Genomic DNA, 112,349 nt, shown 5'->3' with positions numbered 1-112,349 from the left:
GCAGCCGGTCGGCGGTGCAGCGGTGGACCAGGGCGCGGTAGTCGGCGAGGTTGTGCTGCAGCAGGTCGAGCAGCGCGTCGGGGTCGTCGGCGGGCGCGTGGCTGCGCAGGTAGTCGCGCGGGACGGGCTCCTGCTCCTCGGGCGCGCCGGTGCGCACCGCGGCCCGGATCCGGGCGAGGACCAGGTCGCGCGAGCCGCCGGCGGCGGGTGGCGGGCTGCTCATGTGCGGTTCCTCCGCCACCAGTCGCGGAACGGTTCGGGCGGGACGGCCGGCAGTTCGCGGGTGTCGGTCCAGGCCCGGCCGGGGCCGGGGAGCCGGCGCGGGTGGAGCCGGCGGGTGCGGGCGGCGGCCCGTTCGGCGGCCCGCAGCAGTGCGGGGCGGTCGAGGACGTAGCCGGCGGCGGCCATCGCGGCGCGCTCCAGCCGGTGGCCGCGCTGCCTGGCGACCCGCTCGCGCAGGTGGACCAGTACCTCGGGGATGTCGATGGCCACCGGGCAGACCTCGTAGCAGGCCCCGCAGAGCGAGGAGGCGTACGGCAGCGAGGCATCCAACGGGGTGGTGGTGCCGCGTAGTTGGGGGGTGAGGACGGCGCCGATCGGCCCTGGGTAGACCGAGCCGTAGGCGTGTCCGCCGGCCCGCTCGTAGACGGGGCAGACGTTGAGGCAGGCCGAGCAGCGGATGCAGCGCAGCGTCTGGCGGCCGACCCGGTCGGCGAGCGCGTCGGTGCGGCCGTTGTCGAGCAGGACGAGGTGGAACTCCTCGGGCCCGTCGCCGCCCGGGCCGTCGGCGTGGGTGCCGGTCCACAGCGAGGTGTAGGGGTTCATCCGCTCGGCGGTGGCGGAGCGCGGCAGCAGTTGCAGGAAGACCTCCAGGTCCCGCCACTCGGGCAGGACCTTCTCGATGCCGACCACCGAGATCAGGGTGCGCGGGAGGGTCAGGCACATCCGCCCGTTGCCCTCCGACTCGACGACCACCAGGGTGCCGGTCTCGGCGATCATGAAGTTGGCGCCGGAGACCGCGACCCGGGCCCGCAGGAACTTCTCCCGCAGGTGCAGCCGGGCGGCCTCGGCGAGTTCGGCGGGCGCGTCGGTGAGCCCGTCGGGGGCCGGGCGGCCCCAGTCGGCCATCCGCCGGGCGAAGACCTCCCGGATCTCGCCGCGGTTGCGGTGGATCGCCGGGACGAGCAGGTGCGAGGGGCGGTCGTCGCCCAACTGGACGATCAGTTCGGCGAGATCGGTCTCGTAGGCGCGGATGCCGGCCTCGGCCAGCGCCTCGTTGAGCCCGATCTCCTGGGTGGCCATGGACTTGACCTTGACCACCTCCTGCTCGCCGGTGGCCCGGACCAGGGCGGTGACGATCCGGTTGGCCTCGGCGGCGTCGGCGGCCCAGTGCACGGTGCCGCCGGCGGCGGTCACCCTCTCCTCCAACCGCAGGAGGTGGCGGTCGAGTTCGCGCAGGGTGCGGTCCTTGACGGCCTTGGCGGCGGCGCGCAGCTCGGCCCAGTCGGCGAGTTCGGCGACGGCGCGGGCGCGCTTCTCCCGGATGGTGCGGGTGGCGTGCCGCAGGTTGGCGCGCAGCCGCCCGTCCCGCACGGCGTCGGCGGCGGCCTGCGGGAAGGGGGTCCCGGGGTCGACGCCCGGCGGGAAGGCCGGCATTCCGAGGAAGGCTCCGCTCATGCCTCCGCCCGCCAGGGCTCGGCCTCGGTGCTGGCGAGGATCTCGGCGAGGTGCAGGGTCCGCAGCGGCGCGCCCCGGCGGCGCAGCGTGCCGTCGAGGTGCAGCAGGCAGGAGTTGTCGCCGCCGCACAGCACCTCGGCGCCGGTGGCCAGGGCGTTGGCGGTCTTGTCGGCGGCCATCGCGGCCGAGACCGCCGGGTTCTTCACGGCGAAGGTGCCGCCGAAGCCGCAGCACTCCTCGGCCTCGGGCAGGTCGACCAGCTCCAGTCCGCGGACGGCGCGCAGCAGCCGCAGCGGGCGGTCGCCGAGGCCGAGCAGTCGCAGCCCGTGGCAGGAGGGGTGGTAGGCGACCGTGTGCGGGAACCACGCGCCGACGTCCTCGACGCCCAGCACATCGGTGAGGAACTCGGTCAGCTCGTGGACCCGGGGCGTCAGCCCGGCGACGTCCGCGGCGAGTGCGCCGCCCGCGCGGGCGGCGATCCGGGGGTGGGCGTCGCGCACCATGGCCACGCAGGAGCCGGACGGCGCCACCACGTGGTCGTACCCGGCGAAGGCCCGCACGGTGCGGCGGACCAGCGGTTCGCAGGACCTCCGGTATCCGCTGTTGTACTGCGGTTGGCCGCAACAGCTCTGCGCGGCCGGGAAGTCGACCTCGACGCCGAGACGTTCCAGCAGCCGGACGGTGGCGATCGCGGTGGACGGCAGCAGCGCGTCGTTGACGCAGGTGGCGAACAGTGCGACGCGCAACGGTCCTCCCGTGCCCTCGGTCCGGTGGTGGTCCCGGTGCCGGCCGGCGTCGATCCGTGTCGATCCGTGTCGGTCGGGCCGGTCCGCCGGTGATCGTACCGAGCGGGCGGCCGGACCGGCAGGGCACCACGCCGGGCGCGCCACCCCCGGACACGGGTGTCCGGGGGCGGCGCCGGTCGGAGGTCCCGCCTCGGGGGCGGCGGGTCCCCCGGGGTCAGGCGTCCTGGCCGAGCCAGAGGTCGGGGCCGAACACCTCGTAGTGGATGTCGGCGGCCGGGACGCCCGCCGTCAGGAGCTGGCCGCGGACGGCGCGCAGGAAGGGCAGCGGGCCGCAGAGGTAGGCGGTGGTGCCCGCCGGGACCTCGACCGTCGACAGGTCGACCAGACCGGTGCGCTCGGCCGGCCAGTCGCCGAGCGGCTGCTCGTAGAAGACGTGCGAGGCGGCGTTCGCCAGCTTGCCGGTCAGCTGGTTGAGGTCGGCGCGGAAGGCGTGCGACAGCTGGTCGCGGTCGCCGTGCACGGTGACGACCCGGCGGGTGGAGCCGGTGGCGGCGAGCTTCGCCAGCATCGCGGTCATCGGGGTGTTGCCGATGCCGGCCGAGGCGAGCAGCACCGGGCCGTCGCCCTCGGCGAGCGCGACGTCGCCGAACGGCGGGGCGAGGTCGAGGACGTCGCCGGCGCGCACGGTCTCGTGCAGGTGGTTGGAGACCTCGCCCTCGGGGCCGCCCGCGACCTCGGCGGTGGCGCGCTTCACGCTGAACTGGAGCGCGCCGTCCGGGGCGCCGGAGAGGCTGTACTGGCGGATCTGGTGGGCGCCGTCCGGGAGTTCGGCGCGCACCGAGACGTACTGGCCGGGCTCGGCCGGCGGCAGCGGCTTGCCGTCGGCCGGGCGGACCAGGTAGGTGGTGACGTCGTCGGTCTCCTGGTAGCGGGCGACCACGGTGTAGGGGCGCCACAGGTCGGCCGGGTCGGTGCTCTGGGCGGCGGCGGCCTCCTCGCGCAGCCGGTCCTCGATGGCGATCAGCGCGTTGGCCATCAGCCAGTAGACCTCGTCCCAGGCGGCGGCGACCTCGGGGGTGACGGCCTCGCCGAGCACCTCGACGATGGCGGCGAAGAGGTGCTCGTGGACGATCCGGTACTGGTCGTTGCTGATGCCGACCGAGACGTGCTTGTGGGCGATGCGGGCGAGCAGGGCGTCCGGACGGCTGTCCGGGGCGGCTATCAGTGCGGTCGCGAAGGCGGCTATCGAGCCTGCGAGCGCCTGCCGCTGGCTGCCGTTGGCCTGGTTGCCGCGGTTGAACAGGTCGCGCAGCAGCTCGGGGTGGGCGGCGAACATCTTGTCGTAGAAGAGCGGCGTGATGTCGCCGATCGCACCGCCCACGGCGGGCAGGGTGGCTTCGACGACCTCGGCGGACTTGGCGGACAGCATGGGATGCGCTCCAAATTGGTATCTGAGAGTCGTATTTACGGCCGTGCGGATGCCCGGGCCGGCGTGGGGAGGTGCGGTACTGCGGGCCGTGCGGTACTGCGGGTGGCGGGGTGCTGCGGGTGGTGCGTCGGGGTGTGCCGGAGCGTGTCAGCCGGTGGGGCCGGCGACGGGTTCGGGCCTCGGGGCGAGACCCGGTCCCAGGGTGAGGTCGAGCAGCACGGGCCCGGTCGGCGCGGTCACCAGATCGCCGATCGAGAGCGGGTCGAGGGTGGCGAAGAACGCCTCCTGCGCGGTGCGCAGTGCCCCGCGCAGCCGGCAGGCCGACCGCAGCGGGCACGGCGGGTCGTCCTCGCAGCCGACCACGTCGCCCACCCCTTCCAGCTCGCGCAGCAGGACGCCGAGCGAGCCGGTGCGGCCGGCCGAGGTGAGGGACAGGCCCCCGCCGCGACCGCGCCGTGCCGTCACCACGCCCAGGTGCTGCAGCCGGCTGACCACCTTGGCGGCGTGGGTGTAGGGCACGCCGACCGCCTCGGCCACCTCGCGGGTGGTCGGATTGGCCTCCTCGTCGAGGACGGCCAGCCGCATGGCGATGCGGAGGGCGATGTCGGTGCTCTTGGTCAGCCTCACGTTCGAAAAGCTATCGAATGCGACTCCGAAACTCCAATTTCTTGCACGGGTCACCCGGCGGAGCCGAACCGTTACCCGTCGGCGGGTGTCGGAGGCCGTCCACCGGGAATGTCAACTGCTCTACTGGCCAAGCTCGTTCGCCCGATCGGCGAGCCGGGAACTGGGGGAATCATGGACAGCGGCAACCTGCCTCCACCTCCGTCACAGGGGCCACCGCCGTATCCGCCGCCGCGGCCGTCCGCCCCGCCGCCGGGGTATCCGCCGGCGTCGTCGATCCCGCTCGGTCCGGTCCGGCCCCTGCCGCAGGACGCGCCGGCCCACCCGGCGCCGCCGCCCGCCGGACCCGCCGCGCCGCCCAGTGGGTCGCCCACCGCGCCGCCCGCCGGGCCGGCCGTCCCGGCGACGCCCGAGAACCTGCGCCGGCAGGCCGGCCCCGTCCCCGGCGACGCCACCCGCTACCTCTGCGCCGCCGCCTGGCTGGACCGGCGCTTCCGCGCGCGGCTGATCGAGGAGCTCGTCGAGCACTCCTTCCGGATCCCCGCCCCCTCGCCCGGAACCGACCTGGTCCGGGTGCTGCACGAGGCCCTCACCGCCCGCCGCTGGGAGGCCGGGACCGGCGCGCTCTGCCTGCTCGTCCTCGTCCTGGGCTCCCCGTTCTTCGGGGTGCCCACCGCCGTGCTGGCCCTCACGGCGGTCGCCCTGGTGGGACTCTTCAGCGGCGGCGGCACGGGCCGGCTGGACCACCGCCTCGGCCTGGAGGTCGAGCGGCTGGAGGTCGAGCGCCAGGAGGACGCCCGGCGCGTCCCCCGGGGCCGGGCGCGGGGCGCGAGCGGCGCCGGCCTCGCGCGGCGGCTGCTGGCGGCGGCGGCCGTGCTGGTGGCCGCCCGCCTCGTCCTGCTGGGCTACGACGAGTTCCGGGTCTGGCGCGACTACGACTACGTCGCCGGACTGTCGGAGATCACCGACGACTGGGCCGCGCTCGTCGACCCGCACAACTTCTTGTACCGGTTCCGCGACCAGGGCGTCTCCGCCCTCCTGGTGCTCGTGCTGCTGTGGCTGGTCGTCGCCGCGCTCCGCTACCGGATCCGGGTCCGGCTGGCGGCCTTCGCCGACCCGGCCCCGGGCGCCCTCCCGCCGCCGGAGCCCCGGGGGGTCCGGGCGACCTGGCTGTACGAGCGGCTGCGCGAGCAGCAGGGCGGACCGGAGCTGCTCTACCGCCGGGAGGCGCCGCTGGTCGGCCTCGGCGTGCCGGGGAACAGCTGGCGGATGACCTTCGAACTGCGCCCCGCCCCCGCCCGGGCGGCCGCCGGCCGGGCCCCCGCCCCGATCGACGCCGCCACCCTCTACCGCGCCGTCGCCGACCGGGTCCGCGCGCTCGCGGACGACCCGGCCTACCCGGAGGACCCCCTGCGCGGACTCACCGTCACCGACCGGGTGTTCCGCCCCAGCCTGCGCCACGACGACCCGGACGCCTGGCTCGGCGCGATGTCCGGCCGGGCCGCCGGGCAGGTCCTGCTCGAACCCGCCTGGGTGGACCTGCTGAGCCGCACCGGGCACGAGCGGCTGCGCCACTACCTGGCGATCCGGGTCGGCTCCTGGCACGAGGAGGTGGTCGTCACCGTCCTGGTCCGGGCCACGACCCGCGGCGGGCTGCTCTACCTGGAGTGGCTGCCCTACGCGCTGGGGCCGGTGGCGCAGGCCTACCACGTGATCGACCTGCTGGGCCGCCGCTCCGACCTGGAACACCTGTGGAACGCGCTCGGCTGGTCCGCCCGCTCCCTGGTCGGCGACGTCGGGATCGCGGTGGGCCAGCTGCGGGAGTCCCGGGCGTCGCGCCGCCGCGCGTCCCGGCTCGACGCCCGCTACCGGCACCTGGTCCGCTCCGGCTACGCGGTCGACTACGCGCCCCGGCTGAGCGTGCGCGAACTCGGGGCGTCGGACGAGTTCCAGAACCTCTTCCAGGCGCACGACGTGCAGCGCTTCCTCAACACCGTCACCCAGCGGGTGTTCAGCGCGGTCGGCGACGAGCTGAAGGCGCGCGGCTACGACAGCGGCGCCTTCGAGAAGCAGGCCCAGAGCATCACCAATGTGAACAACGGCGGTGTCCAGGTGGTCGGTTCCACCGTGCACGGACCGGTCGCCGGGGGATCCGGATCCAACGTCAACCTCGCGGACGGGAGAGGAACATGACCGAACGGCCGGAGGTGCCGCCGGGGGGCGGCAACCGCAACGACGGCGGCGTCCAGGTGGTCGGCTCCACCGTGCACGGCCATGTGGCCGGAGGCCGGGGCGCGACCGTCTCGATCGGCGCCGGAACCGCCGCGGCCGCGGGCCCGGGCGGCCCCGAGGGCCTGCGGACGGCGGCCGAGGCGCTGCGCACCGCGCTCGCCCGGCTGCGCGCCGAACAGCCGGGCGCCGTACCGGCGGCGGACGCCGAGGACGCCGATGCCGCACTCGCCCAGATCCTCGACGAGACGGCCCTCGACGAGCCCCGCGAAGGGCCGCTGCGCCGCCGGGTCCGCACGGTGGCCGACGCGCTGCGTTCGGTCGCGGTGCTGGCCGCGGCGGTGAGCGGCCTGGAGGCAGCCTTCGGGGCGCTGTTCGGGCAGAGCTGAGGCCCCGACCGGCCGCCGGCCTCCGGGTTACGGTTACCATGCGCACCAAGGCGTTCCGCCAGTGGAGTTGACGCGGGCGGAGCGCCAACGGGGAGCGAACGGTACGGCAACGGGGAATCGGGAGAGGGGCGGCGATGGCACGCGCTGACCGGGTGTCGGGCTCGCGGGACGACGACGGCTGGACGGGGGCCGGTCTGCGGATGGACGTCCCGCACTCGGCGCGGGTGTACGACTACCTCATCGGCGGGAAGACCAACTTCGAGCCGGACCGGGCCGCCGCCCACGCCGCCGTGAAGGCCTGGCCGGCCCTGCCGATCTCGATGCGCAGCACCCGCGGCTTCATGGAGCGGGCGGTCCGCCGGCTCGCCGAAGAGCACGGCGTGCGGCAGTTCCTGGACATCGGCGCGGGCATTCCCGCCTCGCCGAACGTGCACGAGATCGCCCAGGAGGTGGCGCCGGAGTCGCGCGTGGTGTACGTCGACAACGACCCGATCGTGCTGACCCACGCCCGCGCGCTGATGTCCAGCCGGCCCGAGGGCCGCACCGCCTACCTGGACGCCGACCTGCGGGACGCCGACGCGATCCTGGACTCGCCGCGGCTGCGCGACGTCCTGGACCTCTCCCGGCCGGTGGCGCTCTCGCTGATCGCGATCGTGCACCTCGTGCTCGACGAGGACGACCCGCGGCGCGTCGTCCACCGCCTGATGGACCGTCTGGCGCCGGGAAGCTTCCTGGCGCTGACCGTCTTCACCGGCGACACCGACCCGGTCGGCGTCGGCGGGGTGGGCCGTGAGTACAACGCCCGGGGCATCCCGCTGCAGATCCGGGACCGGGCCGAGGCGCTCGCCTTCTTCGACGGCTGCGAGCTGCTGGACCCGGGCGTCACCCTGGTCCACCGCTGGCACCCGGAGCCCGGCGCCGCGTCGGTCCGCGACGAGAACATCGCGATGTACGGCGGGGTGGCAGTCAAGCGCTGACCCGCCCCGGTCCGGACGCCCCCGCCCCGGCGTTCAGGCCGTCCGCGCCTCGCCGGTGATCTCGGCCATCAGCGCGTCGTAGCGCTGGAAGAACCGGGGGCCGGGTTCGGGGGCGCCCTGTTCGGCGCGGCGCAGCAGGCGCCAGCAGTCGGCGGCGAGCGCGCGGGCCTCGGCGCCGGGCCAGGGCCGGGGGAGGAGCTCGGGCGGCAGCAGCGGGTCCGGCTCGGTCGCGCGGGTGAACTCGGCGGCCAGCTCCACGGCGATCGCGAGCTGTTCGACCCGCGCGGGCGCGTCGTCCGGGGCCTCGGCGGTCAGCCGGGCGAGGCGGTCGGCGGCGAGGGCGGCCAGCCGGCGGTGGCCCTCGGCCAGCTCGTCGAGCGGCCAGAGCCGGCGGGCCACGGCGAGCGGGTCGTCCTCGCCGCCGACGCGCAGATCGGTGCTGGTGAGCAGGGTGACGCAGTCCCGGACGCCGAGGCGGTCCACCTCGGCCCCGACGTAGGGCTCCCAGTCGTTGGCGCTGACGTAGACCCCGCCCTGGACGGCCGCGCCGCCGAGCCGGACCAGGGCCTCCCGCAGGGCGTCCCGCGCGGCGCGGGCGGATTCCGGCACGGCGAAGGCGACGAGGTGCCAGCGGCCGTCCCACGGGGCGAGCCCGGCGTCCTGGGCGTACATGTGGCGGACGAACTCCACCTCGGGTTCCGCGGCCCGCCGGGCTCGGTCGGTCTCGCGCAGCACGGCGCGCCGGCCGCGGCCCTCCTGGACGAGCAGGCCGTCGGCCGCCATCCGCTTGATGCACAGCCGCACCTGCTGGTCGGTCATCCCGAGCGCCCCCGCGACCCCGTACAGCTCACCGGCGTCGATGGTGCCGTCCACCCTGACCATGCCCTCCACCAGGGTGCGGGTGGCCACCTCGGCCCGCTGCTCCTCGGCCATCGCCGTCGCTCCTCTCGCCGCCGCCTTGCCGGTCTCCCGTCGAAGAGTGTAGTACTCTCAAAACTATCGATATGTGTACGATCGTTTTGAGAGTGATAGAAATACTGAAGTCGAGGGATCGGGCGGCGCGCGGGCCGCGCGGATGGCTCCGGTGGGTGCTCGGGTCGGGGCTCGCCCTGCGGGCCGCTGACGGTCCACCGCTACCCGGGCGCCGGCCGCGGCATCGCGCGCCCCTGGGCCGAGGACGGGTCGCTGCGGGGCCTGTTCGTCGCGGTGGCCGCGCCGCGCTCGGTGTACGCGGACGGCTATCTCGACGATCTGCGGCGCTACGTGGCCACTGTGGCGCCGGTGCCGGGGTGGCACTGACGGTTCGAACAGGGACCAACTGACCAGAATTGAACGGTTGGCAACAATCCCGCTCATCTCCTGACGCTTCGTCAATCAGGCTTCTACGCTTCGGGCGACCCGGCGGTCCCCCCGGGTCGCCCGAAGCGACCGCGCACCGCCCGGTGAACCGAACGACGAACGAACGACGAACCGACGAGTCTGGAGACCCCGTGACCACACGCCCCTCCCCGCGCCGCTCCTGGACGGCCGTGGCCGCCGTCGGCGCGGCCACGGCCGCCCTGCTCTCCCAACCCGGCACGGCGGCCGCCGACGCCGCGGGCGCGAGCGCGGCACCGCCGCCCGCCGTCACGGCGACCGTCGCCGTCGCGCCCTACCCGGCGGGTGTCGCGCTCACGCCGGACGGCGGGCGGGTCTATGTGACCAGCCAGAGCGAGGGCACGGTGACGGTGCTGTCCACCGCCACCGGCACGGTCACCGGCACCTTCACCGCCGGCACCGGCTCCTACGCGGTCGCCGTCGCGCCCAACGGCGCCCGCGCCTACCTCACCCACCACCTGTCCGGCACGGTCAGCGTGGTGGACACCGCGAGCAACACGGTGGCCGCCACCGTCCCGGTCGGCGCCGGCGCCTTCGGCGTGGCGCTCGCCCCCGACGGCGCCCGGGCGTACGTGACCAACGCGGCGGCCGGCACGGTCAGCGTGCTCGACACCGCGAGCAACACGGTCGCCGCCACCGTCCCGGTCGGCGCCGAGCCGCACGGGGTGGCGGTCGCGCCCGACGGCGCCCATGTGTACGTCGCCGCCTCCGGTGCCCAGCGGGTGGACGTGATCGACACCGCCACCGCCACCGTGAGCGCCTCGATACCCGTCGGCCATGGCGTGTTCGGGCTCGCCCTGACCCCCGACGGCTCCGAACTCTGGACCGGCAACGGCGGCGACTCCACGGTGAGCGCGCTGGAGGTCGCCACCGGGAAGGTCGCCGACACCGTCGAGGTCGGCGCCAACCCGTACGCCGTCGCCGTCGCCCCCGACGGGCGGTCCGTCTACGCCAGCAACTACGCGGACAACACGCTCAGCGTGCTCGACGCCGCGAGCGGCAGCGTCACCGCCACCGTCCCGGTCGGGGCGAGCCCGTTCACCCTGGCGGTGGCGTCCGACAGCCGGCGCGGCTACCTGGCCGACTTCGACGGCGGCGCGGTGAGCGTCCTCGACTTCCCGCCGCCGGTGCCGGCCGTCACCGGGATCAACCCGGCGAGCGGCCCGCAGGCCGGCGGCACGGTCGTCACCGTGACCGGCACCGACCTGGCCGGCGCGACCGCGGTGAGCTTCGGCGCCGCCGGGAACGCCACGTCCTTCTCCTGCACCGCGACCTCGTGCACGGCGACCGCGCCGGCCGCGGCCGCCGCCGGGACGGTCGACGTCCGGGTCACCACGCCCGGCGGCACCAGCGCGGTCTCGGCCGCCGACCGGTTCGGCTACCAGGCGCCCACCGCCGACCTCGCCGTCGCGCTCGCCGCCTCCCCGGTGTCCGGCCTGTTCGGCGGACGGGTCGACTACACGCTCACCGTCACCAACCAGGGCCCCGACGCGGCCACCGGTGCCACGGTGACGGCGGCGCTGCCGACCGGGCTCGTCGCGACCAGTCCGGACTGCACCGTCGCCGCGGGGCAGCTGACCTGCGCGCTCACCGCCCCGCCGGCCGTCGGCGCGAGCGTCACCCGCCACCTCACCGTGCAGGTGAGCCAGCTCCTCAACCTCGGCCGGACCTTCACCGTCACCACCGCCCGTACGGCCGGGACCCCGGCCGACCCGGTGCCCGCCAACGACGCGGCGAGCCGGACCTGCCGGGTCGCGCTGCTGGCGATCACCTGCAGCTGAGCCGGAACCCGTAGGAGCCGCGGGGCCCGCCCCCGGGACGAGCAGTCCCCGGGGGCGGGCCCCGCCCGGTGCGTCAGTCCCCGGTCCGGGCGTCCGGCGCCTCCGGCGTGGTCGGAGTGTCCGGCGTGTTCGGAGTGTCCGCCGGGGCCCGGCGGGCGGCCTTGGCCCGGTACTTGAGGCCGAGCAGGGCCCCGGACACGCCGCGCGGCACCAGCCAGGAGACGTCCTCGCGGTCGACCGCGTCGAAGCGGTACTTGTACGGCTCGGTGCCGCGCAGGAAGTCGAAGCTGGCGAGCCCCTGCCCGGCGGCCGCCCGGATCGCCTCGGCGATCACCGCCGTGCCGAGCCGCAGCGGGGCCCAGGCCACGTCCCAACCGATCTGGTAGTAGGCGAAGGTGTCGCGCCACTGGAAGCCGTAGAGCACGCCGACCACCTCGCCCGCCCGCTCCGCGACCAGGAAGGCCGGGCCCTCGCCGCGGCCGGTGTCGGCGGCCCGCTCGATCACCCGCAGGTGCAGCGGCGCGCGGGCCTCGTCGAAGGTGGTGGGTCGGCCGAGTGCGGCCCGGCGCAGCCGGTGCAGCCGGACGGCGGTGTGCAACAGTTCGAAGCGCTCCGGGAGTTCGGACAGCGCCAGGGCGGGCGGCACCCAGCGGAAGGTGATGCCCTCGGCGGCCAGCTTGCGGCCGTAGCGGCGCAGGTTGGCCCGGAACTGCCGCGAGCCCAGGGCGTCCGGCCCGGCCGTCAGATCGGCCCGCGGGCAGGGGGTTCGGCCGATCTCCACGGCGCCGGGCGGCAGCAGGCCGGCCTGGTCCGGATCGAGGTCGGCGAGCAGCAGGGTGGTCCGCCGCCCGCGCCGGGCCAGCCAGTCGGCGACCTCGGCGCGGCGGTGCGGGGCGACGGCGAAGCCGCAGTGGTCGGCGGCGCCGGGCCCGGAGCCCAGCACGGTCAGGCAGGGGAGGGGCAGCGGCGCGCGCGGGTGGAGGCGCTGGACGGTGCGCAGCAGCGGGACGACGGCGTCGACCCGCCCGTCCCCGTCCCGCCAGACCACGATCTCGCCGTCGCCCCCGCCCTCGCCCTCGCCGCCGGGACCGGGGGCGGCACCCCGGTCGGCGGCCCCCAGGGTCTCCCACCAGGCGAGCGCCCACTCGGGCGTGGTGAACCAGGAGCCGCCCGGCTCGCCCGCCGCCAGCGCGCGCCAGCCGTCGACCACCTCCGCCGGCAGGGCGGCCGTCCGGTACCGGACCGGTAGCGCGCCCGCACCGGCCGGCGCCGGAGCGGACGGTGTCGAACCCGCGGACCTCGGTTGCGCCGTTGCCACGTCTGCTGCCCCCCGGGCCTCTCCCGCCCCGGTGCGCCGCCGGTCGGCGGCCGGTCGCGGGTCGGTCCGTATTCTCCCGGACCCGGACCCGCCGGCGGCGGGGTTCGGGGCAACCGGGCCCCGTTCCGGCCGACGCCGGCCCGCCTCCGGGTGCCTCCGGCCGGTTCGGTCCGTCAGGTCCGTCCGGTCGGAGCGCACCCCCGATCTCCGCACACCCTCCGACCCGGACGTCCCCGAACGGGCGCCGGTCCGCGGAGGTGCTCCGGCGGTGCTGCCCCGCGGACCGGCGGTACCCGCGACCAATCCTGCCGCGGCGGTCGGCGGACGTCCTTGGCCCTCCGCGCAGGGTTCCTTGACCCTGCGCGCGGGCGGTTCCGGCCCGGCCGCGCCGGAGCCGCGCCGGAGCCGCGCCGGGCCGCTCCGCCCGGCCGACCCCGTCAGGCGCCGCCGCGCAGGCGGTGCACGGCGGGGTGGAGCCCGGAGAGGATGGTGTCGAACCGGTCCCGGCCGGTGGTCGAGTTGACCCGCAGTCGGCTGATCCGCAGCGGGTGCGGCGGCAGCAGCCGGTCGTGGCGGTGGTCGAAGAGGAAGCCGGTCCGGTAGCCGAGGCGGCGCAGTTCGGCCTCGGCGCGCGGGTCGAGGTTGCCGTTGGGGTAGGCGAAGGCGGTGGGCGCCCGCCCGAGCCAGCCGGTGAGCGCCTCGTGCGCGCCGGCGATCTCGGCCCGGACGGTGTCGTCCTCGCACCGGTCGAGGCACGGGTGGCCGGCGGTGTGGTTGCCGACCGCGACACCGCCGCGGACGAGTGCCCGCAGGTCGTCCGGGGTGAGCTGCTCCCGGCGCGGTGCGCGGATCCCGGCGCTCTCCCGCAGCTCGGCCAGGGCGGTGCGGCGGTCCCGGTCGGCCAGGGTCTTCATCCGGCGGACCACACCGCCCGGCGGGCAGTCGGCCAGGGCGCGGGCGGCGCCGCCGTGCGCGGCGAGGAAGGCGGCCTCGCCCCACCAGAACGGCTGGTCGCCGCCGATGAGGTCGGTGACCACGAAGGCGGCGGCCGGAATGCCGAGCCGGGTCAGCACGGGCAGGCCCTCGGTGAGCACCGTGCGGTCGCCGTCGTCGAAGGTGACCAGCACGCTGCGCGGGGGCAGCGGCCGGCCGCTGTGCACCGCCTGGTCGACGTCGGCCGCCGAGACCGGGCGGGCGTGGCGGACCAGGCGCTCCATCTGGAGTGCGAACACCCGGGGGTCGTCCACCCCGTGGTAGGCGAGGACGGCCAGCCGCCGGTGCGCCGCGAGCCGGAACAGCGGCTGGAGCGGCGAGTTGCGCAGTACGGCGTCGACGGTGGCCCGTCGTTCGGCGAGCCGCGCGCGCGGCGGGCGGGCGCCCGGTGCGTCGGTCGCGGCGGTCGTCCTCGTGGTGGTCTCGGCGGCGACCGCGGCGGTGGTCGCCCCGGTCGTCCTGGTCGCGGCGCTCGCGGCCGCGGCGGTCGTGGCCGTGGTGGTTCCGGCGGCCGTTGCGGTGTGCGGGCCGTCGGCGGCCCCGGTCGAATGCGCGGTTCCTTCGGGCATGGACGCGCTCCCCCCTTCCTCCCCGTGCGATGGTGCGCTGGCGGGGGTGGAGCACGCTGCACCGGCAGGCCCGGCCGCTCGGCGCACGCCTGTCGGGTGGGCGGCCCGCCCCGCTCCACGAATCCCCAAGATAGTGCAAAAACCCATGCTCCGAACCGGGTTGAGGGCCGCAAAAGGGTTTCGACGGGAGGTTGGCGCATTTGCCGACGGGCCGGTGACCTGAGCGACGGCTGGGAGAATCCTGAGTGATGGCTGGTGGGGGCGGGGACGCGTGCGGCGCGAGGGGGCGGTGCCGGCCACCGGTTGCGGACCCGGTGGCCGGCCCGGGCCGGAGCGCGCGAGGCTCCGGCCCGTCAGGACCCCGTCGGCGGACGGGGCGTCAGAACGGGCCGGTACAGGTGGTCACCTGCTGCGCCGCCTCCAGGGCGGGGCCCGCGGTGGCGCAGACCATCCTGAGGTCCTCGGTGACCACGCGGGGCGTGACGGCCTTGGCGGAGCCGGTGGTGACGGTGGTCGCGGAGGCGGCCGTCACCCACGGGCTGCCCCAGGCGCGCTGGGTGCGCACCTCGACCCTGACGATCGTCAACTGGCCGGGTTCGGCGGAGACCTGGGCTATACCGACGACGCCCCCGCCGTCCCGCTCCTGCCAGACGCACGGGTGGTTCAGCACCGTGGCGCAGGCGGTGGCGCCGGTCTCGGCGGTGCTGCCCGGCGTGGCCGCCACGGCCGTGGCCGGGAGGGCCATGGCCGCCGTGATCCCTGCCGCCGCCGTCATCAGAGCTGCGATCCGAGCGCGCATGATGTCAACCTCCTTGGAATGAAAGGGAATCTCACTCTGTGGGACGAGTCTTGCACACATCCTGGACATGCCCCATGTGTGCTGCATCACACTCATGGTGACCGCTCGACCACGCACCGCGATCCCGCGAGTGACATCACGGTTACCGTCGGATGTCGGCCGGACGGCGCCCCGGTGCGGGCGGGCCGGGCCCGGTCGGTGCGGCCCCGGCGGACAACTGGTCCGCCCCGGCGCGCCGTTCACTCGTCCGGGTGGCCTGCGGCCGCAGGGTGGTTCGGGCGGCTACGATCGGGCCGACCCACGGAGGTGACCTGGATGACCACGGTCATCGTGCAGTTGCCCGACCCCCGCCCGCCGGCCCCGGCCGACCGCCGCTTCGCCCGCCTGCCGCGCCCGCCCCGCGGCGCCCCGCCCACCTGTCCGGCCCTGCTGCACCTCGGGCCGGGCGACTCGGCCGCGTTCGGGCGCGGCGAGCCCGGCCGCCCGGCCGCCGTGCCGATCCCCGACCCGGGCGTGTCGCGCCGCGCCGGCGAGATCACCGCCGCCGAGGACTACTGGCGGCTCTCCAACTTCAGCGCCACCGCCACCTATGTCGTCGAGAACCTCGAAGGCGCCGGCGAACACGTCAAGGTCGCGCCCGGGCGGCTCGGCGCGCCCGTCCCGTTCGAGATCTCCCGGGTGCTGCTGCCGGCCCACGGCGAGCCGGCGGCGTTCAAGGTCTTCGCGCCCCAACACGCCTACCTGACCGGGGAATCCGGCGCGGCGGGCGGTGAGCACACGGTCAGCCCGTTCGCCCTGGACCCGACCGCCAAGTACTTCCTCGTCCTGCTCGCGCTCTGCGAGCCGCGGCTGCGCTCGCCCTCGGCGGCGGTCGTGCCCGGCGCCACCGAGGTGGTGGAACGGCTGCGCGGCCTGCCGTCCTGCCGGAACCTCAGCCGCACGGCGGTCAACTACCACATCGACTACCTGGTCGGCAGCAAGCTCCGGCTGCGCGACCCGGTGGAGCCGGCCGACCCGGGCGGCAAACGGGAGGAACTCGTGGCCCTGGCCCTGCGGTTCGACCTCGTGCGGGAGGAGCACCTGGCGCTGCTCCCGCCCCGGCGCGGCGGGTGATCCGGCGGTGGCGGCGCGCGCGGCACGGCCGCACCGGGCCGGACCGCCGGACGGCGGGCCGGGGTTCGAGGTGCCGCCCGGCCTCCCCGTCGCGGGGTACCGGCTGGGCGGGCGGATCGGGGCGGGCGCGTGGGGCACCGTCTACGCCGCCCGCCGCGACCCGTCGGCGGCGGTGGGCGGGGTGCCCGGTGCCGGACCGTCCGGTGCCGGGCACCCCGCCCCCGGCCCGCAGGAGGCCGCCGTCAAGATCCTCCACCCCGGCCGGCTCAGCCCCGGCCAGCGCGACACCATGCTCCAGCTCGCCCGCCGCGAACTGCGGTTCAGCCGCCGCGCCGACCACCCCCACCTGATCCGCACCCTCGCCGTCGTCACCCTCGACGACCCGGCCCACCCCGGACTGGACGGCGCGCTCGCCCTGGTGATGGAGCGGGCCGCCCGCAGCCTCCAGGACGTCCTGGCCGCCGCCCGGCCGCCGCACCCCGTCCCGGACGCCGGCCGGATCCTCGCCGAGGTCGCCGCCGGGCTGCGCCACATGCACACCGCCGGCTGGGTGCACGGCGACCTCAAGCCCGCCAACGTCCTGCTGATGCCCGACGGCACCGCCAAGCTCGCCGACTTCGGCCTGACCGCCGAACTCGACGGCACCCACGCCTACGCCCCGCCGCTCGGCTCGCCCGACCACGTGCCGCCCGAGTGGTGGTCCCAGCGCACCGGCGCGCACGGGGTGGCGCTGCGCCCGAGCGCCGACCTGTGGGCCTTCGGCGTCCTCGCCCACCAGCTGCTGACCGGCGGCCTGCACCCCTTCCTCGGCGCCACCGCCCGCGCCCGCTCGCTCGCCGCCCTGGCGTACGCGCGCGGCAGCGCCCCGCTGCGCCTGGACGCCGCGCTGCCCGAGCGGTGGCGGCCGCTGGTCACCGCCTGCCTGGCGGCCGACCGGCGGCGGCGCTCGGACGTCGACCTCGCGGCGCTGCTGGCGCAGGCGCGCGGGGCGGGTGCCGAACGGGTCGCCGTACGGCCGCGCAGGGGCCGCGGGTCCGCCGGCGTGGCGGCACTGCTCGCCGGGACGACGGCCCTGCTCGCGCTCACCGGCGCACCGGAGCCGGCCTCGCCGAGCGCGTCGGCCGGGGCGCCGCCGCTGGGCGGCCCGGTGCGGCCCGGCGCGATCCCGCCGGGCGCCGACGTCCCCGTCGCGCTGCTCGGCCCGATCGACGACGCGGCCCGCCGCTGCCCCGAGCCCGAGGTCACCCCGGTGCTGCTGGCCGCGATGCTCAAGGCGGAGTCCGGCTTCGACCCGGCTGCCCGCCGCCCCGAGACCGGGGAGTTCGGTGTGGCGATGTGGACGCCCACCGTCTTCAACTCCTGGGCGCAGGACGCCGACCACGACGGCGTCAAGAGCTACCTGGACCCCGACGACGCGATCGCCGCGATGGGCGGGTACGTCTGCTGGCTCGCCCAGCGATTCAAGCAGCGCGGCTACGCCTCCGCCGACCTGCCCGCCCTGGTGACGGCCGGCTACCGGACGAGCGACAAGACCGTGGCCGATGCCGGCGGTGTACCCGATCGGGTGAAACCGCACGTCACGAGGGTGCTCGGCTACCTCGCCGAGTACGGCGGGAGTACGGTGGCCGGGTCATGAGGTCGGCCACATCCGAGGCCTCCCCGGTGGCGTCGCCGCGGAACCTGTGCTTCCGGATGGGATGCTCGGCGGCATGTTCACCAAGCTCCGACCGGCCGTATCGCAGTGGACCGTCGTCGTGCCGCTGCTGGCCTTCGCCGTCCTCGCCCTGACCTGGCACCGCGACCTCCCCGGATGGGTGGTGGGCGTGGTGTCACTGTTCCTGGCGGGCGCCGTGCTCGCCGCCGTGCACCACGCGGAGGTGATCGCCCACAAGGTGGGCGAGCCCTTCGGCTCCCTGGTGCTCGCGGTCGCGGTGACGGTGATCGAGGTCGCGCTGATCGTGACCCTGATGGCGGACGGCGGCGACAAGTCGGCGACGCTCGCCCGGGACACCGTGTTCGCCGCGGTGATGATCACCTGCAACGGCATCCTCGGCCTGTCCATCGTGGTGGCGGCCAGCAAGTACCGGGTGGCGGTCTTCAACGCGGAGGGGACCGGGGCCGCACTGGCCTGCATCGGCACCCTCGCCACGCTCAGCCTGGTCCTGCCGACCTTCACCACCAGCTCGCCCGGCCCGCAGTTCTCGCCCGCCCAGCTGGCCTTCGCGGCCGCCGCCTCGCTCGTGCTCTACGGCCTGTTCGTGGCCACCCTGGCCGTCCGCCACCGGGAGTACTTCCTGCCGGTCACCGCGGAGGGCAAGGTGGTCGAGGAGGACGACCACGCCGAGCCGCCGACCCGCCGGGCCACCGTCACCAGCCTGGTGCTGCTCGGCGTGGCGCTGGTGTCGGTGGTCGGCCTGGCCAAGGGCGTGTCGCCGACCATCGAGTCGGCGGTCCAGTCGGCCGGTCTGCCGAACTCGGTGGTCGGCGTCGTGATCGCCCTGCTCGTCCTGCTGCCCGAGACCATCGCCGCGCTGCGCGCGGCCAAGCGCAACCGGGTGCAGACCAGCCTCAACCTGGCGCTCGGCTCGGCGCTGGCGAGCATCGGCCTGACCATCCCGGCGGTGGCCGTCGCCTCCTACTGGCTCTCCGGGCCGCTGGTGCTCGGCCTGGACTCCTCCCACCTGGTGCTGCTCACGCTGACCATCGTGGTCGGCACGCTGACGGTCATCCCGCGCCGGGCGACGCCGCTCCAGGGCGCGGTGCACCTGGCGATCCTGGCCGCCTACGTGGAGCTGGCGATCACCCCGTGAGCCGCCGCCCCCAGGAGGCGGGGGAGCGAACGGGCGAACGGGCCGGCGACCTGGTGAGGTCGCCGGCCCGTTCGCGCGTTCGGGTGCCGGGTCGGTCCGGGTACCGGACCGGTCCGGGCGCCGGATCAGGAGGAGCGGCGGGTGCGGCGGGTGTAGACGACGGCGCCGGCGCCGCCGAGCAGCAGGACGGTGCCCGCGCCCGCCACCAGCAGGGTGGCGCTGCCGTCGCTACCGGTGGACGCGAGGTCCTTGCCGACCAGGGCGGCACCGGGGATCGGGGTGGGCACGCTGACCTCGGTCGGCATGATCAGCGGGTTGTCCGGGTTGACGACGGTCCCGGGCGCCGCGGTGTGCACCGGGACGGTCGCGGTCGGCTTGGGGGCCGGACCGCTCGGGGACGGCGGCGGGGCCTGGCCGCTCGGGGAGGCGCTGGCCGACGGGCTCGGCGAACCGGTGGCGCTCGGGGCGGCCGACGGGCTCGTGGACGGGGCCGTGCTCGGCGTGGTGCTGGGCTCGGTGCTCGGCGTGATCGACGGGGCCGTGCTCGGGGTGGTGCTCGGCGCGGCGCTGGGGGTCGCCGACGGGCTCACCGGCGGCGTGGTCGCGGGCGGCGTCACGGTCGGGGTGGCGCTCGGGGTCGCGGTCGGCGTCACGGTGGGGGTCGCGCTCGGGGTGGCCGAGGGCGTCTCGCTCGGGACGACGGTGGGCACCGTGCTCGGCGTCGCCGACGGGGTGACGGTCGGCGGGGCGCTGGGCGTGACGGGCGGCGCCGTGGTCGGCGTGGCCGGAACCGGCTTGGTCGGCGTCGGGGTCGGCGTCGCGCTGGGGGTGGTGCTCGGGGTGGGGCTCGGCGCGGTGGTGGGCTTGATCGGCGGGTTCGACGTGGCGGTCGGCGTGGGGGTGCGGCCGCCGCAGTCGACCTTGAACACCTTCTGCTTCGGGTGGTTGAGCTTCGGCGGCGTGGCGGGCAGCTTGCCCTTCTCCAGCTCGATCGCCTCCCAGTACAGCTTGTACTGGCCGTCCGGCAGGTTGATGTCCACGGTCCGCACGTGGCCCTTGCCGTCCACCGGGATGTCGCCGTACACGACGGCGGTCTCCTTGCCGCCGGTGTGCATCTGGGCGATCATCCAGACGACGTCCTGGCCTGCGTCGAAGCCGAACGAGTCCAGGTAGAAGGTGCAGACCTTGGGCTCGTTGTTCTTGGGCTCCTCGCCCGTCGACGAGTCGTGGATCTTGACCGTGCCGTTGTTGCCCTTCGCGGCCTGGCCTCCGGCGGTGGCCTCGGCGGCGGGGGCCGAGAGCAGCAGGGCGGCGACGGCGGGGACGGCGACGAGGGATCTCGCCGCGGTGGAGCGAATGCGCATGGCTGTGTCCAACGGGGATCGGCGGCCCGGGTGAGGCCGCGCGGGGAGAGTGTGGGAGCCCTCGGCCGACCGTGGTCGGCGGATGAGACGCATCAAAATCCCGCAGCGGACCCCGCCCTGCAAGGAGGGTTTGGCCGAATTGCGAGGGAGCGGAACCGATTGTCCGACAAGTCCATCGCAACGATTCAGTCACGCGGCTGTGAGGGACCGGTGCGCCCGGACGGTCCGGTGGCACCGGGTGTGGCGCCGGATGCCCGCGTGTCGGGTTCGACGGGGCGTTCGCGGTCCATATCGTCTGTGTCCGCCGAATCCGCTGAGTCCGCCGCAGGACCGACACCCGTGGGAGCGCCGCATGCCCGGCCCAGCACAGCAGTCGTCCACCCGTCCCGATCAGCCGGACCCCGCCGAGGCGCCCTCCGACCCGCCCGGGAACGGCGCGCAGGCGGCCGACGTCATCGTGGTCGGCGCGGGACCGGCCGGCTCCACCGCCGCCTACCACCTGGCCCGCACCGGCCTGGACGTGCTCCTGCTGGAGAAGTCCGCCTTCCCCCGCGAGAAGGTCTGCGGCGACGGTCTGACCCCCCGTGCCGTCCGCCAGCTGATCGACCTCGGCATCGACGTCTCCGAGTCCGCCGGCTGGCTGCACAACCGCGGTCTGCGGATCGTCGCGGGCGGACGCCGGGTGGAGCTCGACTGGCCGGAACTGTCCGCCTTCCCGGGCTTCGGCCTGGTCCGCCGCCGCGCCGACTTCGACGAACTGCTCGCCCGCCGGGCCGCCGCGGCCGGCGCCCGCCTGGTCGAGCGGGCCAATGTGGCGGGCCCGGTGCTGGACGAGCGGACCGGCCGGATCACCGGCGTCACCGCCCGGCTCGGCGAGGAGCGCCGCCCCGTCACCTACCGCGCGCCCCTGGTGGTCGCCGCCGACGGCAACTCCACCCGGCTCTCCCTGGCGATGCGGCGCTACCGCCGCACCGACCGCGCGATGGGCGTCGCCTACCGCACCTACTTCACCACCCCGCGCCACGAGGACCGCTACCTGGAGGCCTGGCTCGACCTTCGCGACCCCGCCGACCCGGCCCGCCGCCTGCTGCCCGGCTACGGCTGGGTGTTCGGCATGGGCGACGGCACGGCCAACGTCGGCCTCGGCGTCGTCGACACCGGCGCGGTGCCCCGCGAGGTGGACTGGCGCCAGCTGCTCCGCCGCTGGTGCGAGGACCTGCCCGCCGACTACGGCTACCACCCCGGGGCCGTCACCGAGCCGATCCGTGGCTCCGCCCTCCCGATGGGCCTCAACCGCCGACCCCACTACGCCGACGGCCTGTTGCTGGTCGGCGACGCCGGAGGCACGGTCAGTCCGGCCACCGGCGAGGGCATCGCCTACGCGATGGAGTCCGGCCGCTACGCCGCCGAGGCGATCGTCCAGGCCCTCGCCCGGCGCACCGACCGCGGCCGCGACCTGGCCCTGCGGGCCTACCCGCAGGCGCTGCGCGCCGCCTACGACGGCTACTTCGCCCTCGGCCGGCTCACCGCCGCGGCCCTGAGCCGCCCGCGCCTGGTGGGCGCCGCCGGAGCGGCCGGGCTCGGCAACCCGGCCCTGCTGCGGGCGGCCTTCCGGCTGATGGTCAACCTCACGGAACCCAACTCCCGCGACGCCCTGGACCGCCTGCTCCACCTCCTGGGCCGCCTGGCCCCCAGCACCCGCGGCTGAACCCCGCCGCGCGCCGGGGAGTCCGCGCGTGACCCGCGCCGGACTCCGCGCCGGGCACGGCGCTCCACCGGATCCTCCGCACGGGGGCCCGAGCATCCGGGCCCGGCGCCGGCGGGCGTGCCTAGTCGCTGAACCAGGCGCGCCCGTCGGCGGAGAGGAAGGCCCACAGCACGAAGCCGCCGAGGGCGATGCCGGTCAGGGCGGCGAAGGAGCCGGTCGCCACCAGGAGTGCGGCGGCAGTGACGGACAGCGCCTCGATGACGGCCACCGTGGTCCTGGTCCAGCCCGCGCGGCGCGAGGCGAGGCCGGCGCAGGTGCCGAGCAGCAGGCCGACCAGGACGGAGGTCATCGCGACGAAGCGCACCAGCGCGACCTCGTCGCCCTGGTTCCGGCCGAGGGCCCCGAGCAGCAGCAGGCCCGAGCAGCCGCTGAGCGCGGCGTGGATCCACACGCATACGACCGCCCGCCGGACCGACGTCGGCATCCGCCGCGCGGCGCACTGGTCCGTCATCGCTGACCACCCCCGGTCGTCGAGCGGCCGTGGCAGGTGGCCGGGCCGTACGGGCGAGGATCGGTCCCGGTCTCACGGGCTGTCAATGGAACTGGTGCCTTCCCCGGCGGCTCCGCCGTGGTTCGCCGCTGGTTGCGGGGGCTGCGCCGGGCCCGGGGTTGGGGGCGTGACCCTCCAGTGTGCGCGCCCCCCGGCGCTTGCGTGCGCGGTTGGCCGAATCCGGGGGATCCAGCTCCGTTGTGGCCTTCAATGGTTGACGTGCGGTCAGATGATCCGCTTGCCTGGGGGCGAACTGGACACGGAGGGTGACCGATCACGCATGGTCCCTCCGTCTCGCCGTGCCACCACCGCAGCTCTTCCACACCTCTTCACGACGGAGACAACGTGCGCCTTCGCCTGTTCGCCGTGCCGCTCGCCGCGGTCGTCGCCCTGCTCGCCCCGAGCACCCCGGCCCTCGCCGCCGCCGGCGCGGCCGCCACTCCGTCCGGCGCGTGCTCCGCGGCGGACTTCCAGGGCGATCCCCGCCTCGGCCCCGCGGACCTGCCGACCACCGGCCCGGTCGGCCGCGAGCTGATCGGCTACCGGCGCACCGGGGGCCTCCCGGAGGACAGGTTCCTCGCCACCTACTACAGCCCCACCGCCAACAACGGCGGCCCGGGCTGGATCTACCCGCCCGCCAACGGCTACGTCACCCTGCCCGACGGCACCCCGGTCGAGTTCGAGATCACCCTCTACCCGAACCAGCGGATCGACCGCTACGGCAGCGAGTACGGCGCGTTCCTCGCCCCCGAGGGCCTGCCCTATGCCAACCGCTCGATCCCGCCGCAGAGCCTCGACAGCAACCCCGCCGAGGCCTGCAACTACCACGACTACACGGTGGTGAAGCCGTTCAAGGTGCACGCCGGCCCGATCGCGCCCTGGTTCGGCCAGCCCGGCTACGGCCTGCAGTACCAGCTCGACGCCGCGCTCGTCCCCGATGGCCCGGCCCGGCTGAACGTGCTCTGGCTCGTCGACAACGGCTACCTCGCCCGGATCTGACGCCCTCGGCGCGGCGGCGACCCCCGGCTACCAGAGGTCGCCGTCGCGCCAGTCGCACATCAGCCGCCCGTCCAGGTCCGGTGCCGTCGTGCCCGGCAGGACGGACACCTCGCCCTCGTCGTCCGGCGTCGGCACCGGGCCGCGCGGCGTCAACGCGCCCAGCGGCCCGCGCCACGGCTGCCAGCCGCGCGCCGCGTAGAACGCCGCCGCGTCGTCCGCCGCGCACAGCGCCCCCAGCTCGTACCCGCCCCGGACGACCGCCTCCAAGGCCTCCATCAGCGCCGCGCCGTGGCCGCGCCCGCGCCGGTCGGCGCGCACCACGACGTTCTCCACGTACCCCGTGCGCAGCGCCCGCCCGGCGTGCAGCAGCCGCCGCTGGACCACCGAGGCGTGCCCGACGACCACCCCGTCCTCGCGGACCAGCGCGTGCACACCGCCGAGGCCGTGCTCCCAGTCCTCCTCGGTCATGTCGTCGAACTCCTCGAACAGCAGGCCCCGGACGGCGTGGCGGGTGGCGTGGTCCAGGGCGGAGGTGTGAATGGTGACGAGTTCGACCATGGCCGGATCGTGGCACGCCCGCGCGATTGTGCCCACTGGATTTCCGCCACGGCCGCGGTGGGGCCGGCGGCCCTCAATCCCGTTGCGCGGAGGGAGCGCGGGGGGATAGGAAGATCGAATGAGCACCGCACCTTCCACCGTACTGTCCACCTCCCCGGCGGGCCCGCCCGCGTCCCCGGGCTCCACGCCCACCGGGCCGGCGGCCGCCGCAGGCCCCGCGTTCGTCCCGGCCACGCTCGACCTGGGCGACCTCGTCCTGCGCCCCTGGAGTCCGGGGCTCGCGGTCCGGGGCGGTGCGGTGGAGAGCCTGACGGCGGCCGCCGCCGATCCGGAGATCGCCCTCTGGAACCCGCTGCGCGCCGCCGACCTGGTGCAGGCCCGGGCCTGCCTCGACCGCTGGGCCGCCGGCTGGCAGAACGGCAGTCTCGGCTACTTCGCGATCCTGGACGCCGCCACCGGCGCCGTCGACACCGAGGCCGAGGCCGCCGAACTGCTCGGTACCATCGCCCTGCGCTGGACCGACCGGGCCGACGGGCTCGCCATGGTCGGCTACTGGCTGCTGCCGGCCGCCCGCGGCCGGGGCATCGCCACCCGGGCCACCCGCGCGATCACCCGTTGGGGCTTCGAGCGCGCCGGCGCCCGGCGGATCGAACTGGCGCACGCGGTCGACAACCCCGCCTCCTGCCGGGTCGCCGAACGCTGCGACTTCCCGCTCGAAGGAACCCTGCGCGAGTCCTTCCGCTTCGGCGACGGCCTCCACCACGACGAGCACCTCCACGCCCGGCTGGCCACCGACGACGGGATCGCCGGCGGGGCCGACGGCGGCGGCGACGCTGATGCCGGGTCCGGGGTGCGGGCCTAACCTGGAAGGGCGCGCCGGTAGGTGGTGCGGAACGGGAACGGTGGGCCATGACGGTCGTCTCGGCGGCACTCTTCGGGGCCGATTGGCGTGGGACGCCACGCGGCGACGCCGAGCTGCCGCGCGAGTGCGCCGCCCGAGGCTGGACCGTGGTGCTGACCGCCCCCGGGCCGGCCGGTGCTCCCGCGCTCACCGTGACCGACCCCGGCCACGACCCGGTCCGGACCGCGCTCGACCTGGTGGACGGCGAGCCCGCGCACGCGGTGTTCGTCGCCGGGAGCGTGCCCGAGGTACGGGCGGCGCGCCGGGCCGGGGTGGTCTGCGTCGCCGTGCTCGGCGTCGGTGCCACCGCGCCCGCACTGCGGGCCGCGGGCGCCGTCGAGGTGCACCGCGACGCCGCGGCCCTGCTGCGCGTGCTGGACGACAGCCTGCTCGCCCGCCCCCGGGCGTTCGGCGACCGCCGTCCGACCGCTTCGACGGCCTCGGCCGGCCGGAGCGGTTAGCCCGCACCCCGCCGGGCACTCGCCCGGACGGGAGGACGTCGTCACCGGAAGCGCCGGAGGTGACCGAGATGGACGGACCCGCGTTGAGCGGACGGGAGCGGCGGCTCCTGGACGAGATCGAGGGTGAACTGCGCCGGGACACCCGCCTCGACCGGCGGTTGCGCACCATGGGTGCCAAACGGTCGGGCCGGCTGGGGAGCGCGATGCGCGATGTCGGCCGCCGGATGCCGGTCGGTGTGCTGATGACGGCACTGGTGATGTCGGCGGTCTGCCTCAGCGTCGCGGTGCGCAAGCCCACCGGGACCGTGGCGATCGCCTCGGCCGTCGTCTGGGTCGGCAGCGTCGCGCTGGCGGCCGGCCTCTCGGCCGTGCTGCGCCACCACCGGCGCGGCCGCGAGGAGACGGTGGACGACCTGCTGGACGACGGGTACCGCCGGCCGCGGCCCCGCGGCTGGCCGGGGGAGCACCCGGACAGCGGCGGGCGCCGGGAGGAGCACCGTGACCGTCAGGACCGCCGTGATCGACGGCCCTGGGACCATCCGGAGTTGTGATGACCACCGAACTGTGGGAGTACCGCCCGGGCTCCCACCACGCCGCCGATCCGACCCTCGTCGGCTACGAGGTCGAGGCGACCGACGGGCCGCTGGGCCGGGTCGACCAGGACGCCGGGGACCACCTGCTGGTGGACACCCGGCCGTGGGTGCCGGGCGCCCCGGTCCTGGTGCCGGTCGGACTGGTCGCCCGGATCGACCACCTGGAGCTCGTCGTCCACCTGGACTGCCCGCGCGCCCGGGTGGGCTCGGCGCCGCCGCCCGTCGCCCTCGACAGGGCGGCGCTGGACGCGCGCGGTGCGGGCCGGACCGATGAGGGCCGGACCGATGAGGGGTGAACCGATGAGGGGTGAACCGATGGGTGCCGAACCGGTGAGGGCCGGGCGCCGGACGGGGTGATCCGGGTGCGGCTCGTCGTGCTCACCGGCCGCACGGTCGCCTTCCTGGTGGCGCCCGAGGGTGCCGAACAGCGGGAGCTGACGTCCTGCTGGCAGGCCGTCGCCGAGGCGGGCGGCACGCCTCGGCTGGTGTCCACCAGGCCCGGCCGCGTGCAGGCCTTCCGGCACCTGGACCGGGCGGACACCTTCCCCGTCGACGACCTGGTCGGCGTGGTGGAGCCGGGCGACTACGACGCGCTGGTCCTGCCGGGCGGCGTCGCCAACCCCGACGCCCTGCGGCTGCACCGGGCCGCCGTGGCCTTCGTCCACGAGCTGTCCGCCGCCGGCCGGCCGGTCGCCGTGATCTGCCACGGCGCGTGGACGCTCATCGAGGCGGACGCGGTGCGCGGCCGCACCCTCACCTCGTGGCCGAGCATCCGCACCGACCTGGTCAACGCCGGCGCGTACTGGGTCGACGAGCCGGTGCACGTCTGCCGGGACGGGCCCGGTGCGCTGGTCTCCGGCCGGAGGCCGGCCGACCTGCCGGCCTTCAACGAGGCGCTGGTGACGGAGTTCGCGCACGCGCGCCCGGCCGGGGGTCCGCACCCGCCGTGGCCCGTCGCCCACGAGGCGGCCCCTTCCCGGCACACGGCGGCGGGAACGGAGGCGGACGGGGTCAACCGAGGAAGTGGTGGACCGGCGCCAGGCTGACCGGCAGGTCGTCGCTCACGTCGACGGTGCAGACGTAGGTGACCCTGGTGCGCCGTTCGTCGGTCGGATCGAGGAACCGCACCAGCACGTCCTGGCAGTCGGAGCCGGTGCGGCAGTACGGGCTCCGGGCGACGGTGACCGTGTCCAGGGCGTAGAGGCCGGGGGCGTCGGCGGTGTCGCGGGCCGGTTCGCCGGGTACCCGGTCGGCGGAGAGCGGGCCCTCGGCGAGCAGGCCGCCCGTCAGGACCGTCTCGGTCAGAGCGTGGTTCAGCGCCCGCTCGGCGGCGCTCCGGCCCGGGTTGCGCAGGTGGTAGTAGACCCTGTCGAGCAGCGCGCGGACGTGTTCGGCCACCCGGTCGGGGTCGGGGTCGTGGTTGCGGTCATCGGCGGGGCGGCGCTGCCGGGCGGCCCCGGCGACGGTGGCCGCGGCGGCCGCGATCAGCGGGGTCTCCGTCCAGCGGGTCAGTCCGACGGCGCTCACCCGGACGACCGGCACCGTGCGGCCGGAGAACAGCCGTGCGGAGCGGTCGGTGAGTCGGCCGGGCACGGTGAGCCGGCCGATGCGGCCCGGGTCCCCGGCCGGGAGCGACTGGCCGAGCAGGGTGTCGCGCAGCGCCCGGTGGACGGGGTGCACCGGCGGTGCGGCGGCGATCCGGCGCAGCAGCGCGAGCCGTTCCTCGTCGCTCCCGTCCGGCTCGCGGTCGGGGAGCGGGCCGGCCCAGTCCATCGCGACGGCGGGTTCGGCCTCCAGGGCGTAGACCGTGGTGCTGTCGACGGAGAGCGTCCAGGTCAGCTCGGACGAGGCCCAGGGGTTGCGGACGAGGTGGTCGTGCAGCTGCCGGACGTCCCCGGGGTCCGGGGGCGCCCCGCCGAGGGTCGCGCCCAGCCGGTGGCGGAAGCCGTCGCGGCGGGCCTCGGAGCGGAAGTCGACGCCGACCCGGCCGACCGCGTGGACGGGCGCGCCGTCGCCGGGTCGGTCCTCGTCGGGCGGGTCGGCGTCGGGGCCGGGGTCGGCGGCGGCAGCGTCGGTGCGGTCCATGGTGCGGGGCTCCCTTGGCGTGCGGGTCCGGGCTCAGTCGCCGCGCAGCCGGACGAAGAGCGCCGTCGGGGGCCGCCCGGTCACGGTCACCTCGGCGCGCAGCGCGGTGGTGAGCGGCCGGACGGAGCCGTACTGGGGATCGTGGACGGGTGCGCCGAGCCGCCCGGTCGCGGCCTCCGCCACCTGCCGGGACTGGGGTGGTGAGAGCGGCGGCGAGGAGAGCAGGACCCGGCCGTCGTCCAGTTCCAGGACCACCGCCCGCGGCCGGGCGGGCGGCCCGGTGACGGCGCGCACGGTGGCGTCCACGGTGTCGCCGCGCCGGTACTTCACCCAGACCCGCCCGGCGCCGCGGGCCCGGTACGGCGCGCCGGCCGCCTTGCAGACCAGCCCCTCCACCCCGGTGTCGGCGAGCCGCTCCATCCAGGTCAGCGCCTCGGCCCGGTCGGTGGTCGCCAGGACGGCCTGGACCGGGGGCGGGACGTCGGCCAGCGCGGCCAGCAGCAGCCGCCGCCGGTCGGCCAGCGGCAGCCCCCGGACGTCCCGGCCGGGCAGCGCCAGCACGTCGAAGGCGATCAGCCCGAGCGCCACGTCCTCGGCGGCCCGGGCCCGGCGGGTCCGCAGCAGCTCCTCGAAGGCGAACCGGCCGCCCCGCCACGCGACCAGCTCCGCGTCCAGCACCAGCCCGGCCGGCAGCCGGGCGACGGCGGCGGCGATCGGCGGGAACTCGGCGGAGAGGTCCCGCCCCGAGCGCGACTGGAGGAACGGCGGGCGCGTCGGCCCGCGGGCGAAGGCGACACAGCGGAAGCCGTCCAGCTTCAGCTCGTACACCACCCCGGACCCGCCGAGGCCGTCCGCCGGCGGGACGGCGGGGACGGCGGCGGGGCGCATCACCTCCACCGGGGGCTCCAGGACCACCGGCGCGCGGGCGGTGGGGAGCGCTGGCGGGCGCGTCTCCGGGGGTGCTTCGCCGGTGTCGCCCGCCGGGCGGTCATCGGCCGCCTTGCCCGCCTTGCCGGCCTGGCCCGCACTACGCGCACGGCCCGGGGCGGCGGGCAGGGGACGGGCACGCGCCGGGTCGAGGAGGGGCGCGAACAGGTCGCCGCGCGCCGCCAGCCGCTCCGGGACGTCGGCGATCGTGAACACCAGCTCCTCCGCCGACCCGGAGCCCTCCAGCTCCGCCCAGGAGAGCGGCGCCGAGACCGTCGGCCGCTGCTGCGCCCGCACCGTGTACGGCGCGGCGGTGGTCTTCTTCGCCGAGTTCTGCGACCAGTCGACCAGCACCCGCCCGGTGCGGCGGGCCTTCGCCATGGTGTGCACGACCAGCTCCGGGCGGGCCGTCTCCAGGTCGGCGGCCAGCTGCTTGGCGTAGGCGGAGACCCGGGCGCTCGGCGTCGGCTCCAGTGGCACCAGCAGGTGCAGGCCCTTGCCTCCGGAGGTCTTCACCCAGGCCTCCAGGCCGTCCGCGGCGAGCCGCTCGCGCAGCAGGCCGGCCACCGTGCGGCAGGTGAGGACGGTCGCCCCGGCGCCCGGGTCGAGGTCCAGCACCAGGCGGTCCGCCAGCCCGGGCGCGGCGGTGTGCCACTGCGGCACATGCAGCTCCAGGCAGCCCAGGTTGACGAGGGAGAGCAGTGCGGCGCCGCTCTCCAGCACCACCTGGCGCAGCTCGCCGCTGTTGCTCGGGACCTCGGTCGTCCGCACCCAGCGGGGGGTTCCGGGGGGCGGGTTCTTGGCGATGAAGACCTCGGCCGCCACACCGTCCGGCGTGCGCAGGAAGGACACCGGGCGGTCGTGCAGATGGGGCAGCAGCGCGGCGTGGACGGCGGCGTAGTAGCGCAGCACCTCGCCCTTGAGGGTGCCGGTCTGCGGGTAGTACACCTTGTCCAGATGCGAGAGCGCGATCGTGCGCCCGTCGACCACCATCTGCGGCATCGCCGCCTCCGAGGCTGCGCGTCCCGTCGCGGCCGGGTCCGTTGCGGCCAGTCTGCCCCCGGCGGGGGCGTGGCGCGAGCCGTCCCGGACGGCATGGACGGCATGGGCGGCATGGGCGGTGCGGGCTACGGCCCGAGCAGGTCCCGTGCGGTGCGGGTCAGCGCGTCGTCGGTCTCCGGCGCCCGTATGCCCGCGACTCCGGAGCGGAACAGCGAGGCGCCCTCGATCAGCATCACGAAGACCCCGGCCCGGGCCCGCCGATCGGCCTCCGACAGCCCGGGCCGCCGCCGGGCGAGGAAGCCGGCGACCTGGTCCCGGTAGTCGTCGTAGAACCCCCGGACGGCGCCCGCCACGGCCGCGTCCCGGGCGGCGAGCGCCCAGACCTCGGCGAACAGCCGCACCAGCCGGGCGTCCTCCTGCTCGGCCAGCAGCGCCGCCACCACCGCCGCCGCGGTGTCGGGGCCGTCGTCGACGTCGGCTCCGGGGCCGGGGGCGAGCAGCGGGGCCAACCGCTCCGCCGACCGCCGCAGCACCCGCTCCAGCACGGCCGCCACCAGGTCGGCGTGCGTGGGGAAGTAGTACTGGAGGTGGCCGAGCCGCACCCCGGCCGCCGCCGCCACGGCCCGCATGGTCAGCTCCGGCCCGCCCTCGGCGACCAGCACCCCCTCCGCCGCGTCCAGCAGGGCCTCCCGCCGCTCCGCCCCCTTGCGCCCGCGCGCCCGCGCCGCGGGAGTCCGCGCGGGGTTGTCGGCCGGATCGGTCGAGGCGGCGGGATCGGTCGACGCGGCGGGGCCGCTCGTGGTGGGGTCCTCGGGGGTGGTGGTCGGCCGGCGGGTGCCGGATCCGGTGCCGGGTGCGGTGCTCATGCGGCAGCATTCAAGCCCGTGGCGGGGCGGATGTCGACCGTGACGCCGAGGGCCGCCAGGGCGGACAGGACCTCGGCGGGGCGGGGCGCCTGTTCCGGGAAGGAGACCCCGGCCGGGGCGGGTGCCGAACCGTCCGTGCCGAGGGCGCGGCGCAGGGCGAGCAGACCGCCGACGGCGGTCAGGTGGGCCTGGCCGGCGCGGTCCTCGACCACGGCGGTGAGGCCGCGGCCGCCGTGCGTGACGTCGATCCGCAGGAGCGCGGTGCCGCCGTCGCCGGGGGAGTACAGCAGGGCTCGGCGGGCGGACTCCCAGCGCTCGCCCCGGCCCCAGCGGAAGAAGCCGGTGTGCTTGGCGGCCAGCAGGGCCCGGGTGCTGAGGCCGGAGCTGAAGCCGATCCGGGTGGTGGCGGTGGCGGTGCCGAGGGTGAGCGGCAGGGTGAACTGCTCGGGTGTGTCGATCCGGGCCACCCGGGTGGGGTGGCCGCCGATCCGGACGGTGCCCGCGTCGGTCAGCGGGGCGACCGTGCGGCGGCGGCCCTCGCGGACGACCTCGTAGTCCAGCCCCAGGCGGTCCATGAACTCGACGGAGTCCGCGCCGGCCCGGTCGGCGAGGTCCCAGCGGATCGCGGTCTCGACCCGGTCCGCCCCGCCGAGCCGCTCCGCCAGCGCGGCGGCGACCAGGCTGACGACACCGCCCATCCAGGCGGAGGAGAGCAGCACCGGCGCGCTGGGGCGCAGCAGGGCGGCCACGGTCGCGGCCCGCTGGAGCCGGACGGTCCAGCGGGTGATGTCGGTGTACGGCACCCCGCCGGCCGCCGCCGCCCGCAGCACCCGGTCGTCCGGGTCGTTGACGACGCCCACGACGGCGCTCACCGCCGCCTCGAAGGGCGCCGGGTCGGCGAGGTCCCAGCGGCGGACCGCGGCGTGCGGGGCGCCGCCGAGCTCGCGGACGAGTGTTGTTCCCCGCTCCGGGGATCGGCCGGTGAGCAGGACGGGGTGGTCGGCCGCCGTCAGGCGGGCGAGCTCGGCACCGACCGTTCCGTAGCCGCCGACCAGCAGGACGGGGCCCCGGGGGTCGTGGGTGAGCGTGTCGACGGCGCCCGGGTCGGTGGAACGGGCGGGGGCGGGGGCGTTCGGTGAAGTGGTCATGAGTAGAAAATAGGTCGAGTGACCTAAAAATTTCGTCAAGATGCCCGGCCGGTCACCAGGGCGTGGGCGTCCGCGAGCAGGTCCTCGATCCGCTCCCAGTCGAGCGGCAGCACGTCGAGGCGGACGCCGACCCAGCCCCGGTGTCCCGCATAGGGCGGGCGGAAGTACCGCTCCGGCTCCTCCGCGACCAGGAACTCCTGCGCACCGGCCGCCGCCGGGCACCAGAACGCGAGGCGGTCGTCATGGTGGTGGTCGGCGAGCATCGCGAAGACCCGCGCCCGGCGGCCGGCACCGGCGAACCAGGTCGGCTCGCCGTGGCTGATCCGCTCGTCCACCTCCGGTAGCGCCAGGCAGATGCCCCGCAGCCGCTCCACGGCCGCCGGTGCGCCGGGTGGTGCGTCGGGCGGGGCGTCGGCCGGCCGCGCGTCGTCGGACACGTAGCCGTCCGCCTCGCCGGGCCGCACGGCTCAGCCCGCCGAGGGGCGCGGTGCGCCCGGGTAGGTGCCGAAGTACCAGTGGTTGCCCTCGGGGTCGGCGGCGGCGAAGTCGCGTGAGCCGTACTCCGTGTCGAACGGCGCGGCGGTGATCCGGGCCCCGGCGGCGACCGCCCGCGCGTGCAGGGCGTCCGGGTCCGCCGTGACCACGTACGCGCTGAACGTCCCGGGCCCGCCCGGCCAGGGCTCGCCGCCCTCGGGCGTCGGCCGGTCGGAGCCCAGCATCACGCCGCCGCCCTCCGGCCAGGCCAGCTCCGCGTGGGCCACGAACGCGCCCTCGCCGTAGGCCACGACCTCCTCGAAGCCGAACGCCTCCGCCAGGAAGCGGATCAGTGCGCGGGCGTCGCGGGCCCGCAGACTCGGCCAGACCTGCGGAGCGGGCGTCGTGCCGCCGCGCGCCCCGCTGCTCGTGCCCTCGGTGTCCGTGGTGCCGGTATCCATCGCGGGTGCCTCCTTCGCCTCGTGGCGAGCCGGTCCCGGAAGGGCACCGGGTCGGACCGCCGTCATGCCTCCCACTCTGGCGCGGGCCCGGTGGCCCCGCCTTGGACGTTTCGGAACTTCGCCGCGTCCGCCCCCTCCTCGGCCAGCCAGGTGCTCGGCGCGCACCCGGCCAGCGCGCGGAACTCACGGGCCAGGTGGGCCTGGTCGGCGTAGCCGCAGCGCGCCGCCAACTCCGCCAGCCGGGGCGCCGGGCCGGGTGCGGCCAGCAGCCGGCGGGCCCGGTCGAACCGGACCACCCGGGCGGCGGCCTTCGGGCTGAGTCCGGTCTCCCGGCGGAACCGGTTCAGCAGGTGCCGTTCGCTCCACCCGGTCTCCCGGGCGAGGGCGGCCACCGGCAGTGCCCCGGCGCTGCGCCGCAGCGAGGACCAGGCCTGGACGACCTCCGGCGGCACCTGGCCGGACGGGCGCGCCAGCCGCAGCAGTGCGCCGTCCAGTGCCGCGAACCGCCCGGGCCAGTCGCGGGCCTCCTGGACCGCCTCCCGGAGGTGTCCGGCCGCCGCCCCGAGCACCGCCTCGGCCGGGACGTCCAGTCCGGACAGCTCCCCGGCCGGCAGCCCGAACAGGGCTCGCGCCGCGAGCGGGTGGACGGCGAGCTGGATGCCGGACTGCCGCCCGTCGTGGCTGATCAGCGCCGGCGTGGTGTGCAGGCCGCCGAGCAGGGTGGCGTACCGGCCGGGCGGCTGCCCCGGGTCCGGGTGACCGGCCATGGTGAGCGGTTCGTCCAGGGTCAGGATGAAGGTCAGGTACGGGGACGGCAGTCCGCGGTGCAGGGCGGGCGGCAGGCCGCGCCGACGGTAGCCCGAGTACCAGGCCACGTACGGGCGCAGCGCCGTCGCGGGCCGGACCCGGACCGCCTCGTCGACCAGGTCCCGGCCGGCCGTCGCCGTGCCGGGTGGCGCCGTGGTGAACTCGTCCGTCACGCCTTCAGTATCGGCCCGTTGAGTCGTCGGCGGCATCGTGCGCCGCATCGCCCTCCGTAGTGGCCGGGCCCGGGTCCGACCGTGTTTCGCCCGGGACGGCGGTGACCGCGTGTGGCCCCCGGCCCGATGGGCTCGCGGACCGTCGGCGGCGTGCATAGCGTGGGAACACCGGACCACCCGGTGCTCGGGGGACGACCCTGAGGAGGAGCTCCCGTGACCACTGCCCGAGACATCATGCACTCCGGCGCCCAGTGCGTCGGCGCCGAACAGAGCCTCGCCGACGCGGCCCGAATGATGCGCGACCTGAACGTCGGCGCCCTCCCGATCTGCGGCGACGACCAGAAGCTGAAGGGCATCATCACCGACCGCGACATCATCGTCCGATGTATCGCGGAGGGGATGGACCCGGCCGCCACCAAGGCCATGGAACTGGCCGGACACCTGCACTGCGTCCGCGCCGAGGACGGCATCGACACCGTGCTCCAGAAGATGGAGCAGCACCAGATCCGCCGCATCCCGGTGATCGACGGCGACCGGCTGGTCGGCATGATCAGCGAGGCCGATCTGGCGATGGGCCACCGCGAGGGCCAGCGCCTGACGGACCAGCAGATCGTCGACTTCATGGACAGCGTCTACATGAAGCGCTGACGCCCTCCCCTCCGGAACTCCCGGACCTGCCGGAACCCCCGGCCCTGCCGGAGCCGTCGGACCTACCGGGGCGGGGCGGGGCGGGGCGAGCGGGCCCCGCCCCGTGCGGCCGCTCGCCCGCGTCCGCGCCGCTCGCCCGCGCCCGCGCCGGGCGTGCGCGGCTCCGCGACCCGGCAGCCGGCGGCGCCCCTCGCATCGGTCGGATCGGCGGTGGCGCCGCCGGCGGTGGCCGCCGGAGCCGCGGCCCGACGATCAGTGGGACGAGTGCCGCCGGGGCCGGGGCCGGGGCCGGGGCCGGGAGGCGGGGAGGCCGGGCCGGATCGGGCGCGGGCGCCGGCCCGCCGCGGCCCCTTGGGCTGACCAGGTGTCAAGAAGGGCCATTGCCGGGGCGTTCGCGCCGCTGCCGTCGAAGGCCTGACCGGATCCGGAAGGGGCCCGGAGCCGACATCGAAGACCCTGGAGGTCGGCGGCGGGGGTCACGATGTGTCGATCGCCCAGGTTTGCGCGGTCGGGAAGCGGGCCGTCCATGACCTTCGGCCTGTCTTTCGCCCGGGGAGGGGAGGCGGCCGGGAATCCGGGTACAGTCCCCGGCGGTGGTCGGGAGCGGCCCGGTCGGCCCCCTGGGGAGGACGGATGGAACAGCGCGTCGTGCGGTGGATCCCGCCCGTGCTCTACACGGTGGTCCTTGCCGGTGGCTTCTACCACGCGGCCGTCGCCGCCGGGGAGTTCGGCGGTGCCAGGCTCGCCGTCTTCGCCGCGGGACTGCTGGCCCTGTTCGCCCTGGAGGCGCCCGGCCCGGACCGGGCGCCGGCCGCGCGGTTGCCCGCGGGACCGCTGTTGACGGTGCGGGTGGTGCTGTTCGCGGCCGTCGCGGCGGTGGACGGCTCCGGGGTGTCGCGGGCGCTCTTCGTCCTGGTGCCGTTCACCGCGTACCTGGCCTTCGGCCGGCGGGCCGCGCTCGCCTGGGCGGCCGGGTGCGCCGGGCTGCTGCTGACCGGCCTGAGCGTCCTGGCGCCGGGCTGGTGGGGGCGGCCGGCCTACGTGTCGGACGTGCTGATGTTCGGCCTCGCGCTGGCCCTGGCCCTGGCGCTCGCCGGGTCGGTGGTCCGCGAGCGGGCGGCGCGGGCCTGGCTGGAGGAGTCGTACGAGCGGCTGGCCCGCTACGCGGAGCGGGTCGCCGAGCTGGCCGAGGCGGAGGAGCGCGCCCGGGTCGCCGGGGAGATCCACGACGGCCTCGGTCGCCATCTGGCAGACTTGGGCCTGCAGTTGGAGAAGGCCGAGGTGTTCCACGGACTGGAGCCGGAGGCCTCGGCGCGGGCCCTCGCGAACGCGCGGCGGTCGGCCGGCCGGGCGCTCGCGGAGGTCCGCGGGTCGGTGAGCGTGCTGCGCGAGGTCCGCCCGTTCCCGCTGGTGCGTTCGCTCACCGAGCTCGTCCGGTACCTCGGCGACGACCGGCTGGTGGTGGAGCTGACCGTCACCGGTGACGAGTCGGGACACGACGCCGGGACGCTCACCACCCTCTACCGCGCGGCGCAGGAGGCTCTCGCCGGTGCCCGTCGGCACGGCCGGGTGACCCGGGTGGAGGTCCGGCTGGCCCTGGACGGTCCGGCCGCCCGGCTGACCGTCACCGACAACGGGAGGGGGATCGCCCGGGGCTCCGAACCGGGCCGCGGTATACGGGGGATGCGCGAGCGGGTGGCGCTGCTCGGCGGCCGGGTGGACGTCCTCGGCGGGTCCGGAGGCGTGGCCGTGACCGTGACGGTTCCCCGCCGCTCGCCCGCCGGGGCCCCGAGTGCGTCGGCCGTGTCGGCCGCGTCGGGCGCGTCGGCCGTGACCGGGTGGGCGACCGGCTGAGTCACCATCCGTCGCCGAGCCGCCCGCCGAGCCGCCCGCCGAGCCCGCCGCACCCGCCGCCGCGCCCGACGGCGAGCGGGCGCGGCGCCGAGGGCCACTCGGCACCGCGCCCGCCCCGATCGGCACCCCGATCAGCAGGTGAGCACCGGCGCCGCCCAGTCGGCGTGGTCGCTGTTGGTGCCGTCGCCGCCGTCCGTGACCACGAGCCGCAGCTCGTTGGCCCCGGCCAGCGCCGCCGTGAGGTGCTTGACCCCGGAAGCGGCCGTCATCCGCCCGCTGTCGGCGACCTTGGTGTCGTCGGCGTAGACCTCGAAGGAGACCGAGCCCCGGCCCTGCGCCTCGGCGTCCACGCCCACGTCGGTGCCGAGCGCGGAGCAGGAGCCGCCGAGGTAGTAGACGATCTCGCTGAACGCGTTGACGCCCAGGCCCTTCGGGTACGTGGCGCTCCCGATGGTGATCGCGGAGCCGTCACGGGCCTGGTTGCCGCCGTTGCTCATGTCCCGCTCCACCGGGCCCCAGCTGTTGCCCGCGGCGGACCAGGCGAGGTCGGAGAGCTGGTGGGTGCCGGCGGCCGGGCCGCCGCCGCAGGCGATCCGGACGTTCGCCCAGTCGGCGTGGTCCCAACCGGTGCCGTCGCCGCCGTCGGTGACCACCAGCCGCAGCTCCTGGGCCCCGGTGAGGTCGGCCGTGAGCCGCTTCGCCGCGTCCCGGCCGGTGACCGGGCCGCTGTCCGCGGCCTTCGCGCCGTCCCTGAAGACCTGGAACACCACCGAGCCGTTGCCGTACGCGTCGTCGTCGATCCCCACGTCGGCGACCAGGTTGCGGCAGGTGCCGCCGAGGTGGAAGCCGATGTCGCTGGGGGCGTGTACCCCCAGGCCGTAGGCGTACGGGACGCCGCGGACGGTGATGGTCTGCCCGTCGCCGGCCAGGTGGTCGCCGTTGGTGCGGTCACGCTCCACCGGGCCCCAGAAGTTGGAGACGGAGGTGAACGGCAGGTCGCTCAGCCGGGTGACCCCGGTGGGCGGGGAGACCGGCGAACTCGGGGTGACCCGGAACATCGCCGTGCCGTGCCCGGGCACGACCGCGCTGATCGTCCCGCTGCTGGTGGAGGTCTGCTTGGACCACAGGTCCTTGACCGCGTAGGACTCGGCACCGCCGATGCCGACGGCCTGCGCGGTGGTGCTGATGGCGGTGTCGTAGGAGCCCTCGTTGGTGAGGGTCACCGAACGGCTGCCGTCCGCCAGCGGCTTGCTCATCACCACCAGCCCGTTCTCCCGGGAGACCACGGTGCCCTGCCGGCCGAGCGGGTCCTGGTCCACCGCGATGACGTCCCGGTTGGTGAGGATCTCCAGGGTCTCCGGCTCGGCGGTGCGCAGGTCCGTGCCGATCATCAGCGGGGAGGCCATCTGCGCCCAGAGGCTGAAGTGGGTCCGGTACTCGGTGCCGGTCATGCCGCCGTTGCCGACCTCCAGCATGTCCGGGTCGTTGAAGGCGCCGGGCTTCGCGTAGTTGGCCAGGCCCTGGTTGGCCTGCGCGATGGAGATCATGCTCTGCCAGTTGTCGCTGATGTCACCGGTGGTGCGCCAGGAGTTGCCCACCGGCTGCGCCCAGTTCCACGGCCCGGTGCTGCCCCACTCGCAGATGCTGTAGAGGATGGGCCGGCCGGTCCGCTTGAGCGCCTCGCCCATGGTCCGGTACCGGGTCTGCGCGTCCGTGCCCTGGTTGTGGCAGTTGTCGTACTTGAGGTAGTCGACGCCCCAGGCGGCCCACAGATCCGCGTCCTGCTGCTCGTGGCCGAGGCCGCCGGGGAAGCCCTTGACGTCGCAGGTGTGGTCGCCGGCGCTGGAGTAGATGCCGAACTTCAGCCCCTTGCCGTGCACGTAGTCGGCCAGCGCCTTGATGCCGTGCGGGAAGCGGACCGGGTCGGGCACGAGGTTGCCGGCCGCGTCGCGCTCGGGCAGCGCCCAGCAGTCGTCGAGGTTGACGTACCGGTAGCCGGCGGCCTTGAGGCCCTTGCTGACGAAGATGTCGGCGATTCCCTTGATCATCGCCTCGTTGAACTGGTCACCGCAGTAGGTGGAGTTCCAGTTGTTGAAGCCCATCTGCGGGGTCAGGTTGAGGCCGTTGTCGAGGGCCGCGGCCGGTGGAGCGGTGGCGAGCTGGAGCCCGACGGTGAGGGCGCCGCCGCCGGCCATCAGGGTGAGCGCGGTCAGCGCGGCCGCGAAGCGGCGGCGTGGTCGGGCATCGGGGGTTCGCAAGTCTCCTCCAGGTGGGTGAACCGCAAGGGTGAGCGGGCCGAAAGGGTCGGAAGGCCGGGGGAGGCGGCCGGAAGGTCGGGGGTGGGACGGGGAGCGGCCGGTCAGTTGAGCAGCGTCCAGGCCTGGCCGGGGGCGGCCGGGTCCGGTGCGCCGAGCACGACCGGGGAGGTCGGCGCGGACTGCGGGGCGCCCAGGGCCAGTCCGGTGGCGACGTTGGTGATGGTCAGCGCCCCGGTGGCGGTGTTCTGCAGGACCCGCCACTTCTGGTGCGGGCTGTCGGGGTCCCAGCGGTTGAGCACCCAGGCGGCCGAGCCGGTCCCGTTGCCGCCGGTCAGCGTGCCGTGCACCTGGGTGGGCGTGTCGCAGTTGTCGGTGATGCGCACGGTGCCGTCGGGGTTCGGGGTGAACTTCCACTGCTCCGAGGTGTGCCAGTCCCACCAGGTGTTGATGTCGGTGGTCGAGCCGTCGGGCGCGGCGCACGTGCCCCGGACCTCCAGGGCCTGGCCGCCGGTGCCGCCCGCGCTGATGCCGTGGTAGCGGCCGTCGCCGACGACCGCGGCCGGGACGGTGGCGGGCAGCGCCTTGAGCCGGTACAGCGCGACGCCGTGGGCCGGCACCCAGGACCCGACGGTGGTGGTGAAGGTGCCGGTGGCGCCGGTCCAGAGGTCCTTGACCGTGTAGCCGGGGCCGGTCAGCCCGAGGTCGGCGAGCGTCCTGGTGATGTACTGCCAGCCGGACGGATCCTGGTTGACCAGCAGCACGGCGGTGTCACCGTCGGCCAGTTGGCGCTTGAGGACGATCGGCGCGGTGGGGCTGCCGGGCGGGGCGCCGACCAGGGTGGCCGGCCTGCCGAGGCGGTCCTGGTCCAGCGCGATGACGTCGGGGTTCCGGTACATCGCGAGGGCGGTGTCGCCGATGCCGGTGGTCCAGGTGACGCCCTGGTCGCTGTGCCGGGAGTCGGCGGCGGTGCGCAGATCGGCGCCGCTGATCAGCGGGGCGGCCATCATCGCGAGGATGGACATCTCGCTGCGCGCCTCGTCGTCGGTCATCGGCTTGTGGCAGAGGCAGTTGTCGGTCGTGCCGTAGACGCCGTAGGGGGACAGCCAGCCCGCGAACATCATGTCCATGTCATTCCAGCTGCCCGGCCGTACGTTCCCCGGGTACTCCAGCGCGGTCCGCAGCTGGCCGTTGTAGAGCACGCCGTCCAGGTCGGGACCGCGGTCGCCGCCGATCCGGCACAGGTTGGCGACCTGGCCGCACCACTTCCCGGTCGGCGCGTAGCCGGGCGCCTCGCGCGGCGGGGTGCCGGCCGCGACGACGACCGGGTCGGTGCGCGCCGGGTCGTCGGCGGCGAGCAGGTGCGGGACGCCGGTGTGCACGGGCTGGGCGGAGACGCTCAGCGTGACCCGGGGCCGGTTCTGCGCGGCCGAGGCGGCGTCCAGCTCCCGGCGGAAGTCCTGGGCGCGGGCGTAGAGGGAGCGGGTGAGCTCCCGGCCGATGCCCTGCGTCCCGTAGTCGTGGCCGTCGGGGCCGATGATCTTCGGCCCGTAGGGGCAGTCGTCGTACTTCACGTAGTCGACGCCCCAGGCCACGAAGTCGGCGGCGTCGGTGCTCTCGTGGCCCAGGCTGCCGGGGTGGCCCTGGCAGGTGGTGTAGGTGGTGGTGGCGTAGATGCCGAACGTCATCCCCTTGCCGTGCGCGTACCGGGAGAGGTACTCGATGCCGTTGAGGGTGCGGCCGTCGACGGTGCGGGAGGGGAAGCGCGCGGGGTCGGGCACCAGGTGCCCGCTGGTGACGTCGGTGCCGGTGCCGTCGGTGCCGCTGACGGGGTCGCGGTTGGCGTCGTAGAGCTGCATGGCGCCCTCGGGCGTCTTGGCGAAGTCGGCGCTCTGGCCGTCGCGGTGGCCCAGTGACCACCCGTCGTCGATGGTGACGGTGTTGTAGCCGGCCGCGACCAGGCCGCGGGCGACCATGAAGTCGATGGTCTGGACGACCTGCTCCTGGGTGACGGCGGTGCCGAAGGTGTTCCAGGAGTTCCACCCCATCGGCGGGGTGAGGGCCTGTCCGTTCCCGACTGTCACGGCCGCGGAAGCGGTCGCCGCCGTGGGTGCCGGCGTGGGTGCGGCCGCGGCGGGCGTCGTCGCGGGGCCGAGGGCGAGCGTGCCGAGGCCGGCCGAGGCGAGGGCCAGTGCCAGCAGGGCGCGGGGGGTGGGGCGGGGCGCGGTTCTGCGCATGGGCGCTCCAGGGGTGCGCGCGGGCGGGGGCGCATGAGGTTCGCTGGTGAAGGGGAGACGCGCTGATGCTTTCTGTCTCTTTTTCAAACAGAAAGCAACGCAGCATAGCCATGACAGGAGTCGACACTCAAGGGTGCCTTTCTGTTCCAAGGGGCTTGACGGCCCGTCATGGTGGGGTGTGATATTTCACATCGCGTTGAAATCTGTTTGATTCTGCTGATGAGGAGCGGTCCCCTTCATGACCAGAAGCACCCGCCGCCGCGCTGCGGCAGGCTCCCTCCTGCTGGCCCTCGGTCTGACCGCCGCCTGCTCCGACGGGCAGGACACGACCACCGGCAAGGCCTCGGCGGCCCCTGTCAGCGGGAAGATCTCGATCACCTATCTGCAGAAGCAGGGCGACCAGGAGTACTTCGTCGGCGAGGCCGCCGGCGCGAAGGCCAAGGCCGCCGAACTCGGCGTCGACCTCAAGGTGGTCAACCTCGGCAGCGACGCCAACAAGACGGTCAGCGAGGTCCAGGCGGCCGTCGCGCGGAAGACCGACGGCGTGATCGTCGTCGTGCCCGACCCGGCCGTCGGACCGCAGGTGGTGCGGACCGTCCGGGACGCCGGGATCGCCCTGCTCACCTCCGACGACCAGGTCTGCGCCACCGGCCCCGATCCGGCGGCCTGCGCCAAGGCCGACCTGGTGCCGCGGATCGGCTTCAGCGGTGCCCAGATGGGCGCCGAGGTCGGCCGGCGCGCCGCCGAGGAGTACGCCAAGGCCGGGTGGGCGGCGGCCGACACCCGGGTCCTCGCGGCCTGGAAGCAGGACGTCACCGTCTGCGGGGACCGGGTGAAGGCGGCCAAGGAGGCCTTCGACGCGGCCGTCCCGGGCGTGCGGACGATCGACGTCGCCACCGACAACACCCCCACCGGTGCGCAGGACAAGGTCGCCGCGACCGTCACCGCCAACGCGGGCGTCAAGCACTGGGTGGTGTGGGGCTGCAACGACGAGAACGTGCACGGCGGCGTCACCGCGCTGCACAACGCCGGTGTCGGCGCGGACGACGTGATCGGCATCGGCCTCGGCGCCTACCTCGCCTGCAAGGACTGGGGCGCGGGCAAGCCGACCGGGATGAAGGCCGCCCTGTTCATCAACGGCAAGGAGGTCGGCGCGCTCGCCGTCCAGACGATGTACGACCGGCTCAAGAACGGAAAGGACCTCCCGGCCGAGCTGTTCGCGCGCACCACCATGGTCGACGCCGCCAGCTGGCAGGCCGCCGGAGTCACCTGTGGCTGAGCGGGCCACCCAGGGGCCTGCCACCCCGGAGCCGTCGACCGCACAGCGACCCGCCACCACCGGCGTGGCCGCCGTCACCAAGGCCTTCGGCCCCGTCCGGGCCCTGAGCGGCGTCACCCTCGACTTCCCCCGGGGCGCGGTCACCGCGCTGATGGGCGAGAACGGCGCCGGAAAGTCCACCCTGCTGAAGATCCTCACCGGCGACCACCGGCCCACCGAGGGCCGCGTCCTGCTCGACGGCCGCGCCGTCGACCTGCGCTCACCGGCCCAGGCCCGCGCCCTCGGCATCCGCATCGTCCCGCAGGAACCCGAGATCGTCCCGCACGTCTCGGTCGCCGAGAACGTCTACGCCGGCGCCCTCCCGACCGGCCGCGGCCGGCGCCTGGACCGCGCCGCCCTGCGCCGCCGGATCACCGCCGACCTGGACCGGCTCGGCTTCACCGGCGCCCTCGACCCCGACCTCCCCGGCTGCCGGCTCACCGCCGCCCAGCGCCAACTGGTCGAGATCATGCGCGCGCTGACCGGCGAGGCCAAGCTGATCGCCTTCGACGAGCCCACCTCCTCGCTCTCCGAGCAGGAGGCCGACACCCTCTTCGCCCTCATCGGCCGGCTGCGCGACCGGGGCATCGCGATCGTCTACGTCTCGCACCGGATGCGCGAGATCTTCCGGCTCGCCGACCGGATCGCCGTCCTGCGCGACGGCGAACTGGCGGGCGTGCAGGACGCGCGCGACACCACCGAGGGCGACCTGGTCCGGCAGATGGTCGGCCGCGACCTGTCCGCCCTGTTCGTGCGCGGCGACGTCGCCACCGACCGGGTGGTGCTGCGGGCCCGCGGCCTCACCACCGACCACGTCCGCGAGGTCGACCTCACCGTCCGGGCCGGGGAGGTGGTCGGCCTGGCCGGGCTGATCGGCGCCGGCCGCTCCGAACTCGCCCTCGCGCTCGCCGGGGACCTGCCGGTGCGCTCCGGCACCGTCACCCTGGACGGGCGGCCGCTGCCCACCGGCGGCCCCGGCCGGGTGATCCGGGCAGGCCTGGGCCTCGCCCCCGAGGAGCGCAAGGCCCAGGCGCTCTTCCTGCACCGCTCGATCCGCGACAACACCTCGATCGCCGTCCTGGACCGGCTGCGCCGCTGGCGCTTCGTCAAACGCGCCGCCGAACGCGACCTGGCCCGCGCGTACACGGAGCGGCTGCGGGTGCGCGCCCCGTCGATCGAGCACGAGGTCCGCAAGCTCTCCGGCGGCAATCAGCAGAAGGTCGTGCTCGCCCGCTGGCTGGCCCGCCGGCCCAAGCTGCTGATCCTCGACGAGCCGACCCGCGGCATCGACGTCGGAGCCAAGGCCGAGATCCACCGGATCGTCGCCGACCTGGCCGAGGAGGGCGTCGCCCTGCTGGTCATCTCCTCCGAACTGCCCGAACTCCTGGGCCTGGCCGACCGGATCGTCGTCCTGCAGAACGGGCGGGTGACCGGCGAACTCGACCGCCTCGACGCCACCGAGGAGGCCGTCCTGCAGCTCGCCATGGCCGACGACATCACCGCGGCCGGTGCCACCGCCCGCCCGACCTCCCCGGGAGCACCCTCATGACCAGCGCCGCCGGCCCGTCCGCCGTCGACCGGCCCGACCCCGACCCCGGCCCCGGTCCGGGTCCCTGGTCCGGACCGCGTTCCGGCTCCGGCCGGCCGCCGCGCCGGGGCGGCCGCCCGCTCGCCGTCCTCGCCGGAATCGGCGGCCAGAACCTCAGCCTGCTCGGCGCCCTCGCCCTGGTCCTCACCGTCTTCGGGCTGCTCGACGACAACTACCTCGGCTGGAGCAACCTCCAGGTGATCGCCGAGGCCGCGACCATCACCGGGCTGCTCGCCGTCGTCCAGACCGTCGTGATCATCTGCGGCGGCCTGGACATCTCGGTCGGCTCGCAGGCCGGCCTGGCCTCCGTGGTCAGTGCCATGGCCTTCACCTCGGCCGGCTCCAACGCCCTCGCCGGGACCGCCGCCGCGGTGGCCGTCGGTGTCCTCGTCGGCACCGTCAACGGCCTTGTCATCGTCCGCGGCCGGGTCAACGCGACCATCGCCACCCTGGCCGGGCTCGCCGCCTACAAGGGCGTCGCCCAACTCGTCTCGGACGGGCGGGCGCAGGGCTACGTGCTCGGCGACCCGGTCTTCGTCTTCCTCGGCCGAGGCCGGATCGCCGGACTGCCGGTGATGGTCTGGATCCTGATCCTCGTCGCGCTCGCCGTGCACGTCCTGCTCACCTACACCGACCTCGGCCGCAACCTCTACGCGATCGGCGGCAACGACACCGCCGCCCGGCTGGCCGGCATCGCGATCAACAGGTACCTGGTCGCCGTCTACGCCCTCATCGGCGCGGTCGCCGCGCTGGCCGGCATCCTGCTCACCGCCCGCACCGGCTCCGGCCAACCGGTCTCCGGCAGCGAGGGCCTGGAACTCAAGGCGATCACCGCCGCCGCCCTCGGCGGCTGCGCCCTCAAGGGCGGCCGGGGCGGCATCGGCGGCACCCTGCTGGCCGTCGCCCTGCTCGGCGCCCTGGAGAACGGGCTCACCGTCGAAGGCATCAACTCCTTCTGGCAGAACGTCGCCCAGGGCTCCCTCCTGGTGGTGGCGGTGGTCGTCCAGCAGTCCCGCACCGGCGACCGCCCCGTCGGCCTGCCCGGCTAGGAGCGGCCCGGCCGGGAGAGGACCGGCCAGGAGCGGCCCGGCCGGGAACGGTCAGGCCAGGAGGGGTCAGGCCGATCACTCGACCGCCGCGCGGCGCGCCGTTCGGTACCGGGCGGGCGCGACGCGTGGCCGTACAGTGTCCCGGCCGGTGCGCCGCGCCCGGATCCGGAGGCGGGGCCGGCCGCCCGTCGGCGCGGCGGACGGGACCGGTGGCCCATGCGGCCGGGACGACGGGCCGAGCAGCATGGAACGGGTCAGGGAGGCGGTGGCGGCGGATGAGCGGGCCCGGACTCGGCGGCACCGGCGTCGCCGCGGCTCTCGCGGCCGCCGGGACCACCCTGCTGTGCGCGGCGGTGTGGACGCTCCTCGCGCTCACCCACCCCGCGGTGCCGGACGTCAGTGAGAACTACTTCATCGACGGCCTCTGGCTCGTGCTCGGCCTGACGTTCACGCTCGCCGGCCTGTTCCTCGTGGTCAACCGGAACGGCCGGGGCATGGGCGTCCTGATGCTGGCCACCGGCCTGCTCCAGGCCCTGCGCATGGTGGTGATCCTGGCCGCCGCGCTGGCCGGCGCCGGCCCGACGGCCGCCGAGGCGATCACGGTGCTGGTGCTGGCCGGCGGCATCACCAACGCCTTCCTGGTGGTGGCCTTCCCGCTCTGGCTCCCCGACGCCCGCCTCCCCGGGGGGATCTGGCGCTCCGTGACCCTCCTGGTGGCCGGGTGGAGCGTCCTGTTCGCCTTCCTCGACACGGCCGGGGACTCCCAGTGGTACACCCTGCCCAACCCGCTGCACGGCACCGCGCTGCACACCTGGCTGGACGGCTGGCTCGGCCCGTACGTCTTCGACGCCTTCACCGCGAGCCTCGCGCTCACCCTCACTGTGGCCGCGGTCCGCTGGTGGCGCTCGCCCGGACCGCACCCGCACCTGCCCGAGGTCGCGGCGGCCTACGTGGTCTGGGCCGCGCTGCTCACCGTCCCCCACTACGCCGGCGACTACCCCGGGTGGCTGCCGTACGCGGTCCTCGTGGCGGGTGAGGCGGTCTGGATGCTGGTGCCGGTCGTCGCCTTCCGCCGTGACCGCCGGCTCTCGCTGGACCGGGTCACCCGGCGCTACCTGGCGGCCTACGCCTACTTCACCCTGGTGTTCGTCACGGCCCTGTTCGCGGCCTACCTGCTGCACCGCCTGCAGCCCGGCACCGGGGGCGGGACCCGGTGGTGGCAGGTGGCGGCGGCCGGGCTCCTGGGCGCCCTGCTGCGACCGGCCGCGCGGGTCGTGGCGCACGCCGTGGACCGCTACTACTACGGCGAGCGGGCCCACCCGTACCAGTTGATCCGGCAGCTGGCGGAGCGGATGAGCCACGCCGTCGACCCGGCGGACGCGCCGCCGCTGCTGTGCCGCACCGTGGTTCAGGCCCTCGGACTGCCGGCCGCCGCGGTTCGGGTGCGGACCCGGAGCGGGCCGCGCGAACTGGCCAGGCTCGGGGAGCTCGACCCGCCCGGCCTGCGCTTCCCGCTCACCTACGAGGGCGCCGAGATCGGCGAGCTGCTGGTGCCGCCCCGCCCCGGGCAGTCCGAGCTGGACCGGCAGGACCGCGAGGTGCTGAGCCTGCTCGCCGACCAGGCCTCGCCGGCGATCGCCTCGCTCGGCCTGTACGAGGACCTCCGGGCCGGCCGCGAGCAGCTCGTCCTGGCCCGCGAGGAGGAGCGCCGTCGCCTGCGCCACGACCTCCACGACGGTCTCGGCCCCGCCCTCTCGGGCCTGCGTCTGAGGATCGATGCCGCCAGTGCCGACCTGCCGGGTGGCTCCGGGGCCGCCGACTCGCTCACGGCGGCCTCCGCCGGCATCGGCCAGGCGATCACCGAGCTCCGGCGGATCACCCACGGCCTGAGTCCCGGTCCCCTCGACAGCAAGGGCCTGGCCGACGGGCTCCGGAGGCTCGCGGACACCCTCGGGAGCCGGTCGCTTCAGGTGGCCCTCGACCTGAGCCCCGACCCGCTGCCCGCGCTCCCCGCGGCGGTGGAGGTCGCCGTCTACCGGATCAGCGGCGAGGCCCTGAACAACGTGGTCCGCCACTCGGGTGCCACCCTCGCCCGCCTCGACCTGCGGGTGCTCCCCGACCAGGTCACCGTCGAGGTCGCCGACAACGGTACGGGCTTCCCCGCCCGCGCCTCCGCTTCCGGGGTCGGTCTCCGTTCCATGGCCGAACGCGCCGAGGAACTCGGCGGCACCTTCACCGCCGGCAACGCCCCCGTCGGAGCCGTGGTCCGCGCCGTCCTGCCGCGCGGCCGGGTCGACTGACCCGGGCAGCCCCCACGGCCCCGGCGCCGTGCGCGCTCGCTCCGGGAGGGCGCCGTCCCGTCAGTCCTCGGGGACCGGGGCGACGACCAGCTCCCCGACGGTCTCCGCCAGGGCGGTGCGGGCGTGGACCTGGAGACCGGAGTCGGTGACGAACACGTCGATCTCGTCGAGCGCGGCGAACCCGCTGAGCGCGACGACGCCCCACTTGGTGTGGTCGGCCACCACGGCGACCCGGCGCGCGGAGGCGATGAGCGCGCGGTTGGTCTGCGCCTCCGCGAGGTTGGGTGTGGTCAGACCGGCCTTCTCGCCGACCCCGTGGGCCCCGAGGATCAGCAGGTCGACGTGGAGCGAGCGGATCGCCTGGTCGGCCAGCGGGCCGACCAGCGCCGCCGAGGGGGTGGGCGAGCCGCCGGTCAGCAGCAGCGTCGGCGCGCCGGCCGGCGGCTCCTCGTCCGTGGAACGGATCAGCTCGGCGACCGGCAGCGAGTTGGTGACGACGGTGAGTCGCGGGACGTGCAGCAGCCGGGCGGCGACCGCGTACGCCGTGGTGCCCGCCGCGACGGCGACCACGCTGCCCGGCTCGACCAGGGTGGCCGCGGCCTCCGCGACGGCGGCCTTCGCGGCCGACTCCAGCGCCGACTTCGCCTCGAACCCCGGCTCGTCGATGGCGGTGCCGGAGGCGGCGACGGCCCCGCCGTGCACCTTCTTGACCACGCCCGAGCGCTCCAGCGCGTCGAGGTCGCGGCGCACCGTCATGTCGGAGACGCCCAGCTGCTCGACCAGTTCGGCGACGCGCACGGCCCCGCTGCGGCGCACCAGTTCGGCGATCATCGCCTGCCGCTGGTGGGCCAGCAGTCCGTTGTCGGCCAAGGCCCGCTCCCCTCACACGCCGCTACGCCCCCGGCCCGGACGGTCCGCGAGTCCGTCAAGAATACTGTCCGTCCGTGGAGGCGGCCGGGGGCGGCGTCCCGGATGGTGGAAACCGATCTCCGGGAGGGCTTCGCGGCGGCAGAATCACGTTCATGGGAAAGACCTACGAGAAGATCGACGACCGCCTGCGCGCGTTCATCGAGGCCCAGCCCGTCTTCTTCGTGGCGACCGCGCCGCTCGCCGCCGACGGGCACGTCAACATCTCGCCCAAGGGACGCTCCGGCACGCTCGCCGTGTTGGACGAACGCACCCTCGCCTACCTGGACTTCGGGGGCTCGGGGGCGGAGACGGTGGCCCATGTGCGGGAGAACGGGCGGATCACCGTGATGTGGTGCGCCTTCGAGGGGCCGCCGAAGATCCTGCGGGTGCACGGCCAGGGCGAGGCGGTGTTCCGCGACGACCCGCGCTTCGCCGGGCTGCTGGCACGCTTCGACCCGGCCGTCGACGGGCCCTCGCTGCGCGCGATCGTCCTGGTGTCGGCGGAGCGGGTCGGCGACTCCTGCGGCTTCGCCGTTCCGCTCATGGACTACCGCGAGGACCGCGGCCTGCACGCGGAGTACTTCGGCCGCAAGACGGAGGAGGAGTTCAGCACCTACTGCGAAGGCAAGCCGCACGTGGCCACCAGCATCGACGGACTGCCGGCGATCCCGCTGCCGCTGCCCGCCCGCCCCGGACCGGCCGGCTGACCGGGTCCGGACACAGCACGACGCCGCTGGACGCGGCCGGCCCCTTCAGGGGCCGGGCCGGGTGCAGCGGCGCTGTCGTGCCCGCTCCCCGGGGAACGGGGGGCGGCGGGTCCTGCGGGGCGGCGGGTCTTACTTGGTCAGACCGGCCTTGACGGAGCAGACCGGCCAGGCGCCGGGGCCCTGGGCGGCGAGGACCTTCTCGCCGACGGCGATCTGCTGCGCCTTGGTGGCCTGGTGCGCCTGCGGGGCGTACGCGGTGCCACCGAAGGCGGCCCAGGTGCTGGAGGTGAACTGCAGGCCGCCGTAGAAGCCGTTGCCGGAGTTGATGGCCCAGTTACCGGTGGCCTCGCACGCGGCGACCTTGTCCCACACGGAGACCGGGGCGGCGGAGGCGCTGTTGGCCGCGACGAGGCCGGCCACCGGGAGGGCGGTGAGCGCCCCGGCCATCAGAGCCATCCGGACGCGGTTGCGGCGCTTGGTGGCGGTGGTGGTGGCAGCGGCGGTCTCGTTACGGAAGGTCATGGGTTTCCTTTCGGAGAGGGTCTGCGAGCGCGCGGAACCAGGCCCTCGGAAGGCCGTCGGTTTCGGGGACACGTCGTTCGCGTGGTTCGGCACCGTGTTCGCTCCGGGGCGGTGAGGCCCTCGTGAGCGGCTTGCTCGGTGCAACGACTTCGAAGTTACGGGGGCTGGAGGGGCGTTTCAAGGAATCGCAGGTTTAGCCACGTCAGAGCAGGGTTACCGCGCGTAAGGATCAAGAAAATGGGTGGATTTGAAGGCAAATGTCCCGATTTTCAAGATCAAACCTCTCGGGAAAGTGGCCTGGGCCACAGCAGGGGCCCTGTGAGGCCGCGCACACGGTCGACGGTGAGTGACGCACCCTCGGCGCGCCGTGCCCGAATCGGGCCCTCCGGAGGTCCGGCGCCGGCGGTCCGGGTGGCCCCGGCCACAGCCCTCACCCGTCGAGCCCCCTGCCGTCACGCACCGTGTCCGACATAGCCTCGGGCCATGACCAACGAGAGCGATGCGGAGCGGGGCGGAGCGGCCTTCGAGGGCGGGGAACCGGGCGCGGCGGCCGCCCCGGCCGGGTTCGAGCTGGGTACCGACGGCCCCAAGGTGATCCTGGCGGGACTGGACGGCTCGGACTCCTCCTGGCGCGCCACCGCCTACGCGGCCGGCCTGGCCCGGCGGCAGAACGCCACCCTGGCGATCGCCTACATCCAGCCGGTCCTGGGCGCGGCCACCGCCCTGGCGGGCGCGGCCGTCGAGGAGACCACCCGGGAGATCGCCGAGGAGCTGCTCACCGCGATCCGCGAGGCCGAGCACCGGATGCGCGACGTCTGGCGGGTGGACTGGCGGTTCCTGACCGTGCGGGGCGACCCGTACGCGGGACTGGCGCGGCTGGCGGACGAGCTGCGGGCCGACGGTGTGGTGGTCGGCGCCTCCGAGCAGGCCGGGCACCGGGTGATCGGATCGGTGGCGGTGCGGCTGGTCAAGGCGGGCCGCTGGCCGGTCACGGTGGTCCCGTAGACGCTCGTCGCGGAGTGGAAGGGAGGAGGGCTGCGGCCCCGGGGGTTCCGGGACCGCAGCCCTCGGCATGCGGTGGGGGCGCCGGCGTCACCGGCGCGCGGGCGGCTCTCCGGTCAGAGGATGGAGAGGCTGTTGCCGCAGACGTTGATCGGGATGCTGATCGGGATCTGGATCTGGTTGCCGGACAGCACGCCCGGCGAGTTGGCCACCACGCCGGTGGCCGAGGCCCCGCCCTCGTTGATACAGGTGGTGCCGCCTCCGCCTCCGCCGCCTCCGGGGAAGCCGTGGAAGGAGGGGGCCGTGGGGGCGTGGTGCTCGTGCTGGTGCTCGTGCTCGTCGCAGTCGCCCGCGAAGGCGGGGCCGGCGGAGAGGACCGCCAGCGCGGCGCTGAGGCCGGCGGCGATCAGGTACTTCCTGGTGTTGGTCATGCCGAAGGAATAGCCAGCCGACACGCTGAGGACGACACAATCCGACCATCGGATCACCCGATCGCAGTCGGAAGCGCACCCCGATGCAGGAACGCCCCCCACCCGCCCGGCGCAGCCGCCCGGGCGTCCGCCGCCCGGTGTTCCGGGGCGCCGGGCCCGGCCCCGGGGCCGTACGGGCCCGGCGATAGGGTGCATGCCCATGACGGACACCTCGGTCGATCCGCCCCGGACACCCCGCCGCTCCGCCGGAACGGGCGAGGCGGCGCGTCCCGCCGCACGGCCGTCCCGCCGCCCCGGCCGCCGGACGGACGACGTGAACGCCACCGCCGCCGCCACCACCGCCGCCACCACCACCGCCGCCACCACCGCCGCCGCTGCCGCCCGCTCCGACACCGGCCCGTCCGGCACCGATCTGCACCTCGACCTGCCCGCCGAGGGCAGCCGCCGGTCCGCCCTGATGGCCGCCCTGCGCGAGGCGATCCGCAGCGGCCGGCTCGCACCCGGCACCCGGCTGCCGCCCTACCGCACGCTCGCCGCCGACCTCGGCATCGCCCGCAACACCGCCGCCGACGCCTACGCCGAACTGGTCGCCGAGGGCTGGCTCACCGCCCGCCAGGGCTCCGGCACCGCCGTCGCCGAACGGGCCGAACCCGCCGCCGCCAACCGCGCCCGCCGCTCCTCCCGCCCGCCGCGCCCCGCCCACGACCTGCGGCAGGGCCAGCCGGACGCCGCCGCCTTCCCCCGCACCGCCTGGCTCGCCGCCGGGCGCCGGGCGCTCACCGCCGCGCCCAGCGAGGCGTTCGGCCCCGGTGATCCGCAGGGAAGGCGCGAGCTGCGCGAGGTCCTCGCCGACTACCTCGCCCGGGCCCGCGGGGTGCGGACCGACCCGGACCGGATCGTGGTCTGCTCCGGCTTCGCCCACGCGCTGCGCCTGCTGTTCGACGGCCCGCGCGCCGTGCTACCCGCCCGGAGCACCGGCCCGCTCGCCGTCGAGGGCTACGGCCTGCCCTTCCACCGCGGCCTGCTGGCCGCCGCCGGGGTCACCGCCGTCCCGCTCCCGCTCGACGAGGACGGCGCACGGGTCGGCGCCCTGGCCCACCACCGGGGGGTCCGGACCGCGCTGCTCACCCCCGCCCACCAGTTCCCGACCGGGGGGCCGCTGCACGCGGGCCGTCGGGCGGCGGTGGTCGACTGGGCGCGCGGCCGCGGCGGCCTGGTCCTGGAGGACGACTACGACGGCGAGTTCCGCTACGACCGGCAGCCGGTCGGCGCGGTGCAGGGCCTGGACCCGGAGCGCGTGGTCTACCTCGGGACGGCCAGCAAGAGCCTCAGCCCGGCGCTGCGGCTGGGCTGGATGGTGCTGCCGGACCACCTGGTGGACCGGGTGCTCGCGGCCAAGGGGGAACGCGAGGGCTGGGCCAGCGCGCTGGAGCAGCTCACCCTGGCCGAGTTCATCGACTCGGGCGGCTACGACCGGCACGTGCGGCGGATGCGCCGCCGCTACCGCGACCGCCGCGACCGGCTGGTCGACGCGCTGGCCGAGCGGGCCCCGCACATCGAGGTCACCGGGATCGCGGCCGGACTGCACGCGGTGCTCCGGCTCGCGCCCGGTACCGAGCGCTCGGTGCTCAAGGCGGCCGCCTACCGGGGGCTGGCCCTGGACGGCCTGGCCGACTTCCGGCACCCGCTGCTCGCGCCGGAGGCGATGCCGGCGGTGGACGGCCTGGTGGTCGGCTACGCCACCCCGCCCGACCACGCCTACCCGGCGGCGCTGGAGGCGCTCTGCGCGATCCTGCCCTCGCCGCTCTGACCGCTCCTCCGATCGCCGACCGGGGGCTCAGCCGGCCGGCCGGAGGCTCCGCCGCTCCGCGCGGGCGGGCGCGGAGGGTAGGGCCGGGGCCGCCCGGGTACGACGGGAACCGGAAGGTAATGGCCCAGGTGTCCGCTCGCGTGTCATATGCCGGTACGGACCGGTGCGGAGGCCGCCACCGGCGTCCGGGCGGCCCCCTACGCTCCTTGGTCATGCGCACTTCATTCCTGAGCCGCTTCGGCCTGCCCGCGATCCTCGCCTTCGTCGCCGCCCTGCTGCTGTCGGTGACCCCCGCCCACGCCGGCACCCCGGTGCTGTCCGTCGCCGTCGACAAGGCGACCGCCACCCCCGGCTCCGCCGTCACCCTGACGCTCACCCTGACCAACCCGCACGACACGCCGGCCCAGTTCGTCTACCAGTCCGTCCAGCCGACGTACAACACCACGCTGAACACCGGCCTGAAGTACGGCTTCTCCTCCTGCGGCGGCAATGTCACCAGCTGTGACACCGGCGCCACCAGTGGCCTGGTCCACCACTCCGTCCCGGTCGCGGCCGGCGCCACCACCACGGTCACGCTGACCTACACCATCGGCACCGACTCGGTCTGCGGCAACGGCGCGCGGATCGACTTCTACACCTACCTCTACTACGAGTACGCGAACGGCACCGCCAACGACTCCGGCATCTTCAACGTCCCCGGCAACGAGGTCGTCTGCTCCTGACGCCCGAGCCCGTTCCCCGATGACCCCCCGTCAGGTGCCGGTCGCCCCCGTAGCGGCACCTGACGGGGCCTTCGCCGCTTCCGGCGACGGCCCCCGCGGCCGTTGCCGCCCCGGCGTTGTCGGACCCACGTGGCAGGCTGGGCGCATGGCCGAACTCGTGACCACCGACACCCGCGTGACCGCCCCCGGTGAGGCCGTGCCGCCGATACCCGGCGAGGTCGCGGAACTGATCCGCGCCCGGGCCGGGGAGCGGCTGGCACCCCTGGTCCACGGGCTGTTCCGCTCCTCACTGGTCCTCGACCCGGTGGCGGACGCCGAGGACGCCGAGGATGCCGGGGAGGCCGGGGACGCGACGGCCCCCGGGCTCGTCGGCCGGCTCGGCGGGCTGCCCCCGCTGCCGACGGGCACCGACTGGCCGGAGTTCGCCGACCGCCCGATGCAGCTGCTCGCCCAGCTCGACTGCGCCGCGCTCGCCGCGGCCTTCGAGGCGGGCGGGCCGGACGCCGGCGGCTGGCCGCTGCCCGCCGACGGGCTGCTGCTCTTCTTCCAGGACGAATGGCTCTCCGACTTCACCGGTCGCGGCTGCCGCGTCCTGCACGTGCCCGCCGGTGCGCCGCCGCGGCCCGCGCCGTTCGCCGAGCGGGGCACACCCGCGGTCCCGGCCGTCCCGGTCCGGGCCGCCCGGGCCCTGTCCGCGCCGTCCTACCAGGACCGCGAGCTGGAGCGGCTGTTCCCCGACGACTTCCTGATCGCCCTCGACCTGGCCCAGGACCTCGCCGAGCAGCTGCCGCGCCCCGCGGTCCGGGTGCTCGGCTGGTGCGACAGCGACACCGGCCGCCCGGAGGGCCACCGCCCGCTGCTCCAGGTCGAGAGCGGTGTGCTGGCCGCCGACTGGGGCGAGTGCGTCAACGTCTCCTTCTGGATCACCCACGAGGACCTCGCGGCCGGGTGCTTCGACCGGGTCCGGCACGGCTTCGAGATCGCCTGACGGGCGGGAGTCCGCAGCCGCGGCCGTAGGCGGGTCCGGCCATGCGCGCCGGGTGGGCGGCCCCGGGGCTCGCACGCCCCCGGCCGCCGGGCCGGGGAGCCGCCCGCCGATCCGACGCGAACGGCCGGACGCGCCTAGGCTGGGAGGAGGCCCGGGTGAGTCGTCGGCCGCCGGTCCGGGCCCGGCCGGAGCGCGCGGCGGAGCGGTGGGACGGACGTGGCCCCAACGACAGACCCGGACCCGGGGCGGCAGAGCCCCGGACAGCAGGACCCCGGACGGCGGCAGGACCCCGGACACCCGGAGCAGCCCGGGGCCGACGAGAGCGCCCCGCTCGCCGAGCTGATGCGCTCGATGCGCGAGCACCCGTCCCGGATGCCGGAGCTGCTCGCCGTCTTCGGCGTCCGCCACCGGGGCCCCCGGGCCGCCCGCCGGGTCGCGAAGCTCCGGGCGGCCCACCCGGAGGCCACGGAGCGCGAGCTGGCGCAGCGGTCGGTCGACCACGCCCGCCGGGTCAGCCAGAACGAGGGCGCGTTCGTCGCCGGACCCTTCCTCTGGATGGCCCCGTTCGCCTTCTGCAGCGCGCTGCTCGCCCAGGGGCAGCTGCTGCTGGAACTCGCCGCCCTCGCCGGCAAGGACCCCACGGACCGGGCCCGCGCCCCCGAGCTGCTCGTCCTCCAGGGGGCCCACCCGGACCTCGCCGCCGCCGAACGGGCCCTCGCGGCCGGCCCGCCGCCCGACGAGGGCCCGGCGACCCGCCTCGGCCGCTTCCGGGGGTTCGGCTCGCTGCTGTGGCGTATGGCCCGCCTGCTCGGGCTGACCAGTGAGGACGTCGTCCCCCCGCCGTCCCGGTGGCGGACCGCGGGGGAGTGGGGGCTGCTCGCGCTGGTGTTCCTGGTGGGCTTCGTCGCCCCGCTGATCTGGCTCCCGTACATGGCGTTCTCCTACAACCGGGCCACCGACCGGCTGGCCGCCCGCGGGGTCGCGTTCCACTTCGGCGGGGAGTCGGCCGGGTGGCCGCCACCCCGCGGGACCCGGACCGACCCCGGGCTGGTGGTGGCCACCGCCCGGGCCGTGTTCGCGCTGTTCGTGCCGATCGCGGCGGTGGGCGTCCTGGCGGTTGCCGACATCCGGCTCGCCGACAGCAGATGGCCCGCGCTGGCCCTGGTGCTGGTCGTCCTCTCCGTCGTGGTGAGCGGGCTCTGGTGGATGGAGCACTGGCGCTCCCTGCACCCGCGCCGGAGCCGGCCGAAGCGCACCCGTGGGAGGTCGGCCTCCGCACCGCGGACGCCCCCTGACGAGGGGTCGCCGCGCGAAGGCTAGGCTGCCCGAAGGGTCCCGGGGAACGGCCGGGAGAAGGGTGGAACGGGGAACGGGTGCGAACCGTACAAGACCCCGCGCGAACGGCCGGCGGCGGCGGTCGCCGCCGCCCGGCGGGCGCTCAACCCGCACCCGGGCGGCCAGCTGGAGGAGAACATCCCCCGGCTGCACGGCCGTCCGGTGCCGGGTCTCCAGCGGTCTTCGTCTGCCGCTTCCCGCAGGCCCGCGAGGCGGACCGGGTGGGCCGGCCGTTCTTCGCCGGCTACGACGAACGGGCCACCTGGTTCGATCAGTTGAGGCCCGATTCGTTCGAACGACGCCCCTGGTTCACCGTGGAGCCGCGGTTCGCGGAGGCGCCGGCGCTGGTCTGATCGGGGCCCGGTCGGGCCCCCGGGGGCACCTGCGATCGCACGATGTTCGAATCCCGAACAGACATTCGATGGGCCCGTACTTCGCCGACCGGGGGGCGGGCCCGTGTGCTCCCCTGTTCGAATGGGGTGGATCGTTCCTGTGTCCGGGTGATTCGTATGCATAGGAACGATCGGCCCCGGTGGCACGTGGTCCTCGGATTCAAACCTTCCGATCGGAGAGATTCACCCTATCGGGGGGCGCTCGGCTGCGGTGCGGGGTTGCCGGGCCCTTGGTGATCTAGGGTTCCGATGGATTGCCCGAGCGGAAGCACCGCATCGCGAAGGCCGCCAACACTCCCACCGATACGCGTATCTGATGATCCGTCGCAATCGAGACACCGGCTGCCGCCGGCCGTGCGACGGGTCGGCGTGACCCGATCACACGAAGGAGATCCCTGCCGATGTCCGTGGAGACGACCACCCCGGAGACACCGCAGGTGGCCCAGCAGTCCAGCCTGACGACGGCCGCTGCGCGCAATCTTGCCACGACCACCAAGTCCGCACCGCAGATGCAGGAGATCACCTCCCGCTGGCTGCTCAAGGTGCTGCCCTGGGTGCAGGCCGCCGGTGGCGCCTACCGGGTCAACCGCCGGCTGACCTACGCCGTCGGCGACGGCCGGATCGAGTTCATCAAGACCGGTTCCGAGGTCCGGGTGATCCCGCAGGAGCTCGGCGAACTCGCCCTGCTGCGCGGCTTCGAGGACGACGAGGCGCTCACCGCGCTGGCCGACCGCTGCGAGCAGCGCGACTTCGGCCCGGGCGAGGTGCTCGCCGAGCGCGGTGCGCCCGCGGACCGGATCTACCTGATCGCGCACGGCAAGATCAACCAGATCGGCACCGGCAAGTACGGTGACGAGACGGTGGTCAGCGTGCTCGGCGACGGCGACCGCTTCGGCGAGAACGCGGTGCTCGACCCCGACGCGGTCTGGGAGTTCACGGCCAAGACGGTGACCGCCGGCACCGTGCTCTCGCTGCCGCGCCGGGACTTCGAGCAGATCCGGGACAACTCGCCCGCGCTGCAGCAGCACCTGGAGGCCTTCCTCGCCCTGCCGCTCCAGGCGCAGAACGAGCGCGGCGAGGCCGAGATCGCCATGTCGGCCGGCCACCACGGCGAGTACCAGCTCCCCGGCGCCTTCGTGGACTACGAGCTCAAGCCGCGCGAGTACGAGCTGAGCGTCGCCCAGACGATCCTCAAGGTGCACACCCGGGTCGCCGACCTCTACAACCAGCCGATGAACCAGATCGAGCACCAGCTGCGGCTGACCATCGAGGCCCTGCGCGAGCGCCAGGAGCACGAGCTGGTCAACAACCCGGAGTTCGGCCTGCTCAACAACGCCGACTTCGACCAGCGCATCCAGACCCACTCCGGCCCGCCCACCCCGGACGACCTGGACGAGCTGCTCAACCGCCGCCGCGACCCCGACTACCTGCTCGCCCACCCGCGGACCATCGCCGCGATCGGCCGCGAGCTGAACGCGCGCGGGCTCTACCCGCACCACGTCGACCTCGGCGGGCAGCAGGTGCCGGCGTGGCGCGGCGTTCCGATCCTGCCGTGCAACAAGATCCCGATCAGCAAGGAGAACACCAGCTCGATCCTGGTGATCCGTACCGGCGAGGACAACCAGGGCGTCATCGGCCTGCACCAGACCGGCATTCCGGACGAGTACCAGCCGAGCCTGTCGGTCCGGTTCATGGGCATCGACGAGAAGGCGATCATCTCCTACCTTGTGAGTGCCTACTACTCCGCCGCGATCCTGGTTCCGGACGCGGTCGGTGTGCTGGAGAACGTCGAGATCGCGCACGGGCGCCGCTGAGGCGCAGCTCGGGCGGGCCGTCCCCGGAGGGCCCGCCCCGGGCCGGGCGTAACCCGGTCCACCGCATGATCGTTTCACCGGATGCCGGACGGCCCGCCCCTGCGGCGGGCCGTCCGGTGTCGGCCCCCGCCCGGCGCGGCCGACCTCCTGACGACGCGAGAGGTGCACGGAGCCATGCCGCAGCCCCAGCCGCCCCGGCGGATACCGATGGACGGGCCGTCGTGACCGCGGACCGGGGCCCGGCAGCCGACGCCGCCGGGCCCGGTGCCTCCGGCGGCTCCCGTGCGCGGCGGATCCGGCTGGCCGGCGCGGCCGCCGGGGTGGCCGCGCTCTGCGCGCTGGTGAGCGGCTCCGCCGCCGCGCGTCCGACGGCGGCGCAGCACGGCGGGGGGTGGCCGCACGGACCGGTCGTCGAGACCTGTGTCACCACGAGGACGGACGTCGCGGTCGGGGTGGACCGGGGGGAGGTGGACGTCGAGGTGGACGTGGACGTCGAGGTCGGCGTGAGCGTCGACATTTCCGGGCTCCTGCACCACCCGCACCCGACGCCGACCCCGAAGCCGTGGCCCACCAGGCCCTGGCCGCCGAGGCCGACGCACCACCACCCCTGTCCGTCGCCGTCGCCGTCGCCGTCGCCGAGTCCGAAGCCGACCGCCACGCCGACGCCGACCCCCACGCCGACGCCCACGGCCACCCCGACACCGGCCCCCGGCGCGACGCCGACGCCGACGCCGACCGTCACGCCGGTGCCCACCCCGGTGCCCACCCCGACGCCGAGCCGGGCTCCGGTGCAGCCCGTCCCGCCGGCCCCGCCCGCCCCGACGCCGAGGCCCACTCCGCCGCCCGCGTCGCCCCGGCCGCCGGCCCCCGCTCCCACCCCCACGCCGAGACCGGCGACCCCGCCGCCCGCGCCGGTGGTCCCGCCCCCGCCGCCCGCGCCCGAACCGCCCGCGCCGACTCCGCCGCCGCCCACCCCGGCGCCCCCGGTGCCCAGCCCGGTGCGGTCGGCCGTGACGCTGCGGCCCGTCCCGCCGGCCCCGCCGCCCGTCGAGGCGCCCGAGCGGCACCACGGCGGCGCGACGACCAGGACCATGCTGGTGGTCACCGTGCCCGCTGTCCTCGCGGCGGCGGCCCTGCGCCCCCGTGGCCGGGCCGGCCGCGGTGGTGGTGGCGGCGGCTCCCGCGGTTCCGGCGGCTCCGGTGGTTCTGGTGGTTCCAGCGGCTCCTGACGCCGCCTCCCCTTCGGATTCCCTTCCCCCTTCGCTTCCCGGTCGTCGGACCGTACCCGGCCCGACGACCGGTCCCGACTGCTTCCGATCGACCCTGTCGATCCCCGACCGAGAAAGGAGTTCCCATGTCCGAGTGGTTGGCGCTGGCCATCGCCATGCTGGCGGCCGGTGCCGTCGTGGTGGCGGTGGTGCTGCTGAGGCACCGCCGCGCCGGTGAGGACGAGGACACCGACGAGACGCCCGACGTCATCGAGTACATGACGATGATGATCGGCGTGGTCTACGCGATCGTGCTCGGCCTCGCCATCGCCGGCGTCTGGGAGGCGCGCGGCGTGGCGCAGGACGACGTCTTCCGCGAGGCGCAGTCGCTGCACGAGGTGAGCGAGCGCGCCCAGGTCTACCCGGTGGAGTTCCGCGACAGGATCCGCGACGACGTCGACGCCTACGTCTCCTACGTGGTGGACGTGGAGTGGACGTACATGCGCGAGAACGGCGAGCTCTCGGAGCGGGGCACCGAGTTGCTGGAGAAGCTGCGCACCGACGTCGCGACCCGTGCCCCGGCCTCCGACCTGGAGGCCCAGGCCTATCAGCCGATCATGGACCGGATCAGCGTCGCCGACGACGCCCGCAACGCGCGCGGTCAGAACGCCGGACCGACCATGCCCGGCGTGGTCTGGTTCGGCCTGATCGTGGGCGCGGTGGTGACGGTGGGCATGGTGTTCGCCCTGCAGATCCGGCGCTCCACCCGGGAGTTGCTGCTGGCCGGCGCGTTCAGCGCGCTGATCGCCTTCCTGCTGTTCCTGATCTGGGACTTCGACGATCCGTTCGGCCGCAGCGTCTCGGTCACCACCCAGACGTTCACCGACCTGTTCCCGCACCTGGGCGGCGGGAGCGGCTGAGCGGCGTCGCCGGTTCTCCGGCCGGCCGACCCCCGCGCCCGCGGCCTTCGATAGTCTGAGCGAGCCGTTGGGGGTCGGCCCCGGCGTGCCCGCGCCGAGAGGAACCGCCAGCGTTGTCCCATCAACAGCCCGCCCAGGGCGAACCGTTCCCGACGACCCAGCGCCCCGGACGCGCCTGGTGGTGGCTGCCGGCCGAGGAACGCCGTCGGCGCAAGCGCCAGCAGCAGGAGTGGAAGGCGTACCTGCGCCGGCACGGGGAGCGGAAGAAGGAGAACGAACTGGATGACTGCCTCCCCTCCGGTTGCAGCGGGGGCGGTGGCGGCGGCGGTTGCGGCGGTGGGGGCGGCGGGTGCGACGGCCCCTGCCTCATCGCCCTGTTCCCGGTGATGATGGCCGCCGGCGTCCGGTTCGCCCTCACCGGCGGCCGCGGACGGCGGGCGGCGCACGGTACGGACCCCGCCGCGCCCCCGCCGCGGGGCCTGGCCGCCGGGGTGCTGTACGGCGCGGTGCGGCACTACCGCACCGAGATCAGCCCGCAGCGCCCGGCCTGCTGCCCGTACACCCCGACCTGCTCGACCTACGCCGTCCAGGCGCTGCACCGGCACGGCGCGCTGCGCGGTGCCCGGCTGACGGCGGGCCGGCTGCTGCGCTGCCGCCCCGGGGCGGCCCGGCGCGGCGGCGGCGTCGACCCGGTGCCGGAGCGCTGAGGCCGGCACACCGGTACCCGAGCGAGGCCGCGAAGCCCCGGGGGCCGGCCGGTGCACCACCACCGGCCGGCCCCGCAGGGACCGTTGACGCGGAGCGTCAGTTCAGGCTGCCGCTCATCGCGTTGAGCATGGTGCCGGAGGCGTCGTCGTTCTCCAGGGAGAAGGCGAACATCCCGGCCAGGCCCTTGCTCTTCGCGTAGGCGCCGCGGGCCTGGACGGCCTGCGGGGTGTCACCGGTCCAGAAGTTGGTGCCGTCGTAGACCCAGGAGGACTCGGTCACCGGGTCCCAGTGGATGTTGGCGGCGGCCGGGTTGAGCTCCTTCCAGGCGGCCAGGCCGGCCTCCGCGCTCAGCGGCTTGGCCGGGGTCGGGCCGGTCGCGCTCTGGTAGAGGCCGAAGTTGTTGCCGGCCGGCACGCCGGTCCAGCCCCGCCAGTAGAAGGGCACGCCCAGCACGATCTTGTTGGCCGGGAAGCCGCCCGCGATGCCGTACTCCGGCAGGCCGGTGGTGTACGCGGCCAGCGTGGTGTCGATGTTGTACTTCCGGTTGCCCGGGGTGATCGGCGTGGTCGGGTCGGCCGGGCTGTCGTGCAGCGGGTCCTGGTGGTTCGTCGGGCCCTTGGCGTCCCACGCGCCGTGCATGTCGTAGGTCATGACGTCGGCGTAGTCCAGGTAGGCGCCGATCTTGTCGGTCTCCAGCTGTGCGATCTTGTCCTGGCCGCTGGGCAGCGCCGCAGTCAGCAGGAACTTCTTGCCCTGGGCGTTGCCGAGGGCGTCCAGCTGGGTGCGGAACTCCTTCAGCAGCAGGGTGAAGTTCTGCTTGTCGGCGGGGGAGTAGTGGTTGCCGGTGTGGCCGCCGGCCGAGCCGGGGTACTCCCAGTCGAGGTCGATGCCGTCGAAGAGCCCGGCCGCCGCCGCGGCGCCGCCCGCCGGGTCGCCGGCCACGTTGGTGGGCAGGTTGCCCTTGAGGAACATGTCGACGCAGGAGGAGACGAACTTCTTGCGGGAGGCGTCGGTCGCGGCCGCGTCGGAGAAGTACTTGGAGTACGTCCAGCCGCCGATGGAGATGGCGATCCGCAGGTTCGGGTACTTGGCCTTCAGCTGGCGCAGCTGGTTGAAGTTGCCCTTGAGCGGCTGCTCCCAGGTGTCGGCGGTGCCGTCCACGCTGGCCGTGCCGTTGTAGTCGGCCTGGTAGTCCGCGTAGGCGTCGCCGGCGCCGTCACCGGCGTTCGGGTTGTTCTCGTTGCCCGAGTCCGAGGCCTTGACCGCCTGGAAGCAGGTCAGGTTGGTCGGGTGGATGTTGGCGAAGGCGTACTGGAGGACGTCCAGCTTGCCGGCCGAGCCGCTGGTGTCGACGTTCTTCGCGTGGTACGCGTTCTCGTAGACGCCCCACTGGTCGAAGTAGGCCGCGCGGAACGGGCTGTTGGCGGGCGCCGCGGCCGTGGTGGTGCTCACCGGGGCGGACTGGGCCGAGGCGTGGCTGCCGGAGTAGCCCTGGACGGTGAAGGTGTAGCCGCGGGTCGGCAGCAGCGAGCTGACCGCCACCGAGGTGCCCATCGAGGTGGCGACCAGCTGGTTGCCCGCGTACACCTTGTAGGCGACCGGGGCGTCGCCGGCGGTCGCGGTGGACGGCTGCCAGGTGAGGACCACGGCGTTGTGGGTGACCTTGGAGACGGTGACGCCGCTCGGGGTGGTGACCTTGCCGTCCCCGGCGGGGCCGGTGCCGGTCGAGGTGGCGGTGGGCGTCGCGGTCGGACTGTTGGTAGCCGTGGGGCTGTTGGTGGCGGTCGGGCTGTTGGTCGCGGTGGGGCTGTTCGTCGCGGTCGGGCTGTTGGTGGCCGTCGGGCTGCTCGTGGCGGTGGGGCTGGTGGTCGCCGTCGGGCTGGCCGTGCCGGTCGGGCCCGCCGGGCCGGTCAGGCTGAGGTCGTCGGCCTGGTACGCGCCGGTGCCGTACCAGCCGTGCGTGGCGACGGTCACCGAGGTGGTGGCCGCGCCCGTGGTGAAGGTGGTGCTCAGCTGGGTCCAGCCGGTCGCGTTGGGCGCCCAGGTCTGGGCGTTGACGCCGGTCCCGGTCGCGCTCAGGTAGACGTAGCTGCCGCGCACCCAGGCGGCCAGGGTGTAGGTGGTGTTCGGCTGCACGGTGACGGTCTGCTGGCACTGCGCGGTGTCGGACGCCGAGGCGGCGCCGTTGAGCGCGTAAGTGCCGCCGTGCACCGGGGTCGTGACGACCGATCCGTTGGCGCAGGCCCAGCCGGCCAGGGTGCCGGTCTCCAGGTCGCCGTTGGCGAGCAGGTTGACGGCGGCGGCGGAGGCGGTGTCGAGGGAGAGGGCGAGGGCGGCGCCGCCGGTGCTGAGGGTGGCGGCCAGGGCGAGCGCGAGCGCCCGGCGGCGCGGGGCGACGGCCCGGCGCTCAGCGGGGCGCGCGGACATGACACGGTCGTGCATGCGATGGTCCTCCGGAGGAGTGGGGGTTCCGGCGGTGCGGCGGCCCGGGATGGGCCGGGGGGAGCCGGACCGGGCGCTGTGGGGGCGCGCGGTCTGGTGAACACGTGCGGCAGGGCAGGATGCGGCAGGGCGTGCGGGAGCGTGGACCCGTCCGGCCCGGGGGCCGTCGCGGTCACGACATCACAGATTGGACTGGACCAATATTCGCCGTCAAGGGTGTCCGGTGGGCGGACCGTCGGCGGCCGCACGACCGGTGGGACGGGCCCGGGCCCGGTACGGTGGCCTCCCGAGAGGTCCCGCGTCGAACGGAGAACGGGTCATGGACAGCCGCGCCTGGGACGACCGCTACGCCGCCAGCGAGCTGGTCTGGGGCACCGAACCCAACCGCTGGGTGGTCCGCGAACTGGCGGGGCTCGCCCCCGGGCGGGCCCTGGACCTCGCCGCCGGGGAGGGCCGCAACAGCATGTGGCTGGCCGGCCTCGGCTGGGAGGTCACCGGCCTGGACTTCTCCACCGTCGCCCTCGGCCGCGCCGAACGGCTCACCGCCGCCCTTCCCGACGAGGTCGCCGACCGCCTCACCTGGCGGCACGGCGACGCCCGCGCCTTCGAGGCCCCGCCCGAGCGCTACGACCTGGTCCTGGTCGCCTACCTGCAGCTCCCCGCCGAGGACCGCCGGGCCGCGCTGCGCCGGGGCGCGGGGGTCCTAGCGCCGGGCGGCACCCTGCTGGTGGTCGGCCACGACTCCACCAACCTGACCGAGGGGGTCGGCGGCCCTCAGGACCCCGCGGTGCTCTTCACCCCCGAGGACGTCCTCGCCGACCTGGCCGGCACGGGACTGCGCACCGTCCGTGCCGAACGGGTCCGCCGCCCGGTGGGCGAGGGGGCGGAGGCGGTCGACGCCCTGGTCCGCCTGGAGCGCGCCGCCTGACCGGGGGGCCTGCGGGTCCGGACCAATTCCCCCATTCGGGAGGATCCGTGAATACCGGTCGATATGAAGGCGATGCACCACGGGGCGTCATTTCCGGCACCGTTGAAGGCGAATTCCCGAACGGTTAGTGTTCGATCCGACGGGTGCGCCGAGCGCCCGTCATCGGTCGGAATTCCGACAACCGGAGGGGATTGCTCATGCAGGGAACCATGCGCAGGCCGGTTCGTTTCGTCGCCGGCTCCGTCACCGCGGTCGCGCTGGCGGCCTCGGCCCTGGTCGGCGTCACGGGGAGCGCCTCGGCCGCCGGTGCGGCCCCGGCGGGCGCTCCCGCCGCCCGGGCCGGTGCGCCGGCCGTGCCGGACGGGGTGCTCGCCGACCCCGGCCAGGGGTCGAGGCTCCAGAACGTGAACAGCGGAAGGTGTCTGGTGCTCCAGGGCTACAGCAACAACAGCCAGGCCTTCCAGTTCGACTGCGGCGGATTCGACGACCAGTACTGGATCTTCGACAAGGTCTACGGGAAGGACAACGCCTTCCGGATCAGGAACTTCCACAGCGGGAAGTGCCTGGTCGCGCGCGGCGTCACCGGGGAGTCGCCGGTGGTCTCCACCGACTGCGCGGACTACGACGACCAGCTCTGGTGGGCCGTCTCGCTGCAGATGGGCGGCTACCAGCTGAAGAACTACTACAGCCTGCGCTGCATGATCGTCCGGGGCGGCGAGCCCGGGAACGGCGCGGTGGTGGGCGGCTGCGACAAGTACTTCGCCGACCAGCGCTGGACCTGGTAGCCGTCCGGATCGCCGGTGGTGCCGTGCCGTCGGCGGACGGTGCGGCACCACCTGCTTCCGCCGGGCGCGGGCGGGGTATGCAGCTGTCCCGGGACGAGGGCGTACGCGGGGCGCGGAAAAGATCTACAGTGCTGTAGATTCGAGGCGCAGGCGAGCAACGAGGAGGGCGCGATGAGCGTTTCGCTGGCGAAGGGGCAGAAGCTGAGCCTGGAGAAGCCGGGGGGAGGCCGACTGGGCGTGGTGCGGATGGGCCTCGGCTGGCGGGCCGCGCAGAAGAAGGGCTTCCTGGCGAAGCTGTTCGCCGGCCAGGACATCGACCTGGACGCCTCGGCCGTGCTGTTCGCGGCGGGCAAGCCGGTCGACGTGGTCTTCTTCCAGCACCTCACCAGCAACGACGGCTCGGTGCGGCACAGCGGCGACAACCTGACCGGCGGCGCAGGGGACGCGACCGACGACGAGACCATCACCGTCGACCTCACGGCCGTGCCCGCCGAGGTGGACCAGATCCTCTTCACCGTCAACTCGTTCACCGGCCAGACCTTCCAGGAGGTCGAGAACGCCTTCTGCCGGCTGGTCGACACCCAGACCGGTACCGAGCTGGCCCGCTACACGCTCACCGGCGGCGGTGCGTACACCGCGCAGATCATGGCCAAGGTGCAGCGCAGCGCGGGCGGCTGGCAGATGACCGCGATCGGGCAGCCGGCCAGCGGGCGCACCTTCCAGGACCTCATGCCGGAGCTCGTCAAGCACCTCTGACCGGGCGGACCGGCCGGCCGCCCGCCACACCGGCCGGCCGGTCCGTCCGACCCCTCCCGGCGCCTCCGGGACGGGCCCGCCGGCGCGCTCCGCGAGCGCGCCGGGAGCCGGGCGTGCCCGGTCGGGTGGAGTTCCGTGATAACCCTGCGGCGCTCTCCGCGCGTCCGCTACCACTGGCCGCATGGACGATGACGCCGTGCAGCTACCCGAGCACCTCACGATCCGGGTCACCCACACCGACGACCCGGTCGCCGCGGTGGCCGGCCTGGAGGCCTGGGCATCCCGCGAGAAGTACCCGAACCTCATGATGATGCCGCCCGTCTTCGGCAGCCTGGAGCGCACCGGGACGGGCGCCTGGAGGATCCTCCACTTCCACGCCACCACCCCGCAGGGGGCCCGGGACGACCTGGGCCACACCTTCCGGGCCTGGGCCCTGGCCGAACCCGGTACCAGGCTGGCCGCCCCCTGGACCCTCACCGCCGAGGAGCGGGCCTCCTACACCGAGGCGTACGAGCGGATGGAGTGGGAGGCGCTCGACGAGATCTCGGTGGCCGGCCGGGACTACCGCGTCTTCCGCGCCGAGCAGGTGCTGCGCTCGGGCCCGGACGGCATCGAGCCGCCCCGGCCCACCGACCCGGACCCGGCGGCCGTCGGCGAGGGGCACCGGCTGCCCTCCCGGGTGGACGGCTTCGTGATCGACCCGGCGGCCGGGGTCACCCTGGTCGACGGGATCCTGCGACTGGACATGACGGCGCTGGTGCCGACCGGCCGGTTCATCCCGGAGGACGTCCGGGCCGAGGCCCGGCTCGCCTCGCACCTCTATCCCAATGTGATGGTCCTGCCGGCCCACTGCGCCGTCGCCGAGTACCGGGACGGCAGCTGGGGGCCGATGACCGGCGCCTGCGAGACCCCGCAGGGCGCCCGGGACAGCCTGGCCGCCTACCTGCGCGAGTTCGCCCCCCGTCTGGATCCGGGCCTCGGCGAGGAGGAGCTGGCCCGGTACGCGGAGGCCGCCGACCGGCTGGACGCCGAGCGGGCCGACGAGGTGCGGGCGGCCGGGCGCCGCTTCCGGCTGGTCCGGGTCGAACCGGTGGTCCGCCTCGGGCCGGACGGGCCGGAGCTGCCCCGCACCTCGGACTGGGACCCGGACGTGCCGCTGCGGGTGCAGGAGCAGCGCGACCGCGCGGCCGGGATCGTCTACGGCGAGGACGAGGACGACGAGTCGGAGGGCGACTGACGGACGGTCGCCCGCGTGCGTCGGCCCGCCTCCCGGACGTCCGGGAGACGGGCCGATGTCGTCGTACGGGTTCGGCTGCCGCGGGTCAGTGGGCCGAGGGGGCGGCGGCCGAGGGGGAGAGCGCGGCGCTCGGGGTGGCGCTGCCGGACGGAGCGGCCGCCGGGGTGGTCGCCGGGGCGGTCGGGGTGGCGGTCGGCGTGGGGCAGCCGGGGCCGGTCGGGGTGGCCGTCGCGCTCGGCGTGGCCGACGGGGTGGCGCTCGCGGAGGGGCTGGCGCTCGCCGTCGGGGTGCCCGTCGGCGTGGCGCAGTCGGTGGGCGTGGCCGTGGGCGTCGCCGTCGGCGTCGGCGTCGCGCTCGGGGTACCGGTGGGCGTCGTCGACGGGGTCCCGGACGGGGTGCCGGTCGGCGTCGCGCTCGGCGTGGTGCCGGGCGTACCGGTCGGGGTGGCGGTCGCGCTGGGGCTCGGGCCGCCGGACGGCGTGGTGCCGGGCGTCGTCGGCGGGGTGGTGATCGGCTGCTCCGGCGTGGCGCTCCCGGACGGGGAGGGCGAGGACGAGCCGGTCGGGGTGGCGCTCGGCGACGGGGCGCCGGTGGGCGTCACGGGCGTCGTGGACGGGGTCCCGGAGGGCGTCGTGGTGACCGGGCCCGGCGTGACCGGGGCGAGCGGGCTCGGCGGGGCGACGGGGAGCAGCGGGGCGAGCGGGCTCGGGGTGCCCGGGCGGTTCGGGGTGGTGACCGGGCTGCCGCTGCCGAAGTGGGCCATCCAGTTCCGGACGGTGCGCAGGTACTCGTTGGAGTGGTTGTAGCCGAGCACCGCCCGGTCCAGCTGGGCCTGGTCGGACAGGTCGCGGCCGCCCGCGCAGAGGTAGCGGCCGGCCGCCTCGGCGGCGTCGAAGATGTTGTTCGGGTCGGCCTTGCCGTCCCCGTTGGCGTCCACGCCCCAGGAGGCCCAGGTGGAGGGGATGAACTGCATCGGTCCGACCGCCCGGTCCCAGCGGGCGTCGCCGTCGAAGCGGCCGCCGTCGGTGTCGGCGATCGCCGCGAAGCCGGCGCCGTTCAGCACCGGGCCGAGGATCGGGCGGAACGTCGTCCCGGCGGCGTCGACCGCGCCCCGGCCGGCCTGGCCGGACTCGACCTCGCCGATCGCGGCGAGCAGCTGCCAGGGCAGGTGGCAGCCGGGCGAGCGCAGCGCGAGCGCCGCCGCGGCCTTGCGGTAGGCGGCGAAGACCGTCTCGGGCAGGGCGGGCCCGGTGCGCAGCGGGTCGGCGAAGGGCGAGGTGAGCGGGGCCAGCGGCGGCTGGAGCAGCGGCAGCGTGCCGCCGCCGTCGACCGGCGCGGTGCCGGGGGTGCCCGGGGTGCCGGTGGGGGCGAAGGGCGAGGCGCCGGGGGCCGGGGCGCCCGTGACCGCACCGGCCGAGCCGGACGGGGTGTCCAGCGGGCCCGCCGCGGCGACCGGGGAGAAGCCGAGGCCGTTCTGGGAGCCGGTCAGGGCGGCCAGCGCGGTGAACACCGCCAGCATCCCGGTGATCCGCTTGCCGAGCCGCAGCCGGCGGCCGGCCGTGCGGCCCGCCCGCTGTCCGCCGGCGCCGGCGGGCTTCCCCTCGTCCCGCGTGGCCTCGCTGTTCCTGCTCACCATGCCGTGCCCCTCCCGTCACCGTCCGGTCCCTCGGGGAACGGACGGGCTGTCACCATCGTGCCTGCCGGTGCATGACAGTTTCTCGTTACCGGAATGATTAGTATCACGACGATCTGACAGGGCCTCGGTGGCCTGCGGCGATACCGGGCGCCACCGTTGGGTGAACGGACGGTGGGGCGGTCCGGGTGGGCGCGATCGGGCGGCCGGTCGTTGCCCGGTCGGCCGGCCGACCGGGCCGGCGGGCGTCACAGGTCGAGCAGCGTCCCGTCCTCGGCGACGGCCGCGCCCGCCGCCGCCAGGGCCGGGGCCAGGGCGGCGGCCTCCGGCGAACCCCGGTGGGCCAGCGGGTTGGTGTTGTTGAGGTGGGTGTAGAGGTAGCGCGGTCCCGGCCGCCGGGCCAGGTGGGGGAGCGAGTCGGCGACCGCCAGGTGGCCCATGCCGCGGGAGGTGCGGGCGCCGCCGGTGCGTTCGGCGAGTTCGTCGTCGGTGGCGAAGGTGCCGTCCAGGATCACCACGTCGGCGTCGGCCACCGCCTGGTCGAGGGCGGGCGTCCAGGCGGCGAGGCCGGGCGCGTAGACGGCGCGGGCCCGGCCGCCCGCGTCGGTGAAGCGGTAGCCGACCACCCAGTCCGCCCGCTCCGCGGCCGGGTCGCCCGCCGGGAGGCCGGCCGGGTCGGCGGCGTACCGGGGGCGCTTGCCGCCGAGCGCCAGCGGCTCGGCGACGAGGCCGCCGGCCAGTTCGACCGGCCGCCCCGCGGCGACGGTGTGCCAGCGCGCCTTGGTGTAGGGGGCCAGCAGCGGGCCGACCGGGAACGCCTCGTGGAGCGCGGTGCGGACCGGGGCGGTGGCGTGCACGGACAGCTCGGCCGCCTCCCGCAGGGTCACCAGGCCCAGGGTGTGGTCGAGTTCGCCGCTGGTGAGCAGGACGCCGCGCAGCGGGGTGGCCCGGGTGCCCGGCGGGGGCGCCAGCTCGGGGGCGGCGAGCAGTTGGGAGCGCAGGTCGGGGGAGGCGTTGACCAGGTACCAGGCGGAGCCGTCGGCGCTGACCGCCAGACAGTCCTGGCTGCGGACGGCGCCGGTGCGCCGGGCGGTGGCGCAGCCTTCGCAGCCGCAGTTCCACTGGGGCAGGCCGCCGCCGGCGGCGGTGCCGAGGATCCGGATCTTCAGCGGGTGCTCCTCAGGCCGGGTCGGGGGCGGGCGGCACGGCCGCGGTGAACCGGCGCGGCACCGGCCGCGGTGAGGCCTGCGGTGGCTGCGCCCGCACCAGGTGGTGGTGCGGGGAGAACCGGCAGGCGGGGTCGGTGACGTCCGGGTCGCCGGTGAACTGGAAGGCCTGGCAGCGGCAGCCGCCGTGGTCCTGTTCGCGCAGCTCGCAGCTGCGGCAGGGCTCCGGCATCCAGTCGGTGCCGCGGTAGCGGTTGAAGGCGGGCGAGTCGTGCCAGCTCGCCGCCAGGCCGTCGGTCACCGCGTTCGGCACCGTCAGGCCCGGCAGTTGGGCGGCTGCCAGGCAGGGCAGCACGGCGCCGTCCGGGGCGACGACGAGCTGTTCGCGGCCCCAGCCGTTCATGCACGGCTTCGCGGTGCCGCCGTGGTGGTCGGCGATCACGTGGGTGATCTCGATCCGGTCGCCGTGCCGTGCCCGGGCCTCGGCGACGTCGCGTTCGGCCCGGCGGACCTGCTCGTCGTCCGGGGCGAGGTGGGCCCGGTTGACCCGGGCCCAGCCGTAGAACTGGGTGTGCGCGAGCTCGACCCGGTCGGCCCCGAGGTCGACGGCGAGGTCGGCGATGGCGCCGAGGCGGGCGAGGTTGCCGCGGTGCAGCACCGCGTTGACGGTGAGCGGCAGTCCGGCGCCGGTGAGCAGGGCGGCCGCGGCGAGCTTGCGCTCGTGGCCGGTGGGGCCGGTCAGCCGGGTGAGCCCGGCGACGGCGTCGGCCCGCCGCGGATCGGCGTCCTGGACGGAGAGCTGGACGTGGTCCAGGCCCGCCGCGGCGAGTTCGGCGGCGCGGGCGGCGTCCAGCGGCAGTCCGCTGGTGATCAGATTGGTGTAGAGGCCGAGTCCGCGGGCGTGCGCGACGATGGCGGCCAGATCGCGGCGGAGGAGGGGTTCGCCACCGGTGAGGTGGATCTGCAGCACGCCCAGCCCGCGCGCCTGGTCGAGCACCCGCAGCCATTGCCCGGTGTCCAACTCGTCCCGTTGCCGCGTGAGTTCGACCGGGTTTGCGCAGTAGGTGCACTGCAGCGGGCAGCGGTGGGTGAGTTCGGCGACCAGCCCGAGCGGGGCGGGCGCCCGACGGCCGGCGGCGGCGCCGGGCAGTCCGGCCGCCGGGTGGGGCTCGGCCGGCGCGCCGGTGCCGTCGAGGGTGAGCAGCCGGCGGTCGGCGAGGTCGGTCAGCAGCGCCAGTACCTGGCCGGCGTCGACGCCCTCGTACTCCTCGGCGAGCCGGGCGGTGATCCGGTCGGCGTCGCGCCGCCCGTCGCAGTGCCGCAGCACGGCGGCGGCGGTCGTGTTGAGCAGCAGCACGCCCTCCGGGTAGAGCAGGGCGGCCTGGTGGCGGACCGGGTCGTCGACCAGCCGCACCCCGCGCCGCAGCCCGGGGGCCGCGGCGGCGGGCGCGGCGTTCACCGGGCGGTCCCGGCGGGCACCGCGAGGTCCGCCGGCGCGGCGGTGCCCGCCGTGGCGGCGGTCTCCGGCCCGTAGTCGACGGCGTCCAGCATGGCGCGCAGCACCTCGCACTTGAAGGCGAGCGCGTCCACGGCGTCCCGCTGCTGCTCGGCCGTCACGCAGTGGTCCAGCACCACGTCCAGGGTCTGCGCGCTGTCCCGGCGGGCGTCGGGGATCCGGTGCTCGAAGTAGGCGTAGCCGGCCGGGTCGATCCACGGGTAGTGCTTCCGCCAGGCGATCACCCGCTCGGCCATGTGGTCGGGCGAGAACATCTCGGTCAGCGCCGCGGCCACGCCCTCGGTCCACGTCCGGGTCCGGCAGAAGTGCAGGTAGCCGTCGACGGCGAAGCGCACGCCGCGCGCCACGTGCCGCTCGTCCAGCACCTCGGCCCGGTCCAGGCCGACGGCCTCGGCGAGCACCAGCCAGTCGGCCAGCCCGCCCGCGCCCTCGTGCGGGCCGTCCTGGTAGCCGAGCCGCCGCGTCCACTCCCGGCGGACCTCCGGCAGCGGGCAGTTGGCGATGATCGCGGCGTTCTTCCGGGTCAGGACCAGCTGGTAGTACCAGCGGTTGGCGACCCAGCGCCGCAGCTCCGGCGGCGTGCAGCCGCCGGAGTGCAGGCGCAGATGGAACGGATGGGTGTCCCAGTACCGTCCCCGCAGGCCGTACAGCCTGGCCGCGAACTCCTCGCGGGTCGACGCGGTGGTGGGGGTGTGGGTCACCGAGTGGTCCGCGCGGCGTACGCGGTGACCTCGGCGCCGGTGCGGTGGCACTCCACCGCGGGGGCGGACCAGACGGGCTTGGCCGGGGCCGCCGGAGCGGTCGGCGCGGCGCCGGTGGTGGCGGCGGGGAGCTTGGAAGCGAGCGTGGACTTCATGGGAGTTGCCCTCCTCGGTGAAGTGGGGTTCGGGGCGGGGTAGCCCTTGGAACAGGACGCTACGAGCCGCCGGGTCCGCCCGCCGGTCCAACCCGCGCGATCGCGTGACAATCGCGCTCGAACGGGTGATGCGAGGGGCGACGGGTCCACGGCGGGAGGACCGGTGCGAGTGTGCCGCCCGGACCGCGGCGTGTCGAGTGGGCCCGCGCCCGGTGTGCCGGGTGGCGCCGTCGTCGATTGTCCGGCGCAGCGGGTGGGGCCGTTCCGGGGGCGCTGGGCCCGTTCGGCTGCGCTGAGCTGGCAGTGGGCGCGGGGGTGCCAGAGATTTCACTCGCAACGGGACAAACGTCCCCGATCGAAAGGCAACTGCCGTGAAGTATCCATCCACCGCACTCGTCGCGGTCTCCGCGCTGGCGCTGGGCGTCACGCTGGCCACGAGCGTCCCGGCGACGGCGGGTGGTCCGACCGGTCCCTCCGCGCCCGCGTCCGGTCCCGAGTTCACGAAGAGCGTGCTCGCGACCGGTCTGGGCGACCCCTACGAGCTTCTGTGGGGCCCCGACGGACAGCTGTGGTCCACCGAGAAGAGCGGTCTGAAGGTCACTCGGATCGACCCGGACACCGGTGAGACGACGACCGTGCTGGACCTGGCGAACGAGGCGCACCACACCGAGGCCGGCCAGGACGGCGTGCTGGGCCTGGCCTTCCAGCAACCGGATTCCCACCGGGGCGCCGACGGACCCGACGGCGAGACCTACGTCTACGTGTCGTACACCTACATGACCGACACCCCCGCCGAGGTCACCGGCGAGACCAGACGGCTGAAGATCGTCCGTTACACGCTCGACTGCGACGACCACACCCTCAGCAGCCCGCAGGAGATCCTGACCGGGCTGCCCTCCGGCACCGACCACCAGTCGGCCCGCCTGCGGATCGGCCGCGACGGCAAGCTGTACTACACCGTCGGGGACCAGGGCGCCAACCAGCTGGCGCACTTCTGCAACCCGAACTGGGCCCAGCGCCTGCCCACCCAGGAGGAGGTGGACCAGCAGGCCTGGTTCGGCCCGTACCAGGGCAAGATCCTGCGGATCAACCCCGACGGGTCCGTCCCCGACGACAACCCGGCCATCGGCGGCGTGCGCAGCCACGTCATCTCGTACGGCCACCGCAACAGCCAGGGCCTGGACTTCGCCCCGAACGGCACGCTCTACCAGTCGGACCAAGGCCCGAAGACCGACGACGAGGTCAACATCATCAAGCCGGGCAACAACTACGGCTGGCCGTACGTGGTCGGCTGGCGCGACGACAGGGCGTACACGTACGCGAACTGGTCGGCGTCGGCGCCCACGCCCTGCACCGACCTCACCTACGACGACATCGACGTCCCGCCGACGGTGCCGCAGCAGAAGGAGACCGACTGGAACGGCGCGTTCGTCCCGCCGATCAGCACCATCGGCACCACGGTCGACAGCGGTTTCAACTTCCGGGACCCGAAGTGCGCCGAAGGCGGGCTGTACTTCATCTGTTATCCGACGGTGGCGCCCTCCAGCCTCACCTACTACGCCAAGGACGGCGTACCCGGTTGGAAGGACTCCCTGCTCCTCACCACGCTCAAGGACGGCAGCGTCTTCCGGCTCAAGGTGGCGCCCGACGGCGGCGCCGCGGGAGAACCCGAGCGCATCTGGACCACCCAGAACCGCTACCGGGCCATCGCCCTGTCCCCCGACGGCAGGACGGTCTACGTGGCGACCGACAGCGCCGGCCCGGTCCGCGACGTGGACACGGGAGCCCCGACCACGGAGCTGGAGAACCCCGGCTCCATCCTGGCGTTCAGCGTCCAGCGGTAGCCCGCCGGGCCGTATCGGTACGGACCGCGCAGGCCCGCCCCGGAGCCGGGGCGGGCCTGGTGCCGTGGCTCAGGCGGAGCGGCCGAACGCCAGCAGATGGCCGTCCTTGGTGCCGACGAACACCCGCCCGCCGTCGGTCGCGGGCACCGAGAACCTGGTCACCGTGCCGAGCGGGAAGCTGCGCCGCAGTTTGAGCGTGCCGTTGACCGGAAGCGCGTCGTAGACCCGCAGTTCGCCGTTCTGGCCGCCCGGGCCGGTGCCGGAGTAGATCGCCCAGACCAGGGCCGAGCCGGTGGCCGTCCCGTTGGAGGTGACGACGGGGGAGCCGGAGGCGTAGCCGAAGCCCTCGGTGCTCGTCGCGGCGCTCGTCAACTGCGGGTTCCCGGCGCTGTTCACCGCGTACTTGAGGGCGCGCAGCGAGCCGTAGTTCTCGACCAGGTAGACGTAGCCGCCGTCGCCGCCCCAGACGCCCGGGTGGCCCCAGACCCCCTTGAACGGGCCGGTGGTGCCGACGACGCCGTCGGTGCCGTTCGGCCCCTGGCCCATGCCGCCCAGCCGGTCGCGGTCGAGCAGGAAGACCCGGCCGTCCTTGCCCACCTGCACCATGAGGTGCGGGTGCGCGGCGGTGCCGAAGCCGGACGGCAGGGCGGCCGGGGCGCCGGAGCCGAGGTCCACGTCGCCGTGGTCCATCTCCCGGTTGTTGGTGGGGCTGAAGAAGTCCTTCGGGGCGAGGCTGCCGTCGGCGGCGACGCCCAACCGGACGACGGACTCGGCGAAGTGGCCGCCGGGCCTCTCGCCCGGGCCCTTCAGCGGGGAGGAGCCCTCGCCGGCGCCGTTCCCGGTCGCCACGAAGATCCGCCCGGAGCCGTCCGAGACCAGGCCGCCGCCGCTCATCCAGACGCCCGCGTTCTGCGAGGCGGAGCCGGACTCGGTGGACCAGAGGGTGAGTTTGCGGGTAGCGGTGTTGACGCCCGCGACCGTGCCGACGTACGTGCCGATCCCGCAGTCCGAGGCGAACCCGAAGTAGACCGCGCCGTCCAGCAGCAGCAGTCCGGCCCGCTGGGCGGAGGTGGCCGGGTTGAACGGGACGCCCGGGCTGTTCACCGGCGAGCCCTGGACGGTGACCGGCCAGCCGCTGCGCTCGGCGCCCGAGCCGGAGTCCAGGGCGTGCACGGAGAAGTGCGCGCCCCCCTCGCTCTCCTTGGACACCAGGTAGACCGTCCTGGTCGCCTTGTCGTAGACCGGGGTGGAGACGATGCCGGTGCCGGGGGAGAGGCAGGCGGAGGAGGAGGCCACCGGGGTGCCGAGCGCGCGCTGCCACAGGATCCGGCCGTCGGCCGCGTTGACGCCGTAGACGTGGTTGGTCGCGGTGGCGACGATCACGGTCGAACCGGCGACCAGCGGTTGGCCGTAGACCGCGCCGTCCACGGCGGTCGACCAGCGGCGGCCGAAGTCGGCGGCGGACACCTTGGCCGGGGCGAGATCGGCCTCGGCGGCGTCCCAGGCGGTGCGCAGGCCGTTGAGGGAGACGGTCGGATTGTCGGCCCGGGCTGGGGCCGCGCCGCCGAGCGTGCCGGCGGCGAGGGCCGGGGCGAGCAGTGCGAACCCGGAGAGCAGGGCCGCCGCGGACCGCGGGGTCCGGGCCCTTCGGGCGGCGCGGGGAGGGGCCGGGCGCGGCCGGGGGGAGACCGGCGTCGGGGCCGGTCCGGTGGGGCGCGCGGGTGGGTGAGATCGGCTCATGCGATCCGCCTTGGCTGTCGGGGGAGTACGGGGAACGGCGCCGTGGCGTCATTGTGCGAACGACCGTGCCGCACCCGCATCCGCCGGGCACCACCGTGCCCCTCCCGTTCACGCCCCGGGGGGAACCGGCTGCGCCGGGCGGCGGCGCAGCCGGTCGGACCGGCCTGTCGGTAGGACGGGCCTCGCGGTCAGACGGACTTGGAGAGCAGCAGCGCCAGCCCGGTGGCGGCGGCCGCCTCGGCGTCGGCGTTGACGTCGTCGCCCGGGCCGCGGTCCTTGACCACCTCGACGGAGTACGCGTGGCCGTCGGAGGCGAGGAAGTTCACCTCGGGCATGCGGCCGTCCTTGCGCCGCAGCAGGTAGGCGTCCTGGCCGGTGCCGGGGATCGGGGTCGCCGTGAAGTCGGGGTTGGTCTTCAGCGAGGTGAACAGGGCGGGGTCCATCTCCCGGATGTGGGCGTAGGACTGCCGGGAGCCCCAGGTGCAGCCCCAGACCGGCTTGCCGTCCTTCGGGTCGGGGCGGGTGCCGGTGAACGGCCCGCCGGTGCCGACGGCGGCGATCACCTGGGGGGAGGTCAGCAGGGTGCAGGCGTCCGCGGGCCGCTTGCCGGCGCCGGTGGGCGTACCGCCGGTGGTGGCGGTCGGTGCCGGGGCGGCGGTGGCCGGCGCGGTGGTGGTGGGCGCGGGGGCGGTGGTGCCGGTGGTGGCGGCGGGTGCAGGGGTGCTCGGGGCGCCGGTGGCGGTCGGGGCGGCGGCCGGCGAGGAGGCCGCCGCCGTCGAGCCGCCGCCCGAGGAGGAGCATCCGGCCACCGCGACCGCCGCGAGGGCCAGCGCGGGCAGCCAGCCGTACCGGCGGACGGACGTGATCGGTGAGCTGCGGTCCATGGGGTCCCCCTCCGATGGCGCCCACCGGTGCGGCGGGCGGCGACACGGCAGGATCCTACGGCGCCTGGCGATCCGGTATTTCCCGTTTGTGCTACAGGAGTTGGACGGCTCCGTCACGGCCGGGGGAGGGGAGCCGGCCGGTCGCGGGACGGGCGCGTCCGGGCGGTCGGGACGGCGGTCCGGGGCACGGGGGTGGTACGCGCACGTGCGGCCGGGCTCCCGGCGGCGCCGGGGCCGTGCCGAGCTGACCTGCCCGGATACGAAGGAGTCCCCATATCAGTGCGTCGGGGCCGGTGTCGAGCGCGGGAAGGCGTCTTCCTCGGACGGGTGACGTTCTGGTGAAAGTGGTCATGCCAGGAACGGCGGCCCGGCATCCTGGGCCCGTGATCATGCGGATCCCGGGACGGGGCGGGGCGCGCGACCAAGGGGATGCCCGAGGGACGGAGGCCCTGAGAGATGAGCACCAACCTGCCGGAGACCGTGGCGGAGGCCCCGGCCGTCCTGCCCGCGCCGCCCCGGGTGGTGGACGACCTCGCCCGTGACCTGAGCCGGGCGGCGGCCGCCGTCCGGTCCGCCTCCAGGGACGGCCGGAGCGGCGGCGACCTCGCGGTGGCCGCGTACACCGCCGTGGTCTGCACGGGGCGGTCGGCGGCCCGCGCGCTGGAGGAGGCCGCCGCCTGGTGCCGGCAGGCGCCCGAGGCGGAGGTGCACTCCCTGGCCTGGGCGCGGGTTCCCGGCCACCGCGACGACGTCTACGAGTACCGGGTCACCCTCGCCGTCAGCTTCCCCGACCACGAGACCGGCGAGCATGTCGGCGACACCCACCACTCCCGGCGCTGACTCCGGCCGCCGATCGGCGGTGTCCGCCCCGGCCGGGACCGGCCGTAGACTCGCGCCATGGACACTCGGGGGACGAACGATCCGGACACGGGGGAGCGCGAACTGCCCGTCGGCGCGGCCGTGGTGGTCACGGTGCTGGCCGGGCTCTGCGGCGGCGCGCTGCTGTTGGCCGTGCTCCACGGGCTGGGCTGGACGGCCCCCGGCCTCGGCTGGCTGGTCGCCAAGGGCGCCGTGAAGCTCGGGGTCGGCGGCGCGGTCGGCCTGACGGCCGCCGTCGCCTGGCTCCGGTCCCGCAGCACGGGCCGGGGGCCGGACGCCTCCTGAGGGGCGGGCGGATCAGGAGTGCGCGGCCGCGCACTCCAGGTGGCCCCAGCTGCCGCCCACCTTGGTGATCTTGTCGCCCTTGGCGTACGGGCGGGAGCACGGGCAGGTCCCGGGGAAGCGGGCGGAGAGCGTCGGCGCTCCGCCGGAGCCGCCCGAGCCGCCGGACCCGCCGGAGGTCCGGCGCTTGGCGGCGGACGCGGCCGGGGCGCGCCGGCTCCGCGCCGGGGCGCTCGCGGCCGGGTCAGGGACGGGCAGGTCGGCGGCGGTCCCGCCGGCCGCCTCCTGGGTGCGGGCGGCGTCACTGGCGGCCTTGTCGGCGATCGCGTTCAGCGGATCGCCGTCCACCTGGTGGGCGGGCACGTAGACGAAGGCGACGTCCCGCCCCTCCAGCAGCCCGTCGATCCGCTGGATCAGCTCCTGGTTGGCCACCGGCTTGCCGGCGGCGGTCTTCCACCCGTTGCGCTTCCAGCCCTTCAGCCACTTCGTCACCGCGTCGCGGGTGTACGTGCTGTCCAGCCGGACCTCCAGCGGGACGGCGGGGTCCGTGGCGGCCAGCAGCCGCTCCAGCGCCGTGAGCTCGCCCACGTTGTTGGTGCTGTGCCCGAGCGGGCCGGACTGCCAGCGCTGCGGCGCCCCCGTGCCGTCGGCCACCACGTAGGCCCAGGCCGCCGGGCCCGGGTTCCCCTTGGCCGCCCCGTCGCAGGCGGCGATGATTCGGTCGTTCATCCTGCGATCATGCCAGGCCGCGATGGTGCGGCGGACCGCCCGGCGGGCTCCGGGCCCGGTCGGCGGCGGTCAGGGCCCGGGTCGGCGGTGCTCAGGGCACCAGGACGAGCCGCCCGCGCAGACCGCCCCGGGTCAGTCGGCGGTGCGCCTCCCCGGCCCGCTCCAGCGGCAGGGTGTCCGCCACCCGGAGCGCCAGTTCCCGGCGTGCGGCCAGCGCCGCGAGCCCGGCGAGCGCGGCGCCGTCCGCCGCCACCCAGACGTGGGAGACCCGGATCCCGCGCAGCCCGAGCGGCGCCGCGCCGGCCGACACGGCGACGAAGGAGCCCCGGTTGCGCACCGCGCCGAGCGCGGCCACCCCCAGCAGCGCCGCGTCCAGGGCGCCGTCCACCCCGCCGGGCACCAGCGCGCGCACCTCGGCGGCCGGGTCGGCGGTGCCGCGCGGCACGTGCCACTCGGCGCCCAGCGCCCGCAGCACCTCGGCGTCCCGCCGGTCGGCCAGCGCGACCACCCGCAGCCCGCGCCGCGCCGCCAACTGCACGGCGAAGCCGCCGACCGCGCCCGCCGCGCCGGTGACCAGCAGGGTCGCCCCGGGCGGCAGGTCCAGCAGGTCCAGGGCCTGGAGGGCGGTGAGCCCGTTGAGCGGCAGGGTCGCCGCCTCGACGGCCGGCACGCCCTCCGGGGCGGGGGCGAGCGCCGACGCGTCCAGCACCAGCGCGTCGGCGTAGCCGCCGAGCGGGACGTCCAGCCGGTCGCGCAGCCCGATCACCGCGTCCCCGACCGCGAACCCGCTCACCCCGGGTCCGACTCGCTCCACCGTGCCGGCCACGTCCCAGCCGATCCCCACGGTCTCCCGCGGCGCCATCAGCCCGGCCTCCGCGAGCACCCCGGCCCGGGTCACCACGTCCACCGGGTTGACCCCGGCCGCCGCCACCCGCACCCGCAGCTGGCCCGGTCCGGGCTCGGGCTCGGGCACCTCGACCAGCTCCAGGACCTCGGGACCGCCGAACCGGCGGACGACCACGGCGCGCATCGCGCTCTCCTTCCGACAGGGGATCAGCCGCCGCCCGCTGGGAACGGCGTGGCTTGCCAACGGCCACCAACCTAGGGAGAGTTGCTCTCCGCAAGGAAGTACGCACCCGGGAGTGCGTACCGCACGCAGAGGAGAGCCGATGGCGACCACGACCGCCGCCCAGCGCCGCTCGGCCGCCCGGGCCGACTACGACGCCTACCTCGCCGAGTGCCCCGCCCGGCAGCTGCTGGACCGGATCGGCGACAAGTGGGTCAGCCTGATCGTCAACGCCCTGGCCGACGGCCCGCAGCGCTACAGCGACCTGCGCCGACGCCTCGCCGGGGTCAGCGAGAAGATGCTCACCCAGACCCTGCGCGGCCTGGAGCGCGACGGCCTGCTGACACGGACGGTCACCGCGGCCGTGCCGGCCCGGGTGGACTACGCGCTCACCCCGCTCGGCGCCGGACTGCTCCCGCTGCTGCGGGCGATCAAGGACTGGGCGGAGGAGAACATGCCCGAGGTCCTGGCCCACCGGGAGGCCCACGACGGACGGGCGGGCTGACGCAGTGGAGACGGAACAGCTGAGGCTCGCGGTCTACCGCGCCTTCGCCGCCACCGGACGCGCTCCCGGCCACGACCGGCTGGCCGCCGACCTGGGCGCCACCGCCCCGGAGGTCCGCGCGGGCCTGCGCCGGCTCGCCGAGGCCCGGCACCTCGCGCTCGGCCCGGACGACACCGTCGTCATGGCCCACCCGTTCTCGGCCGTGCCGCTGGGCTTCTCGGTGATGGCGGGCGCCACCCTGTGGTTCGGCGGCTGCGCCTGGGACTCCTTCGCGCTGCCCCACCTCGTCCCCGGCGCCGATCCGGCGCTGGTCGCCACCACCTGTCCGGCCTGCGGCCGCGCGCACGCCTGGACGGTCACCCGGCAGGCCCCACCGGAGGGCGGGCAGGTGGCGCACTTCCTGGTGCCCGCCGCCCGGATGTGGGACGACGTCGTCCACACCTGCGCCCACCAGCGGCTGTTCTGCTCCCCCGACTGCGTCGACGCCTGGCTCGCGGCCACCGGGAACCTGCGGGGCGATGTCCTCGACCTGGCCACCCTGTGGCGGCTCGCCGCGCGGTGGTACGAGGGCCGGCTCGACTCGCCGTACACCCGGCGCGAGCCGTCCGCGGCCGCCGGCTACCTGCGCTCGGTGGGGCTGGGCGGCGCGTTCTGGGGGCTGTGAGGCGCCGGGATGCCGAAGGCCCGTGCGGCCGCCGCCGTCGGGGCGGTGGCGGCCGCACGGGCCGGGGTCAGGAACGGGTGGGCGGCGTCAGAGGGCGCCGCACTGACCGCCCTTCGGGCCGTTCACGGTGTTGCCGTGGCCGCCGTTGCCGGGGGCCGGGGTGTTGCCCGCGCAGTCCAGTGGACCGCGCACGGTGCTGCCGGCGACGGCGGTGCCGCCGGTGTTGAGCGCCAGGTGGGCCGGGCCGTCGACGGTCGACCAGAGCAGGGCGACCTGCCCGGTGGAGCCGCTCACCGCGACCGGGCCGGACACCTGGCTGTCGGTGAGCACGAAGGCCGCCGCGCCGCGGGCCGAGACCGGGCCCTTGAAGACCGAGCCGGTGGCGACCAGCGCCGCGCCCGGCTGGACCAGCACCGGGCCGGTGACCGTCGCGCCGTCCAGGCAGGTGACGCCGGAGGTGACCGCGAGCTTCTTCTGGGCGCCGCGCAGCGTGGTGGTGCACGCCGGGACGGAGCCCACGGTGAGCTTGCGCTCCGCCGTCACGCCGCCGACGGTGACGGTCAGCGTGGCGCCGCCCGGCCGCAGGCCGGTGAGGGTGCCGGTGGCCGGGTCGTACGCGGCGACGCTGCCGCGCGGGGCCTTGGCGGCCGGGCCGATGTGCACGCCCTGGCCACCCCACCGGGCGGTGACCGGCCAGGCGACCGGCACCGTCCGCTCGCCGTCCTGGGTGAAGGTCGCGCGGACCGGGACCGAGGCCAGCAGGCCGAGCGACTCCGGGGCGCTCAGCTGCACCGCGTCGGCGCGGGCCCGCACCTCGGCGCGCAGCCAGGCCGAGGCGTCGTCCGGCACCGCGTACGGGTCGGTGACCTTGCCGGCCGCCGGGTTGATGCCGAGCATCGTCCAGCCGGTGAAGCCGCCGCGGTCCGGCTCGGCGGCCGGGCCCTTGCCCGAGTTGCCGTTGATCAGGTAGGGGACGCCGTCGACGCTGCTCGCGTGGAAGGCGCCGACGTGGCCGCTGACCATCGCGGCGGACTTGCCGCCCGCACGGAAGCCGGCCAGCCACTGCTCGACCAGGGCGGCTTCCTTGCGGTCGCCCAGCTGGCTGCCCTGGTCGGGCAGCGGGTCGCGGGTCGGGTGGTGGTCGAACAGCAGCAGACCGGTGACGGACGGGTCCGCGGCGGCCGCGTCCAGGGTGGTGCGCAGCTTGGCGATCTGGTCGAAGCCGCTCGCCCGGAAGGAGCCGAGCGCGCTGTTCAGGGTGATGAAGCGGGTGCCCTTGACGTCGAACACCTCGCTGGTCCCGCCGAAGGCGGCTGTGAAGTTGTCGATGGTGCCGGGGCCCATCACCTCGTGGTTGCCGGGCACGTAGTGCCAGGGGATGCTGCGGCCGGTGAGCTGGTCGAACTCGTCCAGCACCTTGCGGGCGAGGGCGAAGTCGGCCGGGCTCGCCTCGTCGACCAGGTCGCCGGCGATGACCAGCAGGTCGGGCTTGGCGGCGGCGATGTCGCGCAGCGTGCGGCGGGCGGCCTGGACGAGGTCGCTCTCCGGGGCGCGGGCGATGAACTGGGCGTCCGACATCACCGCGACCCGCAGCGGCCTGCCGTCCACGGTGCCGTCGGTGAGCACCACCGGGTCGGTGACCCGCGGGCGCACCGGCAGTTCGACGTCCGGCGCCACCTCGACCCGCAGGTCGGCCAGGGTGAGCGCGCCGGTGTAGGAGCGGGCGGCGCCGGTCTCCATCAGCCGGAACCGCTGGAAGGTCAGCGGGTACTGCACGCCGGCCGGGATCGGGAACTCGACCTTCCGCCAGCCGGTCCAGGTGACCATCGGGGCGTCCAGGTTGGCGGTGACGCCGGCCGCGGTCCGGTACTGGATGCGCGGCCAGGAGCCGTTGCCGTCGCCCTCGATCCACATCGTGATCGAGCGCGGCTGGCCGGGCAGCACGATGCCCTCGGGCGCGATGGCGTACTGGCCGCGGGTGCCGGTCGACCTGGTGAAGTCGTACGTCAGGCGCAGGCCCCGGCCGCCGTCGTGGCCGGCGGCCGGGGCGACGCCGCCGCCGGGCGCGCGGTCGTTGCCGGACTTCCAGGCGGCCGCGTCGGAGAAGTCGGCGAACGGCTTCTCGGTCATGCCGACGGTGACGGCGACGGCCGTCTCCAGGCCGCCGACGGTCAGTTTGAGGGTGGCGGAGGTGCCGTCGGTGAGCGCCTTGAGGGAGATCGAGCCGTCCTCGGCGGCGGAGGTCTCGACCACGCCGGCGCCGCCGGTGACGGTGAGGTCGGAGGCCTCGACCGGGGCGGTGTGGCCCTGGGCGTCGTAGCCGGTCACGGCGATCCTCGCGGTGGCGCCGGCGGCCTCCAGGCCGATCGGGTCGGTGCCGGCGGTGATCCGCACCGGCGCGCCCAGCACGGTCAGCGGCAGGGTGCCGGTCTCGGCGCCGTCGGCCGCGGCGGTGACGGCGGCCGGCCCGGAGGTACGGCCGGTGACGACGGCCTCGGTGCCCCGGCCGGACACCTCGACGGCGCCGCTGCCCGGTGCGCCGGCGGAAGCGGCCCGGGCGGCGGACCAGCGCACCGGCGGGACGGCGCCGGTCACCGGGCCGAAGGCCTCGTCGTGCGGCAGCGCGCGGACGGTGCGGTGCAGGCCGGGGAAGACCCGGGCCGCGGTGTCCACGGCCTCCGCCGGGCGGACCCGGAAGCCCTTGACCAGGCCGGAGCCCGGTGCGGAGAACAGACCGAGGCCGTTGGCGACGGCGCGCTCCCCGCCGTTGTCGGACGGGCTGCTGACGGTGCCGGCCCGAGCGGTGCCGGGCAGCCGGGCGGCCATCGCGGACGAGCCGCCGCCGTCCATGTTGAGCGCGTTGCGCGCCCCCATGTCCCGCATCAGCACCGCGAGGTCCGGCAGGCTGATACCGGGGCTGTCGGCCTGCCGGCCGTCGACCGTGACCAGGTACATCCGCTTGTTGTCGGCGGAGAAGCCCACGGCGGTACGGGCGTTGAGCTCGTTGCCGTCGTTCTCGCCGGGCTGCCCGGCGACGCCGTCGCGGACCAGGACCTGGTAGCCGCCGACGGCGACCGCGACCTCGCCGAAGGAGGCGCGCGGCCGGTAGCCGGTGGTGACCTGGTCGCCGGGCTTGAGCTCGCGCAGCGCGCGGGCGCCGGCCTCCCGGCCGACCAGCACGGTGGCGCCCTCGGGCACCGCGGCGCCCGGCTGGTCGCGGACGGCGGTGACCCGGCCGTCGCGGAGCTCCACCTCGGCGACCTCCGCGGAGCCGTCGGCGACCTTGGCGCGGGAGGCCGTGCCCCAGGCGGGGGTGAACAGGCCGACGCCGTCGGCGGGCAGGCCGTAGGTGTTGACGCCGTTGAGGGTCAGCTCGCGGCCGCCGGGCAGGGTGGCGCGGCCCTCAAGGAAGACCTCGGCCATCCGGGCCAGGCCGTCGGTGCCGACGGTCACGGCCTGGTTCCAGCCCTCGATCGGGGCGTGGACGAGACCGTTCCGGCGGGAGACGCCGACGCCGAGCGGTGCCTCGGAGGCGTTCATGTCGAAGTAGTCGCCGTTGATGGCGGCGACCGCGCCGGCGCCCCGGGCCATGTCGGTGACGGTCTGCCGGGTCGTCACCTGGCCGGAGGACAGGTAGTCGACGCTCAGGCCCTCGGTGGCGAGGTCGGCGACCAGGACCTTGCCGCGGATCCAGCCGGTCCTGCCGAGCCGGTCGAAGGCGGTCATGGTCAGGCCAGGGGCGATCGGGGTGACCTCGCGCCGGGTGACCACCGACTCGCCGGGGCGGTCGAGCACCAGGCCGGGGTCGGCGGCGGTGCCGTTCGCGCCGGGGGCGGCGGGTCCGCCGGGCGCGGCCCAGGCGGCGGCGGGGGCGAGGGCGGGCAGGCCGGCGGCGACGAGCGCGCAGAGCGCGAGCGCGGCGGCGGGGCGCCCGCGGCGGCGACGGCGGGCCGCGGGGACGGGGGCGGTGGCGGGGACGGGGGCGGTCGTCGTGGGGGTGACGGGCGGTGACATCGGTGGTTCAGCTCCTCGTACTGCTACGGGACGTGCGTGCCGCCGGTGCGAGCGCAGGACGCGGTCGGCGGCCTGGAGCGCCGCGAACGGCGCGGCCCGGGCGCATGATCACCAGGCCGACGGCAGCCAATCGTCCACGAAAGACCGTTGCGCCACGCGGTGGTGAACCGGCCTGTTCGGCCGCGCGAACAAAAGCCCCATCCGTCGCGGGAACATGACACAACAGGCCGTCCGGGGACGGAAGGTGAGGATCCCGGTTTCCCGTCCTGCTGCGGATTCCGGTGCACGCCGGGGGCGCACAGTGGAGCCCGCACGACCTCGTCCTCGTCAACGAGCTCCACCGGAGGGGAACACCATGAGCATCCGCACCGCGGCCGCGGCCGTCGCCGCCACCGCCGCCCTCGCCGTCCCGGTCCTCGCCGCCGTCCCGGCCTCGGCCGCGCCCGCCCGGGTGGCGGCCTGTTCGACGTACAGCAACTACGTCAGCTACGGGGTGTCCTGCGACGGCACCCGCGGCTACTACGCGTGGGCCGTCTGCGCCAACAACAAGACGGTCTACGGGCCCACCCGGTCGGGCGGGGCCTGGTCCTACGCCTACTGCAGCAACGTCGGTTCGACCTTCCGCAGCGGCGGTTACACGCTGATCTGACCGCGGCCGTCCGCGTCGTCGGCCGTATCGCAACCGCGGCCGGTGCCGCCGTCCGCTTAGCCGTCCGCGGCCAGGGCGCGGTCCACGCGGTCGCCGAGCGTGGACCAGGGGCGGCAGTCGACCACGGGGAGCGCGTGCCGGCGGGCCTCGGCGGCGAGCCAGTGCGAGTACCGGGCACTGACCTCGGCGCGGTCCGCCTGCACGCCGCTCCCCGGTTCGCGGGCCGCGTAGTTGGCGGTGATCCGGTCCGCCCCGCCCTCGTGCAGGAAGACCGCCCGCACCTGCCGGCCGGCCGCCCGGCCCAGCGCGACCGCGCGGGCGCAGGCGGCCGGGGTGAGGTAGTCGCCCTCGACGACGGCGGGGACCGGCACGGTCAGCCGGTTGCGCACCACGCCGAGCAGGGCCGGTTCCAGGGCCTCGGCGGTGGCGATCTGGAGCTCCAGCACCCGTTCGGGCGGCAGCCGCCGCGCCGCGGCGCCGTCGCCGAAGTGGTGCAGGCCGGGGTGCTGCGCGGGGGTGGTGAGCTCCTGGACGGCGGCGACCACGTCGTCGAACTCGACGGTGAAGGCGCCCTCCGCGGCAGCGATCCGGGCGGCGGCCAGGCTCTTGCCGACACCGGAGGCGCCGCCGAGCAGAACGAGGTCCCAGGTCCGTTTCGTCATCCGGCGACGCTATCGTGCGGGATCCGGTGGGATCATCCGGTTTTTCCCGCCTCGCCTCCGGCTTTCCCGGCCTCGCCTGCGGCGGGCCCGAGGTGGTCGAGGCGCTGCTGCCACGTCGTCAGCAGACCCTCCAGGGCGGCGGCCTCCTCGGTGGAGAGCAGGTCGAGCAGCCGGTGCTCGTTGCGCATGTGGGCGGTGAACGCCTCGTCGATCAGCCGGCGGCCCGCCTCGGTGAGCGCGACCACCCGGCCGCGCCCGTCCGCCTCGCTGCGGCGGCGGGTGACCAGGCCGGCCCGCTCCAGCCGGTCGATCCGCTTGGTCATGGCGCCGGTGGTGACCATGGTGCGGGCGGCCAGCTCCCCGGGCGCCCGCTCGAACGGCGCGCCCGCCCGGCGCAGCGCGGCCAGCACGTCGAACTCGCCCTCGGCCAACCCGTAGCGGCCGTAGACCAGGCAGAGCTCCTCGGTGAGCCGACCGGCCAGCCGGTGCAGCCGGCCGATCACCGCCTGCGGGGAGACGTCGAGGTCGGGCCGCTCGCGGCGCCACTCGGCCTGGATGAGGGCGACGTGGTCCGGGGCGGGATCCGTCGCACGGCTGTCTCGGCTGTGTTCCATGCCGTCATCCTAGCCAGATAGCTTCCCTGGAAGTTATATTGTCTTCCATGGAAGCCAGTTTCCGGTGGGTACTGCTGACCGCCGTCGCGCCGGTGGCCTGGGGCGCCAACTACTACGTCACCCGCGAGTTCCTCCCGCCCGACCGCCCGCTGTGGGGCGCCGCCTTGCGGGCCCTGCCGGCCGGCCTGCTCCTGCTGGCGCTGCGCCCGCGCCGGCCGCGCGGCGCCTGGTGGTGGCGCTCGGCGCTGCTCGGGCTGCTGAACACCGCGGGGTTCTTCGTCCTGCTCTACGTCGCCTCGCAGTCGCTGGCCACCAGCGTCGCCGCCACCGTGATGGCGGCCTCGCCGCTCGCGATGCTGCTGATCGCCCGGCTGCTGACCGCCGTCCGTCCCGCCCGGGCCCATCTGCTCGGGGCGCTGGTCGGCCTGGGCGGGGTGGCGCTGATGCTGCTGACCCGGGCCGAACCGGTCGGCCTGTCCGGCCTGGCGGCCTCGGCGGCGGCGATGCTCGTCTCCTCGCTCGGCTATGTGCTCGCCGGGCGCTGGCGGGACGGCCCGGACGTGCTCGCCACCACCGCCTGGCAACTGGTGGCCGGCGGGCTGGTCCTGCTGCCCCTGGCGGCCGGGTTCGAGGGCGCGCCCGCGGTGCCCACCGGGCGGGAGCTGCTCGCCTTCGGCTATGCCGCGGTGGTGGCGACCGCGCTGGCCTTCACGGCCTGGTTCGCCGGTCTGCGCCACCTGCCGCCCGGGACGGTCGGACTGGTGGGCCTGCTCAACCCGCTGACCGGCGTGCTGCTCGGCACGGCGGTGGCGGGCGAGGGCCTCGGCCCGCTCCAGGTGGCCGGCCTGCTCCTGGTCCTGGCCGGAGTCGCCCTCGGCCGCCCGGCCCGGGGCGCGGCCCGTGCGAAGGCCCCGGCGGAGCCCGGGGCGCGCGCCGCACCGGGCGGTCCGGTGCCGTCGCGGCGGGGGTGAGCCCTCGTCCGGCGGCCGCCCCCGATCCACCGGCGTCGCTGACGGGCCGTGGGGAACGGGCGTTGCTGACGGTTCGTGGGGAAAACCGGATGGCCCGGGGGCGGGCCGTTTCCTACAATCGGGACCCAGAGGCGCGCCGCCCGGGGTTCCGGCGGCGGCGCGCGCCGTGACGAGCCGAGGGAGGACCGGTCGTGCGCCACCGCACCGCTGCCGTCGTCCCCTCGTCCCGGTTCGAGGTGATCCTGGTGTCCTCGTCCCTCCGGTGCCCGCTGCGCGGCCGGCACCGGGCGTGTGTGACGACCGTCTGACCCAGGAGCAGGAACACCGTTCCCGGCGGACTCCCGCCGGTCGCCGTCGTCGCCGCAATCGCGCCGCCCTCTTCTTCCCGAGAGCTTCGAAAGGCACCGGGCCATGCGCACCGACGTCCGCACCACCACCACCAGCACCAGCACCGCCATCGCCGCCATCGCGGCCGTCCGCAACCTGGGCATCCTCGCCCATGTGGACGCGGGCAAGACCACCGTCACCGAGCGGATCCTCTACCTGACCGGCGAGACCCACAGGCGCGGCGAGGTCCACGACGGCACCACCGTCACCGACTGCCACCCGCAGGAGCGCGAGCGGGGCATCACCATCTTCGCGGCGGCGGTCAGCTGCGTCTGGGAAGGCCACCGGATCAACCTCATCGACACCCCCGGCCACGTCGACTTCGCCGACGAGGTCGAGCGCTCGCTGCGGGTGCTGGACGGGGCGGTCGCGGTGTTCGACGCCGTCGCGGGCGTGGAGCCGCAGAGTGAGAGCGTCTGGCGCCAGGCCGACCGGCACGGCGTGCCGCGGATCGCCTTCGTCAACAAGCTGGACCGGGCCGGCGCCGACCTGGACACGGCCGTCGCCTCCATCCGGGAGCGGCTGCATCCGGCCCCGCTCGTGGTCCAGCTGCCGATCGGGCGGGAGGACGGCTTCACCGGTGTGGTCGACCTGCTGACGCTGCGGGCCCTGACCTGGGACGACGGCCCCGACGGGGACGGCTTCCGGGAAGGGCCGGTGCCCGAGGGGCTCCGGGCCGAGGCCGAACGGCGGCGCGGACTGCTGGACGAGGCGGTGGCCGGGCTCCACCCGGCCGCCCTGGAGGAGTACGTCGAGCACGCGGCGCTCTCCACCGCGACCCTGGCCGCCGCGCTGCGGGACCTCACCCTCGGCGGCGAGGCCGTGGTGGTGCTGTGCGGCTCGGCCTACCGCAACCGCGGGATCGAGCCGCTGCTGGACGCCGTCACGGCCTACCTGCCGTCGCCGCTGGACGTTCCGGCGGTGCGCGGCGCGGCGGGTACCGGGGAGGCGACGGCCGGGGACGTGGAGGCCGGGGAGGTGGAGCGGGCCGCCGATCCCGACGGGCCGCTCACCGCGCTGGTGTTCAAGGTGAGCGTCGGCGCCTTCGGCCGGCTCACCTATCTGCGCCTGTACGCGGGCACGCTGCGCAAGGGGGACACCGTGCTGGACGCCGGAAGCGGCCGCACGGAACGGATCGCCCGGATCCTGCGGGTGCAGGCCGACCACATCGAGGCCGAGACCGCCGTCGCCGGCGACATCGTCGCGGTGGTCGGCGTCAAGGCCGCGCGCACCGGTGCGACGCTCTGCGCACCCGGCGCGCCGGTGGTCCTGGAGCCCGTCGTGGCCGCGACGCCGGTGGTGACGGCGGCGGTCGAGGCGCGGCGCACGGTCGACACCGACCGGCTGGCCCTCGCGCTGGCCCGGCTGGTCGAGGAGGACCCGTCGCTGGTCGTCCGCACCGACCCGGAGACCGGACAGCGGGTGCTGTCCGGACTGGGCGAACTGCACCTGGAGGTGGCGGTGGAGAAGCTCCGCCGGCAGGGGCTGGAGGTGTCCGCCGGCCGTCCGCAGGTCGCCCACCGGGAGACCGTGGAACGCGGCGTCACCGGCCATGTCCACCGGCACGTCAAACAGGACGGCGGCGCAGGACAGTTCGCCCACGTGGTGCTGGACGTGGCACCGCTGGAGGAGGCCCCGCAGGGCGGCGCGGCCGGGGAGGAGCGGGGAGGGTTCGCGTTCGCGTCCACCGTCACCGGCGGGCGGGTGCCGAAGGAGTACGTCCAGGCGGTCGAGGCCGGCTGCCGGGACGCGCTCGCCGACGGCCCGCTGGGCGGCCACCCGGTCACCGGCCTGCGGGTCGTCCTGACCGACGGGGCCACCCACCCGAAGGACTCCTCGGAGCTCGCCTTCCGCACCGCCGGGCGGCTGGCGCTGCGCGAGGCGCTGCGGGCCTGCCGGATGGTACTCCTGGAGCCGGTCGCCGAGGTGGCGGTGACCGTGCCGCAGGAGGCGGTGGGCGGCGTCCTCGGTGACCTCGCCGCCCGCCGGGGCCGCGTCCAGGGTTCGGCCCCGCACGGCGGGACGGCGGTGGTGACGGCGGTCGTGCCGCTCGCCGAGCTGTTCGGCTACGCGACCGCCCTGCGCAGCCGCACCCAGGGCCGGGGCACGTTCACCACCCGCCCGGCCGGGTACGCCCCGGTGCCGGGCGCCGCCCGCTGAGCACTGCGGCCGCCGGGACCACCTCGCGTGGTCCCGGCGGCCGGGCCGACCTGATCCAGGGTCGGGCCTTGCCCGAACGGGCACGGGCGGAGTACTCGCGATCACCCGTCAGTGCGTGTTCACCTGGCCGTCCACTTGATCGCGTATTGATAACGGGTCTGGTCCAAAGCGCGGAGGTGGAGCCGCCGCCTGCGCGCAGTCGAAAGGAAAGACCATGGAACGCAGATCCCTTCTCGGTGCGACCGCCGGCGCGCTGGTGCTCGGAGGTCTCGCCCAGGGGACCGCCCAGGCAGCACCCGCCGACGGCGGCGAGGGGCTCGTCACCACGTTCAACGTCATCAGCGACATCCAGGGCGACCTCGGCGACTTCGCCCAGGCGCTCAAGGACATCCGGACCACCAACCCCCGCTCCTCGGGCCTGGCCGTCGCCGGGGACATCACGCCGCGCGGCTACGACTTCGAGTACGCCGACGTGCAGAAGGTGCTGGAGCAGGGCCCGAAGCCCCGCGAGGTGGCCTGGGCCATCGGCAACCACGAGTTCTACGTCCCGAAGTGGTCCGACCCGAACACGCTCGCCCAGAGCACCTGGCCCAACGGGACCACCGAGGACTCCCTCTTCCGGAGCTTCTACCGCTTCGCCAAGCGGTCCAAGGTCTACGCGGAGACGACGTTCGGCGGCGTCCCGGTGCTGACCCTCGGCACCGAGCGCTACATGAGGTACCACGACAACTCGCTGTGGGACGAGGTGTGGATCAGCGAGGCGCAGTTCCAGTGGCTGGAGGACCGCCTCCAGTACTGGGGCAGGCGCCGGAAGCCGGTCATGGTGATCACCCACCACCCGCTGCCCAACACGGTCTCCGGTACCCGGAGCAAGATCTACATGAGCGACTACCTCCAGCCCGACCGCCTCCTCGGCATCCTCGGGCGCCACCGCGACGTGTTCCTCTTCAGCGGTCACACCCACTGGGACCTGACCCTCTCCGACTGGTACGTGCGCCGCATCGTGCCGGGCACGGCCAACCTCGACGGCTTCTCGGTGATCAACACCGGCGCCGTGCAGACGGGTTTCGCCGACAACGGGCAGGGCGGCGAGGCCACGGTCCCCGGCCACTTCAACCAGGGCCTCCAAGTGGACGTGTACCGCGACCGGGTCGTCATCAAGGCGCGCGACTTCGCCACCGGCACCTGGATGAAGCAGATAACGGTCCCGCTGTCCTCGCGGAGCTGACCCCGGGGCGCGGCCGGTAGCCGCTTCCCGCACCGCGCTCCCCGCACCGTGCGCCGATCGGTGCGGGGAGCCCGGCTCGCGGCTCGCCGATCGCCGACCACCGGGGTGCACGGGTCCCCGCCTACAGGGCGCCCGCGTCGAGGGCCGTCCACACCGACGGGTACAGCGGACGCCAGTTCAGCTCGCGGCGGATCGCGGCGGTCGAGACCTGGCCCTCCCAGGGGTCGGCGGACGTGACGGCCTCGGCGGGTTCGGCGGGCTCGGAGGCCTCGGTCCAGGACACCGGGCGGGGCGCCCCGTTGACGTCGTGCAGGTCCCAGGCGGTCACCGGGGCGTCGTCCGCCACGTTGTAGCTGCGCCCCTCCACCCCCGGGGTCACCGCCGCGCTCCACAGCGCCCGCGCCAGGTCGGCGTGGTGCACCACGGGCAGGCGCCGGTGCGAGGGCCAGCGGCCGGCCCAGTGCAGCGCGTCGGCGAGGTGCGGGTCGCCCTCGCCGTACACGAAGGCGGGCCGGACCACGACCAGCGGCAGCCGGTCGCCGAGCGCGCGCAGCCCCTCCTCGGCCGCGGCCTTGGAGGCGGCGTAGGCACCCCAGGCCGGATCCGGGGCCAGCGGGTCGTCCTCGACGGCGGGCCGGGCCGCTCCCCGTCCGTAGACCAGATTGGTGCTGGTGTGCACGAACCGCCGGACCCCGGCATCGGCGGCCTCCCGCCCGAGGGCGACGGTCGCGTCCCGGTTCACCGCGAAGGCCTCCTCGTCCGACACCCCGCGCAGCGCGGCGGCCACGTGCACCACCACGTCCACGCCCTCCAGTGCCCGCGCCCGGTCGGCCGGCTCCCGCAGGTCGCCGACGACCGCCCCGAGGCCGAGGGCGGCGGCCGCCTCCGCCTGTGCCGCCCGTCGCACCAGCACCCGGACCGCGCCCGGGCCGGCCCACTGCGCCAGCCGCGGCACGAACCGGCGGCCGACCTGGCCGGTGGAACCCGTCACCAGAAACGTCGTCATCGCTGCCTCACTCCCGGAAGGTGGTCACTCGTCGACGGGGGCGACCGCTCGCCGGCGTGTCCGGCGCCGCCCCCTCGCGGCCACCACGATGGCGGCGCACCGGCGGCGGTGGCAGAGACCTCCTGAACCAGGGACCGGCGATCCCTGGTTGAGCGGCCGGCGCGGGGCGGAGGATGGGAGGGTGATCGACCGACCGGCCCTCGCCGACTTCCTGACCCGCCGCCGCGCCGGGCTCGCCCCCGCGGACGTCGGCCTGCCGCCCGGCGCCCGCCGCCGCACGCCCGGCCTGCGCCGGGAGGAGGTGGCGCAGCTCGCCGGGCTCTCGGTGGACTACTACGCGCGCCTGGAGCAGCGCCGAGGTCCGCAGCCCTCGCCGCAGCTGGTCGCGGCCCTCGCCCGGGCCCTGCGGCTGACCGAGGACGAGCGGGACCACCTGTTCCACCTCGCCGGCCACCTCCCGCCGCGCCGCCACACCCCGCTCACCCACGTCCGGCCCGGCCTGCTGCTGATCCTGGACCGGCTGCACGACACCCCGGCCCAGGTGGTCTCGGACGTGGGGGACGTGCTGGCCCAGAACCCGATGGCCGCCGCGCTGTTCGGCGAGGTCGCCGGGAGCCGGCCGGAGGAGTGCAACGTGGTCCTGCGCTGGTACACCGAGCCGGCCGTCCGCGCGCGGTTCCCCGCCGAGCAGCACGAGGAGCTGGCCCGCGCGCACGTCGCCCACCTGCGCGCCGCCCACGCGGCGCGTCCCGGGGACGCCCACCTCGGCCGGCTGGTGGCGCGCCTGCTCGCCACCGGTGAGGAGTTCGCCGCCCACTGGGCGCGCCACGACGTCGCCGTGCGGCGCAGCGGTCGCAAGACGGTGCTGCACCCGGTGGTCGGCCGGCTCGACCTGGACTGCGAGGTGCTGGCCGCCGCGGGCCAGGACCAGTTGCTGCTCGTCCACACCGCTCCGCCCGGCACCGTGAGCGCCGAGCGCCTGGAGCTGCTCCGGGTGGTCGGGCAGCAGCAGCTCGACGCCGGGCCGGCCGAAGGGGCGGTGGTCCGGTGAGCCGCGACCGCCGCGACCGCCGCTCCGGGGCCGGGGCCGGGGCCGGGGTCGCGGACCCGGGGGCGGACGCGATCGCGCCGGGCTCGCTGGAGGCGCTCGAAGGCGTCCGGTGGCCCGCGCCGCCGGCGGACGCGACCCGGCTGATCGCGACCGCCCACGCGCTGCGCCGCCGTCCGGTCGCCGATCTGGCCGTAGAGGACCTCCGGCTGCTCATCGGACAGGGCATCGGGCTGCCGCACCTGCTCCCGCGCGCGGTCGACCTGCTCTGCCGCGACCCCTGGGCCGAGGGCGACCTGTACCCCGGTGATCTGCTGGCCGCGGTGCTCCGCTGCGAGCCGGACGTCCGGACGGAGCGGCCCGACCTCGCGGCTCGGCTCGCCGCCGCCCTCCGGCCGAGGGCGGCCGGTCCGGGGCCCGGCCTCCCGGAGGGGGAGCGGCACCGGGTCGAGGCGTTCCTGGCGACCGGGCGCGCGGCCGCGCCCGCCCCGGCTCCCGGGGCGCTGTGACGAGCCCGTCGCGCCGCGTCACCGACCCCGCCGTGGCCCCGCTGAACCGCCTCTGACCTGCGCGTCCTGCCGCGGAAGCGGTGTGCGGAGCGGCTACCGTGGCCGGGCGGCCGAGCCCGGCCGCCCGGCGCCTCGGGCGCCGCCAGCACCACAAGGGACGGACCGGCATGCAGTTCGACGACCAGGGCGACCTCGACACCTCGCAGGTGGACGACCGGCGCCGCATCCCCGGAGGGAAGGTCGCCATCGGGGGTGGCGCGGCCGGTCTGATCGCCGTTCTGATCGCGGTGCTCTTCGGCGTCGACCCGAGCGTCCTCGGGCTCTCCGACGGCGGGGGCGGGTCGAACGGCTCCGGCGGGACCACCACCGCGGGGGAGGTCCAGCAGGTCTGCCGGACCGGTGCCGACGCCAACCGCCGCCAGGACTGCCGGATCGTCGCCGTCACCAACAGCCTGCAGGACTTCTGGGGCGGACAGTTGCCGCGGACCGGTGTCGCCTACCGGCCCGCCGAGACGGTCCTGTTCACCGGCCGGGTCAACACCGCCTGCGGCGCGGCGAGTTCCGCCGTGGGCCCGTTCTACTGCCCCGGCGACCGGCGCGCCTACTTCGACCTCGGGTTCTTCGACGAGCTGTCCACCCGCTTCGGCGCGAGCGGCGGCCCGTTCGCCGAGGCCTACGTCGTCGCCCACGAGTACGGCCACCACATCCAGAACCTGACCGGCACGATGCAGAAGGTCGGGCGGGACCGGCAGGGCCAGAACAGCGCCTCGGTCAAGCTGGAGCTCCAGGCCGACTGCTACGCGGGCGTCTGGGCCCACCACGCCACCACCACCCCGCAGGCGTCCACCGGGCGGCCGCTGATCAGCACCCTCACCGACCAGGACATCGCCCAGGGGCTGGACGCCGCGGCGGCCGTCGGCGACGACCGGATCCAGAAGCAGGCCACCGGCCGGATCGACCCCGACACCTGGACCCACGGCTCCTCCGACCAGCGCAAGGCCTGGTTCACCACCGGCTACCGCAGCGGCGACCCGGCCCGCTGCGACACCTTCGCCGCATCGCGCTGACCCGCGGCCGGGCCCTCCCCGGTCCTGCGCCGCCCGGTCCTGCGCGCCCCGGTCCTGCGCTGTCCGGCGCCGGACTCCCGGCGCGACGGCCCCCGGCACCCTGTCATCCGTCAGGGACCGCCGGGGGCGGCCGCTTCCTACGCTGCTGAGCACCGGCCCGACACGGACCGGACCAGCATCCGAGGGAGAACCACCATGCGCAAGATCCTGCACACCGTCGCCGCGCTCGCCATCGCGGCCGCCGCCGCCACCACGATGGGGACCACCGGCGCCCAGGCCGCCGACGGCCCCTGGGACGGCTGCCCGTACGGGGCGGTCTGCATCTACCCCCAGGACTCCGACACCAGCCGGCCGCCGACCGACATCTTCTACAGCTACGGCGCCCACAACCTCCACAACCAGGTCGGCAACCACTGGGTGCTCAACAACCAGTCCGGCGGCGCGCACGCCCACCTGTGCACCGGCTCCAACGGCACCGGCTGCGGCGAGGACCTCGCCGCCGAGACGGGCGTCTACGCCGACCTGACGCCGATCAACTCCATCACCCTCGACCGCCCCTGAGCGGCCGAGGGCCGGTCGGCCCTCGGCCGACGCCGTCTGCGGCGGGTCCTCCGGGGGGAGGATCCCGCCGCGGACGGCCGCGTTCGGAACCGCGGCGCGGCCGACGGCGTCGGTGCGGTCCGGCCGGACCGGCCCCCGGCGGCGGAGGGGGGCCGGTCCGGGCCCCGGTGCACGCATCATCCGGCCTCCGGGGACGGGCAGGTGAGGTCGCCGGGCGGGACCGTCCCGGAGAGCAGGTAGGACTCCACGGCGGAGCGCACGCACGGGTTCGGCCCGGGGTACTGGCCGTGGTCGCCGTTGCCGTCGACCGTCACCAGGCGCGAGCCGCGCAGGGCCCGGTGCGCGGAGAGCGCGGCCTCGATGGGCGTCGCGGGGTCGTGCACCGAGTTGAGCATCAGGGTGGGCGGCAGCCCCGCGCCGGTGATCCGCACCGGGGGCGCCGTCGGCGCCGGCCAGGTGGCGCAGACCGCGGAGAAGGCGAGCGTACGGGCCCCGGCCAGCGGCCAGCGCGCGGCGCTCTCGGCGCTCCGGTCCGCCCAGACGGACAGGTCGCGCGTCCACGGGGTGTCGTTGCAGAGGACCGCGAAGTACTCGGCGAGGAACTCCGGGTCGAGGTACTGGCCGTAGATCCGCCGGACGGCGGTGCGGGCGGCCGGGCCGGCGTTCGGCCAGTCGTCGAGCGCGCTCAGCGCGGTGGCCAGATCGGCGAAGTTGTACGCGCGGTAGACGGCCTGGATCGCCCCGTTGTCGAACTGGTTGGGCCCGAGGGTGAGCGGACCGTCGACGACCGGGTGCTCGCGCAGGGCCGCCCGGCGCGCCTCCCAGCGGGCCTTCGCCTCGGCGACGGTCGTGCCGTAGTGGTAGGTGGCGTCCCGGGCGGCCAGCCAGGGCAGGAAGTCCTCCTCGAAGCGGCGCTGGAAGCTCATCGGCAACCGCTGCTGGAACCGCTCCCAGCTGCCGTCGACCCCGGTGACGCTGTCCAGCACCATCCGCTCGACCCGCCGCGGGAACAGCGTCGCGTAGTACGCGCCGATCCTGGTGGCGTAGGACGGTCCGAAGAAGCTCACCCGGCGCTCGCCGAGCAGGGCGCGCAACAGGTCGAGGTCCCGGGCGGTCTGCTCGGTCGTCAGATAGGGCAGCAGGCCCTCGCTGCGCCGTTCGCAGTCGGCCGCGAACCCGCGCGAGGCGGCGATCACCCGGGCCCGGTCGGCCGGGGTGTCGTCGCGGAAGTCCCCGGCGAAGAAGGCCTGGAACTCCTCGGGCGTCTGGCAGACGGCCCGGGTGCTGCGGCCGACGCCCCGCTGGTCGAAGCCCACGACGTCGTAGGCGGCGCCCAGCGCGGGCGCGTCCCGGACGAAGCCCGCCGGGCGCTTCAGGCCCTTGCCGCCGGGGCCGCCGGCGGCGGTCAGCAGGGTGCCGATCCGCCGCTCCGGGTCGCTCGCGCGGTGCCGTGAGACGGCGATGGTGAGGTCCGGGCCCCGCCCGGGGTGGTGCCAGTCCCGGGGCACGGTCATGGCGGCGCACTCCAGCGAGGCCTCCTCCGCGCAGGCCTGCCAGTCGAGGTGCTGCTGCGCGTAGCGGGCGGGCACGGCGGGGGCGGGCGGTCCGGCGGGCGTGGCGACGGCGCCCGCAGTGCCGGCCGCCTGGGCCAGGGCCACGAGGGCGAGCACGGCCGCGGCGCGCCGGCGGAGGGCCGGCATCCGGGAGCGTCGCCCGGTGGGACGGGTGGTCCGGGTGGAGGTCCGTGTGGTCATGGCGTCGATCCTGGCCGCTGGGCCGGTCGTGGTCGATCCAGCAGGCTCCCGTCTTTCTCCTGGTGCCTGAGCCACCCCTGACCTGGTGTCAGCTGGAAGTCTCCCCGCCGGGTCGGCTCCGCCGAAGGGGGGTGAGCGCCCGCGCAGGCCTCACGGACGACGGGAAGGGGGCCCGGAGCCGCGCGACGACGGTGCGAGTGCGGGCGCAGGCCGGGGAGGGGGGATCAGTAGCCGACGGTGAAGCGGGCGCGGCGGTGGGCGGGGCGCTCGGCCTCGTCGAGGAGGGCGACGGCGAAGTCCTCCATGGAGATGGCCGAGGCGCCGTCCGGGTCGACGACGAGTTCGTCGAGGCCCAGCCGGTAGCGGCCGGTCCGCTCGCCCGGTTCGAGCAGGGCGGCCGGGCTGAGGTAGGTCCAGTCGACCTCGGCGTCCGCACGGCAGAGGTCGAGCTGCTCGCCGCAGGCGTCGGCGATCGGGCGCAGCGCGGCGGGGAAGTCGGGGGCCTCCGCGAGGGTGACGCCGTTCCCGCCGGGCAGCGTGAGGCTGCCGGCGCCGCCGACGACCAGCAGCCGCACGCCGGTCCCGGCCAGGCCGGCCAGCAGGCCCTTGGTCGCGGTGGCCAGCTCGTCCTCGTGGCCGGGGGCCGGACGGGTGGCCGTGATCAGCAGGTCCTGCCCCTCGGCGAGGCGCCGGACGTCGGCGGGGTCGCGGGCGTCGCCGGTGGCGATCCCGGCCGTCGGCGGGAGCCGGTGCGGGCGGGAGGGGTCGCGCAGGACGGCGGTGACCCGGTGGCCGCGGGCGGTGGCCTCGGCGACGACCCGGCTGCCGACGTTGCCGCTCGCGCCGAACACGGTGATGCGCATGGGGGGTTCTCCTGGGATCGGATCGGAAGGGGAGGAGGTGCTTCGGGCCGGGCGGTCAGGCGGACTGGCGGGCGCGGCCGCCGGCGCGGCCGCCGGCACGGGCACCGGTGCGGTCGTCGGCGCGCTCGGCGTCGGCGCCGTCGGAGGGGGCGGCCGCGGGTGCGCCGGTGACGGCCTTCGAGGGGGTGCGCGGGCGCTGGGTCTGTGCGGCGACGAGCGAGCCGAGCACGATCAGCCCGCCGAGCGCCTGGACGGGCGCGAGGTCCTGGCCGAGGACGAGCCAGCCGAGCGCGGTGGCGACCACGGGGCTGAGCAGACCGAGGAAGGTGACCGAGGTGGGCGGCAGGGCGCGGATGCCGCGGAACCAGAGCGCGTAGGCGACGGCCGCGCCGATCAGGCTCAGGTAGCCGTAGCCGAGCAGGTTGGCGCCGGTGAGGTGGGACGGCGGCGGGCCCTCGACCAGCAGGGCGACCGGGAGCAGCAGCAGCCCGCCCGCGGTGAGCTGCCAGCCGGTGGTGGCGAGCAGCGGGGCCGGCGAGGTCCAGCGCTTGGAGAGGACGACGCCGGTGGCCATCACCACCGCGCCGCCGAGCGCGGCCAGGATGCCGAGGACGTCCAACTGGGCGTTGGCGCGCAGGACGAGCAGGCTGACGCCGGTCACCCCGGCGATGCCGGAGAGGAGGGTGCGCAGGGAGAGGCGGTCGCCCAGGAGCACGGCCGAGAGGCCGGCGGCGATCAGCGGCTGGACGGCGCCGACGGTGGCGGCGACCCCGCCGGGCAGGCGGTAGGCGGCGACGAAGAGGAGGGCGAAGAAGGCGCCGATGTTCAGGGCGCCGAGGACGAGTGAGCGCCACCACCAGCCGCCCTTCGGCAGGCGGCGGGTGAGGGCGATGAGCAGCAGTCCGGCGGGCAGGGCGCGGAGCACCCCGGCGAGCAGCGGGCGCCCGGGCGGCAGCAGTTCGGTGGTGACGAGGTAGGTGGAGCCCCAGATGGCGGGGGCGAGGGCGGTGAGCAGCACGATGGCGAGTCGATTCCTTAGCACTAAGCCAATGTATCTCAGCGCTAAGAGATCTGAACAGGGGGAGGGGGGGCGGCTCACCGTGAGGTACCTCACCGCTAAGGCATCGTTTAGGGTGGAGGGCATGGCAGAGCAGACGGATCATGTGGACCGGGTGGTGCGGCAGTGGGGCGCGGAGCGTCCCGACCTCGATGTCTCCCCGATGGAGGTGATCGGCCGCCTCAAGCGGCTGAGCCGCCTGGTCGACGCCGAGCTGAAGGAGACCTTCGCCCGGCACGACCTCGACTTCGCCTCCTTCGACGTGCTCGCCACCCTGCGGCGCAGCGGCCCGCCCTACCGGCTCACCCCGACCGGTCTGATGCGGTCCGCGATGGTCACCTCCGGGGCGATCAGCCAGCGCCTCGACCGGCTGGAGGCCCGCGGCCTGGTCACCCGCACCCCGAGCGGCTCCGACGGCCGCAGCCGCGACGTCGCGCTCACCGACGAGGGGTACGCCCTGATGGACCGCGCCCTGCCCGACCACCTCGCCACCGAGCGCCGCATCCTGGCCGAGCTGGACGACGCGCAGACCGCCGCCTTCGTCGACGCCCTGCGCGTCGTGCTCACCACCCTCGGCGACAACCCCGAGTGACCGCGCGTCACGCCGCGCCGCCGACCCGTCAGGGTTTGACCGCGACCGCCTTGGAGAAGGTGTAGCTGAACGTCCCGCCCGGCTCCGCCGAGCGCCGCAGCTCGGCGACGCCCCGGTCGAACGCCTCGGCCGTGGTGAGGCGGGCGGCGACCGCCTCGGCCCGCACCGCCTCGACCATCGCGACGAAGGTGCGCCGGGTGAACGCATCGGCCTCCGCGGGCCGGGCCCCGTCGGCGGACATCGTGCGCGGCTCCACCACGACGTCCCGGAAGCCGGCCCCGGTGAGCAGCGGGTGCAGCCGCGGCCCGATCAGGGCGTCCCCGCCGCGGTCCGCCTGGAGCCGGACCAGGTGGCCGACGACCCGCCGGGCGGCGTCGCCGTGCGGGTGGAAGCGCGCCGAGCCGTGGTCGCCCTCGATCACGGTGACGGTGCCGCCGGGGCGCAGCACCCGGCGCAGCGCGGCCAGCGCCGCCGCCGGGTCGGCGAGGTGCTCCAGGACGAAGCAGACGAAGAGGTGGTCGAAGGAGTCGTCGGGGAAGGGCAGCCGGTGCAGATCGCCGTGGTGCCAGCGGACCCGCGCGCCGGGCACCTGCCGTGCGACCCGCGCCCGGGCCTGGGCGAGCGAGTCCGCCGAGATGTCGGCGGCGGTCAGCAGCACGCCGGGGCTGGCGGCCAGCAGGTGCACCGTCTGCGCGCCGACGCCGCACCCGGCCTCCAGGACCCGGCTGCCCGGCGGGTAGGCGGTGCCGGAGTGGAGGAGGTCGGCCAGGGTGTCGGCCTGGTCGCCGAGTCGGCGGGCCTCGGTGGCGGAGTAGCCGTGGACGTACCCGGGACGGGAGGCGGGCGCGGAGCGAGGAGCTGCGGGCTGCGGGGTGCTCGTGGTCATGCCCCCACCCTCTCGGCACAATGGACCGGTGCACAGGTCCAATGAGCGGCCGGGCGACAGGTCCACAAGCGCCGGCGCCGACTTCCTCCAACTCGATCCCCGTGAGGCGCCCGCCGGCGGGCTCGCGGACTGGCTGGCCCGGCGGCTCCGACAGGCCATCACCGACGGCCGGCTGCCGGTCGGCGGCCGCCTGCCCGCCACCCGGCTGCTCGCCGCCGACCTGCGGGTCTCCCGAGGCGTGGTCACCGACGCCTACCGCCGGCTCGCCGAGGAGGGCCGGATCGCGGGCCGGGGCAGGGGCGGCACCGTCGTGGTCGACCCGTTCGCCCCGCCCCCGGCGCCCCCGTACGCCCGGCCCTCCGCACCCGCCCGGCCGCGGACGCCCCGGCCCGCCCCCGGCCCCGCCCCGTCGGGCCCGCCCGCCTCGCCGTTCGGCGCGGCCCCCGTCCCGGCCAGCTTCGACGCCCTGCGCACCGTCCCCGCCCGGATCGACCTGTCGCCCGGAGTCCCCGACCTCGCCGCCTTCCCGCGCACCGCCTGGCTGCGCGCCGAACGCGCCGTCCTGCACGGCCTCGCCGCCCAGGACTTCGGCTACGGCGACCCGCGCGGCACCCCCGCACTGCGCCGCGCCGTCGCCGACTGGCTCGGCCGCAACCGGGGCATCCGCGCCGACCCCGAGGACGTCCTCGTCGTCGCCGGGGCCGCCCAGGCGCTCGCCCTGACCGGCGAGGTGCTCCGCGCCGCGGGCCTCGACGCGGTCGCCGTCGAGGACCCCGGCTCGCTCGGCACCCGCCAGCACCTCGGCCACCGGATCACCGCCACCCCGCCCGTCCCGGTCGACGCCGAGGGCGTGCGGGTCGACGCGCTGCGCGCCACCGGCGCCCGCGCCGTCCTGCTCACCCCCGCCCACCAGTTCCCCACCGGCGTGGTGCTCGGCGGCGCCCGGCGGCGCGAACTGCTGCGCTGGGCGGCGGACGGCGGGCTCGTCATCGAGGACGACTACGACGCCGAACACCGCTACGACCGCCCGCCGGTGCCCGCGCTGCGCGGCGTCCTGCCCGAGCAGGTGCTCTACCTCGGCAGCGTCTCCAAGCTGCTCGCCCCGGCCCTGCGCACCGGCTGGATACTCGCCCCCGCCCGCTACCGGGAGCTCCTGGTCGACGCCAAACGGCTCAACGACCTCGGCAACGCCGTGCTGCCGCAACTCGTCCTCGCCCGGCTGATGGACTCCGGCGCGCTGGAACGCCACCTGCGGCTCCTGCGCCCGCGCCACCGGCGCCGCCGCGACGCGATGACCGCCGCCGTCGCCGCGCACCTGCCCGGCGCCGTCGTGCACGGCGCGGCGGCCGGGCTGCACCTCATGGTCACCTTCCCCGCCGGCCTGACCTGCACGGACACCGAGCTCGCCGCGGCGGCGCTCGCGCACGGCGTCAAGGTGCAGCCGCTCTCCTGGCACGCCCGGCTGCCGCACCCGCCCGGGCTGGTCCTCGGCTACGCGGCCGGCGCGCCCGGCGAGATCGAGGAGGGCGTCGCCGTCCTCGGACGGCTGCTCCGGGAGGCGGGACGGCCGCTCCCCGGGTGAGGCTGCTGGTGTCGCCCCGCGTCCGCGCGGGGCGCCCGTCGACGTCACCGGGCCCGGCCTTCCCACCGCGCCCGCCCCGCCGCTCCGGCCCGGTGCGCCCCCACTCCCCGCACCCGCCAGGACGCGACCGACCCAGGGAGACCGGATGCCGATACCCCGCCGAACGATCCGTGTCGCACTCCTCGCCCTGCTGCTGTCCGCGCTGGCCCCGTCCGCCCCGCTCGGGCTGCCCGGCGGCCCCGGCGGCCCCGGCGGCGCCGCCTCGCCGCCGCACCCCGCCGAGCGGTCCGGCGAACCCGCGGCGACGGCCCCGACACACCCCACTCCCACGGAGAGGACGACCCCCGTGCCCGTCACCGATTCGCTCCAACTCGCCGGCCGCCGGGTCGTCTACTCCTACCCCGGGCCCACCCCGCCGCCGGAACTGCTCGCCACCATCCGCGCGGGCCGCGCCGCCGGCGTCATCTTCTTCAAGGAGAACGCCCCCTCGACACCGCAGCTCCAGGCGGCCGTGGCCCAGCTGAAGCAGGCCGCCGCCGAGGCCCCGACCGGTGCGCCGCTCCTGCTGATGACCGACCAGGAGGGCGGAAGGATCCGGCGGCTGCCCGGCGCCCCGGAGCTCTCCGCGAAACAGATCGGCCTGGCGCCCGACCCGGCCGGCGAGGCCGCCCGGGCCGGCACGGGAGCGGCCGGCACCCTGAGCGCGGCGGGTCTGAACCTCAACCTCGCACCCGTGCTCGACGTCTTCGACACGCCCGACAACTTCATCGACCACTTCGAGCGCTCTTTCGGCTCGAAGCCGGAGGCGGTGGCCGAGCTGGGCTCCGCTTTCCTCGTCGCCCAGCAGAAGCTCGGCGTGGCCGCCACGGCCAAGCACTTCCCCGGTCTCGGCGCCGCCCCCCGCGGGCAGAACACCGATGAGGGCGCCGTCGTCCTCCCCGTCCCACTCGCCGAGCTCCGGGCCCGCGGCGAGGAGCCGTACCGGGCGGCCATCGCCGCCGGGGTCCGGCTGGTGATGGCCTCCTGGGCGGTCTACCCGGCCCTCGACGCCTACCGCCCGGCCGGCCTCTCCCGCGCCGTCGTCCACGGCGAGCTGCGCGAGCGCCTCGGCTTCCGCGGCGTGACCGTCACCGACGCCCTCGAAGCCACCGCCCTGGCCGCGTTCGGCGAGGCCGGCGACCGGGCCGTGGCCGCCGCCGAGGCCGGCATGGACCTCGTGCTCTGCTCCGCGCGCGACGTCCACCAGGGCGACGCCGCCGTCGCGGCCCTCGCCACCGCCCTCGACAGCGGCCGCCTCGACACCGCCGGGTTCACCGGGGCCGTCCAGCGCGTCGACGCCCTCCGCAGCTCCCTGGCGAGCCCCTGAGGATCTCCGGATAACCCCCGCCCGACCGGGGTGCGGGCCCCAGCGCGCGCCGGGCCCGCGAGGACGATCATCTTTCTCGACCCCGCAGAACCAGCGAGTCGAGGAGCGAGCGCCGTGCCGTCCACCACCCTTCCCGTCACCGTGCCCACCGCCCCGCGCACCGCCCCGCGCGGCACCCCGCCCGCCACCCGCCGGACCTCGCGCACCTGGCGCCTGGGCCGAGCCGCCCGCCCCGGCCGGGACCGCCGCGCCGCCGCCCTCCTCGCCCGCCTGCGCCGGGCCGGCGCCCTGCGCACCCTGACCGCCCACCGCTAGGGTCCGTCGTCGAACCGACCGCTGGAGGTGCGGTGGCCGAGCGGCTCAGGAGACGGACGGCTCGATCTCCCCCGCGAAGACGATGACCTGGTCGATGAGGTTCCGCCGCAGATGGACGACGTCCGTTCCCGCCAGGCGGGGGCCTCCGTCCGGTGTGGTGAAGACCCACCGGTACCGGGCCCACTCGTCAGGCATGTCGACCTCCGAGCAGCGCGCCATCGTGCCGGTCCCCGCCGGGTGGCGCCGGATGTCCAGCACGAACCGCTCGACCGCAGCGATTCCTTCGCTGCGGCCCAACGGCCCCCAGAAGACCACGTCCGAGGTCAGGGCCTGGGAGAGCAGGGCCGTCACATAGCTGTCGTCCGAGGCGTTGAACGCGGAGATGAACGTGTCGATCGCGGAGCTTGCCGTCTCTTCCTGCATGCTCCAGTCATACCAGCCGTTGCGCGTGCGCTCCTCCCGCGAGCCGCATTCCGATCACGGTGGACCGTCCCGGTCACAGCACTGGCCCCACGTCAGCTGCGGCGCACCGGGCCCAGGTCGCGGGCGGGGCCGGGTCAGTAGGCTGGCGCCCTTGGTGACGGCGAGGATCAGGGTGGGGCATGGGGACGGACACCGGCGCGGACGCGGCCGGCAGCACCTGGAACAGCGTGGCCGGGGACGCGAGGGTCGGGCTGCTGGTCCAGGGAGGCCACGTCACCGTCCACAGCTACGGAGACCGAAGGGACTCCGGCACCGCCCCCACCCCGCCCGCCGACCCCTGGGTGCGGGCGGTCCTGGCGTCGAGGGTGTGGGACCACGTCCCCGACGACCGCGCCCCGCACCGGAGCAGGCCCGAGATCGCCGAGGCCGCGCGGCGGCTGGCGGCCCTGCGGGACGAGGCGGCGGCGGTCCTGGCCGACGACCCCTGGTACGACCCGGGATTCGCGGAGCGGTTCCTGGAGCGCGTCGAATGGCTCCTCGGCGACGAGCCGCTGGACCTCCACCCGGCGGAGGCGGGCCTCTTCCTCCTCCTCCCGTTGATCGACCAGGTCCACCGCCTGCGCCTGTCCGCCCGGCTGGCCGCCGTCGGCCCCGACCGCATCGCGCCCCGGCGCGGTGAGGGCGGGCGGGGCGCGGACGGCCCCGAACGCGCCGACTACGAACGGCACCTGGCCGAGCGGGACCTGCTGGCCGGCCGGGCCCGCCGCCGACCCGAGGCCGAACGCCCCATCGGCTGGTGGCTGTTCCACCGCTGGACCGCCGGCCGCAGCGAACTCGTCGAGCCCGCCCTGGTCGCGCACCTCGCCGAGAGCGGCGAGGGCCTCGCCGACGCGTTGCGCCACGAGCGCGTCGCCCGGCTGGTGCACGGCCTGCGGCGCGGCCCCGGCGTCTGCAACCGCGAGTACCTCGACACCCTCGCCGTCGACGACGCGCTGCGCGGCCCCGGCCGCCAACGCGTCCGGGAACAACGGCTGGCCCTGCTGCTCGCCCTCGCCCACGGGCTGGCGATCGACCCCACCGGCCTGCCCGACATCATCGTCGACCACGTCGGCATCCCGGACCAGGTCGACCCGGCGGAGCTGCGCGCCACCGTCGCGGGGGCGGTCTGGGGAGACCTGCGCCACCTGCCCGTCCTGCGCGCCGACTGCCGGCACGAGGCGGTGGTCGAGGCCCTGCGCGAGTACACGGACCGGGTGGACGACCTCCTGCACGCCGTCCGCCGCACCATCGCCCGCAGCATCACCGTCCCGATGCCCGGCCTGCCCGAACGGCTCTCCGCCGACGACCTGCGGCCGGCCGACACGGCTGTGGTCGGCTCCGCCCGCTTCCGGCTGGGGGAGCGCCGGGTGCGGGAGCTGCTGATGGGCGACCAGCTGTACAAGGACCGCGACCTGGCCGTCCGCGAGCTGTACCAGAACGCCCTCGATGCCTGCCGCTACCGCCGCGCCCGCACCGAGTACCTGGAGCGGACGGGCGTCCCCGTGCACCCCTTCGAGGGCGCGATCGTCCTCGACCAGGGCGTCGACGAGGACGGCCGCGCCTACCTGGAGTGCCGCGACAACGGCATCGGCATGGGCGAGGCCGAACCCGGCGGGCGTCTTCTCGCACGCCGGGGAGCGCTTCGCCGAACAGCCCGAGTTCCTGCTGGAGCGCACCGCGTGGGAGCAGCTCGACCCGCCGGTGAGGCTGTACCCCAACAGCCGTTTCGGGATCGGCGTGTTCAGCTACTTCATGCTGGCCGACGAGATCCGCGTCACCAGCTGCCGGATGGACCGCGGCGGCCTCCCGGGCCCCGTCGTCGAGGCGGCGATCTGCGGCCCCGGTCACCTCTTCCGGATCGTGGAGACGGCGCAGCGGGGGACGGCGCCGGGAACGACCGTCCGGCTGTACCTGCGGGAGGGCCTGGGGGAGGGGCGCGTGTGGTCGGGCGTGGACGTGCTGCAACGCCTGCTCGGCATCGCGGAGTTCGGGACGACGGCCGTGCACGGGGAGCGGAGCGTGGTGTGGGAGCCGGGGGTGCTGCGGCCGAGGGTGCAGGTGGACACCGGCCTTCATGCCGCCGGATGGCTCCAGGACTGGCCGGACGCGCCCGAGGGCGCCGGACCACAGTTACGGAGGACCTGCCGACCGCGCCGGAGGAAGGGACGGGCCTCTACCAGCTCATCCGCATCGCCCGCCGCACCGGCTTCCCGCTCGCGCAGGTCGCCGACTGGCTCCGCGCGATGGGTGCCAACGTGCCCGATCCGGCCACCGCGATCAGGGCCGCGCTGGCGCGGGTGCCCAGGGACGGATGAGCCGGGTGGGGTGGCGGAGGGCGGCGAGGGTGGCGCGGGGGTGGCGCACAAGGGGGTGAGGGTGGCGCGAAGAGGGTGCACGGGGCGCCAACACGCGCCGATCCTTAGCGGAAACGAACGGACACGGAGGGTCATCCGAGTGGCAGGCTTTCCGCCGTGACTGTGCACCCTCTCGTACACGAGATCGCCGACGCCTATCTGGCCCTGGTCGACGCCGCCGCCCCCGGGCTGGTCGAGGGCCTGTACGTGGTCGGTTCGACGGCCCTGGACGACTTCCACCCGGTACGGAGCGACATCGACTTCGTGGCCGTGACCGCGGACCCGGTGACGGCGGAGCAGCTCGTGGGGCTGGAACGCGCGCACGCCCGGCTCGCGGTCCGCTACCCGCGCCCCGCGTTCGACGGTCCCTACCTCACCTGGCACGAACTGGCGGGATCGCCGGCGCAGGCGCCGCCGGGGCCGCACGTGTTCGGGGGGACGGTCCGGCACCGGGTGCGGGCCGACCGTACGCCGGTGCTCTGGCACACGCTGGCGCGGCACGGCGTCACGCTCTGCGGGCCGCGGGCCCAGGAGCTGATGATCGACACGGATCCGGAGGAGCTGGCCGGCTGGACGGTCGGCAATCTGGAGTCGTACTGGCGCCCGTGGTGGCGGCGCTCCTCGCGGTTGGCGTCGCGGCCGGGGCTGGCCTGTCTGAACGGTTCCGGGCCGGCCTGGGGCGTGCTCGGGGTGAGCCGGCTGCACTACACGCTGGCCACCGGGCGGATCGCCTCCAAGCGCGGGGCCGGTGAGTACGCCCGGGCCGTGTTCGACGAGCGGTGGCACCGGATCGTGGACGAGTGCCTGCGGATCCGTGACGGCGGGCGGCGGCGCTCCCTCTACCCGAGCCCGTTCGTCCGGCGGGCGGAGGCGCTCGCGTTCGTGGACATGGCGATCGAGAGCGGGCGGCTGCTGGGGGCGGAGCGGCTGCCGCTCGGGGAGTAGCGGCGGGCGCGGGCTCCGGGCCGAGGCCGCGATCGCGCCATCCAAGGCCAGTTTCCAGTCTGATCATCAACTGTTCGGATGTTCGTCCTTCTCGGCATTCGATTCAGCTGCCAGGGTTTCGTCATGCCACATGTGACATGTCACATGTGGCACTGATGATGTCCATGGGAACGAAGAGAAGAACGAGGAGGACTGGGATCATGCGGATGAACCGACTCACCCTGACCGCGGCCGGGATCGCCGGAGCGGCGGCCCTGCTGGCCGTGCCGGCCCAGGCGAACGCTGCGCAGACCACCACCACCGCCACCACCGTGACCTGCGGCGCTTCCGGCCTGCAGGCCGGCCTGTCCACCCGGGTGTGCGCCGAGGTGACCGGCGACAACGTCCAGCTGTACGGCCAGATCAGCCTGGCCGGCCCGCCGAGCCCGGGCACCCCGTGGCCGCAGACCGTCGAGCTGCTCACCGGCCTCTCCGGCAACGTCGTCGGCGGCGCGTCGCTCGGCTCGGTCAGCGGCCGGACCCTGTTCACCGCCAGCACCGTGCAGGTGCCCGGCGTCGGCGGGACCGTGCCGTGCGGCTCCACCGTGCACGGCGGCTTCAGCGTCGCGAGCTACCCGTGGTCCCCGGTTCCGGTGACCGTCGACGTCGTGGTGCCGTGTTGATGAAGCGGTCCCGGTAGACCGACGGGGGTGGGCGGGCCCGGGGTGCGAGTCGCCCCGGGCCCGTCCCGTCCTCCCCTGCGGACCGGAGCCCCGCGCAGGGCGGTCCCGACCGTGACGACTTGAAGAAATCTTCATCTGCAACGATGATGCTTCCCGCCGAAAGGTCGAGTCAGAGTCATCCAGAGCCACCCAGAGCCATCCAGCGACGTACGGGAGAGACGGACGATGCCGGTCCCGCTGTACCAGGCGAAGGCGGAGTTCTTCCGCACGCTCGGGCACCCGGTGCGCATCCGCGTGCTGGAACTGCTCCAGGACGGGCCGCGACCGGTGCGCGAGCTGCTCGCCGCGATCGAGATCGAACCCTCGAACCTCTCGCAGCAGCTCGCGGTGCTGCGCCGCACCCAGCTGGTCACGGCGACCCGTGAGGGCAACACCGTCGTCTACGCGCTGAGCACGCCGGACGTCGCCGAGCTGCTGCGGGCCGCGCGGCGGATCCTGACCGAGCTGATCGCCGACCAGGGCGCGCTGCTCACCGAGCTGCGGGCACCGGGGGCCGGTGCCGCGCCCACGGGCAACCGATGACCGGCCCGTCGACCGAAGGAGTGCCCGGCCATGAGTGAGAACACCCGCAACCGCCCGCGGGAGGCCGAGGCCACCCGGGAGGAGAAGGCGCGGCGCAAGGCCATGCTGGTCCGGGCGGGCATCTACATCTTCGCCACGCACCTGTTCGCGGGGTTCGTGCTGCTGCTGTTCGCCCTCGGCGACCGCAAGTGACCTCCTCGCGAGCGGTCCCGGCCGGGGAGCGGCCGGGACCGGTTCGCCGCGGTGCGGGGGCCGCGGCCGCGGCCCGGGATCAGCGCGGGGCGTCCTCCCCGGTGTAGCGGCGGCTGGTGCTGGTCCAGGCGCGGACGCCCTCGACCAGTTCCCGGGTGCCGTCGAGGTACCAGCGGCCCGCCGGGTGCCGGAGCAGCAGGCTGTGGCGCAGGGTCTCGCTCTCCGCCGTCAGCCGGGCGATCCTGGCGTCGACCGCGCGGGCGGCCCGGCTGCGGGTGCAGCCGCGGATCCGCTGCAGGGTGAGCACGGTGTTGAACGCCGCGACGTTCTGGCGCTCCTCGCGGTCCGCCGAGTAGAGGTCGTTGATCAGTGTCGCCGCGTCGGCGGTGTTCTCGCGCAGGCGGTGCAGGGCGGGGTCGGCGTGCAGACCGGCCGGCGCCTCGCCGCCGTGGACGTGCTCCAGTATGTCCATGAAGGGGTAGAGGCAGCTGGCGTGGCGCCGCAGCCGCACGGTCTCGGCGAGGTCGGGCTGGGTGCGGGCGGCCCGGTGGGCGGTCTCCGCGAGGAAGGTCTCCAGACAGGAGTGCCACTCGGCGGCGGCACGCCGCCGCCAGCCCGGGGGCATGGGGGCGGTCTGGCGCTGCCACAGTTCCCGCCAGGCGTCCAGCAGGTGGGGTTGGGGCGTGCCCGGGGGGACGGGCCGGCCGGCGAGGACGGCGAGCATCGGTCCGACGATGGCGCGGGCCTCGGCGGGGTCGCGGCCGGGCGGGCCGTCGAAGCGGTCGTCGACGATGGTGAACCAGCCGAGGATGTCGATCAGCAGGTCCAGCTCGGTGCCGCGGGCACGCGGGTAGGAGTGGCCGATCAGCTCGGGCAGCGCGTAGGTGTGGTAGCGGGCGAGGTCCTCCGGGGCGAGCAGACCGTGGGCGAGGGCCCAGTCGCTGTGCCGGGCCGCCGCGGTGAGCAGCTCGCCGGGAGCGCGCGGTTCGCCCTGCGGGCGCAGTACGCCGGGCGCTCGTCGGGGGGCCGGGGGAGCGGCCGCGGAGGGCAGCGCTTCGGGGTGGACCGGCGAGGCCGGCCGGGGGAGGGCGGTGAGCGGCCGGACGGTGGTGAGCGGTTCGAGGGTGGTGACCGGCACGACCGTGGTGAGCGGCCCCAGGTAGGTGGCCGGGCGCGCGGCGCGGTCCGTGTCGACGGTGGTGCTCCGGCCGCCGGTGGTGCCGGTCCGGGGCACGCCGGCGGGGGAGGCGGTGCGGGTGGCCGTGCGGGCGGCGGTCCGCAGGGCGGCCGGGTGCGGGTGTTCGGTGCCGGTGGACCGCCGGTTGGCGAGGGAGGCCTGGGCGGGGAGCACGGCCGACCGGCGCGGTGCCGCCGGGCCGACCGGGACCCCGGGGGCGGCCGCTGCGGCGGGACCCGTGGGGCCCGTGGACGGGGTGGGACCCGCCGGACACGCCTCGCCCGACTGCGGGCCGCGCGGGCCGTGTGAGTCGCGTGGACCGTGCGGATCGCGTTGATCCCGTGGATCGGCATCGGACTTCCGCGGGCCGATGATCGGAAGATACTGGGCCGGTGCGTCGTCGTGCCCCGCCGACGGCGTGCGGCGCGGGCCGACGGCGTGCGGGGCGCGGCCGCCGCGCGGAGTGAGCCGCACGCGCAGGCCTTGCGCCTGGACCGTCGTCCACACCACCTCCCGGGCCCGGGCGCCGGGGACGGCCGACGGGCGCCAGCGGCGCAGGATGGCGGCGGCCGCCACGGTCAGCTCGGCCCAGGCGAACGCCTCGCCGATGCACTTGTGCTTGCCCGCGCCGAACGGCAGGAACGCCTGCCGGGCGACGCCTCCGCCCACCGGGCCCGGTGCCCGTTCGGCGCCGTGCCAGCGGGCGGGGAGGAAGCGGAGCGGCTCGGGGTACAGCACCGGGTCGCGGTGGAGCGCGGTGAGGCTGTAGAGCAGCTCGGTGCCGGCCGGGATGCGGTACGGGCCCAGCTCGACCGGGACCTGGGCGGTGCGCATCAGGAAGGCGTTCGGCGCGTGCAGCCGGACGACCTCCTGGGTGACCGCGCGGGTGTAGTCGAGGCGGGCGAGGGCCTCCGGGGTGGGCACGGTGCCCGCCGGGAGGTGCTCGTCCAGCTCGGCCAGGACGCGTGCCTCGATCCCGGGGTGCCGGACGAGTTCGTCGATCAGCCAGGTGAGCGTGGTGGAGACGGTCTCGGTGCCGGCGCCGAACATGGTGATCGCCTCGGAGCGGACGTCCGCCTCGGTGAGCGGCCGTCCGGTGGCGGGGTCCACGGCGCCGCGCAGCAGTGCGGGCAGGGTGGTGCCGCGTCGGCCGCCGGCGCCGGTCACCGGGCATCCGCCGCCCGGCCCGCTGTCGGCCGGGCCCTCGAAGGCACCGCCGAGCGGGGCGTCGAACGCGCTGCCGGGCGCGGTGCCGTTGACCGCCTGGTCGACGACCTGGTTGAGCACCCGGACGGCCGCGTCGAAGCGGCGGTTGACCGGCAGCGGCAGCCGGGCGAAGGCCCGGTGCGGGTAGAGCGACTGGATGATCTGGCCCTTCACCATGTCGGGCAGGGCCCGGTGGAAGGCGAGGGTGGCGTCCTCGCTCAGCCGGGCGTCGAACAGCGCGCGGGTGACGATCTCCAGCGCGAGGTGGTTCATCTCCTTGGCCACGTCGAGGACCTGGCCGGGGCGCCAGCGGCGGGCCCGCTCCTCGGTGACCCGGTGCATGACGGCGACGTACTCGGCCATCCGGTCCGCGCCGAAGGCGGGCTGGATGATCCGGCGGCGGTCGCGGTGGGCACGGCCCTCGGACATCAGCAGGCCGTCGCCGAAGGCGGTCTTGAGGGTGTCCTGGACGGCACCGCGCGGGCAGTCGTGGGCGAGTGCCACCAGCAGGGTGTGGACCAGTCCGGCGTCGGTGACCACGCAGACCGTGCGCGGTCCGAGCCGGATCCGGACCACCGCGCCGTGCTGGGCGAGCGAGCCGAGGAAGCCGAGCGGGTCGCGCAGCAGGGCGGGGGCGTGGCCGAGGCCGGGGACGGCGCCGGGGGCGAGCGGGGGGACGGCCGGGCGGCTCTCCGCCAAGGGGGTTCTGGGCGGCGCGGACGGTCTGCGGGTCTCGTTCGTCAGGATCATGACATCACCTCTCACCAGATGGACCGGGGGGACGGACCGGTGGGACGGTCCGGGGTGACCGGCCGGGTGTCGGACCGGTCGGCCGGCCCGGCGCTGCGGTACCACCGGAGCCGCCGCCGCGACAGCCGGGATCCGGAGGCCTGTCGACGCAGACCCCCGCGCGCGCCACGGACAGAGGGCGCACGCCATGG

The 112,349-nt window shown here is 75.6% G+C and carries 100 protein-coding genes and 2 pseudogenes (1 of these 102 cut by a window edge); 57 read left to right on the top strand and 45 right to left on the bottom strand.

Translation table 11 applies throughout. The annotated features are described in order from the left end of the window. The 5 genes from ACFVFS_RS04890 to ACFVFS_RS04870 form a co-directional block, all read right to left on the bottom strand. Positions 1–223, bottom strand: the 5' end (the start) of a protein-coding gene (locus tag ACFVFS_RS04890; RefSeq protein ID WP_380620191.1) for a lactate utilization protein C. 455 nt of this gene lie to the left of the window's left edge; the window shows 223 of its 678 coding nt (coding positions 1–223); its start codon is at positions 221–223; its stop codon lies beyond the left edge, outside the window. Next, positions 220–1,677, bottom strand: coding sequence for a lactate utilization protein B (locus ACFVFS_RS04885; protein ID WP_380620188.1), 1,458 nt, complete (start codon positions 1,675–1,677; stop codon positions 220–222). The genes ACFVFS_RS04890 and ACFVFS_RS04885 overlap by 4 nt, the downstream gene beginning before the upstream one ends. Beyond that, positions 1,674–2,423, bottom strand: a complete 750-nt coding sequence (locus ACFVFS_RS04880; protein WP_380620185.1) for a (Fe-S)-binding protein — start codon at positions 2,421–2,423, stop codon at positions 1,674–1,676. The genes ACFVFS_RS04885 and ACFVFS_RS04880 overlap by 4 nt, the downstream gene beginning before the upstream one ends. Before the next feature lie 214 nt (positions 2,424–2,637). Next, a complete protein-coding gene (locus ACFVFS_RS04875; RefSeq protein WP_380620183.1) occupies positions 2,638–3,852 on the bottom strand; it encodes a globin domain-containing protein in 1,215 nt (404 codons plus the stop codon). Between the two features lie 147 nt (positions 3,853–3,999). Beyond that, entirely contained in the window at positions 4,000–4,479 is a 480-nt protein-coding gene (locus tag ACFVFS_RS04870) for an RrF2 family transcriptional regulator (RefSeq protein WP_380620180.1), read from the bottom strand. Positions 4,480–4,650: 171 nt separating this feature from the next. On the opposite strand from ACFVFS_RS04870, the gene ACFVFS_RS04865 reads away from it, so the two are divergent. The 3 genes from ACFVFS_RS04865 to ACFVFS_RS04855 all read left to right on the top strand — a co-directional run bounded on the left by ACFVFS_RS04865 (position 4,651) and on the right by ACFVFS_RS04855 (position 8,071). Further along, positions 4,651–6,669, top strand: coding sequence for a hypothetical protein (locus ACFVFS_RS04865; protein ID WP_380620178.1), 2,019 nt, complete (start codon positions 4,651–4,653; stop codon positions 6,667–6,669). After that, positions 6,666–7,094, top strand: a complete 429-nt coding sequence (locus ACFVFS_RS04860; protein ID WP_380620176.1) for a hypothetical protein — start codon at positions 6,666–6,668, stop codon at positions 7,092–7,094. The genes ACFVFS_RS04865 and ACFVFS_RS04860 overlap by 4 nt, the downstream gene beginning before the upstream one ends. 134 nt (positions 7,095–7,228) lie before the next feature. Further along, positions 7,229–8,071 (top strand): SAM-dependent methyltransferase, encoded by an 843-nt coding sequence (locus ACFVFS_RS04855; RefSeq protein WP_380620174.1) that lies wholly within the window; start codon positions 7,229–7,231, stop codon positions 8,069–8,071. A 33-nt stretch (positions 8,072–8,104) separates the two neighbouring features. Here the strand turns inward: ACFVFS_RS04855 and ACFVFS_RS04850 are convergent, their stop codons facing one another. After that, complete coding sequence (locus tag ACFVFS_RS04850; RefSeq protein WP_380620171.1) at positions 8,105–9,004, bottom strand: PaaX family transcriptional regulator C-terminal domain-containing protein; 900 nt, start codon at positions 9,002–9,004, stop codon at positions 8,105–8,107. A gap of 557 nt (positions 9,005–9,561) precedes the next feature. Here ACFVFS_RS04850 and ACFVFS_RS04845 point away from each other — a divergent pair. Further along, positions 9,562–11,229: a beta-propeller fold lactonase family protein gene (locus tag ACFVFS_RS04845; protein WP_380620169.1), complete on the top strand. Its 1,668-nt coding sequence runs from the start codon at positions 9,562–9,564 to the stop codon at positions 11,227–11,229. Positions 11,230–11,302: 73 nt separating this feature from the next. Here ACFVFS_RS04845 and ACFVFS_RS04840 read toward each other — a convergent pair whose 3' ends face one another. The 3 genes from ACFVFS_RS04840 to ACFVFS_RS04830 form a co-directional block, all read right to left on the bottom strand. Then, positions 11,303–12,547 (bottom strand): GNAT family N-acetyltransferase, encoded by a 1,245-nt coding sequence (locus ACFVFS_RS04840; RefSeq protein ID WP_380620166.1) that lies wholly within the window; start codon positions 12,545–12,547, stop codon positions 11,303–11,305. Positions 12,548–12,984: 437 nt separating this feature from the next. After that, positions 12,985–14,109 (bottom strand): polysaccharide deacetylase family protein, encoded by a 1,125-nt coding sequence (locus tag ACFVFS_RS04835; protein ID WP_380620164.1) that lies wholly within the window; start codon positions 14,107–14,109, stop codon positions 12,985–12,987. Positions 14,110–14,488: 379 nt separating this feature from the next. Beyond that, positions 14,489–14,908, bottom strand: a complete 420-nt coding sequence (locus ACFVFS_RS04830) for a hypothetical protein (RefSeq protein ID WP_380620162.1) — start codon at positions 14,906–14,908, stop codon at positions 14,489–14,491. 315 nt (positions 14,909–15,223) lie between these two features. On the opposite strand from ACFVFS_RS04830, the gene ACFVFS_RS04825 reads away from it, so the two are divergent. From ACFVFS_RS04825 to ACFVFS_RS04815, 3 genes are all read left to right on the top strand, one after another. Beyond that, complete coding sequence (locus ACFVFS_RS04825) at positions 15,224–16,021, top strand: serine/threonine protein kinase (RefSeq protein WP_380620160.1); 798 nt, start codon at positions 15,224–15,226, stop codon at positions 16,019–16,021. A gap of 7 nt (positions 16,022–16,028) precedes the next feature. Next, positions 16,029–17,657: a serine/threonine-protein kinase gene (locus ACFVFS_RS04820; RefSeq protein ID WP_380620159.1), complete on the top strand. Its 1,629-nt coding sequence runs from the start codon at positions 16,029–16,031 to the stop codon at positions 17,655–17,657. Positions 17,658–17,730: 73 nt separating this feature from the next. Then, positions 17,731–18,831 (top strand): calcium:proton antiporter, encoded by a 1,101-nt coding sequence (locus tag ACFVFS_RS04815; RefSeq protein ID WP_380620156.1) that lies wholly within the window; start codon positions 17,731–17,733, stop codon positions 18,829–18,831. A gap of 125 nt (positions 18,832–18,956) precedes the next feature. Here ACFVFS_RS04815 and ACFVFS_RS04810 read toward each other — a convergent pair whose 3' ends face one another. After that, the gene (locus tag ACFVFS_RS04810) at positions 18,957–20,195 is read right to left on the bottom strand and encodes an LPXTG cell wall anchor domain-containing protein (protein ID WP_380620154.1); all 1,239 of its coding nucleotides are present in this window, start codon (positions 20,193–20,195) and stop codon (positions 18,957–18,959) included. Between the two features lie 352 nt (positions 20,196–20,547). Here ACFVFS_RS04810 and ACFVFS_RS04805 point away from each other — a divergent pair, with 352 nt between their 5' ends. Next, a complete protein-coding gene (locus tag ACFVFS_RS04805; protein ID WP_380620151.1) occupies positions 20,548–21,903 on the top strand; it encodes a geranylgeranyl reductase family protein in 1,356 nt (451 codons plus the stop codon). Positions 21,904–22,024: 121 nt separating this feature from the next. Here ACFVFS_RS04805 and ACFVFS_RS04800 read toward each other — a convergent pair whose 3' ends face one another. After that, positions 22,025–22,354, bottom strand: a complete 330-nt coding sequence (locus ACFVFS_RS04800) for a hypothetical protein (protein ID WP_380620149.1) — start codon at positions 22,352–22,354, stop codon at positions 22,025–22,027. A gap of 444 nt (positions 22,355–22,798) precedes the next feature. On the opposite strand from ACFVFS_RS04800, the gene ACFVFS_RS04795 reads away from it, so the two are divergent. After that, on the top strand, positions 22,799–23,452 hold the full coding sequence (locus ACFVFS_RS04795) for a TNT domain-containing protein (RefSeq protein ID WP_380620146.1): 654 nt from the start codon (positions 22,799–22,801) through the stop codon (positions 23,450–23,452). A 27-nt stretch (positions 23,453–23,479) separates the two neighbouring features. Here the strand turns inward: ACFVFS_RS04795 and ACFVFS_RS04790 are convergent, their stop codons facing one another. Then, complete coding sequence (locus ACFVFS_RS04790; RefSeq protein ID WP_380620144.1) at positions 23,480–24,010, bottom strand: GNAT family N-acetyltransferase; 531 nt, start codon at positions 24,008–24,010, stop codon at positions 23,480–23,482. A 118-nt stretch (positions 24,011–24,128) separates the two neighbouring features. On the opposite strand from ACFVFS_RS04790, the gene ACFVFS_RS04785 reads away from it, so the two are divergent. The 5 genes and pseudogenes from ACFVFS_RS04785 to ACFVFS_RS04765 form a co-directional block, all read left to right on the top strand. Continuing rightward, positions 24,129–24,872 (top strand): GNAT family N-acetyltransferase, encoded by a 744-nt coding sequence (locus tag ACFVFS_RS04785; protein WP_380620141.1) that lies wholly within the window; start codon positions 24,129–24,131, stop codon positions 24,870–24,872. A gap of 47 nt (positions 24,873–24,919) precedes the next feature. Continuing rightward, a complete protein-coding gene (locus tag ACFVFS_RS04780; protein WP_380620139.1) occupies positions 24,920–25,372 on the top strand; it encodes a hypothetical protein in 453 nt (150 codons plus the stop codon). A gap of 68 nt (positions 25,373–25,440) precedes the next feature. After that, positions 25,441–25,923, top strand: a complete 483-nt coding sequence (locus ACFVFS_RS04775; RefSeq protein ID WP_380620136.1) for a hypothetical protein — start codon at positions 25,441–25,443, stop codon at positions 25,921–25,923. Beyond that, positions 25,923–26,261: a PRC-barrel domain containing protein gene (locus ACFVFS_RS04770; protein ID WP_380620133.1), complete on the top strand. Its 339-nt coding sequence runs from the start codon at positions 25,923–25,925 to the stop codon at positions 26,259–26,261. The genes ACFVFS_RS04775 and ACFVFS_RS04770 overlap by 1 nt, the downstream gene beginning before the upstream one ends. Positions 26,262–26,339: 78 nt before the next feature. Beyond that, positions 26,340–26,885 (top strand): annotated as a pseudogene (locus tag ACFVFS_RS04765) (type 1 glutamine amidotransferase domain-containing protein); the annotation flags it as partial. Positions 26,886–26,976: 91 nt separating this feature from the next. Here ACFVFS_RS04765 and ACFVFS_RS04760 read toward each other — a convergent pair. The 8 genes and pseudogenes from ACFVFS_RS04760 to ACFVFS_RS04725 all read right to left on the bottom strand — a co-directional run bounded on the left by ACFVFS_RS04760 (position 26,977) and on the right by ACFVFS_RS04725 (position 33,908). Further along, a complete protein-coding gene (locus ACFVFS_RS04760; protein WP_380620131.1) occupies positions 26,977–28,050 on the bottom strand; it encodes a hypothetical protein in 1,074 nt (357 codons plus the stop codon). Between the two features lie 33 nt (positions 28,051–28,083). Then, complete coding sequence (locus ACFVFS_RS04755; protein WP_380620280.1) at positions 28,084–28,938, bottom strand: hypothetical protein; 855 nt, start codon at positions 28,936–28,938, stop codon at positions 28,084–28,086. 162 nt (positions 28,939–29,100) lie between these two features. Then, positions 29,101–29,979 (bottom strand): annotated as a pseudogene (ligD, locus tag ACFVFS_RS04750) (non-homologous end-joining DNA ligase); the annotation flags it as partial. A gap of 125 nt (positions 29,980–30,104) precedes the next feature. Beyond that, positions 30,105–30,845 carry a TetR family transcriptional regulator gene (locus ACFVFS_RS04745; RefSeq protein ID WP_380620128.1) on the bottom strand — a complete coding sequence of 247 codons (741 nt, stop codon included), beginning with the start codon at positions 30,843–30,845 and terminating at the stop codon, positions 30,105–30,107. Further along, positions 30,842–31,993 carry a saccharopine dehydrogenase gene (locus ACFVFS_RS04740; protein WP_380620126.1) on the bottom strand — a complete coding sequence of 384 codons (1,152 nt, stop codon included), beginning with the start codon at positions 31,991–31,993 and terminating at the stop codon, positions 30,842–30,844. Before ACFVFS_RS04740 ends, ACFVFS_RS04745 begins: the two co-directional genes overlap by 4 nt. 35 nt (positions 31,994–32,028) lie before the next feature. Continuing rightward, the gene (locus ACFVFS_RS04735) at positions 32,029–32,430 is read right to left on the bottom strand and encodes an MmcQ/YjbR family DNA-binding protein (protein ID WP_380620123.1); all 402 of its coding nucleotides are present in this window, start codon (positions 32,428–32,430) and stop codon (positions 32,029–32,031) included. Positions 32,431–32,460: 30 nt separating this feature from the next. Next, complete coding sequence (locus tag ACFVFS_RS04730; RefSeq protein WP_380620121.1) at positions 32,461–32,928, bottom strand: VOC family protein; 468 nt, start codon at positions 32,926–32,928, stop codon at positions 32,461–32,463. Between the two features lie 62 nt (positions 32,929–32,990). Further along, complete coding sequence (locus tag ACFVFS_RS04725; protein WP_380620118.1) at positions 32,991–33,908, bottom strand: helix-turn-helix domain-containing protein; 918 nt, start codon at positions 33,906–33,908, stop codon at positions 32,991–32,993. Positions 33,909–34,121: 213 nt separating this feature from the next. Between ACFVFS_RS04725 and ACFVFS_RS04720 the strand changes: the two genes are divergently transcribed. Continuing rightward, positions 34,122–34,556 (top strand): CBS domain-containing protein, encoded by a 435-nt coding sequence (locus tag ACFVFS_RS04720; protein ID WP_376084759.1) that lies wholly within the window; start codon positions 34,122–34,124, stop codon positions 34,554–34,556. Positions 34,557–35,189: 633 nt separating this feature from the next. After that, the gene (locus ACFVFS_RS04715) at positions 35,190–36,410 is read left to right on the top strand and encodes a sensor histidine kinase (RefSeq protein WP_380620115.1); all 1,221 of its coding nucleotides are present in this window, start codon (positions 35,190–35,192) and stop codon (positions 36,408–36,410) included. A gap of 131 nt (positions 36,411–36,541) precedes the next feature. Here ACFVFS_RS04715 and ACFVFS_RS04710 read toward each other — a convergent pair whose 3' ends face one another. Further along, positions 36,542–38,605: an NPCBM/NEW2 domain-containing protein gene (locus ACFVFS_RS04710; protein ID WP_380620277.1), complete on the bottom strand. Its 2,064-nt coding sequence runs from the start codon at positions 38,603–38,605 to the stop codon at positions 36,542–36,544. A gap of 164 nt (positions 38,606–38,769) precedes the next feature. Continuing rightward, positions 38,770–40,902, bottom strand: coding sequence for a hypothetical protein (locus tag ACFVFS_RS04705; protein WP_380620113.1), 2,133 nt, complete (start codon positions 40,900–40,902; stop codon positions 38,770–38,772). 238 nt (positions 40,903–41,140) lie between these two features. Between ACFVFS_RS04705 and ACFVFS_RS04700 the strand changes: the two genes are divergently transcribed. The 4 genes from ACFVFS_RS04700 (at position 41,141) to ACFVFS_RS04685 (ending at position 47,157) form a co-directional block, all read left to right on the top strand. Further along, the gene (locus ACFVFS_RS04700; protein WP_380620111.1) at positions 41,141–42,181 is read left to right on the top strand and encodes a substrate-binding domain-containing protein; all 1,041 of its coding nucleotides are present in this window, start codon (positions 41,141–41,143) and stop codon (positions 42,179–42,181) included. After that, complete coding sequence (locus tag ACFVFS_RS04695; RefSeq protein ID WP_380620108.1) at positions 42,174–43,769, top strand: sugar ABC transporter ATP-binding protein; 1,596 nt, start codon at positions 42,174–42,176, stop codon at positions 43,767–43,769. The genes ACFVFS_RS04700 and ACFVFS_RS04695 overlap by 8 nt, the downstream gene beginning before the upstream one ends. Further along, positions 43,766–44,857: an ABC transporter permease gene (locus ACFVFS_RS04690; protein ID WP_380620105.1), complete on the top strand. Its 1,092-nt coding sequence runs from the start codon at positions 43,766–43,768 to the stop codon at positions 44,855–44,857. Before ACFVFS_RS04695 ends, ACFVFS_RS04690 begins: the two co-directional genes overlap by 4 nt. 275 nt (positions 44,858–45,132) lie before the next feature. Continuing rightward, entirely contained in the window at positions 45,133–47,157 is a 2,025-nt protein-coding gene (locus tag ACFVFS_RS04685; RefSeq protein ID WP_380620102.1) for a sensor histidine kinase, read from the top strand. Positions 47,158–47,217: 60 nt separating this feature from the next. Here ACFVFS_RS04685 and ACFVFS_RS04680 read toward each other — a convergent pair whose 3' ends face one another. Next, positions 47,218–48,027 (bottom strand): DeoR/GlpR family DNA-binding transcription regulator, encoded by an 810-nt coding sequence (locus tag ACFVFS_RS04680; RefSeq protein ID WP_380620099.1) that lies wholly within the window; start codon positions 48,025–48,027, stop codon positions 47,218–47,220. Positions 48,028–48,179: 152 nt separating this feature from the next. Between ACFVFS_RS04680 and ACFVFS_RS04675 the strand changes: the two genes are divergently transcribed. Then, on the top strand, positions 48,180–48,773 hold the full coding sequence (locus ACFVFS_RS04675; RefSeq protein WP_380620097.1) for a pyridoxamine 5'-phosphate oxidase family protein: 594 nt from the start codon (positions 48,180–48,182) through the stop codon (positions 48,771–48,773). A 129-nt stretch (positions 48,774–48,902) separates the two neighbouring features. Here ACFVFS_RS04675 and ACFVFS_RS04670 read toward each other — a convergent pair whose 3' ends face one another. After that, positions 48,903–49,295, bottom strand: a complete 393-nt coding sequence (locus ACFVFS_RS04670) for a transglycosylase family protein (protein WP_380620095.1) — start codon at positions 49,293–49,295, stop codon at positions 48,903–48,905. A 483-nt stretch (positions 49,296–49,778) separates the two neighbouring features. Between ACFVFS_RS04670 and ACFVFS_RS04665 the strand changes: the two genes are divergently transcribed. After that, positions 49,779–50,300, top strand: a complete 522-nt coding sequence (locus ACFVFS_RS04665; RefSeq protein ID WP_380620092.1) for a universal stress protein — start codon at positions 49,779–49,781, stop codon at positions 50,298–50,300. Positions 50,301–50,413: 113 nt separating this feature from the next. Here the strand turns inward: ACFVFS_RS04665 and ACFVFS_RS04660 are convergent, their stop codons facing one another. Then, complete coding sequence (locus ACFVFS_RS04660) at positions 50,414–50,728, bottom strand: chaplin family protein (protein WP_380620089.1); 315 nt, start codon at positions 50,726–50,728, stop codon at positions 50,414–50,416. Positions 50,729–50,927: 199 nt separating this feature from the next. Between ACFVFS_RS04660 and ACFVFS_RS04655 the strand changes: the two genes are divergently transcribed. From ACFVFS_RS04655 to yidD, 9 genes are all read left to right on the top strand, one after another. After that, on the top strand, positions 50,928–52,538 hold the full coding sequence (locus ACFVFS_RS04655) for a PLP-dependent aminotransferase family protein (protein WP_380620087.1): 1,611 nt from the start codon (positions 50,928–50,930) through the stop codon (positions 52,536–52,538). Positions 52,539–52,750: 212 nt separating this feature from the next. Then, a complete protein-coding gene (locus tag ACFVFS_RS04650) occupies positions 52,751–53,260 on the top strand; it encodes a hypothetical protein (RefSeq protein WP_380620084.1) in 510 nt (169 codons plus the stop codon). 145 nt (positions 53,261–53,405) lie between these two features. Continuing rightward, positions 53,406–54,248, top strand: coding sequence for a DUF1963 domain-containing protein (locus ACFVFS_RS04645; protein ID WP_380620082.1), 843 nt, complete (start codon positions 53,406–53,408; stop codon positions 54,246–54,248). Positions 54,249–54,464: 216 nt separating this feature from the next. Continuing rightward, entirely contained in the window at positions 54,465–55,568 is a 1,104-nt protein-coding gene (locus tag ACFVFS_RS04640; protein ID WP_380620079.1) for a hypothetical protein, read from the top strand. A gap of 236 nt (positions 55,569–55,804) precedes the next feature. Next, the gene (locus ACFVFS_RS04635; RefSeq protein ID WP_380620077.1) at positions 55,805–55,936 is read left to right on the top strand and encodes a hypothetical protein; all 132 of its coding nucleotides are present in this window, start codon (positions 55,805–55,807) and stop codon (positions 55,934–55,936) included. Between the two features lie 440 nt (positions 55,937–56,376). Beyond that, the gene (locus tag ACFVFS_RS04630) at positions 56,377–57,789 is read left to right on the top strand and encodes a family 2B encapsulin nanocompartment shell protein (RefSeq protein ID WP_380620074.1); all 1,413 of its coding nucleotides are present in this window, start codon (positions 56,377–56,379) and stop codon (positions 57,787–57,789) included. A 221-nt stretch (positions 57,790–58,010) separates the two neighbouring features. After that, positions 58,011–59,018: a hypothetical protein gene (locus ACFVFS_RS04625; RefSeq protein ID WP_380620072.1), complete on the top strand. Its 1,008-nt coding sequence runs from the start codon at positions 58,011–58,013 to the stop codon at positions 59,016–59,018. Positions 59,019–59,143: 125 nt separating this feature from the next. After that, positions 59,144–59,917, top strand: coding sequence for a hypothetical protein (locus ACFVFS_RS04620; RefSeq protein ID WP_380620070.1), 774 nt, complete (start codon positions 59,144–59,146; stop codon positions 59,915–59,917). A 113-nt stretch (positions 59,918–60,030) separates the two neighbouring features. Then, positions 60,031–60,624, top strand: coding sequence for a membrane protein insertion efficiency factor YidD (gene yidD, locus ACFVFS_RS04615; protein WP_380620068.1), 594 nt, complete (start codon positions 60,031–60,033; stop codon positions 60,622–60,624). A gap of 97 nt (positions 60,625–60,721) precedes the next feature. Here the strand turns inward: yidD and ACFVFS_RS04610 are convergent, their stop codons facing one another. Then, entirely contained in the window at positions 60,722–63,067 is a 2,346-nt protein-coding gene (locus tag ACFVFS_RS04610; protein ID WP_380620065.1) for a glycosyl hydrolase family 18 protein, read from the bottom strand. Positions 63,068–63,386: 319 nt separating this feature from the next. Between ACFVFS_RS04610 and ACFVFS_RS04605 the strand changes: the two genes are divergently transcribed. The 4 genes from ACFVFS_RS04605 to ACFVFS_RS04590 all read left to right on the top strand — a co-directional run bounded on the left by ACFVFS_RS04605 (position 63,387) and on the right by ACFVFS_RS04590 (position 66,773). Further along, positions 63,387–63,995: a class I SAM-dependent methyltransferase gene (locus ACFVFS_RS04605; RefSeq protein ID WP_380620062.1), complete on the top strand. Its 609-nt coding sequence runs from the start codon at positions 63,387–63,389 to the stop codon at positions 63,993–63,995. A 197-nt stretch (positions 63,996–64,192) separates the two neighbouring features. After that, positions 64,193–64,780 carry an RICIN domain-containing protein gene (locus ACFVFS_RS04600; RefSeq protein WP_380620060.1) on the top strand — a complete coding sequence of 196 codons (588 nt, stop codon included), beginning with the start codon at positions 64,193–64,195 and terminating at the stop codon, positions 64,778–64,780. 171 nt (positions 64,781–64,951) lie between these two features. Next, entirely contained in the window at positions 64,952–65,536 is a 585-nt protein-coding gene (locus tag ACFVFS_RS04595) for a TerD family protein (protein WP_380620058.1), read from the top strand. A gap of 181 nt (positions 65,537–65,717) precedes the next feature. After that, the gene (locus ACFVFS_RS04590; protein WP_380620056.1) at positions 65,718–66,773 is read left to right on the top strand and encodes a DUF5954 family protein; all 1,056 of its coding nucleotides are present in this window, start codon (positions 65,718–65,720) and stop codon (positions 66,771–66,773) included. A gap of 85 nt (positions 66,774–66,858) precedes the next feature. On the opposite strand, the gene ACFVFS_RS04585 is transcribed toward ACFVFS_RS04590, so the two are convergent. The 5 genes from ACFVFS_RS04585 to pqqA all read right to left on the bottom strand — a co-directional run bounded on the left by ACFVFS_RS04585 (position 66,859) and on the right by pqqA (position 71,944). Then, positions 66,859–68,409: a lytic transglycosylase domain-containing protein gene (locus tag ACFVFS_RS04585; RefSeq protein ID WP_380620054.1), complete on the bottom strand. Its 1,551-nt coding sequence runs from the start codon at positions 68,407–68,409 to the stop codon at positions 66,859–66,861. A gap of 245 nt (positions 68,410–68,654) precedes the next feature. Continuing rightward, the gene (pqqB, locus tag ACFVFS_RS04580) at positions 68,655–69,563 is read right to left on the bottom strand and encodes a pyrroloquinoline quinone biosynthesis protein PqqB (protein WP_380620275.1); all 909 of its coding nucleotides are present in this window, start codon (positions 69,561–69,563) and stop codon (positions 68,655–68,657) included. 22 nt (positions 69,564–69,585) lie between these two features. Further along, positions 69,586–71,031 (bottom strand): pyrroloquinoline quinone biosynthesis protein PqqE, encoded by a 1,446-nt coding sequence (gene pqqE, locus ACFVFS_RS04575; RefSeq protein WP_380620052.1) that lies wholly within the window; start codon positions 71,029–71,031, stop codon positions 69,586–69,588. Continuing rightward, on the bottom strand, positions 71,028–71,789 hold the full coding sequence (gene pqqC, locus ACFVFS_RS04570; protein ID WP_380620050.1) for a pyrroloquinoline-quinone synthase PqqC: 762 nt from the start codon (positions 71,787–71,789) through the stop codon (positions 71,028–71,030). Before pqqC ends, pqqE begins: the two co-directional genes overlap by 4 nt. Further along, positions 71,786–71,944 (bottom strand): pyrroloquinoline quinone precursor peptide PqqA, encoded by a 159-nt coding sequence (gene pqqA / locus ACFVFS_RS04565; RefSeq protein WP_380620049.1) that lies wholly within the window; start codon positions 71,942–71,944, stop codon positions 71,786–71,788. The genes pqqC and pqqA overlap by 4 nt, the downstream gene beginning before the upstream one ends. Before the next feature lie 371 nt (positions 71,945–72,315). Between pqqA and ACFVFS_RS04560 the strand changes: the two genes are divergently transcribed. Continuing rightward, positions 72,316–73,788 (top strand): glucose/sorbosone family PQQ-dependent dehydrogenase, encoded by a 1,473-nt coding sequence (locus ACFVFS_RS04560; protein WP_380620048.1) that lies wholly within the window; start codon positions 72,316–72,318, stop codon positions 73,786–73,788. A 69-nt stretch (positions 73,789–73,857) separates the two neighbouring features. Here the strand turns inward: ACFVFS_RS04560 and ACFVFS_RS04555 are convergent, their stop codons facing one another. Both ACFVFS_RS04555 and ACFVFS_RS04550 read right to left on the bottom strand, forming a co-directional pair. Further along, positions 73,858–75,528 (bottom strand): PQQ-binding-like beta-propeller repeat protein, encoded by a 1,671-nt coding sequence (locus ACFVFS_RS04555; RefSeq protein WP_380620047.1) that lies wholly within the window; start codon positions 75,526–75,528, stop codon positions 73,858–73,860. A 188-nt stretch (positions 75,529–75,716) separates the two neighbouring features. Next, positions 75,717–76,412 carry a hypothetical protein gene (locus tag ACFVFS_RS04550; RefSeq protein ID WP_380620046.1) on the bottom strand — a complete coding sequence of 232 codons (696 nt, stop codon included), beginning with the start codon at positions 76,410–76,412 and terminating at the stop codon, positions 75,717–75,719. 456 nt (positions 76,413–76,868) lie between these two features. Between ACFVFS_RS04550 and ACFVFS_RS04545 the strand changes: the two genes are divergently transcribed. Next, positions 76,869–77,252: a hypothetical protein gene (locus ACFVFS_RS04545; protein WP_380620044.1), complete on the top strand. Its 384-nt coding sequence runs from the start codon at positions 76,869–76,871 to the stop codon at positions 77,250–77,252. Between the two features lie 57 nt (positions 77,253–77,309). Beyond that, positions 77,310–77,576, top strand: coding sequence for a hypothetical protein (locus ACFVFS_RS04540; protein WP_380620042.1), 267 nt, complete (start codon positions 77,310–77,312; stop codon positions 77,574–77,576). Between the two features lie 12 nt (positions 77,577–77,588). On the opposite strand, the gene ACFVFS_RS04535 is transcribed toward ACFVFS_RS04540, so the two are convergent. After that, positions 77,589–78,302, bottom strand: a complete 714-nt coding sequence (locus tag ACFVFS_RS04535) for a ribonuclease H (RefSeq protein ID WP_380620040.1) — start codon at positions 78,300–78,302, stop codon at positions 77,589–77,591. A 91-nt stretch (positions 78,303–78,393) separates the two neighbouring features. Next, positions 78,394–79,332 carry an NADP-dependent oxidoreductase gene (locus tag ACFVFS_RS04530; protein WP_380620038.1) on the bottom strand — a complete coding sequence of 313 codons (939 nt, stop codon included), beginning with the start codon at positions 79,330–79,332 and terminating at the stop codon, positions 78,394–78,396. A gap of 139 nt (positions 79,333–79,471) precedes the next feature. Here ACFVFS_RS04530 and ACFVFS_RS04525 point away from each other — a divergent pair, with 139 nt between their 5' ends. After that, complete coding sequence (locus ACFVFS_RS04525; protein WP_380620035.1) at positions 79,472–79,873, top strand: winged helix-turn-helix transcriptional regulator; 402 nt, start codon at positions 79,472–79,474, stop codon at positions 79,871–79,873. 4 nt (positions 79,874–79,877) lie between these two features. Then, complete coding sequence (gene merB, locus ACFVFS_RS04520) at positions 79,878–80,537, top strand: organomercurial lyase (protein WP_380620033.1); 660 nt, start codon at positions 79,878–79,880, stop codon at positions 80,535–80,537. Between the two features lie 87 nt (positions 80,538–80,624). Here merB and ACFVFS_RS04515 read toward each other — a convergent pair whose 3' ends face one another. Further along, complete coding sequence (locus ACFVFS_RS04515; RefSeq protein WP_380620030.1) at positions 80,625–84,551, bottom strand: phosphodiester glycosidase family protein; 3,927 nt, start codon at positions 84,549–84,551, stop codon at positions 80,625–80,627. A 355-nt stretch (positions 84,552–84,906) separates the two neighbouring features. On the opposite strand from ACFVFS_RS04515, the gene ACFVFS_RS04510 reads away from it, so the two are divergent. Next, positions 84,907–85,200 carry a hypothetical protein gene (locus tag ACFVFS_RS04510; RefSeq protein WP_380620028.1) on the top strand — a complete coding sequence of 98 codons (294 nt, stop codon included), beginning with the start codon at positions 84,907–84,909 and terminating at the stop codon, positions 85,198–85,200. A 56-nt stretch (positions 85,201–85,256) separates the two neighbouring features. Here ACFVFS_RS04510 and ACFVFS_RS04505 read toward each other — a convergent pair whose 3' ends face one another. Then, positions 85,257–85,862 carry an AAA family ATPase gene (locus tag ACFVFS_RS04505; RefSeq protein WP_380620025.1) on the bottom strand — a complete coding sequence of 202 codons (606 nt, stop codon included), beginning with the start codon at positions 85,860–85,862 and terminating at the stop codon, positions 85,257–85,259. A gap of 32 nt (positions 85,863–85,894) precedes the next feature. After that, positions 85,895–86,476: a MarR family winged helix-turn-helix transcriptional regulator gene (locus ACFVFS_RS04500; protein WP_380620022.1), complete on the bottom strand. Its 582-nt coding sequence runs from the start codon at positions 86,474–86,476 to the stop codon at positions 85,895–85,897. Positions 86,477–86,523: 47 nt separating this feature from the next. Between ACFVFS_RS04500 and ACFVFS_RS04495 the strand changes: the two genes are divergently transcribed. The 3 genes from ACFVFS_RS04495 to ACFVFS_RS04485 all read left to right on the top strand — a co-directional run bounded on the left by ACFVFS_RS04495 (position 86,524) and on the right by ACFVFS_RS04485 (position 91,222). Continuing rightward, on the top strand, positions 86,524–87,447 hold the full coding sequence (locus tag ACFVFS_RS04495; protein WP_380620020.1) for a DMT family transporter: 924 nt from the start codon (positions 86,524–86,526) through the stop codon (positions 87,445–87,447). A gap of 411 nt (positions 87,448–87,858) precedes the next feature. Continuing rightward, complete coding sequence (fusA, locus tag ACFVFS_RS04490) at positions 87,859–89,994, top strand: elongation factor G (protein WP_380620017.1); 2,136 nt, start codon at positions 87,859–87,861, stop codon at positions 89,992–89,994. 214 nt (positions 89,995–90,208) lie between these two features. Next, positions 90,209–91,222: a metallophosphoesterase family protein gene (locus ACFVFS_RS04485; protein WP_380620014.1), complete on the top strand. Its 1,014-nt coding sequence runs from the start codon at positions 90,209–90,211 to the stop codon at positions 91,220–91,222. A gap of 121 nt (positions 91,223–91,343) precedes the next feature. On the opposite strand, the gene ACFVFS_RS04480 is transcribed toward ACFVFS_RS04485, so the two are convergent. Continuing rightward, complete coding sequence (locus ACFVFS_RS04480) at positions 91,344–92,228, bottom strand: NAD-dependent epimerase/dehydratase family protein (protein ID WP_380620012.1); 885 nt, start codon at positions 92,226–92,228, stop codon at positions 91,344–91,346. A 184-nt stretch (positions 92,229–92,412) separates the two neighbouring features. Between ACFVFS_RS04480 and ACFVFS_RS04475 the strand changes: the two genes are divergently transcribed. From ACFVFS_RS04475 to ACFVFS_RS04460, 4 genes are all read left to right on the top strand, one after another. Continuing rightward, positions 92,413–93,279 (top strand): helix-turn-helix transcriptional regulator, encoded by an 867-nt coding sequence (locus tag ACFVFS_RS04475; RefSeq protein WP_380620273.1) that lies wholly within the window; start codon positions 92,413–92,415, stop codon positions 93,277–93,279. Beyond that, positions 93,276–93,785 carry a contact-dependent growth inhibition system immunity protein gene (locus tag ACFVFS_RS04470; RefSeq protein ID WP_380620010.1) on the top strand — a complete coding sequence of 170 codons (510 nt, stop codon included), beginning with the start codon at positions 93,276–93,278 and terminating at the stop codon, positions 93,783–93,785. The genes ACFVFS_RS04475 and ACFVFS_RS04470 overlap by 4 nt, the downstream gene beginning before the upstream one ends. A 167-nt stretch (positions 93,786–93,952) precedes the next feature. Next, complete coding sequence (locus ACFVFS_RS04465; RefSeq protein WP_380620007.1) at positions 93,953–94,852, top strand: neutral zinc metallopeptidase; 900 nt, start codon at positions 93,953–93,955, stop codon at positions 94,850–94,852. 195 nt (positions 94,853–95,047) lie between these two features. Then, entirely contained in the window at positions 95,048–95,413 is a 366-nt protein-coding gene (locus ACFVFS_RS04460; protein WP_380620005.1) for a hypothetical protein, read from the top strand. Positions 95,414–95,589: 176 nt separating this feature from the next. On the opposite strand, the gene ACFVFS_RS04455 is transcribed toward ACFVFS_RS04460, so the two are convergent. The 3 genes from ACFVFS_RS04455 to ACFVFS_RS04445 all read right to left on the bottom strand — a co-directional run bounded on the left by ACFVFS_RS04455 (position 95,590) and on the right by ACFVFS_RS04445 (position 99,072). After that, on the bottom strand, positions 95,590–97,167 hold the full coding sequence (locus tag ACFVFS_RS04455) for an alpha/beta hydrolase (RefSeq protein ID WP_380620003.1): 1,578 nt from the start codon (positions 97,165–97,167) through the stop codon (positions 95,590–95,592). 224 nt (positions 97,168–97,391) lie between these two features. Continuing rightward, positions 97,392–98,030 (bottom strand): NAD(P)-dependent oxidoreductase, encoded by a 639-nt coding sequence (locus tag ACFVFS_RS04450; RefSeq protein ID WP_380620000.1) that lies wholly within the window; start codon positions 98,028–98,030, stop codon positions 97,392–97,394. Positions 98,031–98,085: 55 nt separating this feature from the next. Continuing rightward, positions 98,086–99,072: an EamA family transporter gene (locus tag ACFVFS_RS04445; protein ID WP_380619998.1), complete on the bottom strand. Its 987-nt coding sequence runs from the start codon at positions 99,070–99,072 to the stop codon at positions 98,086–98,088. Between the two features lie 100 nt (positions 99,073–99,172). Here ACFVFS_RS04445 and ACFVFS_RS04440 point away from each other — a divergent pair, with 100 nt between their 5' ends. Then, a complete protein-coding gene (locus ACFVFS_RS04440; RefSeq protein ID WP_380619995.1) occupies positions 99,173–99,679 on the top strand; it encodes a MarR family winged helix-turn-helix transcriptional regulator in 507 nt (168 codons plus the stop codon). Between the two features lie 28 nt (positions 99,680–99,707). Here the strand turns inward: ACFVFS_RS04440 and ACFVFS_RS04435 are convergent, their stop codons facing one another. Then, positions 99,708–100,565: a methyltransferase domain-containing protein gene (locus ACFVFS_RS04435; RefSeq protein WP_380619992.1), complete on the bottom strand. Its 858-nt coding sequence runs from the start codon at positions 100,563–100,565 to the stop codon at positions 99,708–99,710. Between the two features lie 28 nt (positions 100,566–100,593). Between ACFVFS_RS04435 and ACFVFS_RS04430 the strand changes: the two genes are divergently transcribed. The 3 genes from ACFVFS_RS04430 (at position 100,594) to ACFVFS_RS04420 (ending at position 103,828) form a co-directional block, all read left to right on the top strand. Next, on the top strand, positions 100,594–102,147 hold the full coding sequence (locus ACFVFS_RS04430) for a PLP-dependent aminotransferase family protein (RefSeq protein WP_380619989.1): 1,554 nt from the start codon (positions 100,594–100,596) through the stop codon (positions 102,145–102,147). Positions 102,148–102,292: 145 nt separating this feature from the next. After that, positions 102,293–103,513 (top strand): glycoside hydrolase family 3 N-terminal domain-containing protein, encoded by a 1,221-nt coding sequence (locus ACFVFS_RS04425; RefSeq protein ID WP_380619986.1) that lies wholly within the window; start codon positions 102,293–102,295, stop codon positions 103,511–103,513. 114 nt (positions 103,514–103,627) lie between these two features. Further along, complete coding sequence (locus tag ACFVFS_RS04420) at positions 103,628–103,828, top strand: hypothetical protein (RefSeq protein WP_380619983.1); 201 nt, start codon at positions 103,628–103,630, stop codon at positions 103,826–103,828. 45 nt (positions 103,829–103,873) lie between these two features. Here the strand turns inward: ACFVFS_RS04420 and ACFVFS_RS04415 are convergent, their stop codons facing one another. After that, positions 103,874–104,251, bottom strand: a complete 378-nt coding sequence (locus tag ACFVFS_RS04415; RefSeq protein ID WP_380619981.1) for a nuclear transport factor 2 family protein — start codon at positions 104,249–104,251, stop codon at positions 103,874–103,876. A 179-nt stretch (positions 104,252–104,430) separates the two neighbouring features. On the opposite strand from ACFVFS_RS04415, the gene ACFVFS_RS04410 reads away from it, so the two are divergent. The 5 genes from ACFVFS_RS04410 to ACFVFS_RS04390 all read left to right on the top strand — a co-directional run bounded on the left by ACFVFS_RS04410 (position 104,431) and on the right by ACFVFS_RS04390 (position 109,025). Beyond that, positions 104,431–106,605: a hypothetical protein gene (locus tag ACFVFS_RS04410; RefSeq protein ID WP_380619978.1), complete on the top strand. Its 2,175-nt coding sequence runs from the start codon at positions 104,431–104,433 to the stop codon at positions 106,603–106,605. 156 nt (positions 106,606–106,761) lie between these two features. Continuing rightward, complete coding sequence (locus tag ACFVFS_RS04405) at positions 106,762–107,589, top strand: aminoglycoside adenylyltransferase domain-containing protein (protein WP_380619976.1); 828 nt, start codon at positions 106,762–106,764, stop codon at positions 107,587–107,589. Positions 107,590–107,789: 200 nt separating this feature from the next. Beyond that, positions 107,790–108,251, top strand: a complete 462-nt coding sequence (locus ACFVFS_RS04400) for a hypothetical protein (protein ID WP_380619973.1) — start codon at positions 107,790–107,792, stop codon at positions 108,249–108,251. 225 nt (positions 108,252–108,476) lie between these two features. Further along, positions 108,477–108,833 carry an ArsR/SmtB family transcription factor gene (locus ACFVFS_RS04395; protein ID WP_380619971.1) on the top strand — a complete coding sequence of 119 codons (357 nt, stop codon included), beginning with the start codon at positions 108,477–108,479 and terminating at the stop codon, positions 108,831–108,833. Positions 108,834–108,863: 30 nt separating this feature from the next. Beyond that, positions 108,864–109,025 (top strand): DUF6126 family protein, encoded by a 162-nt coding sequence (locus ACFVFS_RS04390; protein WP_380619968.1) that lies wholly within the window; start codon positions 108,864–108,866, stop codon positions 109,023–109,025. 79 nt (positions 109,026–109,104) lie between these two features. On the opposite strand, the gene ACFVFS_RS04385 is transcribed toward ACFVFS_RS04390, so the two are convergent. Next, positions 109,105–112,158, bottom strand: coding sequence for a cytochrome P450 (locus tag ACFVFS_RS04385; protein ID WP_380619964.1), 3,054 nt, complete (start codon positions 112,156–112,158; stop codon positions 109,105–109,107). Positions 112,159–112,349 lie beyond the last annotated feature (191 nt).

Origin of the sequence: Kitasatospora sp. NPDC057692 (assembly GCF_042799475.1) — a bacterium.
In the GTDB taxonomy this organism is placed as follows: domain Bacteria; phylum Actinomycetota; class Actinomycetes; order Streptomycetales; family Streptomycetaceae; genus Kitasatospora.
The sequence above is the reverse complement of the archived record's forward strand: the minus strand, read 5'-3'. Positions and strand labels throughout refer to the sequence as shown.

Bases quoted from the DNA above. Each gene is read 5' to 3' on its own strand.
- ACFVFS_RS04885 (WP_380620188.1), bottom strand. From the start codon at position 1,677: ATGAGCGGAGCCTTCCTCGGAATGCCGGCCTTCCCGCCGGGCGTCGAC.
- ACFVFS_RS04875 (WP_380620183.1), bottom strand. From the start codon at position 3,852: ATGCTGTCCGCCAAGTCCGCCGAGGTCGTCGAAGCCACCCTGCCCGCC.
- ACFVFS_RS04865 (WP_380620178.1), top strand. From the start codon at position 4,651: ATGGACAGCGGCAACCTGCCTCCACCTCCGTCACAGGGGCCACCGCCG.
- ACFVFS_RS04860 (WP_380620176.1), top strand. From the start codon at position 6,666: ATGACCGAACGGCCGGAGGTGCCGCCGGGGGGCGGCAACCGCAACGAC.
- ACFVFS_RS04855 (WP_380620174.1), top strand. From the start codon at position 7,229: ATGGCACGCGCTGACCGGGTGTCGGGCTCGCGGGACGACGACGGCTGG.
- ACFVFS_RS04850 (WP_380620171.1), bottom strand. From the start codon at position 9,004: ATGGCCGAGGAGCAGCGGGCCGAGGTGGCCACCCGCACCCTGGTGGAG.
- ACFVFS_RS04835 (WP_380620164.1), bottom strand. From the start codon at position 14,109: ATGCCCGAAGGAACCGCGCATTCGACCGGGGCCGCCGACGGCCCGCAC.
- ACFVFS_RS04830 (WP_380620162.1), bottom strand. From the start codon at position 14,908: ATGCGCGCTCGGATCGCAGCTCTGATGACGGCGGCGGCAGGGATCACG.
- ACFVFS_RS04825 (WP_380620160.1), top strand. From the start codon at position 15,224: ATGACCACGGTCATCGTGCAGTTGCCCGACCCCCGCCCGCCGGCCCCG.
- ACFVFS_RS04815 (WP_380620156.1), top strand. From the start codon at position 17,731: ATGTTCACCAAGCTCCGACCGGCCGTATCGCAGTGGACCGTCGTCGTG.
- ACFVFS_RS04810 (WP_380620154.1), bottom strand. From the start codon at position 20,195: ATGCGCATTCGCTCCACCGCGGCGAGATCCCTCGTCGCCGTCCCCGCC.
- ACFVFS_RS04805 (WP_380620151.1), top strand. From the start codon at position 20,548: ATGCCCGGCCCAGCACAGCAGTCGTCCACCCGTCCCGATCAGCCGGAC.
- ACFVFS_RS04790 (WP_380620144.1), bottom strand. From the start codon at position 24,010: ATGGTCGAACTCGTCACCATTCACACCTCCGCCCTGGACCACGCCACC.
- ACFVFS_RS04785 (WP_380620141.1), top strand. From the start codon at position 24,129: ATGAGCACCGCACCTTCCACCGTACTGTCCACCTCCCCGGCGGGCCCG.
- ACFVFS_RS04780 (WP_380620139.1), top strand. From the start codon at position 24,920: ATGACGGTCGTCTCGGCGGCACTCTTCGGGGCCGATTGGCGTGGGACG.
- ACFVFS_RS04775 (WP_380620136.1), top strand. From the start codon at position 25,441: ATGGACGGACCCGCGTTGAGCGGACGGGAGCGGCGGCTCCTGGACGAG.
- ACFVFS_RS04770 (WP_380620133.1), top strand. From the start codon at position 25,923: ATGACCACCGAACTGTGGGAGTACCGCCCGGGCTCCCACCACGCCGCC.
- ACFVFS_RS04760 (WP_380620131.1), bottom strand. From the start codon at position 28,050: ATGGACCGCACCGACGCTGCCGCCGCCGACCCCGGCCCCGACGCCGAC.
- ACFVFS_RS04755 (WP_380620280.1), bottom strand. From the start codon at position 28,938: ATGCGCCCCGCCGCCGTCCCCGCCGTCCCGCCGGCGGACGGCCTCGGC.
- ACFVFS_RS04745 (WP_380620128.1), bottom strand. From the start codon at position 30,845: ATGAGCACCGCACCCGGCACCGGATCCGGCACCCGCCGGCCGACCACC.
- ACFVFS_RS04740 (WP_380620126.1), bottom strand. From the start codon at position 31,993: ATGACCACTTCACCGAACGCCCCCGCCCCCGCCCGTTCCACCGACCCG.
- ACFVFS_RS04730 (WP_380620121.1), bottom strand. From the start codon at position 32,928: ATGGATACCGGCACCACGGACACCGAGGGCACGAGCAGCGGGGCGCGC.
- ACFVFS_RS04715 (WP_380620115.1), top strand. From the start codon at position 35,190: ATGGAACAGCGCGTCGTGCGGTGGATCCCGCCCGTGCTCTACACGGTG.
- ACFVFS_RS04710 (WP_380620277.1), bottom strand. From the start codon at position 38,605: ATGGCCGGCGGCGGCGCCCTCACCGTCGGGCTCCAGCTCGCCACCGCT.
- ACFVFS_RS04705 (WP_380620113.1), bottom strand. From the start codon at position 40,902: ATGCGCAGAACCGCGCCCCGCCCCACCCCCCGCGCCCTGCTGGCACTG.
- ACFVFS_RS04700 (WP_380620111.1), top strand. From the start codon at position 41,141: ATGACCAGAAGCACCCGCCGCCGCGCTGCGGCAGGCTCCCTCCTGCTG.
- ACFVFS_RS04690 (WP_380620105.1), top strand. From the start codon at position 43,766: ATGACCAGCGCCGCCGGCCCGTCCGCCGTCGACCGGCCCGACCCCGAC.
- ACFVFS_RS04685 (WP_380620102.1), top strand. From the start codon at position 45,133: ATGAGCGGGCCCGGACTCGGCGGCACCGGCGTCGCCGCGGCTCTCGCG.
- ACFVFS_RS04675 (WP_380620097.1), top strand. From the start codon at position 48,180: ATGGGAAAGACCTACGAGAAGATCGACGACCGCCTGCGCGCGTTCATC.
- ACFVFS_RS04670 (WP_380620095.1), bottom strand. From the start codon at position 49,295: ATGACCTTCCGTAACGAGACCGCCGCTGCCACCACCACCGCCACCAAG.
- ACFVFS_RS04665 (WP_380620092.1), top strand. From the start codon at position 49,779: ATGACCAACGAGAGCGATGCGGAGCGGGGCGGAGCGGCCTTCGAGGGC.
- ACFVFS_RS04660 (WP_380620089.1), bottom strand. From the start codon at position 50,728: ATGACCAACACCAGGAAGTACCTGATCGCCGCCGGCCTCAGCGCCGCG.
- ACFVFS_RS04655 (WP_380620087.1), top strand. From the start codon at position 50,928: ATGACGGACACCTCGGTCGATCCGCCCCGGACACCCCGCCGCTCCGCC.
- ACFVFS_RS04650 (WP_380620084.1), top strand. From the start codon at position 52,751: ATGCGCACTTCATTCCTGAGCCGCTTCGGCCTGCCCGCGATCCTCGCC.
- ACFVFS_RS04645 (WP_380620082.1), top strand. From the start codon at position 53,406: ATGGCCGAACTCGTGACCACCGACACCCGCGTGACCGCCCCCGGTGAG.
- ACFVFS_RS04630 (WP_380620074.1), top strand. From the start codon at position 56,377: ATGTCCGTGGAGACGACCACCCCGGAGACACCGCAGGTGGCCCAGCAG.
- ACFVFS_RS04620 (WP_380620070.1), top strand. From the start codon at position 59,144: ATGTCCGAGTGGTTGGCGCTGGCCATCGCCATGCTGGCGGCCGGTGCC.
- ACFVFS_RS04610 (WP_380620065.1), bottom strand. From the start codon at position 63,067: ATGCACGACCGTGTCATGTCCGCGCGCCCCGCTGAGCGCCGGGCCGTC.
- ACFVFS_RS04605 (WP_380620062.1), top strand. From the start codon at position 63,387: ATGGACAGCCGCGCCTGGGACGACCGCTACGCCGCCAGCGAGCTGGTC.
- ACFVFS_RS04600 (WP_380620060.1), top strand. From the start codon at position 64,193: ATGCAGGGAACCATGCGCAGGCCGGTTCGTTTCGTCGCCGGCTCCGTC.
- ACFVFS_RS04595 (WP_380620058.1), top strand. From the start codon at position 64,952: ATGAGCGTTTCGCTGGCGAAGGGGCAGAAGCTGAGCCTGGAGAAGCCG.
- ACFVFS_RS04590 (WP_380620056.1), top strand. From the start codon at position 65,718: ATGGACGATGACGCCGTGCAGCTACCCGAGCACCTCACGATCCGGGTC.
- ACFVFS_RS04585 (WP_380620054.1), bottom strand. From the start codon at position 68,409: ATGGTGAGCAGGAACAGCGAGGCCACGCGGGACGAGGGGAAGCCCGCC.
- pqqA (WP_380620049.1), bottom strand. From the start codon at position 71,944: ATGAAGTCCACGCTCGCTTCCAAGCTCCCCGCCGCCACCACCGGCGCC.
- ACFVFS_RS04555 (WP_380620047.1), bottom strand. From the start codon at position 75,528: ATGAGCCGATCTCACCCACCCGCGCGCCCCACCGGACCGGCCCCGACG.
- ACFVFS_RS04550 (WP_380620046.1), bottom strand. From the start codon at position 76,412: ATGGACCGCAGCTCACCGATCACGTCCGTCCGCCGGTACGGCTGGCTG.
- ACFVFS_RS04545 (WP_380620044.1), top strand. From the start codon at position 76,869: ATGAGCACCAACCTGCCGGAGACCGTGGCGGAGGCCCCGGCCGTCCTG.
- ACFVFS_RS04540 (WP_380620042.1), top strand. From the start codon at position 77,310: ATGGACACTCGGGGGACGAACGATCCGGACACGGGGGAGCGCGAACTG.
- ACFVFS_RS04535 (WP_380620040.1), bottom strand. From the start codon at position 78,302: ATGAACGACCGAATCATCGCCGCCTGCGACGGGGCGGCCAAGGGGAAC.
- ACFVFS_RS04530 (WP_380620038.1), bottom strand. From the start codon at position 79,332: ATGCGCGCCGTGGTCGTCCGCCGGTTCGGCGGTCCCGAGGTCCTGGAG.
- ACFVFS_RS04525 (WP_380620035.1), top strand. From the start codon at position 79,472: ATGGCGACCACGACCGCCGCCCAGCGCCGCTCGGCCGCCCGGGCCGAC.
- ACFVFS_RS04515 (WP_380620030.1), bottom strand. From the start codon at position 84,551: ATGTCACCGCCCGTCACCCCCACGACGACCGCCCCCGTCCCCGCCACC.
- ACFVFS_RS04510 (WP_380620028.1), top strand. From the start codon at position 84,907: ATGAGCATCCGCACCGCGGCCGCGGCCGTCGCCGCCACCGCCGCCCTC.
- ACFVFS_RS04505 (WP_380620025.1), bottom strand. From the start codon at position 85,862: ATGACGAAACGGACCTGGGACCTCGTTCTGCTCGGCGGCGCCTCCGGT.
- ACFVFS_RS04500 (WP_380620022.1), bottom strand. From the start codon at position 86,476: ATGGAACACAGCCGAGACAGCCGTGCGACGGATCCCGCCCCGGACCAC.
- ACFVFS_RS04495 (WP_380620020.1), top strand. From the start codon at position 86,524: ATGGAAGCCAGTTTCCGGTGGGTACTGCTGACCGCCGTCGCGCCGGTG.
- fusA (WP_380620017.1), top strand. From the start codon at position 87,859: ATGCGCACCGACGTCCGCACCACCACCACCAGCACCAGCACCGCCATC.
- ACFVFS_RS04485 (WP_380620014.1), top strand. From the start codon at position 90,209: ATGGAACGCAGATCCCTTCTCGGTGCGACCGCCGGCGCGCTGGTGCTC.
- ACFVFS_RS04480 (WP_380620012.1), bottom strand. From the start codon at position 92,228: ATGACGACGTTTCTGGTGACGGGTTCCACCGGCCAGGTCGGCCGCCGG.
- ACFVFS_RS04465 (WP_380620007.1), top strand. From the start codon at position 93,953: ATGCAGTTCGACGACCAGGGCGACCTCGACACCTCGCAGGTGGACGAC.
- ACFVFS_RS04460 (WP_380620005.1), top strand. From the start codon at position 95,048: ATGCGCAAGATCCTGCACACCGTCGCCGCGCTCGCCATCGCGGCCGCC.
- ACFVFS_RS04455 (WP_380620003.1), bottom strand. From the start codon at position 97,167: ATGACCACACGGACCTCCACCCGGACCACCCGTCCCACCGGGCGACGC.
- ACFVFS_RS04450 (WP_380620000.1), bottom strand. From the start codon at position 98,030: ATGCGCATCACCGTGTTCGGCGCGAGCGGCAACGTCGGCAGCCGGGTC.
- ACFVFS_RS04440 (WP_380619995.1), top strand. From the start codon at position 99,173: ATGGCAGAGCAGACGGATCATGTGGACCGGGTGGTGCGGCAGTGGGGC.
- ACFVFS_RS04435 (WP_380619992.1), bottom strand. From the start codon at position 100,565: ATGACCACGAGCACCCCGCAGCCCGCAGCTCCTCGCTCCGCGCCCGCC.
- ACFVFS_RS04425 (WP_380619986.1), top strand. From the start codon at position 102,293: ATGCCGATACCCCGCCGAACGATCCGTGTCGCACTCCTCGCCCTGCTG.
- ACFVFS_RS04415 (WP_380619981.1), bottom strand. From the start codon at position 104,251: ATGCAGGAAGAGACGGCAAGCTCCGCGATCGACACGTTCATCTCCGCG.
- ACFVFS_RS04410 (WP_380619978.1), top strand. From the start codon at position 104,431: ATGGGGACGGACACCGGCGCGGACGCGGCCGGCAGCACCTGGAACAGC.
- ACFVFS_RS04400 (WP_380619973.1), top strand. From the start codon at position 107,790: ATGCGGATGAACCGACTCACCCTGACCGCGGCCGGGATCGCCGGAGCG.
- ACFVFS_RS04395 (WP_380619971.1), top strand. From the start codon at position 108,477: ATGCCGGTCCCGCTGTACCAGGCGAAGGCGGAGTTCTTCCGCACGCTC.
- ACFVFS_RS04390 (WP_380619968.1), top strand. From the start codon at position 108,864: ATGAGTGAGAACACCCGCAACCGCCCGCGGGAGGCCGAGGCCACCCGG.
- ACFVFS_RS04385 (WP_380619964.1), bottom strand. From the start codon at position 112,158: ATGATCCTGACGAACGAGACCCGCAGACCGTCCGCGCCGCCCAGAACC.